We start from the raw sequence: 114024 nt of genomic DNA, 5'->3' as shown, positions 1-114024 counted from the left end.
TATCGCGGGTTATCTTCAATATGATTGAGGCGCGCTACAATCGCGGAACGGTGCAGCACAGATGATCCGCTCAGCCCTGACCCATGGGCGTGCTCTGCGCGCCGCTCTTCCGGCCTATCGGCTGATCTATATCGCCACCGGCCTTATGCTTCTGGCTTTCATTATCACCGGCCTGCGCTGGGACTGGCTGGTGCAATATCTGCCGAAACTCTGGACCGGGTTTAAAATCTCGCTGGCGATCTGGGCGGCTTCGGTGATCTTTGGCTTCCTGCTGGCCTTGCCGCTCGGCCTGGCCCAGGTGGTGGCGCGCGGACCGCTGCGCTGGGTTGCGGTTGCCTATTGCACCACTTTGCGCGGCACGCCTTTGCTGATGCAGCTCTGGCTGTTCTATTTTGGCCTTGGCGCGATGATGTCGCAGATCCCTGGTATCCGCAGCACCATATTCTGGCCCTATCTGCGCGAGGCCTGGCCTTTCGCGGTGCTGGCGCTGTCGCTTAATTTTGCCGCCTATGCCGGTGAGATCATGCGCGGCGCCTTTGCCGGGGTGGGCCGGGGCGAGCTGGAGGCGGGCCGGGCCTTTGGCATGCCCGAGCGCCGGATCTTCCGCCGGATCTGGCTGCCGCTGGCCCTGCGCCAGGCGCTGCCGACCATGGCGGGCGAGACGGTGATGCAGCTGAAGGCGATCCCACTGGTGGCCACGGTCACGGTGCCGGAAATGTATTCGGTTATCATGCAGTCGCGCCATGACACTTTGCTGACCTATGAGCCGCTATTGCTGCTCGGCGGCATCTATCTCGTGCTGACCTTCGTGCTGGTCCAGGCCCTGGGGCTGGCCGAACGACGTTTCAATCTGACGAAACGTGGATAAGGGGGCGGCGCGAAGACCGCCTCCTTATACTGAAATAACCTATAAAACAAACTATTTACCGACATGGAGACCTGAGAATGAAGCAAAAGACCCTGAATTTTGCCGCCGCCCTGACCCTTGCCTTTTCTGCCCCGGCCCTGGCCCAGGATCTGAAAATGGGTGTGGACCCGGCGCCCTATAAGCCGATGAGCTGGCAGGAAGCCGATGGCAGCTTCCACGGCTTTGAGGTCGAGGTGGTTACCGCAGCCTGCGCGGCCGCCGGGCTGAACTGCCAGCCCGAGGCCGTGGCCTGGAATGGCATCATCGCGGCGCTCGAGACCAGCAAGATCGATATCATCGTCTCTTCGATGAGCATCACGCCCAAGCGCCTGGAAGTGGTTGATTTCTCAGATCCCTATGTCTCGTCGCGCGCGATCTATATCGGCCATAAGGATCTGGAGTTTGATCCCGAGGATCCTGAAATCATGGGCAAGGTTCTGCTCGGCGTGCAGACCGGCACCGCGCATGAAGACTATCTGACCCGCAAGTTTGACGGCAATGCCAGCCTTAAGATCTATCAGGCGCAGGATGAGCAGCTGGCCGATCTGGTGGCAGGCCGGGTTGATGTGATCCTGGCCGGCCGGATGGGCTCGATCGCCTTCCTCTCCGCGCCGGAAAATGCCGATTATGTCGTTCTGGCAGAGGTTGAGGATGAGAGCTATCCGCCGCTGAGCATCGGTGCCGCTTTCCGCAAGCAGGATCCGAATATCGAGGCTTTCAACAAGGGGCTCAAGACCATCCTCGACAATGGCAGCTATGATGCGATTGCCGAAAAGTATTTTGACTTCGACGTTTACGGCAAGCCGCGCGGCTGATCCAGGGCGCGCGCGTCGCCTTACCCGGGAAGGGGGGCAGCTTTCGGGCTGCCCTTCTTTCGCCCCTGCACCTGTCCTTCCGGCCAGCCTCTGCCTCCGGGCTGGACTCTTCTCTCTCCGGCCTCACTGCATGGAGGAAAATATGCGAGAAATCATGTCTGTAGCTTCCCGTGCGACTGCCCTCAGCAAAGCGGCTGAGCATTTTGACAGCGGTGCCTTTGTCGCGGATCTTGCGCGACTGGTCGCGCGCCCCTGCGAAAGCCTGAACCCTGCAGCGGCGCCGGTTTTGCTGGATTATCTGGCGCTGGATCTGCAGCCGATGCTGCAGGCCATCGGCTTTGAGGTGCAGATCCATGCCAATCCCGAAGCAGGGGGGCCGCCGCTGCTGAGCGCCAGCCGGATCGAGGATCCGGCGCTGCTCACCGTGCTGATCTATGGGCATGGCGATGTGGTGCATGGTCAGGAGGGGAGCTGGCGTGAGGGGCTGACGCCCTTCACCCTGCGCGAAGAGGGCGGGCTGATTTATGGCCGGGGTACGGCCGATAACAAAGGCCAGCATCTGGTTAATATCGCCGCTCTGGCCCGGGTGATCGCGCTGCGCGGCGCTCTGGGCTTCAATGTCCGGCTGCTGATCGAAATGGGCGAAGAGGCGGGTTCGCCGGGGCTGCAGGCCTTTTGCCGCCAGAACGGCGCGCTGTTACAGGCCGATGTGCTGATCGCCTCTGACGGGCCACGCATCATGCCCGGCCGGGCCACGATCTTCACCGGCGCGCGCAGCTCGCTCAATTTTGAGCTGAGCGTCGATCTGCGCGAGGGGGCGCATCACTCGGGCAATTTCGGTGGGCTGATCGCCGATCCGGCGCTGATCCTCGCCCATGCCCTGGCTGCTGTCACCGATCAGCGCGGCCAGATCCTGGTGCCGGAATGGCGGCCGGACAGCCTGACGCCACGCATCCGCGAAGTGCTGCAGGCGCTGCCGGTGCCCGAGGCGGGCTTCGCGCTCGATCCCGACTGGGGCGAGGCCGGGCTCAGCCAGACCGAGCGCGTGTTTGGCTGGAACAGCTTTGCCGTTCTGGCGATGCAATCGGGCCGGCCCGAAGCCCCGGTCAATGCGATTTCCGGCCATGCCAGCGCCGTCTGTCAGCTGCGTTTCGTGACCGGAACCGATCCCGAAGAGATTTTGCCGGCGCTGCGCCGCCATCTTGACCGCGCCGGGCTGAGCCAGGTGCAGCTGACCCTGCGCGATACCGGCTATTTCCCCGCCACCCGGCTCGATCCGGATCACCCCTGGGTGCAGTTCGTGGCGCGTTCTCTGACGGCAAGCCTTGGCCATGCGCCGCATCTGCTGCCCAATCTCGGCGGCTCGCTCCCCAATGACTGCTTTGCCGATATTCTGGGCCTGCCGACGATCTGGGTGCCGCACAGCTATGCCGGATGCAATCAGCATGCGCCCGATGAACATGCGCTGGCTTCGGTGCTGCGCGAGGGGCTGATCGGTATGACCGGCCTGTTCTGGGACATCGGCACCCCGGGCCTCGCACCCGAACCGGACCGCTGAGCCGGGGTGCTGGACTGGGGCAGGGGCCACAGACCCGCCCGGGCGATCTGTGGCGCCCTCGCCTGCGGAGCGCGGATCTGGCCCCCGGACCGAAGCAGCAGTGAGGGGCCAGTAAGACGGGGGGCGGCTGACAGGGCGGCACGCGGGCCGGGCGGTACGCGGGCCGGGCCGGGTAAAGATCCCGGCCCGCGCGCGCGTGCCCCTAGGCCTCAGACCTCGAGCTCTACCAGGCCGCGCGGGTTCGAGCAGCAGGCGAGGATCCAGCCTTCGGCAATATCCTCATCGCTGATGCCGCCATTATGCACCATATGCACCTCGCCCGCGGTCTTGCGCACTTTACAGGTGCCACAAAGGCCAAAGGTACAGCCCGAGGGAATGTTCAGCCCGGCGCGTTTGGCCACGGCCAGCACGGTATCGGTCTCCTGGCAGGTAGCACTCACCCCCGAAGCGGTGAAACGGATGCTGGCCCCGGTCTGCTCATCAGGCGTGATATCATGGATCACCGGCGCCTCAGCCTCGGAGCTGACCGGCGCGCCAAAGCTTTCCTGATGATAGCGCGCCATGTCAAAGCCGAGGCTCATCAGCATGTCGCGCACATTCTGCATGAAAGGCTCGGGGCCGCAGCAGAACACCTCGCGTTCAAGATAATCGGGGGCCATCAGCCCCAGCATGATCTGGCTGAGCCTTCCCTGATAGCCATGCCAGCTTTGCCAGGGATCGGCCTCCTCGACCGTAAAGCGCAGTTTCAGCCCCGGCACGCGATCGGCAAACTGCTCCAGCCGCTTGGCCTGGATGATTTCCGAGGGGCGGCGCGCGGCATGGACGAAGGTGATATCCGGCATCTCGCCGCTATCCCAGGCCCAGGTGGTCATCGACATCATCGGGGTGATGCCGGAACCGGCTGAAATAAAAAGGTATTTCTGTGCCGGATGGCGCAGGAAGCTGAAAATCCCGGCCGGTCCCCAGGCCTGGAGCCGCATGCCGGGTTTCAGATGGTCAAGCATCCAGCGCGTGCCCTGCGACTCGCGCTGCGCCTTGACCGTGACCGAGATCGACAGGGGCCGCGAGGGGCTGGAGCTGATCGTATAGGTGCGCTGCAGATTGCCGTCGGGCAGCGGCAGATCGAGGGTGACAAACTGCCCGGGCTGATAGTCGAACCAGGCCCCTGAGGGGGCCCGGAAGGTGAAAGTGGCGCAATCCGGGCCTTCCGGCACCACCATTGCACATTCAAGCTTTTCGCGGTCCTGCCAGGGGGCACCGGCCCAGTTCTGCGGCTTCGTCATGGCTCACTCCGCCGCCAGTGCCGGTGCCGGGATCAGCCGCCCGCGCATCACCCCGAGATACCAGTCGATGAACTGAATGACGCCCTCTTCCTGGCGAACCGAATAGGGGCCGGGCTCATAGGCGGGGGAGAGGATGCCTTTCTGGTTTTCCTCAACCACCCGGCGATCCTCATCATTGGTGGCCAGCCAGACCTCGGTCAGGGTCTTCAGATCGTAATCCACCCCCTCAACCGCATCTTTATGCACCAGCCAGCTGGTGGTGACCTCGGTCTCGGTCGGGCTGAGCGGCAGCACCCGGAAGGTGATGGCATGATCGGGCAGGAAATGGTTCCAGCTGTTCGGATAGTGATACATCAGCAGGCTGCCGGCATCGCGGAAGGGGATGGTGCCCATCGGCTTTGCCACCGCGGCCCTGGTGCTCATGGTGAAGCTTTCGGCATGATTCATCAGCGGGATCCGCGCGAGACGCCACTGATAATCTTCGGAGCGGATGAAGCGCGAGGGCAGGCCGGCTGCCTCGCAGCGCTGCCAATGGGCGAGGATCTCGCTGTTGGCGCTGTCGGGCCCCTCCATCGAGGTCATATCCGGATTGTCGGAATAGGTGCGGCAGAGCGAGGGATGCGCGCCGCCGCAATGATAGCATTCGCGGTTATTCTCGATCACCAGCTTCCAGTTGCCCTTTTCGACTATGGTCGACTGGAAGGCGATTTTTGCATCCTGCAGACCCGAGGCGGCAAGATAGCTTGCGGCGGTGCGGGCCAGATCTGCCAGCGGCGGCGGTACATCGGCGAGGCAGATATAGACCACCCCGCCAAGATCGGCACAATGCACCTTCTTCAGCCCGTAATCGGCGGGGTTAAAATCCTCGCCCATATCGCGGGCATAGATCAGCCTGCCCTCAAGGTCATAGGTCCACTGATGATAGGGGCAGACGAGGTTGGGCGTCGATCCGCTGGCTTTGGGGCAGAGCCGCTGACCGCGATGGCGGCAGACATTGTGGAAGGCGCGCAGCCGCATATCCTTGCCGCGGATCACCACCACCGGACAGGCGCCGACCTGAAGTGTGACATAGGCGCCGGGCCTGCTCAGCTCGCAGGAGGGGGCGGCAAACAGCCATTCGCGGTAAAAGATCTGATCGAGATCCGCCTGCCAGACCCCGGGATCACAATAGAGTTCGCGTGTCAGGGCAAAGCCTGGCCGCTGATGGTTAAGCTGCTGCTGAATTTCACTCTGGCTGAGCATCTTTCCTCGCTCGCCCGGCGTCCCCGCACGGGTCATGTTGAGTGCCGGTCAGGCGGGAATGAGCGGGGAGCGCCGCGGCGCAGAGTTGCGCCCCGGCATCAGCCCGTTCCTCCGCCCTCCGCGGCACGGCGTTTCGGTTGCAGGGCTGGTTTCCGGGCTGTGAAAGCGGGTCCGGGACCCTGACGCAACGCCTTCCCATGGGCCGGGTGCCCGCAGTGGCTGCTGTTGCGCCTGTCTTTCATCACCGTTGCGGGGGCAGCGCCGGTTTCCCACCGGCTTCCCAATTCTCCACCGTTTCCGGCGGCACCATGCCTCGGCAGAACAACACTTTTCTGTTCGTTCTGAGAAGCTGTTAGCGACCTTCGGAACGCTGTTTGGGACCTGGGCGGCAGCGGAGCGAAAGCCGGGCGCGGGGCGGAGCGGTAAAAATGCTCTGCTGTCATAATTCCGGCCAGCCGGTGCTGCCTGATGACAGGGCGGGCCCGGACCGCAGTGCTGCACGAAGCTGCGCAGGGCCGGGTAACAGATCAGCGCTTTGTCCCGGCCTGGCGCTCACAGCCTGTGCGGATGGCGGAGGCGAAACGGGGGGCCTCCCGGTCAGGCGGGGGGCAGCGGCTTTGTAAAATATTGCAGGCGCCCGCTTGTGGCGGGCGCCTGGTGCAGATCAGGGCTGATCCTGGTTTCCGGCTCAGCGACCCGAAGAAGTGTCAACCGGGCCATTCGGGGCTTTGGTCACAGTGAGGATATCGGCTGCAGTCAGATTGCGCTGATGAAGTTCTTTGGCGCTGAGCACAGTGCCGGCAGAAACTTCGATTTTTTCACCATAGGCGGCCGGAACAGGGGCATCGCGCAGGGGCGAGGCGATGGTTGCGAAACTGCCCGAAGCCAGAACAGCGGTGGCAGCAGCAAGGGTGATGAGGGTTTTCATTTTCAGGTTCCTGTCATGGGATGATGCGGGATTGCATCCTGTGACCGGGAGATAGGCCTATTTAATTTTGAACATAAGGCCGAATTTTGCACGGTAATGGTGCGAAAATGCGATGCATCCGACCGATGCTGCTGCTGCACCGAAACGGCGCAATGCCGGTCAGCTTGCAAAATCCCGACAGCTGACGCTCTGACTGGCCCCGGCCATATCTGCATCAGGCAAAAACGCCCCAGGCGAGGCTGATCCTTCCGGAGGGTGGCTCCCCCCCCCCCGGAGGAAAGGCAGGGGAGCCACGGCTTGCTTACGGCGCGGCTGCGCTGAGAATTGCGGTGATCAGCTGCAGCGTCGCAGCGGCGCGCACCGGATTGGGGTAGTTGCGGTTGGCAAGCACCACCACACCGATCTGCTCGGAGGGGATCATGGCCAGATAAGAGCCAAAGCCATTGGTTGCCCCGGTTTTGTTGAGAAAGACCGCCCCGTCGAGAGCCTCCTGGGCATGACGGGTCAGCGGCTGCGGCTGCATCGCCATTTCGGTGGCATTCCCGGCCTCGAGCTGCGCAGTGGTGACCGGCCAGTCATAGCCTTCCCAGATCATCGCCTGAGCATAATGCGCGGTATCATATTCTGATACCCGGGTCCGGGCCAGTGCTGCGGTCAGGTCTTTCTCCAGGCGGAGGTTACCAAGGTGAGCATCAAGAAAGCGCGTCATATCGGCGATGCTCGATTTGATGCCATAGGCCTCGCTGTCAAGCATGCCCGGGGAGACCCGGATCGCGCTGTTGTCACCGCGCGCATAGCCATAGGCATAATGGGCCATCGCCGCGTCAGGAACGGTGACATAGGTGTTTTTCAGGCCGAGGGCGGGGAACAGCCCGGTTTCAACGGCCCTTTCATAGCTGCTGCCGAATTTCTCTCCCACGATAAGGCCAAGCAGGCCGATACTGACATTGGAATAGGAGCGGAAGGCGGTCGGATCGACACCGGGCCGCCATTGCGCAAGATAGGCCATAAGCGCCGGGGTATCGGTGATATCGCCCGGGACCTGCAAAGGCAGAGTGCCGGTCGCATGTGCCGCAAGATCGGCCAGGGTGATCTGATCAAAGGCGGCTCCGGCCAGTTCGGGCAGCGATTTTGCCACCGGATCATGCAGACTGAGCAGCCCCTTTTGCTCGGCCAGCGCCGCGAGCGCCGCGCTGAACAATTTGCTGTTCGAGCCAAGCTCAAACAGCGTGTCCTGATCGACCGCCACAGCGGCTTTGCGATCGGCCAGCCCCTGGGTGAAGAAATACTGCTCGCCGCTGAGCGTCAGGCCAATGGCAATGCCGGGAATGTCATAGGTCTCAATGACCGGACCAAAAACATCCTCGCTGATCTGCTGAAACTGCCGTTCAGTAAGGCCCCCGGCAGAGGCCGGGGCAGCCAGAATGAGGGTCATTAAGCTGAGTGTTCTGATGCTGAGCATAGGGTTTCGTGCCTGATTAAGGGCCCTGCGATGTTATTTCTCGCCTGAGCCATAAGGTGGTATTCAGGATGAACGCGCTAACTCAGCCCGGTTGGCGCTTCAAACCATAAATTCTTGACGCTCCGTTTAGAAAAATTAATAGGTACGATATGGATCGTCCGAATATCCCGCTCAATGCACTCCGAGCATTCGAGGCTGCCGCCCGACATCTTACCCTGTCGAAAGCGGCGGTAGAGCTTTGCGTCACCCAGGCCGCACTCAGCCAGCACATCCGTAATCTTGAGGAACGGCTGGGGGTTGCCCTCTTCCGGCGCGTGCCGCGCGGGCTGGTGCTGACCGAAGAGGGGGCGGCGCTTGCGCCGGTTCTGACCACGGCCCTCGACCGGATCGGCGATACGCTCGACAGGTTTTCTGAGGGGCGCTACCACGAAGCGCTGCATCTGGGCGTGGTCGGCACTTTTGCAACCGGATGGCTGATCCCGCGCCTGGCCGGCTTTGAGAGGGCCCATCCCGAGGTCGACCTGCGGATCTTCGCCAATAACAACCGGGTGAGCATCCCGGGCGAGGGGCTGGATCTCGCCATCCGGTTCGGGGACGGAAGCTGGCCGGGCCTGGAGGCCAGCAAGATCATGGAGGCGCCCCTGACGCCAATGTGCAGTCCGGCCATCGCCCGGGAGCTTCACTCGCCTGCAGAGCTGGGGCGTCAGCGGCTGCTGCGGTCCTATCGCGCTGCCGAATGGGAGCGCTGGTTTGCGGGCCTTGGGCTGCTCTGCCCGGCTTTGCGCGGCCCGATGCTCGACAGCTCGGTCGCCCTTGCGGATATGGCCTCTCAGGGGCATGGTATCGCCTTGTTGCCGCGCGCCCTGTTCTGCGAGCGGGTCAGCAGCGGCCACCTCGTGCAGCCCTTCGCACATGCGGTGGATGCGGGAAGTTACTGGCTGACACGTGTGCCGTCGCGACCCGAGACTGCAGGAATGCGAAGTTTCAGAGAATGGCTGCAGGCCTCGATGCGGGCCAGTGAGTGCTGACAGATATTTGCCGCAGAGCAGTTCACCGCAGCAGCCGTCCCGGCTGCAGGGGCGGGCAACCACCAGGATGCGCTCAGGGCGAAACCCTCAGCCGCACAGGATGAGGGCCTTCTGGCGGGGCATAGCCGCCAGGCGCATGGCATTCAGGCGCATGGCAGCCAGGATAAGCCATTGTGCCGGATAAAGATTGTGCCGCTCAGCCCCGGGGATCATCAGCGCGGGGGCCGCCCTGACATATTGGATAGAAAGGGCATAAGCTGCCCGTTCCGGCCTTTGTCTGCCAGAACCGATGGCGCATCAGAAAAGCTCGCCGGATCGCGCTTCACGCCTGTGAAAAGCCCCGCCATCACCGGATTCTGATTTCCGCTGCGATTGCTACCGCGTCATCAGATAATCGGCGACGGCCTGGAAGGCTGGCAATGAGGTCGGGTCTATCAGTGCATTTTTTGCCTCGGGAAAAGAGGCAAAGCGAACAATCACCATCCTGGCCGCAGGATCGACATATATGGTCTGGCCATGCACGCCCCTTGCGGCGAAGGCTCCGTTTTTGTTGTGAAATACCCACCACTGGCTGGTGTAGCTTCCCTCCGGAATGGCGGGATAGCCAGAGAATTTTGTGCGATCGCCGCCGGCGCGGATATGCTCAGTCACCTCGGCAGGGAAGAGCCTTTCGCCGTTAATCACCCCCTCATCCAGCATCAGCTGTCCGATGCGCCCGAGATCGCGCAACCCGAGGCTCAGGCCACCACCGGCAAAAGCTACGCCCTTGCCATCGACGGTCTGATAGGCATCCTGCTCTGCCCCCATACGCCGCCACAGCCTTTCTGATGCCAGATCGGTGACCGATTTTCCCGAAACGCGGCTGATGATCCAGCCAAGCATATCTGAATTTGCGGTTTTATAATGGAAGGCTTCGCCGTGCTTTCCTTCGGGCTGAACCAGTTTGAGATAGTCCCAGTATCCGTCAGGCCCGGTATAGCCCTCAGGTTTGGGAAGCGGGCTGGCCGCCGCAGCATAGCGCCAGATATCGGCGTCCGGATCGGCATAATCCTCAGAAAACCGGATGCCTGTCGTCATATCCATCACCTGACGCACCGTTGCATCGGCAAAGGCGCTGTCACCGATTTCAGGGATAATGTCGCGCACCAGCAGGGAGTCGTCGAGCTGCCCCTCGGCAATCAGGATCTGCGCCAGAAGTCCGGTCACGGATTTGGTCATCGACATGGCGGCGTGTTTGCCATCCGCCTCGAGGCAGCCGAAATAGCGCTCATAGACCTGCTGTCCCTCATGCAGGATCAGGATACCATCGGTGTAATTGGCAAAGAGCGAGGCCTCCCAGGTCATGGGCGCGGTGCCTCCGATCGGGGTGAACTGCAGCGCATCAATTGCCCTGGCGGTTTCTTCGGCCTCGGCGGCGGGCAGGGCGGCCAGCGCAACCGGAGCACCCAGCCCGCGGCTGATCCCGGCCGTCGGCAGAAACTGTCGCAGATGACAGACCGACCAGCGCAGTTTCGGGAAGCTGAAATAGACACTGTCGGGCTGAGTGATGATTTTGTCAGGAGCAGGAGGGAAGCCCTGCATCCAGCCCATCAGCCGCGGATCAGATTCCCCGGCCGTCAGCCGCTCCCCCTGGGCCTGGGCTAAACCCGGGGCACAGAGCGCCAAGCACATCACAGTAATTCTGAAGGCTGATGACAGCATGAACGAATCCTCCGGCGCAGAGAGCTGTGATTTGAAAGATGAAACGCCGGATCGCCTTTCAGGGCAAGGAATGTCCGGGGCGGGAGGGACGCAGAGAAAAAGACAGGCAGCGGCCAGGGGAGCTGCGAGTGACCTGCCGCCTCGGGGCCCGGAACGGATGGCGCCGAAAAAGCGGTCTGTTTCAAAGTCGTGGCACTTTCTGCTCTACGCCTCGACGATGAGCCGTGCTTTGAGCAAATCAATTTTGGCGCGATGACCTGCCCCCGGTCGTCCCTCGTTCATAACGAGAGTCCTTGGGGTTGATAGTGGCCGGTTTCGGGTTGGACAAGCGCGCCGGGCGCGGAGCCCTCAGATTGCTCAAGCGTCCGGCGCGCTTCAGCCGGGGTCTTGTTGCCCTGCGAGGAATGCGGTCTGACGTTGTTGTAGCAGTAGCGTCAGAGGGATAGTTTGCGCCGGGCCTCAACAAGGCTGTCGAAGATCTCTTCGTTCAGGCAAGCGCCTGATCCTGGCCACCTCGCGCGCCGAAAAGACGCTCTGGCCCGCGCCATGACACCAGAAAAAGTGCTGAAGGCCGTGGATGCGGCTATGTCGTGGCCCTTTGAATGGGGGCCTTACGATTGTTGCTCTGCTGCCTGCAACGCCTTTGAGGCTCTGCATGGCTTCGACCCGATGGGGTCGGTGCGCGCGCAATATACAGGCATGCGCGGCGCGGCCTCGTTGATCCGGGAAAGCAGCGGGCTGCCTGCGCTGGCACAGAGCCTTGCCGAGTGTGCTGGCCTGATTGAGGGGCGCGCCACCGGTGGCCCGGCTTTATCGAACGATCATCGCTCGCTCCTGATCTGCATCACCCCGGGCCTCTGGGCCGGGAAAACCGAAACCGGCTTTGCGGTCCTGCGCGAAGCGGCGAAAGGCTGGCATGCGTAAACTTCTGCTCATCACCACCGCGCTTTGAGCTGCTGCCATTTGCCTGACGGGGAGCGTCCTGCATACTTCAAAACAAGCCTCATGTATACTTCGTGTGTCCCTGGGCGTGTACCGGAACGACACCAAAAGCCCAATAAGCATTGATTTTATTGATGGTATTTGGGGAAATTGGAGCGGGTGAAGGGAATCGAACCCTCGTATTCAGCTTGGGAAGCTGCTGCTCTGCCATTGAGCTACACCCGCATCTGGGTTCTCAGCTAAGCGATGCGGCGGCGGGGGTCAAGGGTGAAGCCGCTGGTGTCCATGGGTTTTTTATCCGGCGGCACGGGAATTCACATTTGATCCCGGGCCGCCTGCAGCGCAGTCTCAGTCTCAGTCTCAGTCTCAGTCTCAGTCTCAGTCTCAGTCTCAGTCTCAGTCTCAGTCACGGCGGCCTCAGCCGCGGCGGCGGCGGCGGGGGGTGTCGCTGCCCGAGCCGCCGGTGTTGAAGGAGACATCGGGCAGGGTGACGATTTTCGCCAGTTCGGGGAAGGGCTCAGCCGCATTGGGAATGGCGCTGGCATTGACGAAATGCTCCTGGAAGCGCGGCTCAATGGCGGTTTCGACCTTGTGGATCTGATGCACCGTGGCCTCGATCTGATCGCGGGCGGCGCGGTTCAGCAGCGCGATCCTTGCCCCGGTGCCGGCGGCATTGCCGGCCGAGGTGACATGATCGAGCGGCACATCCGGGATCATACCCAGCACCATCGCGTGTTTGGCGGAAATATGCGCGCCAAAGGCCCCGGCAAGCGTGACACGATCGACCTTTTCGACCCCCATTTCATCCATCAGCAGCCTTGCCCCGGCATAGAGCGCCGATTTCGCCAGCTGAATGGCGCGGATATCGCCCTGGGTCACGGTGATGCGCGGCCCGCCGGTCTGGCTGGCATCATGGATCAGATATGAGAAGGTGCGGCCCCGCGGCTCGCAGCGCGGCGTGCCGGTCTGCTCGGGCCCGCCGATCAGACCGCTGGCATCGACCAGACCCGCCATGCGCATCTCGGCCACCGCCTCGATAATGCCCGAGCCGCAGATGCCGGTAATGCCTGTCTGTTCAATACCTTCGGCAAAGCCTGGCTCATCCGACCAGGCCTCGACCCCGATCACCCTGAAGCGCGGCTCTTTGCTGAGCGGGTCGATCTCGATGCGCTCAATCGCGCCGGGGGCGGCCCGCTGGCCCGAGGAAATCTGCGCGCCCTCAAAGGCCGGGCCGGTGGGCGAGGAACAGGCCAGCACGCGCTTTTCATTGCCGAGCAGGATCTCGGCATTGGTGCCGACATCGACGATCAGCACCATGTCTTTCGACTTGCCGGGCTCTTCGGACAAAGCCACCGCCGCCGCATCGGCGCCGACATGGCCGGCGATGCAGGGCAGGATATAGACCCGGGCATTGTGGTTCATCGCCACAAGATCAAGATCGCGGGCATTCAGCGACAGACTGTCCGAGGTGGCCAGCGCGAAGGGGGCCTGGCCCAGCTCGACCGGATCAATGCCAAGGAAGAGGTGATGCATGACCGGGTTGAAGACGATCACCAGCTCATAGATCTGCGCCGCGCTGATCCCGGCCTCACCGGCAATGGTCAGCACCAGGCTGTTGATGGCCTCACGCACCGCCCTGGTCATTTCGCGATCACCACCAGGGTTCATCATCGCATAGGAGACCCGGCTCATCAGATCCTCGCCAAAGCGGATCTGCGGGTTCATCAGGCCCGAGGAGGCCAGCACCCGGCCGCTGGTCAGATCGCACAGATGCCCGGCGATGGTGGTCGAGCCGAGGTCGATGGCAAGGCCGTAAAGCGGCGTCTCGGTATAGCCGGGGAAAATATCAAGAATACTGTGTGCGGCATCGTGATTGCCCTTGTTCAGCACCACAGTGGCCTGCCATTCGCCCTTGCGCAGCACGGTCTGCAGCTTTGAGAGGATGGTCAGATCAGCCTCAGCCGTTTCGATCTGCCATTGCTCCTGCAAAGCGCGTCTGACGCGCTCAAAATCCCCGGTGGGGATATGCATATCGGGCTGTTCGACCTCGATGAAACAGCTGCGGGTGGCCGGATCCATGGCAATCTCGCGCTCGGTCGCGGATTTGCGGATCACCTGCTTATGCACCTGGCTTTCGGGCGGCACATCGATCACCACATCGCCCATGACTTTGGCCTGACAGCCCAGGCGGCGGCCCTCGGCAAGGCCGCGGACGCGGTTATAGCGCTCCTCGACCGCATTCCATTCGGAAAGCGCGCCGGGTTCGACCGTCACGCCATGTTTGGGAAATTCACCATAGCCCGGGGTGATCTGGCATTTGGAACAGATGCCGCGGCCACCGCAAACGGAATCGAGATCCACCCCGAGGCTGCGGGCCGCCTGCAGAACCGGCGTGCCGAGCGCGAAGCGCGCGCGTTTGCCCGAGGGGGTGAAAATGACGAGGGCGTCTTCAGACATAGGTTCTACTCCGGCAGGCGGTCGCGCGCGGTTCAGCTTTACCCGAGGCAATGCGGCGCGCGAGGGCGGGAAGCGTCAGGCTGAGGCCGGTTTGCGGCGCGCGACAGTGCCATTGCCAGGGCGGAGGGTCAGGGCGAAGGGCGGGGCGCGGGCCAGAGCGGGGCCCGGGGCGGGGGCAGCGGATCAGACTGCGGGCGCGCATTTTTATCACGAGGCTTTGCCCTCTCGCGGCTGCATGGCGTTGACGGCGGCGCGGGGCTCGCATAGCGGAGGGCCATGGCACGCGCACCGCTTTTACAGCTTTCGGGGATTTCGCTGACTTTCGGCGGCAATCCGGTTTTTGATGATCTCTCGCTTACGGTTCAGCCCGGCGACAGGGTTGCTCTCGTGGGCCGCAATGGCTCGGGCAAGTCCACGCTGATGAAGGTGATGGCCGGCAGCGTCGAGGCCGATAAGGGCCAGGTGGTGATCCCCGCCGGGGTCTCTGTCGGCTATATGGAGCAGGAGCCGGACCTTTCGGGCTTTGAGACACTGGGCGATTTCGCCGTCTCGGGCCTGCCGGAGGATGAGGCCTATAAGATTTACGTCGTGGCCGAGGGGCTGAAGCTCAATCCCGAGACCCCGATCGCCACCGCCTCCGGTGGGGAACGTCGCCGTGCGGCCCTTGCAAAACTGCTGGCCGAGGCGCCCGAGCTGATGCTGCTCGACGAGCCGACCAACCATCTCGATATCGAAGCCATTGAATGGCTTGAGAATGAGCTGAAAGAAACCCGCGCGGCTTTCGTGCTGATCAGCCATGACCGCGCCTTCCTCAAGGCGCTGACCCGGGCCACGCTCTGGATTGATCGCGGCGAGGTGCGCCGGCGTGAATCCGGTTTCGACGGTTTCGAGGAATGGCGCGAAACCCTCTGGGCGGAAGAGGATCTCGCGCGGCATAAGCTTGACCGCAAGATCAAGGCCGAGGCCCGCTGGGCGGTCGAGGGCATCTCGGCGCGGCGCAAGCGCAACCAGGGTCGGGTGCGGGCTTTGCAGGATCTGCGCGCCGAACGCGCCTCGCAGATCCGTCGCCAGGGCACGGCGGCGATGGAATTTGAAAGCGGTCCGGTCTCGGGCAAAAGGGTGTTTGAGGCCGAGGGTCTGACCAAAATTTTCGACGATAAGATCATCGTGCAGGATTTCGACCTGCGCGTGCTGCGCGGCGACCGGGTGGCCTTTGTCGGCCCGAATGGCGTGGGCAAAACCACTTTGCTGAAACTGCTGACCGGTGAGATTGCCCCGGATGCTGGCACGGTAAAGCTGGGCACCAATCTGGAAGTGGCGGTATTCGACCAGAGCCGCGCCCGGCTCGATCCGGAAGCCTCGCTCTGGGAGAACCTGACCGGCGATCCGCTGATGGCGGTCTCGGGGGCGTCAGATCAGATCATGGTGCGGGGCAATCCCAAACATGTGGTCGGCTATCTGAAGGAGTTTCTCTTTGATGAGGCCCAGGCCCGCGCCCCGGTGAAATCGCTTTCGGGCGGCGAAAAGGCCCGGCTCTTGCTGGCCAAGCTGATGGCCTTGCCGGCAAACCTGCTGATCCTCGACGAGCCGACCAACGACCTTGATGTCGAGACGCTGGATCTGCTGCAGGATATTCTGGGCGAATTTGATGGCACTGTGCTGCTGGTCAGCCATGACCGTGACTTTATCGACCGCGTCGCCACCACCACGGTGGCGATGGAGGGCCAGGGCCGGGTCACCGCCTATCCGGGTGGCTGGTCGGATTATGTGGCGCAGCGGCCCGAACGGGGGAACGGCAAGGCGGCGGTGAAAGCGGTGAAGGCAGCAGAAGCCGTCAGACCGCCCGAACCTGCCAAAGCCCAGGGCCTGTCTTTCACCGAGAAAAAGCGCTTTGACGAGCTGCCCGAGGTGATCGCGAAATTTGAGGCCGAGATTGCCAAGCTGAGCGAGCTGCTCGGCCAGGAGGGTCTGTTCGAGCGCGAGCCGGTCAAATTCCGCAAGGCCAGCGAGATGCTGGCGCAGCGCCAGGACGCGATGGCGGCGGCTGAGGAAGAGTGGATGGAGCTGGCCGGGAAAGCCGAAGGCTGATCCCGGCCCCGGGTTTCCTGTCCCCGGTTTCCGATCCTGATTTCCGGCCTCTGATTTCCGGCCCCTGGCTCCGGATCCCGGCGCGTGACCCCGCTTTCCGGCTTCCGGTCTTCGGACCGTTGTCTCCCGCTCTTCCCGGCCCGGGTATCGGGGCCGGCTTGCCCCAGTCACTCCCTGGTGTAGGCGGGCACATCCTGGTTAGGCGGGAGATTGCCGGAAAACAGGCCTGGCCCGGCCAGTTCTGGCCGGAATGCAGCGCGGCGGCGCCAGTCTGACGCACGAAGGCTCAAATCGGCGTGAACCTGGCTTGCATGGTTCAACCATAAGGATCATTTCCTCTCTGCGGCGCGGGAAAGATGGTGGCTTTGTCCGATGCCCGGATGATGCGGTCCTCCAGGGTCATGGCATCCGGGGCAGGGTCAAAGCCGGTCTTTCCCCATGGAAACGGAGTGCAAGCAGGCAGAAGCCTGCCATCCGTCTTCTGTGCAGTGCCGTGGAACGTAGGAGTGTTTAAAGATGAAAAAAGCAGCTGTTTTCCTGGCAGCCTCTGCTGCCCTCGCTGCCCCGGCTTTCGCTGGCGGCCCGACCGTTGTTGTCGATGAGCCGGTTGTGATCGCTCCGGCCCCGGTGCCGGTGGTCGCGCCCAAAGGCAACTGGGAAGGCTTCTATGCCGGTGCCAGCCTTGGCTATGGCTCGTTTGACGGCGAGACCGCCGCCACCGGCGCTACGGCCCTTGATGCAGATGGCGCGATTGCCGGTGTTCAGGGCGGCTACCGCTGGGATCTGGGCAATACCGTCCTCGGTATCGAAGCCGCATTCTCGGGCTCGGACATCAAAGATGATGCGCTCGATGGCAAGCTGAAGAGCAAAACCGATCTGAAAGCTCAGCTCGGCTATGATCTCGGCACTTCGCTGATCTATGCGACCGCCGGTGCCTCCTGGGCCAAGGCCGATATCGGTGGTGTCAGCCATTCGGGCGACGGCTGGGTTGCCGGTCTCGGCTATGATTATGCCGTGAACGATGCCTGGACCGTGGGTGCCGAATATCTCTACCACAAATACGACGATTTCGACTCGACCGGGGTTGATGTCGACGGCAATACCCTCTCGATCCGCGCGAATTATCGCTTCTGATCACTGGCCCCGGGGCTCTCAGTCCCCCGGGAGTAATCCGGCCCATGACCCTGGGCAGATGCCCTGGCGGAGCTGCGGATAAGTCCGTAACCGCCGCCAGGGCGCAGGGCGCAGAGCCCAAACCTCCCGGAGAGCCCGGGTCAGCGCCGCCCCGAATGGGCGGCGCTGGTCGTTTGAGCCGCCGCCAGCACTGCGCCGGGATTGCCCATAGCCCCGGATTGCGGCATTACCCGCCCGATCAGGGTCGCGCAGGCTCAGTTTCTCCTAAGGAGGCGGGCGGCGCGAGGGGCATTCAGCGCATGAGGACCAGCATGGTGACGATCCGGCTGACAAACAGCAAAACCCGCCGCAAGGAGGTTTTTGCGCCGATTAATCCTGCGAATGTCCGGATGTATGTCTGTGGCCCGACCGTCTATGATCGCGCCCATATTGGCAATGCCCGGCCGGTGGTGGTGTTCGACACGCTGTTTCGGCTGTTGCGCCATGTCTACGGGGCGGAGGCGGTGACCTATGCCCGCAATTTCACCGATGTGGATGACAAGATCAACGCCCGCGCGGCCGAGAGTGGCCGCCCGATCCGCGAGATCACCGATGAGACTATCGGCTGGTATCATCAGGATATGGATGCGCTTGGCGCTTTGCGCCCGACCCATGAGCCGCGCGCCACCGAATATATCGGCGCGATGATCGCGATGATCGAAAAGCTGATTGCTGATGGCCATGCCTATGCGGTCGAGGGCCATGCTTTGTTCCGGGTGCGCAGCTATAAGGATTATGGCGCGCTTTCGGGCCGCTCGGTCGATGATATGATCGCGGGCGCGAGGGTAGAGGTCGCGCCTTTCAAAGAAGACCCGATGGATTTCGTGCTCTGGAAGCCCTCAGGTGCCGCGACCCCGGGCTGGGACAGCCCATGGGGTTACGGTCGGCCGGGCTGGCATATCGAATGCTCGGCCATGGCCTATGAGCTGCTTGGCGCAAGCTTTGACATCCATGGCGGCGGCCTCGATCTCCAGTTCCCCCATCATGAGAATGAGATCGCCCAGAGCTGCTGCGCCCATCCCGGGGCCGGTTTCGCGAAGATCTGGATGCATAATGAAATGCTGCAGGTCGAGGGCAGGAAAATGTCCAAGAGCCTTGGCAATTTCTTCACCGTCCGCGACCTGCTGAACCAGGGCTACCCGGGCGAGGTGATCCGTATGGTCTATCTCGGCACCCATTACCGCAAGCCGATGGACTGGACGGCTGAGAAGGCGCGTCAGGCCGAGATGACTTTGCGGAAGGCTGCTGAAGTGCTCAACAGTGACCCTTTCTCGGAACTTTCGTTCAGCTGGGCACATGCCAAAGCCCCGACAGAAGTCGTGGAGGCACTTGCGAATGATCTGAACACCTCCCTGGCCCTGACCCATGTGAACAGATATATTAAAGAGAACGATATATATTCTCTGGTGGGCTCGCTCTCCCTGCTTGGTCTCAGGCCACAAGTGATCCGGGATGAGTTTGCATCATTCTCCCTGACTGCAGATGACCGTGGCGTGAGCGTCAGTACCCGGGCTGCTGAAACTAACGCGTTGGCAGACCGCTTGCCCGCTTTGCGCGAACGGTTCGAGGCACTCCGTGCCGAAGCCATGGCCTCGAAAGATTTCGCCCCGGTCGATGCGCTGAAAACGGCGCTGATCGCGGCAGGGGTTGAGGTGCGGATGTCGAAGGCAGGGGTTGAGCTGGTGCCGGGCGCTGGCTTTGACGCCGCGAAGCTGGAGGCATTACTCTGATGGCACTGGCAGGCAGCGGTGGGCTTTCTGCCCCCCCATACCAGCGGTTTCCCGAACCGATGGCGAACCCACTGGTATACCCCCGAGGATATTTACAGACAGATGAAATGGGGCGGGCAGCGCAATGAGCGAGCGGCTTTACCTTTTTGACACCACGCTACGCGACGGGCAGCAGACCCAGGGCGTGCAGTTCTCGGCAGCCGAGAAAATCCAGATCGCCCGGGCGCTCGATGCGCTTGGCATTGATTATATCGAGGGCGGCTGGCCAGGGGCCAATCCGACCGACAGCGATTTCTTCCGCGAGGCGCCGCAGACCCGCGCCGTGATGACTGCTTTTGGCATGACCAAAAGGGCCGGGCGCTCGGCTGAGAATGATGATGTGCTGGCCGGTGTGCTCGATGCCGGAACCCCGGCGGTCTGCATCGTCGGCAAGACCTGGGATTTCCATGTCACCACCGCACTTGGTGTGACGCTCGGGGAAAATCTCGAGGCGATTTCCGCCTCGGTGGCGCATCTGGTGAAAAAGGGCCGCGAGGCTTTGTTTGATGCCGAGCATTTCTTTGATGGCTACCGCGCCAATCCCGCCTATGCGCTCGATTGTCTGAAAGCGGCCTATGGCGCGGGCGCGCGCTGGATCGTGCTTTGCGATACCAATGGCGGCACCTTGCCAGCTGAGGTGGGCCGCGTCGTGGCTGAGGTGATCGCCTCGGGCATTCCGGGGGCAAATCTGGGCATCCATTGCCATGATGATACCGGCAATGCGGTGGCGAATTCTCTGGCTGCGGTCGAGGCCGGGGCCCGGCAGATCCAGGGCACGCTGAACGGTCTGGGCGAGCGCTGCGGCAATGCCAATCTGATCACCCTGATCCCGACGCTGAAGCTGAAAGCCCCGTTCCGCGACCAGCTTGAGACCGGGGTCTCGGATGCGGCGCTGGCGGGGCTGGTGAAAACCAGCCGTATGCTCGACGATATTCTGAACCGGGTGCCGCAGCGCGCCGCGCCCTATGTCGGCGCCTCGGCCTTTGCCCATAAAGCCGGGCTGCATGCCTCGGCCATTCTGAAAGACCCGACCACCTACGAACATCTCGATCCCGGTCTTGTCGGGAATGAGCGCCAGATCCCGATGTCGAACCAGGCCGGGCAGTCAAACCTGCGCGCCCGTCTGGCCTCGGCCGGGCTGGAGATCGACCCGAAAGATCCGCGCCTGGCGCAGATCCTTGATGAGATCAAACGCCGCGAGGATCAGGGCTATGCCTATGATGGCGCCCAGGCCTCGTTTGAGATGCTGGCCCGCGAAACCCTTGGCCTTACGACCAAATTTTTTGAGGTTTTGCGCTACCGGGTGACGGTTGAGCGGCGCGAGGAGGCTGACGGCAGCCGCAGGACTTTGTCCGAAGCGGTGGTGGTGGTCGATGCCGGGGGCGAGCGGATGCTCTCGGTCTCGGAAAGCCAGGATGAAAGCGGCGATGACCGTGGTCCGGTGAACGCCTTGTGGAAGGCTCTCGCCAAGGATCTTGGCCCCTGGCAGGCGATGATCGACGATATGCGCCTTGTTGATTTCAAGGTGCGCATCACCCAGGGCGGGACCGAGGCCGTGACCCGGGTCATTATCGACAGCGAGGATGGCCAGGGGCGGCGTTGGTCGACCGTCGGCGTCTCGCCCAATATCGTCGATGCCTCATTTGAGGCGCTGCTCGATGCGGTGCGCTGGAAGCTGGTGCGCGACAGCGCGGCGAAAGGGCCTGCGACGTGAGCCTTGATGCCTGCGCCGCCCTGATCGAAAAGGGCGACCCTGACCGTTTTGCCGCAATCCTCGCCGCGCCACATCCGGCACGGGCGCGGCTGTTGCCGCTCTATGCGCTGAACCTTGAGGTGGCGCGCGCCCCCTGGGTGACCAAAGAGCCGATGATCGCCGAGATGCGGCTGCAATGGTGGCGCGATGTGGTGGAAAAGGCGGCCACAGGCGCGGCCCCGGCGCATGAGATTGCGGCCCCTTTAAGCGCGCTGATCCGGGAACAGCCAGAGCTGGCCGGGCCGCTTGATCAGCTGATCCTGGCCCGCCGTCACGATGCCTGGAAGGAAAGCTTTGAAACCGTTGACGATTTCGAGGCCTATCTCGATCAGACCGGCGGCGCTCTCGCCTGGGCGGCGGCGCTGGTGCTTGGCGCACCGCCCGCTTCTGAGCCGGTGGTGCGGGCGCATGGCCGGGCGGCGGGGCTTGCGGCCTATCTTCAGGCGGTGGCCGAGCTGAGCGCACGCGGCCGTGCCACCCTGCCGGAGCAGGGCGAGGCGGCGGTGATGGCTTTTGCAGAGCGCGGCCTTGGCTGGCTGCGCGAGGCACGCGCGGGGCGCCGGCTGCTGCCGCGCCGCGCCGCGCCGGCGCTGCTGGCGGGCTGGCAGAGTGAGGCTTTGCTGCAGATGGCGCTCAAAGACCCGGGCGCGGTGCAGGAGGGGCGGCTGCAGCTGCCCGAGCTGAGGCGCAAGGGCCGGCTGCTCTGGCAGGCCTTCACCCAGCGCTGGTGAGAGCCGGGGAGACGCGCTTCAGCGCGTCTCTTTCGGGCGCAGCGCCAGCCAGATCAGCGCACCCCCCGCCAGCACCAGGAAGGGCGTCATTGCCAGATTGACCATCTGCCAGCCCGCCTGGGGGCTGCCGCCCGAGCAGTTCATCAGCCCGCCCGAGGAGAGCGAGGCGAGGAACACCCCGCCAAAGACGATGAAATCATTCAGCCCCTGCAGGCGGCCACGCTCTTCGGGGCGCTGCGCATTGGTCAGCATACTGGTCGCGCCGATAAAGCCGAAATTCCAGCCGATCCCGAGCAGGATCAGCGTGGCGTAGAAATGCCCGAGATCGACGCCGGTCATCGCCGTGGCCCCGGCCAGCGCGAGGATGGCAAGGCCAATGGCAATCACCTTCTCACAGCCCAGCCGGGCGATGATATGGCCGGTAAAGAAGCTGGGCAGATACATGGCAATCACATGGGCCGAGACGATATTGCCCGCATCCTGGGCGGTGAAGCCGCAGCCGACCACCGCCAGCGGCGAGGAGGTCATGATCAGATTCATCAGCGCATAGGAGACGGTGGCGCAGATCATCGCAACGAGGATCACCGGATCGCGCAGCAGTTCCTTGCGCGAGCGCCCGGGCAGGGCGCCGGGTTCGGGGCGGGCAGGCGGCGGAATATCCAGCGCAAGGAACAGCAGGATCCCGATCAGATTGAGGCAGATCACCGCCAGATAGCTGGCGAGGAAGGGGATCACCCAGGCCTCGGCGGTCCAGTGCACGATCTGCTGGCCGATCACCGCAGCAAAAAGGCCGCCCGCCATGACAAAGGAAATGGCGCGGGGCCGGAAGGCCTCCGAGGCGGTATCGGCTGCGGCAAAACGGTAAAAGCCCTGGCTGCTCATATAGCTGCCGGTGATGAAAGCCCCGAGGCAGAACAGCGGGAAAGACTGCAGCCACAGCCCCCAGGCGGCGACAGCAGCACCGGTTGCCCCGGCCAGCGCCCCGATCATAAAGCCGGTCTGGCGGCCAAAGCGCTGCATCAGAGCCGAAAGCGGCGTGGCCGAAAGCATCGAGCCCAGCACCGTCAGCGAGATCGGCAGCGTGGCCCAGCAGGCATTCGAGGCCAGGCTTTGCCCGGCCAGCCCGGCCAGGGTGAAGATCACCGGCATCTGCGCTCCGAGCAGCGCCTGGGCCAGGACAAGAACGATGACATTGCGTCGGGCGGTGGATTCGGAACGGATCATTAAAGGCCTCACTCTCACCTTCGAGGCAAACCCCGCCAGCGGCCCAAGGTCAAGCCTGCTTGCAGCGCCGCGCCTGCCGCGCCATGCTGGCGTCATGGATCAGACCCCACGTATCATTCAGTCCGGGGCCTGCCTTGCTGAAGGCATGGCCTGGCTCTCTGCCCGAGATCCGCGCTTTGCCGCCGGCTATGCGCTGACCGGGCCCTTGCCTTTGCGCCTGCGCGAGGATGGCTTTGCGGCGCTGGTCGATGCGATCATCGGCCAGCAGGTCTCGGTCGCCTCGGCCCGCGCCATTCGCGCCCGGATCGAGGCAGCGGGCTGCCTTGAGGAGGCGGCGGTGCGGGCGGTAAGCGAAGAGGATCTGCGCGGCCTTGGCCTGTCGCGGCAAAAAGCGCGCTATGTGAAGGCCCTGGCCGAGGCCGGGCTGGATTTCGCCGCGCTGCGCCGCGCCCCCACTGACACTGTGGTCACCACCCTTGTGGCTTTGCCCGGGATCGGGCGCTGGACCGCCGAGATCTATGCGATGTTCGCGCTCGGCCATGCCGATGTCTTTGCCCCGAATGATCTGGCTTTGCAGGAGGCGGCGCGGCGGCTCCTCGGGCTGGAAGCGCGGCCGAATGAGCGCCAGCTCCGGGAGATTTCCGCGGGCTGGAGCCCCTGGCGGGCAGTTGCGGCGCGGTTTCTCTGGGCCTACTACCGTGTCGACAAAGGCCGCGAAGGGATTATGGGATGAGAGAGCTGAAATTCGGCCGTAAGGGCGCGACAAAGGGCGAGGCAAAGGCGCTGGTTGTCTTCCTGCATGGCTATGGGGCGGATGGCAATGATCTGCTGGGCCTTGGCGATGCCTTGGCACCGCATCTGCCGGGCGTGGCTTTCATCGCCCCCGATGCGCCCGAACCCTGCTCGGGCAATGCTTTCGGGCGGCAGTGGTTTCCGATCCCCTGGCTCGACGGCTCCTCTGAACAGGCGGCGCGCGAGGGGCTGCTGGCGGCGGCGGATGATCTGAATGCTTTCCTCGATGCGCGCCTCGCCGAAGAGGGGCTGGGGCCGGAGGCTTTGGCGCTGATCGGCTTTTCCCAGGGCGCGATGATGAGCCTGCATGTCACACCGCGCCGCGCGCGCGCTGTGGCGGCGGTGGTGGCGATCTCGGGCCGGCTGCTGGCGCCCGAGCTGCTCGCGGCAGAAACCCTGGTAAAGCCGCCGGTGCTGCTGATCCATGGCGATCAGGATCCGGTGGTGCCGTTTGAGGATATGGGCCTCGCCGGCAATGCCCTCGTTGGCGCCGGATTCGAGACCTATGCCCATGTGATGAAGGGCACCGGCCATGGCATTGCCGCCGATGGCCTCGGCGCGGCGCTTGGCTTCCTGAAAGAGCGCCTGCCGCTCTGAGGATAGAGGAGGGGGCGCTGCCCCCTCACATACCCCCGGAATAGTTCCAGACATATGAACAGCGCCGGGCTTCCCGGCGCTCCGGCGTGGCGGTTTTCATCTGTCCTTAAATATCCCCGCCGGAGGCTTCCCCGCTCAGGCCTCGCGCAGCGCTTCCAGCCAGGCGGCGCAGCCGGTGAGAGCGGTGTAATCATCCTCGATCACCGTGACCGGGAAGGCATGGGTCAGCAGATCGACCCGGCGCGGCTCGCGGAAGGCCTCCGCCAGGCCAAATCTGGCAAAATGCGGCGACATGGCGCGGGCCATGCCCCCGATCAGATAGATCCCGCCCCAGGGCAGATGGGTCAGCGCCAGATCGGCCAGCAGCTGGGCGAGGATGGCGGTATAGAGCCGGGCGGCCTCACGCGCCAGCGGATCCCCGGCCTCCAGCGCCTCCAGCACCCCGGCCGAGGATTTTTCGCCCCGATGCCCGGCCTCATGGGCGGCGAAAGCATAGAGATTGCTGAGGCCGCGCCCGGCCAGAACCTCTTCCACGCCGCAATGCGCCGGTTCACCCCGTGAGGCGAGCAGGGTTTCAATGAACTGCAGCAGCCGCAAAGTCTCGGCATTGCGTACCGGCATATTGATATGGCCGCTTTCCGAGGCGGGCACGATCCGGCCCGCGCCATGCCCATGCACCGGCGCGGCATTCACCCCGGTGCCCAGCCCAACCACCAGCATCGGGGCCGTGGCAGGGGCAGCGTCGGGGGCTGCGGTCGGGATCAGCGGGCGCAGCAGGCCGGGCGGGATGTGACCCAGCGCATGGCCCTGGGCCTGGAGGTCATTGAGAATGGCACTGCGCCGCGCCCCGGTGGCGGCGGCAAGTTTCCCGGCATCGATCACCCAGTCGAGATTGGTCATCTCGGCCACGCCATTCTGCACCGGCCCGGCGGCTGCGACGCAGGCGCCGTCGATACTGGCGCCGCTCCGGGCGAGATAGTCGCGCAGGATGGTGGAAATATCCTCGCCCCTGGCGCGGTATTCGGCATTAGGAAAACGGCGGATACTCTCCGCGAGCACCTGGCTGCCCCTGGCCAGGGCGACGCGGGTATTGGTGCCGCCAATATCTGCGAGGATCACCAGACTCATATTCGCCCTCCGGGTACAAAGCCGTGCCCGACCGGGTCACGGCGATCAGATAGAGGGCATTTGCCCGGTACTGCAAGCATTTGTAACGTTGGCATTACGAATTCCGGGCGGTATTGCGCGAAATATGCCGTGGTGAGCGCCGCAATTCGCCTGATCCGATCTGTGGCAACGGCGCGCGCGAGGGGCCGGGGCCGCTTGCCTGAACCCCGGCCAGATCAGCAAGCGGGCGGGTGGTTTCCCCCCGGCCGGGGCGCGGCTTGTGCTGCGAGGTCCTGCGGCGGATTTACATCAGATATTTATGATAATCACCTGATATTGCTCAGACAAGCGCAACCCAGGCGCGGGCGAGGGCAAGGCCGCTGGCATCGGCATCGGCACCGTATTTTGCTGCCTCGCGCGGCATATCCCTGACCCAGCCCGGACGCATCTCCTCGATCACTTCGGGGAAGTCGCGGTTCCAGGCGGCGGCGACATTGCGATTGGCCTCAAAGTGGAACTGCATGCCGTAAGTCTTTGCGCCAATACGGAAACACTGGTTTTCGGCAATGGCGGAGCTGGCCAGACGCACCGCGCCTTCGGGCAGGGTGAAAGTATCGGTATGCATCTGATAAATATGAAAATTATCGGAAACCGCGCCCATGACCGGATCCTGTGCCCCCTCGGCGGTGCGGTTAACCTCGCACCAGCCGAATTCGCGGGTAATCCCGGCCAGGTTCTGGCCGCCAAAGGCACGGGCGAGGATCTGCGAGCCGAGGCAGACCCCGAGCACCGCCTTACCGGCCTCGCTATAGGCGCGCATCAGCCCGGCCAGCGGTTTCAGATAGGGATAGGCCGCATCATCATCGGCGCGCTGCTCGCCGCCAAAGACGACCAGCGCATCGCTGTCCACCGTCAGCGGCAAAGCATCGCCAAGGCGCGGCTTGATCAGATTGATCGCGGCTCCGGCCTCATGCAGAGCAATGCCGACCTGGCCGTGCTGGGTGCTGAAGGTGTTCTCAACGATGGTGACGCGCATGGCAGATTCCTTTTGTCGTCATATCTGCAGGGTGCTGCCGCCCTGACAAGGGGGGACGCTTTGTCGCGGGGCGAAAAGCGAAAAATGCGCGAGGCCTTTCATTATTCCCGAAGATGCCCCTTGCGCCCGGAGCCAATGGGTGAAACAGGGAACCGCCAAACGACGATCCCTGAGGAGATTCCTATGGAGATTCGCGAGGCGCTCACCTTCGACGATGTTCTGCTTGTACCTGCTGCCAGTTCGGTTCTTCCGGGCGGGGCGGATACCTCCACTTTTGTGACCAAAACGATCCGGATGAACATTCCGCTGCTCTCCAGCGCAATGGACACCGTCACCGAGGGGCGGATGGCGATTGCCATGGCGCAGTCCGGTGGCATTGGCGTGCTACACCGCAATATGACGGTGGATCAGCAGGCCGAGGCGGTACGCCGCGTCAAGCGCTTTGAATCGGGTGTGGTTTACAATCCGATCACCCTGCGCCCCGATCAGACCCTGGCCGATGCCAATGAGCTGACCGAGCGCTATAATGTCACTGGTTTCCCGGTGGTTGATGCCGATGGCCGGGTGCTGGGCATTTTGACCAACCGCGATATGCGCTTTGCCAGCGATGCGAAAACCCCGGTTTCGGTGATGATGACGAGCGAAAATCTCGCCATTCTGCAGGAGCCTGCCGATCGTGATCAGGCGATCAGCCTGATGAAGGCGCGCCGGGTCGAGAAGCTGCTGGTCACCGACGGCAATGGTAAGCTGACCGGCCTGCTGACCCTGCGCGATACCAAGCAATCGGTGCTCAACCCCCAGGCCTGCAAAGACGCGCTTGGCCGTCTGCGTGTGGCGGCAGCTTCGACCGTCGGCGATGCCGGGTTTGAGCGCAGCCAGGCGCTGATCGATGCCGGCGTCGATATGGTGGTGATCGATACCGCACATGGCCATTCCGAAGGCGTTGCCCTCGCGGTCGAGCGGATCAAGAAATATTCCTCGGATATCCAGATCGTGGCCGGTAACGTTGCCACGGCTGAGGCCACCCGCGCGCTGATCGGCGCCGGGGCGGATGCGGTCAAGGTCGGTATCGGCCCCGGCTCGATCTGCACCACGCGCATCGTCGCCGGTGTGGGCGTGCCGCAGCTGACCGCGATCATGGATTCGGCCCGCGCGGCCGGTGATATCCCGGTGATCGCTGATGGCGGCATCAAATTCTCGGGCGATTTCGCCAAGGCCATCGCGGGCGGCGCCAGCTGCGCCATGGTCGGCTCGGCCATTGCCGGGACCGACGAATCCCCCGGCGAGGTGATCCTGTGGAACGGCCGCTCGTATAAGAGCTACCGCGGCATGGGCTCGATCGGTGCGATGGCCCGCGGCTCGGCGGACCGCTATTTCCAGAAGGAAGCCAGCTCGGACAAGCTGGTGCCCGAAGGCATTGAGGGTCAGGTGGCCTATAAGGGCCCGGTCGCCACCGTGCTGCATCAGATGGTCGGCGGTCTGCGCGCCGCGATGGGCTATACCGGCAATGCCACCGTGGCCGAGATGCGGCAGAACTGCCAGTTCGTCCGCATCACCGGCGCGGGCCTGAAGGAAAGCCATGTGCATGACGTGCAGATCACCCGCGAGAGCCCGAATTACCGGGTGGGGTGATATTGAAATCATTAAGAAAATTCTCGGGCCGGTTTTGGCCCGAGAATGCTTTTGGTCGAAACTTATAGCGAACAAAGCGCGAAGGTAGATACAGGTAGATACAGGCAGATACGGACGGCGGGGCTGGCAGATACAGCCCGCACTGCTTCGATAGCCCATCTGTCGCCTGGTCTGTCGTTCAAAACCTGAGGCAGTCGACAGCGGGGCCATCTGCGGCGCTCCTTCCTGAGCTACCTATTTCATTACATCTTCTGGCAGCCCAAAGTGCTCGGCCACCTCTGAGCGGTTGGCATGTGCTCACACCCGAATGGTTTTGGCTGCCCTGCCTTTGCGTAGGGCGGCCAAAACCATTTTGATGTCCTGAAAAAGAGCGGCCTTAAAGGCGCATCGTCACCATTACGAAAGCGTGAAACAAACCCGTTTCTCGCCACGGGCGACCATCCCCCTTTCCTCCACATGAATACGATCCTGCCCCGCGCGCTTCCTGAAGATTAGTCGGACAAGGCTGGCAAGCCTGCGTTACCTGCGAGAAGTTCCCTTCGTTCCGGGAAAGCCGGTGCGATACATTCAGGAATCCCTCTCGGAGTGGATTCGAGCGAATGAAGTGCGGTAATCCTCCCCATGGTTAAGGTGCTGCATAAGTAGGATTTTCTCGTGAGCCGTGAGCCGTGAGCCGTGAGCCGTGAGCCGTGAGCTGAGGAGATTCGAATGAGAAAGAGCCGTTTCACGGAACTGCGGATCATGGCTGTGCTTCGTCAGGCCGAAAGCGGTATTGGCGTGCCTGAGCTTTGCCGGCAGCATGGGATCAGCACAGCGAGCTTCTACCAGTGGCGCTCGAAATATGGTGGCATGGATGTCGGGCCACGCGAACGCCACCGGTTCGAGTGACCGATGGCCGCCAGTTCCGGCTGCTAAACGTGCCGGACGACTTCAGCCGCGAAGGCTTCGCATCGAGGTCGACTTCTCGCGCCCGGCCGAGCGGGTCGTCCGGGCGCTGAACCGGATCATCGAGTGGCGCGGTAAACCTCGGGCGATACGAGTGGATAATGGTCCTGAATACATCAGCTCTACGCTGATGATCCGGGCCGAAAAGCAGGGCATCGCCCTGAACAATATCCGGCCCGGAAAGTCCCAGCAGAACGCTTATGTCGAACGATACAACAGAACGGTCCGGCATGAATGGCTGGACCGCTACATCTTTGAAACCATCGAGGAGGCGCAGCGGATCGCAACCGACTGGCTATGGACTTACAACAATGAGCGCCCAAACATGGGTATCGGCGGCATCACACCCGCCCGGAAACTACAGATGACTGCCTGAAGTCTGCTTCTGCAACCCGTTAAAACGGGGAGGATTACCACGCCTCTTCCTCGTCTTCCTCATCCTCTTCGGGATCCGAGACCACCACGGCGGTGGTCCATCCGGCATAGGCGCCGCCGCAATCGCGGGCGATCAGGATCAGCGGCGTGGTGATATCATTGATGCCGCGCGGCTCATCCTCGCGTCCGGACAACACACGGCAGGGGAAATCCTCCGAGCCGCTGTCGGTAAATTCGGTGATCTCATGGCCCAGCTCGCCCAGCTGGCGGGCATATTCTCCGGCCAGATCACGGTCGGGGAAATCGGCGGCATGGGTGATCAGCCGCGGCTGGTCGCCACGATCCTCATGCTCTTCAAGCTGGGCGAGGATCTGTTCATTGCTGATATTCTGCCAGACGATATCATCGGGAAACAGCGTCTCCTGATAGAACTCCCAGTCCGGGTCCTGGAATTCCGCTTTCGTGACCTCGTAATCGGTCTCGTCAATCACCGGCTCAAGGTCTTTCATCACCGCATCAGGATCGGTGGTATAGAGGTAGAGCACCATTCTGCCGTCGCCATAGCTGCGCGCGACGAGATGGGCATAATCGGGCTGCAGCTCGCCCTCGAGGCTTTCGGCCAGCTCCTGCAAAGCCGGCAGCTCATCGCGTGAGACGATCTCGGCCTCGCCTTGCTGCTTCATCGTCACCTCGACGCAGAGCATGGTTTCGGCATTGCCATGCCCGAGCGCCTCAATCCAGGAGCTGTCGACCGTCAGCATGGCCGGCGCATCGGCCAGCAGGGTCATATAATTGACCCAGGCGGCCTCGGGGCGGTCGGGATAGGACATCGGATGTAACCTCTGGAAAGAAGAGCGGCGACCCTGGGGCCGCCGCTTTGTCACTTATTTCAGGATCGAGCGGCCGGCATATTCGGCGGTCGCGCCCAGCATCTCCTCAATGCGGATCAGCTGGTTATATTTCGCCAGACGGTCCGAGCGCGACAGCGAGCCGGTCTTGATCTGGCCGCAGTTGGTGGCCACTGCGAGATCGGCAATGGTGCTGTCTTCGGTCTCGCCCGAACGATGCGACATCACATTGGTGTAGCGGGCGCGATGCGCCATATCCACCGCCTGCAGCGTCTCGGTCAGGGTGCCGATCTGGTTCACTTTCACCAGCATCGAATTGGCGACGCCGGCTTTGATGCCATCGGCCAGACGGGCCGGGTTGGTGACGAACAGATCGTCGCCGACCAGCTGCACTTTATCGCCCAGCTTCTCGGTCAGGGTCTTCCAGCCGGCCCAGTCATCCTCGGCCATACCGTCCTCGATCGAGATGATCGGGTAATCGGCGACCAGTTTGGCCAGGTAATCGGCATTTTCTTCCGAAGAGAGCGAGAGGCCTTCGCCCTTCATCTCATATTTGCCGCCTTTGAAATATTCGGTCGAGGCGCAGTCGAGGGCGAGGAACATATCGTCACCCGGCTTGTAACCGGCTTTCTCAATGGCCTTCAGGATGAAGTCGAGTGCTGCGCGGCTCGAGGAGATATTCGGCGCGAAACCGCCCTCATCGCCGATCGAGGTATTGAAGCCCGCCGCCGAGAGTTCTTTTTTCAGGGTGTGGAACACTTCCGAACCCATGCGGATCGCGTCACGGATATTCTCCGCGCCGACCGGCATGATCATGAATTCCTGGATGTCGATCGGGTTATCGGCATGCTCGCCGCCATTGATGATATTCATCATCGGCACCGGCAGGATGCGCGCCGAGGTGCCGCCGACATAGCGGTAGAGCGGCTGGTTCGAGAATTCGGCGGCGGCTTTGGCCACGGCCAGCGAGACGCCGAGGATGGCATTGGCGCCAAGGCGCGATTTGTTCGGTGTGCCGTCCATCTCGATCATGGTGCGGTCGATGCCGGTCTGCTCGGTGGCATCATAGCCGACCAGCTCTTCGGCCAGCTCGCCGTTCACGGCCGCGACGGCTTCGAGCACGCCTTTGCCGAGGTAACGGGATTTATCGCCATCGCGACGCTCAACCGCCTCATGCGCGCCGGTCGAGGCGCCCGAGGGAACGGCTGCGCGGCCCATGGCGCCGCTTTCCAGCACCACATCCACCTCAACGGTGGGATTGCCGCGGCTGTCGAGAATCTCGCGGGCGTGAATGTCAATGATCGTGCTCATCGGGGGCTCCGGATGTTGACCTGAAAGGAACTGCCTCGGGCTGGGCCTTGCCCGACCAAGGGTTTAGCGGGGTAAAGCTTCCTCGGGAAGCCTTGCTTTGCGAATTCTTGCCCGGGCGAACATGTAAACCCCCGAAAGGATGACCACGGCCGAGCCGATGATCACATTCAGCGTCAGGCTTTCGCCGAGGAAAATCATCGCCAGGATCACCGCAAAGACGAGGCGCGAATAGCGGAAGGGGGCGACGGCTGAGACCTCACCGATCCGCATCGCCTCGATCACCATATAATAGCCGATCACCCCGAAACAGACCGCCGAGAGCAGCAGTGTCCAGCTCGCGCCATCGAGCCAGGCAAAAGAGGTGCCATGGGTCCACATCAGCGCGAAACCGGCGGGCACGCTGGCCAGCACGCCCCAGGCCGAGACCGACATCGTGCCGAGATCAGCGGGCAGGCGGCGGGTGACCAGATCGCGCAGGGCGAGGGCGGCGACCGAGAACAGCAAGGCGATGCTGGTCAGGCTGAAGCCAGAGCTCCAGGGGTCGAGAATGATCAGCACGCCGATGAAACCGGCAATGATCGCGCTCCAGCGCCGCCAGCCCACGGTTTCGCCCAGAAACAAAGCCGCGCCCGCCGTCACCACCAGCGGCGTGGCCTGCAACAGCGCCGCCACCAGGGCCAGCGGCACCACGGCCAGCGCATAGAGATAGGTATAGGCGGCAACGGCCTCGGCGAGGTTGCGCACCAGCGCTATGCCGCGCAGGGCGCGCAGTGAGAACACCGGCTCGCGGTTGCGGAAGGCAAGGGCGACGAAGGTAAAGCCGCCGATCAGCCCGTTCATCACCAGCACCTGGCCGGGCGGCATCGTGCCTGCCGCCTGTTTCAGGAACAGATCCTCAAAAGCAAAAGCGCCCATCGCGCCGATCATCATTATCGCAGCTTTGCGATTCTCATTCTGGGCGGGCGCGGTCATGATTTTATGCCTGTTCGGGTTTTATCCCGGACATAGCCCTTTCCTGGCGCAGGGGAAAGCGAGGTTTCCAGGCGGAAATCCGCCGATATTTGAGATAATTTGGCAACAGTGCCGAGGCGGTCTCTGCCGCGCCGCGCCGGGATTTTGTCCACAGCGGGGCATAAAATCCGGCGCATTGCGGGAAATGCTGCTTTTACCGGGACGCGCAGCCCCAGTCTGGGTGAGGAGGGGCTCCTTGCCGGGCGGGGCGAAAAAGCCCCCCAATTCATCCACAGGCTTCCCCACAGCCCGGGCCGCCCGGATGTGGCGAAATGGCGGTTTTTATCAGCAAAAGCAGGGAAAAAATCGACAGGCGGGATGTGGAAATCCGGTTGAAACCTTTTGCCCCGCGCCTTCAGAAGGGGGACCCGGGCGCGTTTCCCGGGGGGCAGATTTTGCGGGAAAAGACTGGCCGGCAGGGCCGCGACCCGCGTGGTGTGAGGGCACAGGCCGTGAAGCTGGATCGTATGTTCACCGAAGGGACCGCAATGCCGCTGGCCGGCATCAGTTTCGTGACCCGCCGTATCGCCCATTATGCGCCTTCGGGCCTTTGCAGTTTTGAGAGCGACTCGGTCGAGGTGCCCGACAGCTGGAGCCAGTCTGCCGCCGATATGCTGGCGCAGCGCTTCTTCTGCCGCAATGCGGTGCCGGTGGCACTGAAGCCGGTGCCTGAACCGGGCGTGCCCGACTTCCTCTGGCGCTCGGTCGCGGATGAGGCGGCGCTGGCGCAATTGCCCGCAGCGGCGCGCTATACCTGTGAAAGCACCGCCGCCCAGGTGTTTGACCGCCTCGCCGGGGCCTGGAGCTGGCAGGGCTGGCATCTGGGACTTTTCGCTGATGCGGCCGAGGCGCGCATCTTCCAGGATGAGATCCGCTATATGCTGGCGCGCCAGATGGCCGCGCCTGCCGCGCCGCAATGGGCGGCCACCGGGCTGTGGTGGGCCTATGGGATCGGCGCGGGCGAGGCGGCGGGCTTTGCCGCTGGTCCCTGCAGCGGCGAAAGCCGCCCGGCGGCTCCGGGCCAGCCCATGCTCTATCAGGCGATGATCCGCAGCAGCGCCGCGCCGGAGGGGCTGAGCCAGGCCACAGCCCTGGCGAGCGGCGTTGATATTTCCGCGCATAAAGATCCGATGGCAGTGCTGCGCCGGGTCGGGGCGGTGCTGCCGCGCGGCACCGACCGGCCGCGCCGGGCGATGCAGCTGGCCTGCGCCATCAGCCATGACTGGGCCGGGGCCCTGATCGGCTGGAAGCTGCGCGAAGAGCAGAAAGCGGCCAGCCTGATTGCTGGCTCAAAGGCGATCGAGGCGGGGCTGAATGCGATCCTTGCCGCAGTGGCGACGGCGACGACGACGGGGGCCGCGACGGGTGCGGGCGAGGCAGAGGAAGGCGGTGCTGCCGGGGCAGTTGCGGCCGCGGATCCGGCCCGCAACCCGGCTTTGCAGGCGGCTTTGCGCGCCGCTGAACGCGCCTATATCCCCGAGGCCTATATTGCCCGGGCGCTGGATTATGCCGCCCAGGGCTTTACCAGCCTCAGCTTCCCCGGCTGGGAGCAGGATTGGGATTCCGAGCTTTGGGATCAGGTGGCGGGGCGCGATGTCAGCCTGGCGCTGCGCCTTGATCCGGCCTTTCTCGCGGCCCGGGCCAAAGGCGGCGCGGCGGCTGAGCGCTGGCAGGAGATCGGCGAGGCCGTATGGTCCTGCGGCGATCAGAGCCTGCTCTTCCAGGGCCAGATCGATGCCTGGCATACCTGCCCCGAAAGCGGGGCGATTGGCGCGGCGACGCCGATGGGGGACCATCTCTTTCTTGCCGAGACCGGGGCTTTGCAGGCCGGGCTGAACCTTGCCGCTTTCCTGCGCGCCGGTCAGTTTGATGCGCCAGGCTTTGCCCATGCAGTGCGGCTCTGGACCCTGGTGCTGGAAATCTCGACCACGCTTTCGGCGGCGCCCTCGCCGGAAAGCGCGGCGCAGATCGCTGATTTCCGTCCGCTCGGCCTTGGCTTTACCAATCTCGGCGCGCTGCTGATGCGCATGGGGCTGGCCTACGATTCCGCGCAGGGGCGCTCTTTCTGTGCAGCGCTGACGGCGGTTCTGACCGGCCAGGCCTATCTGACCTCGGCGGAACTGGCGGCAAAACTGGGTGCTTTCCGTGGCTTTGACGCCAATCGCGCTTCCATGCTGGCGGTGATCGCTCGCCACCGCGCCGCCGCGTATGGCCTGGCGGGCGATGGCTCCCAGCCGCAGCCGCCGGTGCTTTCTGCGGCCGATTGCCCCGATCCCGGCCTTGCCGCCCTGGCGCGCAGCCTCTGGGACCAGGTGGTGGCGGCAGGGGCGGCGCATGGTTTTCGCAATGCCCAGGTCAGCGCGATCGGCCCCTCGGGCGCGATCAGCCTGCTGATGGATTGCGAAACCACCGGCATCGAGCCCGATTCTGCCCAGGTGAAATATTACGCCCGGGGCGGCGGCGGCGCCTTGCGCGGCCTGAACCCTTCGGTCAGCGCCGGGCTTGGGGCGCTTGGCTATTCCGGCGATGAGATTGCCGCGATCCGTGCCTATGCGCTTGGCAGCCAGACCCTGCGCGAAGCGCCTTACATCAATCACGCCAGCCTGTGCCGGCTCGGCTTTGGCCCTGATGAGCTGGCCCGGCTCGAGGCGGCTTTGCCGGGCTGCTATGATCTGCGCTTCATTTTCACCCCCTGGGTGCTGGGCGAGGCCTTCTGCCTTGACCATCTCGCTATGCCCTCCGCAGCGCTGCAGGATCCGGGATTTGACCTCCTGGCCCATCTTGGCTTCTCTGGCCCCGAGATCGCCGCCGCCAGCGCCCATATCTGCGGCCATCTGACCATCGCCGGGGCACCAGGGCTGCGCGACAGCGATCTGCAAGTGTTTGACTGCGCCATGAGCTGCGGCGCCAGCGGCCGCCCGGCTTTGAGTATCGAGAGCCAGCTGCGCATGATGGCGGCGGCCCAGCCCTTCCTGTCGGGCGGGATCGGCCGGATCATCACCCTGCCGCATCAGATCACCATCGCGGCTTTGCTCGCCGCCGTCGCTCTGGCGCATGATCTGGGGCTGAAGGGGATCAGCTTCTACCGCGAGGGCTCGAAACTCTCGCATCCGCTGGCGCGCGACCTGCTTGCCGGGCTGGATCCCCAGGACAGTGACCGGGTGGTATCCCTGCCCGAACGGGCGCGGGTGCTGGCCGGGCGGCTGAGTACTCTCGCCCCGCCACCGGGCCGTTCGGCGCGCGAAAGCCTGCCGTCGCGGCGCAAGGGCTATACCCGCAAGGCCCGGATCGGCGGCCATAAAGTCTGGCTGCGCAGCGGTGAATATGAAGATGGCCGCCCGGGTGAGCTTTTCATCACCATGGGGGCTGAAGGCGATGCTTTGCGCGCCATGATGAGCCATTTCGCCATCGCGGTCTCAACCGGGCTGCAATATGGCGTGCCGCTTGAGGAATTCGTCGATGCCTTCGTGCGTCCGGCCGGGCAGGGCGGGCCGGGCGGCTCGGATGCAGCCGGGGCCGGGGCGGTGCTTGATTTCATCTTCCGCGATCTTGCTGTCTCCTATCTAGACCGCGCCGATCTGGCACCGCGGCCCGCGCCCGGCGCGGCGGGGCAGGCCTCTGATGGTGCGGAGGGGGATGATGCCGGGGCCCCGGCAGAGGGCGCGCTGGATCTGTTGCGCGCCATTGCCGCCACCGGCACGCTGCGGCCAGGCTCATCGCGCGCCGGGTGGTAAAGCCCTGTGGTAAATCCGACACCGCATGTCGCAGCCCGGGCTTTGTCACCTGGCTGACATGGGCCATAGTTACCCTCGTGTCTTTATGGCCCGGTCGCCGGACCGGGTCTTTTGCCCGAGGGAGTGGGAATGATCCGCCAATCTGCTTTTTCAGCGCCCGGCCGTTTCTGGCGCGGCAATCTGCATACCCATTCCAACCGCTCGGATGGCGCGTTGGAGCCCGATGAGGTCTGCCGCCGCTACCGCGCCCAGGGCTATGATTTTCTTGCGATTACTGATCATTACGTCGGCCATTACGACTATCCGCTGATCGACAGCCGCGCCTGGCGCAGCGCGGATTTCACCACGCTTATCGGGGCCGAGCTGCATTCGGGCGCGATGGAGAATGGCGAGCTCTGGCATATCCTCGCCGTTGGCCTGCCCCTGGATTTTCCCCGGATCGGTGCCGCGGGTTTCCGCGCCGATGCAGAGCAGATGTCAGGCCCCGAAATCGCCCGTCTGGCGGCCGAGGCCGGGGCCTTTGTCGCCATTGCCCATCCGCAGTGGTCGGGCATGAGCCTGCAGGATGCACGTTCGATCACTGCCGCCCATGCCGTTGAAATTTATAACCATTCCTCCGCTGTCGGCGCAGATCGCGGTGATGGTGCGGCGATTGCGGATCTGCTGATCTCTGAGGGGCGCGATGTCTCGCTGATCGCCACGGATGATGCGCATCTGTTTGACCCCGATCATTTCGGCGGCTGGGTCATGGTGCGCGCGCGAGAGAACACGCCCGAGGCGCTGCTGGCGGCGCTGAAACGCGGTGACTTCTATTCCAGCCAGGGGCCGGAAATCCGTGATTTCTATTTTGATGGCGAGCAGCTGGTGGTGGAAAGCTCGGCGGTCGAGCGGGTGATTGCGCTTGGCTTCGGCTCCAGCTCGAACCAGGTTTATGGCCATGCCATGACCCGCACCGCAGTGCCGCTGAAATGGCAGGGCGAGACGCCCTGGCTGCGCGCGGTGGTGATCGATGCCGCCGGGCGCCGGGCCTGGACCAATCCGATCCGCCGCCCGGTGCTGTAACGGCCGGGGCAGGTCCGGGGGGCAGGGGCGTGATCAGCCGGCCTGGCCCTCGGCCCTGCCGGCCAGCTGGCGGCTGACGATCCGGCTGAGCTTGCGGTGCAGAGGCGTGATGCGGTGGCGGATATGCATGGCGGCAAAGACCGGCTGGCGCAGCACCGGCGCATCGCTGACCGCGCGCACCCGCCCGGCCTGGATCAGCTCCTGGGCGGTGACCTCCAGCACATAGCCCGCCCCGCCCATCGACAGCAGCAGCGAGGTGACCGAGCCGCTCTGCCCGACCGAAATCGGTGAGATGGCCAGCTGCGGCGTCAGCTGGCGGTGCATCTCCTCAAAGGCCGGCGAGAAATGCGAGAAGATAAAGCGCTCAGGCCGGATCTGCTCCAGCTGATCCGGTCCGGTTGAAATCATCCGGTAGACCGCATCACCCACGCTTTCAAAATGCAGATCCGGATGCGGTTTGGGCGAGAACATCACCGCGAAATCGAGCACGCCGGTCAGCAGATCAAGACACATCTGATTGGAATAATCGGGCTCGATATACAGCGCGATATCGGGGAACTGACGGCGGATCTCGGCCACCTGTTCGCCCAGATAGACCGCCGAGAGATCATTCTGAATGCCAAGGCGCAGCAGATGTCCGGCCCCGGCCGGGATCTGAATGCGCCGCCGCGCCTCATTCCATTCATGGCGCAGGCTGCGGGCATGGGGCTCAAAGCGCTTGCCCTCGGTGGTCAGCGTGGTGCCTGAGCGCGAGCGGTCAAACAGCCGCGCGCCGATCGCCGTCTCCAGCGCCTGCAGCCGCGCTGAGATGGTGGATTGCGTGACCCCCAGCCGCTCGGCCGAGCGGTGAAAACTGCGGGTCTCGGCAAGATCCAGAAAGGTTTCGATCAGTTCAGTTTGCATATCGGTCAAATCCAGCGGCCGGCCTGGCCCCGGCCCGGCAGAATCTTTGTGCCGAAAGGGAAATCCCTGATCGGCATTCCCGATCAATAGCCAGGGGCCGGCCGAATTGAAAGCCTCTCTGGCCTGGCCGATAGTATCAGCAATCAGGGAGAGAATTATGACGGAATTTGCCAGCGCAAGGGTTGCGATCATCGGCGGCGGCGTGGTCGGGGTCTCGGCCCTGTATCATCTGGCCAAAGCCGGCTGGAAAGATGTGATCCTGCTCGAGAAAAATGAGCTGACGGCAGGCTCGACCTGGCATGCTGCGGGCAATGTTCCGACCTTCTCGGCCTCCTGGTCACTGATGAATATGCAGCGCTATTCGGCGCAGCTCTATCGCGGCCTCGGCGAAGAGGTCGGCTATCCGATGAATTACCATGTCACCGGCTCACTGCGGATCGGCCATTCGCAGGAGCGGCTGCTCGAGTTCCAGAAAGTCGCCGGGATGGGCCGCTATCAGGGCATGGATATGGAGGTGCTGGGGCCGGATGAGATCAGAGGCCGTTATCCTTTCCTCGAAACCCATGATCTGACCGGCGCGCTTTATGACCCGAATGACGGCGATATCGATCCGGCGCAGCTGACCCAGGCCCTGGCGACGGGCGCCCGCCAGATGGGGGCGCGGATCGAGCGCTTCTGCCCGGTCACGGCGGCGCGCTGGACCGGCAAGGAATGGATCCTGTCGACGCCAAAGGGCGAGGTCCGTGCGGAATATGTCGTCAATGCCGCCGGTTACTATGCGGCCGAGGTCGGCAAGCTGTTCAACCGCCGTGTGCCGATGATGGTGATGAGCCATCAGTATCTGCTGTTTGACGCCATCCCCGAGCTCGAGGCCTGGAGCGCTGAGAGCGGCCATAAGCTGCCGCTTTTGCGCGATGTCGACAGCAGCTATTACCTGCGCCAGGAGAAGATGGGCTTTAACCTTGGCCCCTATGAAAACCCCTGCCAGGCGCATTGGGCCACGCCCGATGACCCGATGCCCGAGGATTTCAGCTTCCAGCTTTACCCGGATGCGCTCGAGCGGCTGGAATGGCATATTGCCGATGCTATGGCGCGGGTGCCGCTGCTCGAGAAAGCCGGGCTGCAGAAGGTGATCAACGGGCCGATCCCCTATACGCCCGATGGCAATCCGCTGATCGGGCCGATGCCGGGCGTGCCCAATGCCTTTGAGGCCTGCGTCTTTACCTTTGGCATCTGCCAGGGCGGCGGGGCCGGTAAGGTGCTGGCCGAATGGGTGACCGAGGGCGCGACCGAATGGGATATGTGGTCCTGCGACCCGCGCCGTTTCACCGGATTTGAGGATCACGATTACTGCATCGCCAAGGGCAAGGAAGTCTATGGCAATGAATATGCAATGCATTTCCCGCATCACGCCTGGAGCGAGGGGCGCGATAAAAAGCTCTCGCCGGTGCATGAGCGCACCAAAGCGCTGAGCGCGCAGTTCGGCCCCTTCAATGGCTGGGAGCGCCCGCTCTGGTATGCGCGCCCGGGCGATGACATTGCCGAGGCATCACAGCGCAGCTGGCGGCGCGAAGGCCCCTGGTTTGCCGCGGTAAAGGCAGAATGCGAGGCGGTGCGCGATGCCTGCGGCATCCTCGATCTGCCGGGCTTCTCGCGCTACTGGCTGTCGGGCCCGGGCACGGCGGACTGGCTGTCGCGCCAGATCACCGGCAAACTGCCCGCCACCGGCCGTCTGGGTCTGGCCTATTTCGCCGATGACAAGGGCCGGATCGTGACCGAAATGTCGGTGGCGCGGTTCGGCGAGGAGGAATTCCTGCTGATCACCGCCGCCACCGCCCAGTCGCATGACCGCGCCTGGCTGGAAAAACATCTTGAGGCCGGGATCACGCTGCAGGAGGTGACGGATCTCTGGTCCTGCCAGATCCTGACCGGGCCGAAGGCGCGGGAGGTTCTGCAGGCCGCCGGGGCAGAGGCCGATCTCTCGAAGGGCTGGCTTACCCATCAGTCCGGCACAATCGCCGGGCGCGAGGTCTGGTTCGCCCGGGTCTCCTTCGCCGGCGAACTGGGCTGGGAGCTGCATACGAAGACCGCGGATACCCTCGCGGTCTGGGATGCCGTCCTTGCCGCGGGCGCACCGCTGGGGCTGAAACCCTTTGGAATGTTTGCGCTGAATTCTTTGCGGATCGAAAAGGGCTACCGGGCCTGGAAAGGCGATCTTTCCACTGATTACAACATCCTGCAGGGTGGTCTTGAGAGATTTGTCGACTGGGCCAAACCCGAATTCCGCGGCAAGGCACGGCTTGAGGCACTGAAGGCCGAAGGGGTGAACCGCCGCTTTGCCACCCTGGTGATCGAGGCCGGGGCCTTTGATCCACCCTATATGGCGACGATCTGGAACGGCGATGAGGTGGTCGGGGAAGTGACCTCGGGCTATTTTGGACATCGTGTCGGAAAATGCATTGGTCTGTGCATGTTGCGATCGGATCTGAATGTGCCGGGCCAGGCGCTGGAGGTCGAGATCTTCGGCGAGCGCCGCCGCGCCGAGGTCCAGGCGGATGAGCCGCTCTGGGATCCGAAAAACCTGCGCATCCGCGCCTGATATCCGGGCACCGGGGGCTTTCTGCCGGTGCCAATGACTTTCATCTGACTGAAGTATAAGGGGTAACATCTTGGTTGATGTACCAAAAACGGCCCGTGCAGTTGTTATCGGTGGCGGGGTTTCCGGCTGCTCGGTGGCCTATCACCTCGCCAAAGCGGGCTGGACCGATATCGTTCTGCTCGAGCGCAGAAAGCTGACCTCGGGCACCACCTGGCATGCGGCCGGGCTGATCGGTCAGCTGCGCGCCAATCAGAATATGACCCGACTGGCGAAATATTCGGCCGATCTCTACCGCAGCCTCGAGGCCGAGACCGAGGTCTCGACCGGGCTGAAACAGGTGGGCTCGATGACCGTGGCGCTGACCGCCGACCGGATGCAGGAAATCCTGCGCCAGGCCACGGTGGCGCGGATTTTCGGTGTGGATGTCAATGAGATTTCCCCATCTGAAATCAAAGCGATGTATCCGCATCTTAATGTCGATGGCGTGATCGGTGGCGTGCATCTGCCGGGCGATGGTCAATGCGATCCGGCCAATATCGCTATGGCGCTTGCCAAAGGAGCGCGGATGCGCGGCGCGAAGGTGATCGAAGGGATTAAGGTCACGGCGGTGACCGAAACCCCGGCCCCGGGCGGCAAACGCCAGGTCTCGGGCGTCGATTATATCGGCCCGGATGGCCCGGGTCATATCGCCGCTGATGTGGTGATCAACTGCGGTGGCATGTGGGGCCGCGATCTGGCGGCACAATCGGGGGTGACCCTGCCGCTGCATGCCTGCGAGCATTTCTATCTGGTGACCGAGCCGGTGGCCGGGCTGACCGATATGCCGGTGCTGCGCGTGCCCGATGAATGCGCCTATTACAAAACCGATGCCGGTAAGATGATGGTCGGCGCGTTTGAGCCCAAGGCCAAGCCCTGGGGGATGAACGGCATCCGCGAGGATTTCGAATTCGACACCCTGCCGGAAGACTGGGATCATTTCGCCCCGATCCTCGAGGATGCGGCCAACCGCATGCCGATGTTCCAGACCGCCGGGATCCATACGTTCTTTAACGGTCCGGAAAGCTTTACCCCCGATGATCGCTATTACCTCGGCCCGGCGCCTGAACTGGGCGGCTACTGGGTTGCGGCGGGCTATAATTCGGTGGGCATCGTCTCTTCGGGCGGCGCGGGCATGGCTCTGGCCGAATGGATCACCACCGGCGACGCGCCCTTTGATCTCTGGGATGTCGATATCCGTCGCGCCCAGCCGTTCCAGAAGAACCGCCGCTATCTGCGCGAGCGGGTGACCGAGACGCTGGGCCTGCTCTATGCCGACCATTATCCCTATCGTCAGGTGGAAACCGCGCGGGGCGTGCGGCGCAGCGTGCTGCATGAGCATCTGAAGGCGAAAGGCGCGGTCTTTGGCGAGATCGCTGGCTGGGAGCGCGCCAACTGGTTCGCCAATGAGGGCCAGGAGCGCGAATACCGCTATTCCTGGAGCCGGGCGAACTGGTTTGACAATCAAAAGGCCGAACATATGGCTCTGCGCGAAAGCGTGGGCCTGATCGATATGACCTCCTTTGGCAAAATCCGGGTCGAGGGGCGTGATGCCATGGCCTTCCTGAACCGGGTCTGCTCGGCGCAGATGGATGTGGCCGAGGGGCGCATCGTCTATACGATGTTCCTCAACCGCAAGGGCGGGATCGAGGCCGATCTGACCGTCACCCGCCTGTCGGAAACCGCCTATCTGCTGGTGGTGCCCGGCGCGCTGCTGCAGCGCTGCCTGGCCTGGCTGCGCGGCAATCTGGGCGAGGAATTCGCGGTGGTGACTGATGTCAGCGCCGGGGAATCTGTGCTCTGCCTGATGGGGCCGAAATCGCGTGACCTGCTTGCATCGGTCTCGCCCAATGATTTCAGCAATGAGAGCCATCCCTTTGGCCGGGCGAAGGAAATCGAGATCGGCCTCGGCCTCGGCCGGGCGCATCGCGTGACCTATGTCGGCGAGCTTGGCTGGGAGCTTTACATCCCGAGTGACCAGACCGCACATGTCTTTGAGGTGCTTGCCGAGGCCGGAGAAGCGCATGGGCTGAAGCTTTGCGGCATCCATGCCATGGACAGCTGCCGCATCGAGAAGGCCTATCGTCACTGGGGTCATGACATCACCGATGAGGATCATGTGCTGGAGGCCGGGCTCGGCTTTACCGTATCGCGCAAAAAGCCCGATTTCCTCGGCCGCGATGCGGTGCTGGCGCGCGAGGATCAGGGGCTGGAGCGCCGCCTGGTACAGTTCCGCCTCGAGGATCCTGCGGTCTCGCTGTTCCATAATGAGGCTATTGTCCGCGACGGCAGGATCGTTGGTCCGGTAACCTCGGCCAATTATGGTCATGCGCTCGGCGGGGCGATCGGCCTCGGCTATGTGCCCTGCAAAGGCGAGAGCGAGGCGGAAATGCTGGCCTCGTCCTATGAGATCGAGGTGGCCGGGCAGCGCTTCAAAGCCCATGCCAGCCTTGAGCCGATGTATGATCCGAAATCGGCGCGGGTGCGCGGCTGAGGATGACAGACCGGGGGGCAGCCTGCCCCCCGGACCTGCGGGGGATATTTTCAGACAGATGAAAAGCCCCGGAGAACAGAAGAAACAGAAAACCGGACAGATTTATCGAAAAATCAGCTGAACCGGGGCCTCTGGCCCCATTGAACGGACAGGGAGACGGGAAATGGGCGCAGAGGATATCGGACTGGCAGAGGGCGCGCGCCGCAATGCGGGCCGGGCTGGCGGCAGGGCGGCGCGGGTCGCCGCGCGGGCCGCGCCGCTGGCTGAGGATCTGCGCCCGGTCCGCCCCGGGATGAAGGGCGGTCAGTACCGGCCGCTGAGCGATAGCGCGATGGAGCAGATCCACCACGCGGCGCTCGAGGCGCTGGAGGTGATCGGCCTGTCCAATGCACCGGCCAGCGGGGTGGAGATACTGACCGGGGCCGGGGCGATCCCGGGCGATGATGGCCGTATCCGTTTCCCGCGCGCGCTGGTCGAGGATATGCTGGCGGTGGCCGGGCGCAATATCACGCTCCATGGCCGCGATCCGAAACATGATCTGCATCTTTCCGGCAGTAATGTGCATTTCGGCACGGCGGGCGCGGCGGTGCATGTGGTCGATCCGGTGACGCTGAACTATCGCGATTCAACCGCCCAGGATCTTTATGATGCGGCGCGCCTCGTCGATAATCTCGACAATATCCATTTCTATCAGCGCACCATGGTCTGCCGTGATGTCATCGACAATAAAGAGATGGATCTGAACACGCTTTATGCCTGCCTCGCCGGGACCACAAAGCATGTCGGCACCTCGATTTTTGATCTCGACCATGTCGATGATGCTTTTGAGATCCTGCATATGGTGGCGGGCGGCGAGGCGGCCTGGCGGGCAAGACCCTTCGTCTCGAATTCGAATTGCTTCGTCGTGCCGCCGATGAAATTCGCCGAGGAAAGCTGCCGGGTGATGGAGGAATGCATCCGGCGCGGCATGCCGATGCTGCTGCTTTCGGCCGGCCAGGCCGGGGCCACGGCGCCGGCGCCGATTGCGCTGGCGATTGTTCAGGCGGTGGCCGAATGCCTGGCCGGCGTGGTCTATGTCAATGCCATCCGCCCCGGCGCGCCGGCGATTTTCGGCACCTGGCCCTTCGTCTCGGATCTGCGCACCGGGGCAATGTCGGGCGGCTCGGCCGAGCAGGCGCTGCTCACGGCGGGCTGCGCCCAGATGCACCGTTTCTATGATCTGCCAGGCGGCGCGGCCTCGGGGATTTCCGACGCCAAACTGCCCGATATGCAGGCGGGCTGGGAGAATGGCATCACCAATGCCCTCGCCGGTCTCTCGGGGCTGAATATGTGCTACGAATCGGTGGGGATGCATGCCTCGCTGCTGGGCTTCTGCCTTGAGAGCCTGGTGCTGGGCGATGATATTCTGGGCCAGGTGATGCGGCTGGTGCGCGGCATTGATGTCACGCCCGACAGCACCTCGATTGAGGCGATGAAAGAGGTCTGCCTGGGCGGACCAGGCCATTATCTCGGCTCGGATCAGACGCTTAAGCTGATGCAGACCGAATATGTCTATCCCAAAGTCGGCAATCGCATGTCGCCGAAAGAATGGATGGAGGCCGGAAAGCCGCAGCTGCTCGATAAGGCGATGGAGCGCAAGAATGCCATCCTTGCCAAAGCGGGCTGCGTGATTGATCCGCAGATCGATGCGGCGGTGCGGGCGCGGTTTAATATGTATTTCCGCTAGGGCCAAAACCGATCACGGCGCTTGCCAGAGCGGGCCGATCCGCGCCACTCTGGCGGGCGAAAAGGGACCAGGCAGCAGGCCTGGCCCGCAGCTTCTGACAGGAGAGAAACATGGCAATCTCGCAACATCTGGGCCAGTTCTATATCAACGGCGCCTGGGTCGATCCGCTACCGGGCGGCGAAACCATCGGTGTTGAAAACCCGGCCACGGAAGAGATTGTCGGCCAGCTGGCGCTGGGCAGCGAGGCCGATGCCGACCGCGCCATTCTCGCCGCCCGCGCCGCCTTTGACGCCTGGACCGTGGTGCCGGTGGCGGAGCGTATCGCCCTCGTGAAGAAGCTGCTTGAGGTCTATAACAGCCGCTATGAGGATTTCGCCCAGGCGATGTCGACCGAAATGGGCGCGCCGATTGAATGGGCGCGCGGCGCTCAGGCCTGGGCCGGTCAGGTGCATATTGAAAGCACCATCAAAGCCGCCGAAGAAATGACCTGGGAATATATGCGCGGCGAGACCCGGATCGTGATGGAGGGGATCGGCGTCTGCGCTCTGATCACCCCCTGGAACTGGCCGATGAACCAGATCGCCTGCAAAGTGGCTCCGGCGCTGATCGCGGGCTGCACCATGGTGCTGAAACCCTCGGAAATCGCGCCGCTTTCGGGGCTTTTATTCGCCGAGATCTGCCATGAGGCGGGGGTGCCGCCCGGGGTGTTCAACCTGGTCAATGGCGCAGGCCCGGTGGTGGGCGCGCGCATGTCCTCGCATCCCGAGGTGGATATGGTCTCCTTCACCGGCTCGACCCGGGCGGGGACGGCGATTGCCGCTGCCGCCGCGCCGACGGTGAAACGCGTCGCCCAGGAGCTGGGCGGCAAGAGCCCGAATATCATCCTGGCTTCGGCTGATATTCATGAGGCGGTCAAGGCAGGCGTTGCGGGCTGCTTTGGCAATACCGGGCAGAGCTGCGACGCGCCGACCCGGATGTTCGTGCCGCGCGACAAGGCCGAGGCTGCCTATGCTGCGGCGAAAGAGGCGGCGGCTGAGGTGGTGATCGGGCCCTCGAGCGACAGTGCCACCACCATGGGGCCGCTGATCTCGAAAGCACAATATGACAAGGTGCAGCGTCTGATCCAGGCCGGGATCGATGAGGGGGCAAAGCTGATCACCGGCGGCACCGGGCGTCCGCAGGGCGTCAATCGCGGCTGGTATGTGCAGCCGACGATCTTTGGCGAGGTCACCAATGAGATGACCATTTCGCGCGAAGAGATCTTTGGCCCGGTCTTGTCGATCCTGCCCTATGACAGCCTCGATGATGCGGTGCGCATGGCCAATGACACGCCCTATGGCCTCGCCGCCTATATTGCCGGGGACCGCGACGAGGCGCGGGTGCTGGCGCGGCGTCTGCGTGCCGGGACGGTGAACCTGAACTATCCGGACTGGGACACTTTCGCGCCCTTCGGGGGCTATAAGCAATCCGGCAATGGCCGCGAATATGCCGACTGGGGCATCCATGATTTCTGCGAAATCAAGGGTGTGGTCGGCTGGGGCGCCTGATCTGCCGGGAACTGAAACGGGGGGGCGGGTGATGCGCTATGGCTATATCGGTCTGGGTAATCTGGGCGGCAATCTGGCTTTGTCGCTGCTCCGCGCCGGATTTGACCTTACGGTCTATGATCAGAAACCGGAGCTGACCCGCCCCCTCGCGGAACATGGGGCGGTGGTGGCCGCCTCGCTGGAAGAGCTGGCGGGCCAGGTGGATCACATCTTCACCTGCCTGCCATCACCCGCCGCATCGGAAGCGGTTCTGGCGGGCCTTCTGGAACATCTGCCCGCCGGGGCGAGCTGGATTGAGAACTCGACCCTCGGGCGTGAGGATGTTCTGCGCCTTGCGGGCCTCGCGCGCAGCGCCGGGATCCGCATGTTTGAGGCCCCGGTCACCGGCGGGGTGCATCTGGCGGCGCGGGGCGAGATCACCGTGCTCGCCGCCGGGGATCAGGATCTTTACGATCTGCATTTCCCGGCTTTGGAGGCGATGGGCGGGCAGATTTTTTACATGGGCGGTCTCGGCTCGGCAGCGGTGATCAAGGTGATCACCAATATGCTGGCCTTCATCCATCTGGTGGCGGATGGCGAGGCGCTGATGCTGGCCAAACGCGGCGGGCTGGATCTGAAAACCGCCTGGGCGGCGATTGCTGCCTCCTCCGGCTCGTCTTTCGTGCATGAGACCGAGGGGCAGCTGGTGCTGAACGGCAGCTATGATGTGGGGTTTTCAATGGATCTGGCGCTGAAGGATCTGGGCTTTGCGCTGGGCTTTGGCCGCGAGTTCGGCGTGCCGCTGGATCTGGCCTCGCTGGTCAGTCAGACCTTTTTGCGCGGCCGTGCCGCCTATGGCGGCCAGGCGCAATCGACGCAGATCGTGAAACTGCTCGAGGATCTGCTTGGCACCGATCTGCGCGCCGAGGGCTTTCCGGCCAGGCTGGAATAGGGCTTATCACCCGCCATTCAGCCTGATCACCGGGCGCATCCCGGCCAGGGTCTCTGCGCTCAGATGGCATTTCAGCTGATGGCCCGGGGCAGGGCTCTGCATCCTGGGCAGGCTCGTTTCACAAAGATTGCCCGGCACTTCTGATTTCCGGTGACAGCGGGTCTGGAAGGGGCAGCCCCTCGGTGGGTTCAGGGCCGAGGGGATCTCGCCCTTCAGCACGATCCGCTCCTGGATCACATCGGGATCGGCCACCGGCACGGCCGAGAGCAAGGCCTCGGTATAGGGGTGATAGGGCGGGGCAAAGACCTGATCGGTCGTGCCCATCTCGACCACATGGCCGAGATACATCACCAGCACCCGGTCCGAGAGATAGCGCACGATCGACAGGTCATGGCTGATGAACAGAAGCGTGGTGCCGTTCTGATCCTGAATATCGCTGAGCAGTTCGGTCACCGCCGCCTGGACCGAGACATCGAGCGCCGAGACCGGCTCATCCGCCACCACCAGCTTCGCCCCGCCGGCAAAGGCCCGGGCAATGCCGACGCGCTGCTTCTGCCCGCCCGAGAGCTGGCGCGGGCGGCGGCTGGCAAAGGCGCGTGGCAGTTTCACCAGATCGAGCAGTTCCAGCATCCGTGCCTCGCGCGCGCGATCATCCTGGCCGATGCCGAAAACCTCGAGCGCGCGGATGATCTGGCGCCCCACGGTCATCGAGGGGTTGAGCGTGTCAAAGGGGTTCTGAAACACCATCTGCACCCGGGCGATGCTGGCCCGGTCACGGGCGCGGATCGGCACATCGCCGAGATCCTCGCCGAACAGGCGCATCCGCCCGGCGCTGGCGGTTTCCAGCCCCAGTAAAATTTTGGCGAGGGTGGATTTGCCGCAGCCGGATTCACCGACAATCGCCAGGGTCTCACCCGCCCGCGCCTCGAAACTGAGGCTTTCATTGGCTTTGACGATGCGCGAGCTGCCACCGCCAAAAGCGCCGCTGCTGCTCTGGTAATATTTGCGCAGATCCTCGGCCTGCAGCACCAGGGCTCCGGGCGGGCGCTTCTCACGGCTGGGCAGCGCTTCGGCAGGGGCATCCCAGTCAATCTCCGCCCAGCGCAGGCAACGCGTCAGATGCGGATCGTCATCGCCCGGCAGGCGCTGCATCGCTATCTCCTGCGCATCGCAGCGGCCTTTCTGAAAATACGCGCAGCGCGGGCCGAAATTGCAGCCGGGCGGGCGCTCATGTGGCAAGGGGAAATTGCCGGGGATCGCCAGCAGGGGCCTCGTATTGCGGTCGGTGCCGGGTAGGGGAATGGCGCGGAACAAAGCCTCGGTATAGGGGTGGCGCATGGCGCGGAACAATTCGGCAATATTGCCGGTCTCGACCGCTTCGCCGGAATACATCACGCAGATCCGGTTGCAGGCGCGCAGCACCAGGCCCAGATTATGGCTGATGAACAGCATGGTGGTGCCGGATCTGCGCGCCAGATCCTGCAGCAGATCCATGATCCCGGCCTCAACCGTCACATCCAGCGCCGTGGTCGGCTCATCGAGGATCAGCAGCGCCGGCTCGGCCATCAAAGCCATGGCAATGACAATGCGCTGCTGCTGCCCGCCCGAGAGCTGATGCGGAAAGGCATTCAGGATACGCTCGGGATCGGGCAGGCGCACATCCTCAACCATCTGCCGGGCGCGGGCCAGGGCGGCGCGTTTTGACACTCCCTGGTGGATCATCGGCACTTCGGCCAGCTGCGCGCCGATTTTCATCGCCGGGTTCAGCGAGGCCATCGGCTCCTGATAGATCATCGCGATTTCCGAGCCGCGGAGCTTTTGCAGCGCGCGCGCGGGCAGGGTGACCAGATCCTGGCCCTTAAACAGGATGCGCCCGCCGGTGATCTTACCATTGGCACCGAGATCGCGCATCAGCCCGAGCGCCACAGTGGATTTGCCGCAGCCGGATTCCCCGACCAGCCCCATCGCCTCACCCGCCATCACCTTGCAGGAGAAATCCATCACCGCCGGGATCTCTCCCATCCGGGTGAAGAAAGAGATTGAGAGGTTCTCAATCTCCAGCAGCGGCTTTGTCGGATCCCAGGCTTGCATCAGCTGCTCCTGTCGCGGGCATTCAGGGGGGAGGGATATCAGTCTTTCAGGCTTTCCTCGCGCAGACCATCGGCGAGCAGGTTCAGCCCGAGCACCAGGCTCATCAGCGCGATCGCCGGCACCAGCGCCATATGCGGCATGAAGCTGAGGATTTTCGATCCGGCATTGATGGTTGAGCCCCAGTCCGGGCTTTCGGGGCTGACGCCCAGGCCAAAGAAGCCGAGCGTTCCAAGCAGGATGGTTGTGTACCCGATCCTCAGGCAAAAATCGACGATCAGCGGCCCGCGCAGATTGGGCAGGATCTCCCAGAGCATGATATACCAGCGCCCCTCACCCCGGGTCTGGGCGGCGGCGACGTAATCGCGGGCGGAAATATCCATGGCGAGGCCACGGGTGATGCGAAACACCCCCGGAGCATTCACAAACACTACCGAGACGAAGACATTGAGCATATTCGGGCTTAAAGCGAAGATCCCCAGCGGGTCTTTGTTCAGCGCCAGGCCGGACCAGATCCAGAAGCCGGTCAGCAGGGTCAGCCCCAGCAGCAGATTGCGCCTGGCGGGCTGCATGTGAAAGCGGCTGTAAAACAGCAGGCAGAAGAACAGGATCGGGAACAGAAACAGCACGGCGGCAAAGCGTTGCGGGATGCCGGTCTGCACGATCTCAGGCGTGACCAGCAGGTAAAACAGCAAGATCACCGGAAAGGCGAGCACCAGATTGGCCAGGAAAGACAAAGCGGTATCGAGTCTGCCGCCGATATAGCCTGCGGGCAGGCCAAGGGTGATGCCGATAAGAAAGGCGAAAACCGTGGCGGCGGGGGCGATCTTGAGCACTTCACGCGCGCCCGCCACCATGCGCGAGAAGACATCGCGGGCAAGGCCATCGCCGCCAAGGATATACCAGGGAAAGGCGCCCGCGGCGGGGTTTTTCACCGGTGTGCCGGGCAGAGCATTTTTCATCCCCGAAAGCTGGGCCAGCGGGTCAAAGGTCACGATCAGATCGGCCAGCAGCGCCGTCCAGACCCAGAACATCACGAGGCTGAAGCCGATCACCCCGGCAGGGGAGGCAAAGAGCCTGCCGTAAAGCCCGAGATGGCGGCGAAAGCTGAGCGAAAGTGCGAAGGTCAGCAGCAGCGCCAGCCAGACCGGACCAAAGGCGAGGGCCATTTTCCACAGGATCAGCGGCCAGGAGAGGGGATCGGTCATCTGTGCCTCATGCCAGCCGGATCCGCGGGTTCAGCAGGACATAGCCAATGTCCGAAATCGCTTGCGTGATCAGCACGACAATCACCGCAATGATCGAACAGCCCAGCAGCAGCGAAATGTCATTATTCCCGGCCGCCTGCACCAGAGTCCAGCCAAAGCCCTTGTAATTGAACAGGGTTTCGACAATCACCACCCCGTTCAGCAGCCAGGGGAACTGCAGCATAATCACGGTGAAAGGCGCGATCAGCGCGTTTCGCAAAGCATGTTTCAACACGATATTGCGGAAACTGACGCCTTTCAGCCGCGCGGTGCGGATATATTGCTGGCTCATCACCTCGGCCATCGAGGCGCGGGTCATCCGGGCGATATAGCCAATGCCATAAAGCGCGATGGTCAGCACCGGCAGAGTGAAATTCTTAAAGCTCAGCTCCTCCATGGCGCTGGTGGCAGTGCCCTGAAACAGCGTCTTGCCCTCAATCCAGCCCGCCTCAGCCAGAAGCGGCGACAGGCCGGTGGTGGCCGAGGCGAACAAAGCCACAAGGATCACCCCCGAGACATATTCCGGCGTGGCGGTGGTGGCGATGGCAAAGCCCGAGAGCAGCCGGTCGCTGCGTGAGCCCTCGCGCATGCCTGAAAGCACCCCGATCAGCAGCGAGACCGGCACCATGACCAGCATCACCCAGAGCATCAGCCAGGAGGTATGGCCAAGCGCGCGGATCAGCACATCACTGACCGGCTGTTTAAAGACGCTGGACCAGCCCCATTCGCCCTGCAACAGCCCGCAGCGCTGCGGCGCGACAGCGGCGGGCCGCTCGCGGCTGATGCAGCGGCCGGTGGTCACCCCCTCGTCTTGGGAGAAGCGCCAGCCCGGCACCAGGCCCAGCCACTGGCCATAGCGGCTGAGAAGCGGCGCCTCATAGCCGTTCTTCAGCAGCCAGCTGGCCACTTCGGCATCGCTCATCCGTACTGAGGCCTCTGATTTGGCCAGCTTTTCCAGGCTGGGTTCCAGATTGGTCAGCCAGAATACGATGAAGGTCAGCACCAGCACCGTCAGCGCCATGATGCCGGTGCGGCGCAGGATAAAACTCAGCATCAAAGCTCCTCTTCCGGGGGGGAAGCCGGGCAGGGCCGCTCGCCCTTCTCAGCCGGGGGGCTCAGCGAGCGGGTCTGGCGGGAGGGAGTCTGCCCCTCCCGCAGCGGGCCGCGATCAGGCGGCAATCCACCAGTTGTAATGGTGGTGCTCAAAGGTGGCATGCTGGTCGCAACCGCGCACTTTCGGATCGGTATGGCGATAGAGCGAGCGCCAGTAGGGCTGGATCAGCACGCCCTGTTCCTGCAAGATCTCCTCAAGCCGCTTCACCACCTGTGACCGCGCTTTGGCATCGACGATGGACAGGGCCTTTTCGAGGTTCTCATCGAATTCGGCATTGCTGAAGGCGGATTCATTCCAGGCCTCGCCGGTGCGATAGGCACTGACGAGGATCTGCACGCCGAGCGGGCGCATATTCCACTCGGTGGCCGAGAAGGGGAATTTCGTCCAGTCATTCCAGAAGGTTGCGCCGGGCAAAGCGGTGCGTTTGATCTTCAGCCCGGCATCGCGGATCTGGGGTGCAATCGCATCACAGGTGGCGGCCTGCCAGGGTTCATCCAGCGAGATCAGCTCAAATTCGAAATCTGCTTTGCCGGCCTCTTCGACCAGAGCCTTGCCACCCGCAGGATCGGGCACCACCGGGGCGAGGGCGTAATATTCCGGATGGATCGGGCAGACATGGTGGTTTTCCGCCACCGTACCGAGGCCATTATAGCCCAGTTCCAGCACAATGGCATTATCGACGCATTTTGTCAGCCCGGTGCGGACCTTTACATCCTTATATTCCCCGGCTTCCTGGTTGAAACGCACCGCGAGGGTGGCTGCGGTTACCGCCTCGCTCTGGTCCCAGCCAAGGCCGTCGAACATTTCCACATATTCGCCGGTGGTCTGATAGGTGGCATCGAGCTCGCCGGATCCGGCGGCGGCCAGAACTGCCGAGGGATCGGTGCCAAGATCGATATATTCGATCCGGTCGAGCCAGGGGCCGCCGTAAACCGCGCTGCCCCACCAGGGCTGATCCGATTTCACCAGCGCGGCCCGCACGCCGGTCTCAAAGCTCTCAAACTTAAACGGGCCGGTGCCGGGCGTGGTGGTCGGATCGCCATTGTCATAGCTCTGATGCACCACATGGCCGGGATAATCGGCAAGCGCCGCGATCAGGGCAATATCGGGCGAGCTGAGGCTGAGTTTCACCGTAGCGCCATCAACCACTGTCACCGCACCCTCGCGCAGCTTTTTGGTGGCGGGATCAACCAGGCCTACGACGCGCCCGGCCATGGAATTGCCCTCAACCGTGCCATCGGCCCAGCGGGCAAAATTATGCGCCACATCTTCGGCGGTGAAATCATCGCCATTCGACCATTTCACCCCCTGACGCACCTTCAGCACATATTCGCTGGCATTGTCATTGGCCTCCCAGCTTTCGAGAAGCATGCCGCGGATCGAGCCGTCATTGTTATATTCGACCAGATATTCCAGCCAGCCGCGCAGGAAATTGGAGATCTGGCTCCAGTCAGAGGCGCGCGGATCCTTCAGCGCTTTCAGCTCCATATTCATCCGCAAAGTGCCGCCCGCCACCGGGCTTTCCTGGGCGCGGGCCGGGGCCTCAAGCCCGATCAGCCCGAAGGCCAGCGGCGCCGCCACCCCGAGCGCGGTGGTGCGGGTCAGAAATTCGCGCCGGCTCAGCAGGCCCTGGCGGTAATCCTCAGCGTAAATCGTCGCGGCGGGGTGAAGGGCAGCGGTTTGCGGTTGCGCAGTCTTGCTGGTCATATGTCTCTCCCTGACAGTCCTGGCCTGGTATCGCTTGTTCTGCGGTTCAGTTCAGTCCGGGCCTGCCATTGGGGCTGCGAGGGCTGTCGGGTCCGGGCCGGAACGCGGCCTTTCTGACAGCCAAAGCAAAGAAAGACTGCCGGTTCGTTGACCGGCGGGCAGGTCCCCTGGCTGCATTTGCACATGGTTTGGCTGCAGGCGTCAATCACTTCCGGGGCCGGGGGGCAGATTTCGCAGCCGGGCCCCGGGGGGCTGAAAAACGCCCGAAAGCCCCGGGGCGGTGCGCCGGGGTTTCGCGGTTTTGCCGGGGCCAGGGCTCAGGCGCTGCGGCGGAAGGCGGTCGGGGATTTGCCGGTCAGATGGTGGAAGGCGCGGGTGAAATAGGCGGGTGAGGCAAAGCCGAGGCTGGCGGCAATATGGCCGACCGGAATTCTGGTCTCGCTCAGCAGCCGCTGGGCCTCAAAGATGCGCCGGTCCTGCAGCAAGGCCGAGGCCGGGCGGCCACAGGCCGATTTGCAGCAGCGCGTCAGATGGGTGGGCGTCACCTCCAGCCTTGCGGCGAAATCGGCAATGCCAAGGCCCGAGCGGAATTCCTTTTCCAGCAGCGCCGCATAGCGTGCCACCAGGCGGCGGGTGGCATCGGGGCGGCTGGCCTCCGGCTCGGCGCGCAAAACCTGGCGCTCGAGCCAGACGCTGAGCAGCCCGAGATAATGCTGCGTGGCGCGTTCACGCGCCGCGATGTCCGAGGCCTGTTCGCGCTGGATCGCATCGAGCAGCAGGTTGATCTCCTGCTGGGCATGGACCTCGCGGATGCGCAGATGCTGCGGCTCTTTTGGCAAGGTCACATCGCAGTTGCGGCCAAAGAAAACCGCAATACCAAAGACCGCCGGTCCGGCATCAAAACCATGCATCACCCCGGGCGGGATAAAGACCGCATTATGCGCGGTATAGCCACGGGTCGAGCCCTGCAGCGTGATCCGGCCCTGGCCTTTGGTGAACCACAACAGGCAGGGTTCCGAGAGCGAGCGCATCGCCTCGGTGCGCCAGCGGCCAGCGGCAACCAGCCGCGGCACCGCGATGATGCGCAGCCTGGAAATCGCAGTAAAATCCTGCATCGGTGCTGGCTTCATCACATGCTCCCACCCGGGGCCCGATCCGGGCCACCATCGTGGCGAGCCTAGCCAGGCCCTGGCACCGGCCCAAAGCAAAAAATCTCTGCGCCTTGTGACTTATCCACAGGATACGGTGAAATCTGTGCATAAGCCTGTGGGCAAGCCCGGGCCCCGCAACTCTCGGGCCAGAACCGGGGCCGGGCGGGCCCCGAAGGCGGCGGCGCGGATCTCAGCCCGGTTCAATGCTGCGCCAGTCCTTCATGCGCGAGCGCATCCAGGTGCGCTGACGTTTGGCATATTGCCGGCTGGCCAGCTTTGCCGCTTCCACCGCCTCCTCCAGCCCGGTCTGGCCCTGGAGATGGGCGATCAGCTCCGGCGCGCCGATGGCCCGTGCCCAGGGGCGCTCAGCCTGCCAGAACGGCAGCTGGGCGCGCGCCTCCTCCAGCGCGCCTGCCGCCATCATCTGATCAAAACGGCGGTCGATCCTGGCATTCAGCCAGTCCGGCCCGGGCCGCAGCACCAGAGCCTCGGCGCGCGCAGGCGGTAACAGGGGCGCGCCGGTCCCGGCCTGCCAGGCGGCAAGGCCGCGTCCGGTGGTGCGCAACACCTCCCAGGCGCGCTGCACCCGGGCCGGGTTCTGCAGATCGGTCCTGGCGGCGGTTTCAGGGTCGAGACCGGCAATCATCGCCGCCAGATCATCCTGGCGCAGCAGATCGGCTTCGGCCCTGACCTCCGCCGGCACCGGCGGGATTTCGGCCAGCCCCTCGGTCAGGGCCATGAAGTAAAGCCCGGTGCCGCCGACAATCACCACCGGCCCGGCAAGCAAGGCGGCAAGCTCGCGCAGCCAGTGGCCGACCGAATAATCCGCATCACGGCCGATATGGCCATAGAGCAGATGCGGAGCGGCGGCCTCTTCTGCCTCTGAGGGCCGGGCGGAGAGCAGCCGCCAGGCGCTGTAGACCTGCAAAGCATCGGCATTGATCACCCGGCGCCCGTCGCGTGCCGCCAGCTCCAGCGCCAGCGCTGATTTGCCGCTTGCCGTCGGTCCGGCAATCAGCACGGGCAGCTCACGCGATACAGAATTCAGCAAAGACAAGTCCTGTTCCTCTTGCGGGAAATACATCATGGGGCCGGCTTTCCGGGAGGAATGCCGCTGCAGGCGGGCGCGGCGGCGCTTCCCCGGTTGAACCTCGACCCGATTTCGCCCATTTTGCGCGCAAATCACTATCCACAGCAAGATCAGGGGAATCCATGTCGGGTGAAAGCAAGAAGCCGGGATCGGAGCCGGGCGTGAAATATTCCCGCGTGATGCTCAAAATCTCGGGTGAAGCGCTGATGGGCGATCAGGGCTATGGCCTGAACCCGCGCACCGTGGCGCGGATCGCCAATGAGGTAAAGCTGGTCCAGGAGATGGGCGTAGAGGTCTGCATGGTGATCGGCGGCGGCAATATCTTCCGCGGTCTGGCAGGCTCGGCCCAGGGGATGGAGCGCACCACCGCCGACTATATGGGTATGCTTGCGACTGTGATGAATGCGCTGGCGATGCAATCGGCGCTGGAGCAGCTCGGGGTCTTCACCCGGGTGATCTCGGCGATTCCGATGGATCAGGTCTGCGAGCCCTATATCCGCCGCCGCGCCGTGCGCCACCTTGAGAAAAAGCGGGTCTGCATCTTTGCCGCCGGCACCGGCAACCCCTATTTCACCACCGATACCGCCGCCACTCTGCGCGCCAGCGAAATGGGCTGCGAAGCGGTGTTCAAGGGCACCAAGGTGGATGGGGTCTATGATAAAGACCCGAATAAATTCGACGATGCCAAGCGCTATGAGGCCGTGTCCTATGATGAGGCGCTTGAGAAACATCTCGGCGTGATGGATGCGACTGCCATTGCCCTGGCGCGGGACAATGATCTGCCGATCATCGTTTTCTCGCTGGATGAGCCGGGCGGGCTGCGCACCATTCTCGCCGGTGAAGGCACCTATACCACTGTGAATTCAAAAGGCTGAGGCCTGGCCCGGCACCTGGCCCGGCCAAAGCGCGGTCGGGACGCCGGACTATACCTCTGAGCCAATTCGTCTTATACGGACCAAAATCCCTGTCGGGCGCCCAAACGGGGCTGTCGGCAGGCCGAGTAGGGGAAAACCTGATGTCGACCGAAGAATTTATGCTCGACACCGATGATCTGACGCGCCGCATGGAAGGCGCGATTGCCAGCCTGCGCGTCGAATTCGCCAGCCTGCGCACCGGCCGTGCCTCGGGCGCGCTGATCGAGCCGATCCAGGTTGATGCCTATGGGCAGATGACGCCGATCAACCAGCTGGGCACCGTCAACGTGCCCGAGCCGCGCATGGTCACGATCAACGTCTGGGATAAAGCCATGGTCTCCAAGGTCGAGCGCGCGATCCGTGACAGCGGCATCGGCATCAATCCGCAGACCAATGGCACGATCATCATGCTGCCGATTCCGGAGCTGAACGAAGAGCGCCGCCGCGAGCTGACCAAGGTCGCCGGCAATTATGCCGAACATGCCAAGGTGGCGGTGCGCAACCTGCGCCGTGACGGTATGGACCAGATCAAAAAGGCCAAGACCAAAAACCTCATCTCGGAAGATGACCAGAAATTCTGGGAGGATGAGGTCCAGGAGCTGACCGATAAATATATCAAACAGGTCGATCAGACCCTTGAGGCGAAACAGGCGGAGATCATGCAGGTCTGAGGGGGCTCGCCTATGGCCGCTGACAAAGCCAGTGTCGCGCGACGCGCAGAGCATATTGCCATCATCATGGATGGCAACGGGCGCTGGGCAACCAATCGCGGCTGGCCGCGTCTGGTCGGGCATCGCAAGGGGGTCGAGCGGGTGCGCGAGATTGTGCGCGCCGCCCCCGACCTCGGCGTCACCCATCTGACGCTCTATGCTTTCTCAACCGAGAACTGGAAGCGCTCGACCGAGGAAGTCCTTGGTCTGATGGCGATTTTCGCCCGCTACATCCAGCGCGAGGCGGCTGAGCTGGGCCGTGAGGGGGTGCGGTTGCGCTTTATCGGCGACCGCACACGCCTGGCGCCAAAACTGCAGCGGCTGATGGCCGGGATCGAGGCCAAGACCGCGCATCTCGATCGGCTGAACCTGACGGTGGCGATCAATTACGGCGGGCGCGATGAGATCCTGCGCGCCGCCCGTGCCATTGCCACTGATGCGGCTGAGGGCCGGTTTAACCCCGAAGATCTGACCGAGGCCGCCTTCTCGGGCCGGCTCGACAGTTTTGATCTGCCCGATCCCGATCTGGTGATCCGCACCTCGGGTGAGACCCGGACCTCGAATTTCCTCGCCTGGCAGGCCGCCTATGCTGAATATGAATTTACCCCGACCCTCTGGCCGGATTTTACCCCGGTCGAGCTGGGCGAGATCCTTGAGCGCTTCGCAGGGCGGGATCGCCGCTTTGGCGGGGTGAAAAAATGAATAAAACTGTTTCTTCGGATCGCTGGGCCGATCTGTTCCCGCGTCTGGCCTCGGCGCTGGTCATGCTGCTGCTTGGCGGCGCTGCGATCCGGGCCGGGGGCGGCTGGTTTGCCGCGCTGGTGGTGCTGGCCTGCGCTCTGATGAGCTGGGAGCTGGCGCGGATGACGCGGGGCGAGGGCTTTGACGCTTCGGTCGTGATCGCGGTGCTGGCGGCGGCGGTGCTGGCGCTGAACCTCTGGGCGCCGGTGCCGTGGTTTCTGCCCTTCCTGCTTCTGCCCGCGCTGATCGGCACGCTGGCTCCGCGCCGCGATCTGCTGGCCTTTGCCCCCTATGCTTTGCTGATCATGCTCTGCGGCCTCGCGCTGGTCATGCTGCGCGAGATCCATGGCATGGGGGCGCTGGTCTGGCTGCTGGCGGTGGTGATCGCCTCGGATGTGCTGGGCTATTTTGCCGGGCGCAGCCTTGGCGGGCCGAAATTCTGGCCGGCGATCAGCCCGAAAAAGACCTGGTCGGGCACGCTGGCGGGCTGGATCGGCGCGCTCGCGATCGGGCTTTATTGCTGGGGCGTGGCGGGCTGGCCGCTGGCCGTGGTCTGGGCGGCACCGCTGATCGCCTTTGCCGGTCAGCTCGGCGATATTGCTGAAAGCGCGATCAAGCGCCGGGCCGGGGTGAAAGATGCCTCGAATCTGATCCCGGGGCATGGCGGGCTGATGGACCGCTTTGACGCGCTGCTCTTCGCCTCGATCATGGTGCTGCTGCTGAACCAGTTCGCGCCCTTCCTTCCTGTTGCTGTCAAAGGGTAAGGCCATGCGCCGTATCACGCTTCTGGGGGCGACCGGCTCGGTCGGCTCGCAAACCGCTGATCTTTTGCGCCGCGAGGGCGGGCGTCAGGCCTTCCGGATGGTGGCGGTGACCGGCGGCAGGAATATCCAGGGCCTGGCGGCGCTGGCGCGCGAATTCGGGGCAGAGATTGCGGTCACCGCCGATCCGGCGCTGCTCGGCGCGCTGCGCAGCGCGCTGAGCGGCAGCGGCATTGAGGCTGCCGCCGGGCCAGAGGCCCTGGCCGAGGCTGCCTCACGCCCCGCCGACTGGGTGCTGAGCGCGATCATTGGCGCCGCCGGGCTGGTGCCGGGGATGCGGGCGCTTGAACAGGGCGCGACCCTGGCGCTGGCCAATAAGGAAAGCCTCGTTGCGGCAGGCCCGCTGATGATGGCGACCGCACGGCAGCATAAAGCGCAGATCCTGCCGGTCGACAGCGAGCATTCGGCGATTTTTCAGTCGCTGGGCGGCGAGGATATTTCCCGGGTCGAGCGGCTGATCCTGACCGCCTCGGGCGGCGCTCTGCGCGACTGGCCGCTGGAGCGGCTGGCCGGGGCCAGCGTGGCCGAGGCCCTGGCCCATCCCAACTGGTCGATGGGGCAGCGCATCACCATCGACAGTGCCTCGATGTTCAATAAGGCGCTGGAAGTCATTGAAGCTCGTGAATTTTTCGGTGTTGCCCCCGAGCAGATCGAAGTGATCATTCACCGTGAAAGCATCATTCATTCCATGGTCGGCTTTAAGGATGGCGCGGTGATGGCGCATCTGGGCTGTGCCGATATGCGCCATCCGATCGGCTATGCTCTGCACTGGCCCGAGCGGCTGCCGCTGCCGGTCGAGCGGCTCGATCTGACGAAACTGGCCCGGCTGAGCTTTGAAGCCCCCGATGAGGCGCGCTTCCCGGCGCTGCGGCTGGCGCGCGAGGTGATGGCGGTGCGCGGCCAGGCGGGCGCGGCATTCAATGCCGCAAAAGAGATCGCGCTGGACTGGTTTCTCGCCGGTAAAATCGGCTTTATGGATATGGCGGCCGTGGTCGAGGCCAGCTTGTCGCGGCTGGGCTCGGATTGCAGTCTGCATCAGGAGGCCCGGAGCCTTGAGGAGGTGCTGGCCATGGACCAGTTGGCAAGGCGGCGCGCCGCTGAAAGCGCCGCCCGGCTGAGCCGGGCGGGCTGACAGAAAGCCCGGGGGCCGCAGGGCCAGAGATAAAGTGAAGCGAGAGGAAGCAGGCCGATGGATCTACTCACAGCATTGACCGGGACCGCCTGGTCAGCGGTGTTCTTCATCGTCGCTCTGTCGGTGATCGTCGCCATTCATGAATATGGCCATTACATCGTCGGCCGCTGGTCGGGCATTCATGCCGAAGTGTTCTCGGTCGGGTTTGGCCCGATCCTGTTCTCGCGCGTCGACAAGTGCGGCACGCGCTGGCAGATCGCCGCCATTCCCTTTGGCGGCTATGTGAAATTCCTCGGCGATGCCGACGCCTCTTCGGTGCAGAGCGCGGTTCCGGCCGGGCTCTCGGTGGAGGAACGGCGTCATACCATGGCAGGGGCACCGCTCTGGGCCCGGGCCTCGACGGTGATCGCCGGGCCGATGGCCAATTTCATCCTGACCTTTGCCATTCTGCTCGGGGCTTTGTTCTATACCGGCCTGCCGGTCGAGCGCCCGACCGTGGCCCGGCTGGCGCCGCTGCCGGTTGAGCAGCCTTTGCGCCCGGGCGATGTGATCCTTGAGATGAACGGCCAGGCCACCCCGGATCTGGCAGCGATGGGCGAGGTTTTGCGCGATCTGCCGCGTGCGGCGCAGATCGCGTTCCGGGTCGAGCGCGATGGCGAGGAGCTGAGCTTTATGGCACCGCATCCGCAACCGGCGCTGGTGGCTTCGGTCCAGGTGAAATCGGCGGCGATTGATGCCGGCCTGCGTCGTGGCGATGTGATCCTGTCGCTTGATGGCCAGCCGATCGAGGTGTTCAGCGATCTGCAGTCGGTGGTGGTCGGATCCGGCGGCCGCGCTTTGCCGATGACGGTCTGGCGCGATGGCACAACCTTCGAGGTCAGCCTCAGCCCGCGCAGCCGCGAAATCCCGCGCCCCGAAGCCGAAGGCGGTGGTTTTGAAACCCGCTGGATGATCGGTCTTGCCTCGGGCCTGACCTTTGAGCCGGTGACCCGGACCCCTGGCCTTTTTGAGGCGGTTTCCATCGCCGCTTCGGATATGTGGGCCATGGTCACCACCACCTTCTCGGGCCTGTGGCATATGATCGTTGGCCAGATCTCGACCTGCAATATGTCGGGGATGATCGGCATTGCCGAGACCATGGGCGATGCGGCGAAATCGGGCACGATGAGCTTTGTCACCATGCTGGCGGTGCTGTCGATGGGGGTGGGGATCCTGAACCTCTTGCCGATCCCGGTACTCGATGGCGGCCATCTGGTATTCCATGCCTTTGAGGCCGTGACCGGCAAGCCGCCCTCGGATGCGGCTTTGCGTCTGCTGATGACCGTGGGGCTGACGCTTCTGCTGTCGCTGATGGCTTTCGCTTTGTGGAATGATGTCACCTGCCTCTGAGCGGGCGGCGAGATAAAAATTTAATCCCGTCCCGGAGGTCCGGCGCGGGATTAATTTTTCCATCCGGGCAAAAATCAGGATCTTTGCCCGAACCTGCCTTAGTAATGCCTGATTTCGCGCCTATTTCTGCTCTGGCAAGGGGGTGTGTCATGCAGATAGTGGCCAGACAATTTCCGGGGCTTGCGCTTCTCGCGCGGCTGAATTCAGACTGGATTATTACCGTTGCTGCGGTGGTGCTTGGCCTCATGGCCGGGGCTCTCCTTGGCTCGGTTCTGATCGGCGAGCTGCCGCTGCAGTCATACCAGCCCTGAGCGGCGGCCAGGCCTGCGGGCTTTGCGGCTCACGCGCTTCCTACACCCCGTTCCGTTATGCGGCGCGGGGTTTTCTCTGCCCCGCATCCGGGCCCGCGCCCGGGCCTGGCCGCAAGCTCCGCTCAAAGCCCGGATCAGCGGGAAAAACCCTGTGGCCAGGGGGGCATACCATATATGCGCCGCATGCCGAAAATGACCGCATCCTTTTGACAAGAGCCCGCTGAGACGCTAGTCAGACGCAAGGGTTTTTAAAAGACGGGGCGCGGGCAGATACCATGGTGAGCAGCTTCAATCGGAAAGATCGCCGTGCCGCTGAGCGCAATAAACGGGCGGGCAGGGCGCTTGCCGCCGTGGTTTTCCTTGGCGCAGCAGGGACATCGCCGCTCTGGACCCCGGTTGCCTATGCGCAGAGCTATGCTTTTTCGACCGTCCGGGTTGAGGGTAATCAGCGGGTAGATGCCTCGACCGTGCTCAGCTTCGCGGGAATCGCCAAGGGCCAGCAGGTTTCGGCGGGAGGGCTGAATGATGCCTATCAGCGCATCAATGGCTCGGGCCTGTTTGAAACCGTTGAGGTGATCCCCCAGGGCAGCACCCTGGTGATCAAAGTGAAGGAATATCCTTTCATCAATATCATCAACTTTGAGGGCAATAAGCGCCTCAAGGATGAGGATCTGGTCAAGCTGATCAAATCGCAGTCGAGCCGGGTATTCTCGCCCTCGATGGCCGAGGCCGATGCGGCGGCGATTGCCGAAATGTACCGCGTCCGCGGCCGGATCGCTGCCACGGTTGAGCCGCGGGTGATCCGCCGCGCCGATAACCGCGTTGACCTGGTGTTCGAGGTGACCGAGGGCAAGGTGGTCGAGATCGAGCGGCTGTCCTTCGTCGGCAACCGCGACTTCTCGGACCGCCGTCTGCGTCAGGTGCTCGAGACCAAACAGGCGGGCTTCCTGCGTCAGCTGATCCAGCGCGACACCCTGGTGACCGAACGGCTCGAACTCGACAAGCAGGTGCTGACCGAATTCTACCGCTCGCGCGGCTATATCGACTTCCAGGTGCTTGATGTTTCGGCGGAAGTCTCGCGTGAGCGCGATGCCAGTTTCGTGACCTTCACCATCCGTGAAGGCCAGCAATATGACATCGGCACGATTTCAACTGTGTCGGAAGTCCAGGGCATTGATGCCGCTGAATTCGCAGCAGTGCAGAAGATCAAAACCGGCCAGACCTGGAACCCGGCGCTGATCGATAATAACATCGCCCGGATGGAAAACCTGGCCCTGAAAAAGGGTCTGAACTTTATCCGGGTTGAGCCGCGCATCACCCGTGATGACCGCAATCAGCGGGTGAACATTCAGTTCGCCGTGGTGCGGGGCGAGAAGATTTTCGTCGAACGCATTGATATTGAAGGCAATGCCACGACGCTCGACCAGGTGGTGCGCCGCCAGTTCCGCACCGTTGAAGGCGACCCCTTCAACCCGCGTGAAATCCGCCAGTCGGCCGAGCGTATCCGCGCGCTTGGCTTCTTCTCGGATGCCCGGGTCAATGCCGAGCCGGGCTCCTCGCCCGATCAGGTGGTGGTCAATGTCGATGTTGATGAAAAGCCCACCGGCAGCCTCGGCTTTGGTCTGAGCTATTCGGCCGATGGCGGTGCCGGGATCACGGTCAATTTCTCCGAGGCCAATTTCCTTGGCCGCGGCCAGTCGATCGGCTTCAACGTCGCCACCACCGAAGACAATCAGAACTCGTCCTTCACCTTTACCGAGCGCGGTTTCCTCGGGCGTGACCTGAGCCTGTCTTTCGGCATTTTCTACCGCACCTCGGATTACGACAACGCGCTTTATAACACCCGCAATGGCGGGCTGTCGTTGTCGCTGGGCTTCCCGCTGGGTGAGCAGTCGCGCCTGTCGCTGCGCTATAATTACAGCCGGAACAGCCTGTTCGATCTGCAGGATGACGTGGCGGCCGATCCGACCGCAACCCCGCCGGTTGCCGAGGATATCCGCTCGCCGATCATCCGCCGTGAAGCGAACCAGGGCTCGCTGGCCAGTTCGAGCATTGGCTATAGCTATGAATATGACAGCCGGATCACCGGGCTTGACCCGACCCGCGGCATGCTTTTGCGCTTTGGCCAGGATATCGGCGGTCTGGGCGGCGATACCAAATTCCTCACCACCAGCCTGTTCGCCATGGGCGAGCGCCGGGTCTGGAGCGAAGAGGTAACTTTGCGCGTCATCGCCGAGGCCGGTCATATTCATGATCTCGGCGATACCGGCACCCGCGTGACCGACCGCTTCTTCCTGCGCGGTAAAATGCGCGGCTTTGAGCCCAATGGCATTGGTCCGCGCGACGGGACCGGTCTTGAGGATGCGCTCGGCGGCAATGCCTTTGCCGTGGTGCGCTTCGAATCTGAATTCCCGCTCGGTCTGCCGGAAGAATATGGCATCATGGGCGGCGCCTTCCTCGATATCGGATCGGTCTGGAGCCTGTCGGACCGTGCCGGTCTGGCTGGCGAGATCGATGATGGCCTGAAGCCGCGGGTGGCGGTCGGTCTGTCGGTGCTCTGGGATACGCCGATTGGTCCTTTGCGCTTCAACTTTGCCAAAGCGCTGAAGAAAGAAGACTATGACCGCACCCAGAGCTTCGATCTGACCGTCAGCACCAAATTCTGATATGGCAGGCGCTGCAGTTTTGCCGCGCATCGCAGGGATCCTTGCCCTGTTGCTCGCCCCGGTCGGGGCGGGTTTGGCTCAGGTGCCCGCCGAGGATGCGGCGGATCTGCCGCCCGCGCCGCAGGTGCGCACCACGGTGCTGACGCTCGATCAGGACCGGATGTTTCGGGAATCGGCCTGGGGGCGCGCCGCGACCCTTTCGGCCGAGACCCGCGCCCAGGAGCTTACCGCCGAAAATCGTGGCATCGAACAGGCGCTTGAGGCCGAAGAGCTGGAACTGACCACGAAGCGAACCAGCATGAGCTCCGAGGATTTCGCACCGCTCGCTGCCGCTTTCGATCAGAAGGTCGAGGATTTCCGCGAAGGCCAGGATGGCAAATCCCGTGCCATCTCGCGCCAGCTGGATGAGGATCGCCAGCGCTTTTACGGCCTTGCCGTGCCGGTGCTGGTGGATCTGCTCGCCGAATATGAGGCGGCGCTGATCATTGCCGATGATGCGGTGATCCTGTCGCTCAGCGCGGTGGATGTGACCGAACAGGCGATCACGCTGATGGATCAGCGCCTGCCCGGGCCCGAGGCCTCGCGCGGTTCCGGCGAGGAAACCGGTGAGCCTGCCCCCGAAGGCGGAGCGGGGACTGCTCCGGCCGGGGATGCTGCGACAGAGGCACCGGCTCAAAGCCCCTGAGGCCTTGCAGGCCTGAAGGGCGCGGGGCGCGCCGGGCCGGGCAGCATAGCCAGAGCCCGCCGCAGAACCGGCTCATCTGCCGGCGGAACTTGCCCCGCCGGTCTCAAATTGCTAGCAGGAAACCAAAGATGCGCGAGATCCCCGAGCCCGGACCGCGCCAGACCATTCCAGGAGGACAGGCCCCGTGGACGCAACGCCCGTGACCAGTGCAGATCTCGATCTGATCCAGCGGATCATTCCGCATCGTTACCCGTTCTTGCTGATCGACAAGGTTAAAGATGTGGTGATCAACGAATCCTGCGTCGGCGTGAAATGTGTCACCTATAATGAGCCGCAGTTCACCGGCCATTTCCCGGGCATGCCGATCTTCCCCGGCGTGATGATCATCGAGGCGATGGCGCAGACCTCGGGCGTGCTGGTCGGCCTGTCGATGGATCTGGTCGATAAAAACGCCAAGGTCTTCTTCATGGGCGTTGACGGGGTGAAATTCCGCCGCAAGGTGGTGCCGGGTGATGTGCTGGAACTGCATGTCAAAGCCCTGCGCGGCGGCGGCAAAGTCTGGAAATTCGAGGGCAAAGCCACCGTTGATGGCGAGCTGGCCTGCGAAGCCCAGTTCACCGCCATGTTTGACCTGCCGAAAGCCTGATCCATGCCCATTCATCCCACGGCTTTCATCCACCCCTCCGCCTCGGTCGATGACGGGGCGGTGATCGGTGCCGATTGCACAATCGGCCCGTTCTCAGTGGTCGGAAATGAGGTGGTGCTGCAGCGCGGCGTCACGATTAAATCCCATGCCGTGGTGACGGGCTGGACCGAAATCGGCGAAGAGACGGTGATCTTTCCCTTCGCCACCGTGGGCGAGGTGCCGCAGGATCTGAAGTTCAAAGGCGAGCGCACCCGGCTTGAGGTCGGGGCGCGCTGCCGCATCCGCGAAGGCGCGACGCTGAACACCGGCACCGAAGGCGGCGGCGGGGTCACCAGAATAGGCGATGACTGCCTGCTGATGACCGGGGTCCATATCGGCCATGATGCGATTGTCGGCAACCGGGTGGTGATGGCCAATAATGTCGCCATCGCCGGCCATTGCCATATTGGCGATGATGTAGTGATCGGCGGGCTGTCGGGCATTCATCAGTTCGTCCGTATCGGTCAGGGCGCGATCATCGGCGCGGTGACCATGGTCACCAATGATGTGATCCCCTATGGCCTCGTTCAGGCCTCGCGCGGCGAGCTTGAGGGGCTGAACCTCGTCGGGCTGAAGCGGCGCGGCGTGCCGCGTCCCGAGATCACCCAGCTGCGCGCCGCCTATCAGATGCTGGCCCAGGGCGAGGGCAATTTCCATGACCGCGCCGCGCGTCTGGTCGAGGATTTCGACGGCCCGCATGTGCGTGAGATTTCCGAATTCATCCTCGCGGCCAGCGACCGCTCCTTCCTGACGCCGAAAGGCGCCAAATGACCACCGCGATCATCGCAGGCCGGGGGGCTTTGCCGGCGGCGCTGGTGAAAGCCGCGCCCGAGCGCCCGCTGGTGGCTGCGCTCTCGGACTTTGCGCCTGAGGGGCTGAACCCGGATATCGGGTTTCGCATCGAGCGGCTCTACCCGTTTTTCGCGGCTTTGCACGATGCCGGGGTCACTTCGGTCTGTTTTGCCGGGGCGGTGCAGCGGCCGCGCCTTGATCCGGCGCAGTTTGATCAGATCACTGCCGGGATCGTGCCGCGGCTGCTGGGCGCGCTGGCCCAGGGTGATGATGCGACTTTGCGCGAGGTGATCGCGCTGTTCGAGGAAGAGGGGCTGAAGATCATTGGCGCGCATGAGCTGGCGCCGGATCTCCTGCCCGGGCCTGGCCTTTATGCCGGTGAGCTGAGCGAGCGTGATCAGCTCGATGCGGCACGCGCCGCGCTGATCACCGAGGCGCTTGGCCGGGTCGATGTCGGCCAGGGCTGCGTGGTGCAGCAGGGGCTGTGCCTCGCCACCGAGACCCTTGCCGGCACCGATGCCATGCTGGCCATGGTCGCGGCTTTGCCGCCCGGGCTGCGCCCGGAGGCGGTGCGGGGAAGGGGGCTGATCTATAAGGCGCCAAAACCGCTGCAGGACCGCCGCATCGATCTGCCCGCGCTTGGGGTGACCACGGTCGAGAATGCGCGTGCCGCAGGCCTCGGCGGTATCAGCTGGGAGGCGGGCAGCGTGCTCTGCCTCGATCTGCCCGGGATGCAGGCCGCAGCGCGCGAGGCCGGGCTCTTCCTCTGGGCGCGCGCCCCGGGCGGCGGGGCGTGAATTTCTTCCTGATCGCCGGGGAACCCTCGGGCGACCGGCTTGGCGCGGCGCTGATGGCGGGGCTGCGTCAATTGCTGCCTGATGCGGGTTTCGCAGGCATCGGCGGCCCGGCGATGCAGGCCGGGGGGCTGCAGAGCCTGTTTGCGATGGAAGAACTCTCGGTCATGGGCATTGCCGAGATTGCGCCGAAATATTTCCACCTCAAACGCCGGATCCGCGAAAGCGCCGAAGCGGTGCTTGCCGCCGGCCCGGCGGCGCTGATCACCATTGACAGCCCGGATTTCTGCCTGCGGGTGGCAAAGCTGGTCAAGGCGGCGCGGCCCGACCTGCCGGTGGTGCATTATGTCGCGCCTTCGGTCTGGGCCTGGCGTCCGGGCCGGGCGCAAAAAATGGCGCGCGTGGTCGATCATGTGCTCGCGCTTTTGCCCTTCGAGCCGCCCTATATGCAGGCCGCCGGGATGAGCTGCGATTTTACCGGCCATCCGGTGGTCTCCGAGCCGGAAGCCTCGCCTGCGGCGGCCCAGGCTTTCCGCGCCCGGCATGGGATTGGCGCTGAGGCCCCCTTGCTGGCGGTGTTGCCCGGTTCGCGCCGGGGCGAGATCGCCCGGCTGCTGCCGCCCTTTGGCGAGACAATCGCGGCGCTGCAGGCCGATCTGCCGGATCTGCGCCTCGTGCTGCCGACGCCGGGATACCTTGAGGAAACCGTCCGCGCCGCGACGGCGGGCTGGGCGGTGGCGCCGCTGATCCTGGCCGCGCCGGATGTCGCGACCCGTACCGCCGCTTTTGCCGCCGCCGATGCGGCACTGGCAGCCTCCGGCACGGTCAGCCTCGAGCTGGCGGCGCAGAACTGCCCGATGGTGATTGCCTATGATATGGCGCCGCTGACGCTCTGGCTGATGCGGCGCATGGTGCAGATTGACACGGTGACGCTGGTCAATCTGGTCTCGCAAACCCGGGTTGTGCCCGAATTCATTGGCAAAGACTGCCGGGCCGGGCTGGTGGCCCCGGCTTTGCTGGCGCTGCTGACCAGTGGTGCTGCGGCGCAGCAGGCGGCAATGGCGCTGACCATGGAGCGGCTGGGCCGGGGCGGTGAGCCGCCGGGGCTGCGCGCCGCACGCTCGGTTCTGGGCTTTATCAGCCGGGGCCGGATCAGCGGCTGAGCACCATCCGCTCGCCGTCAATCCGGATCGAGAAGCGGCGCAGGTAATCCATGCCGAGCAAAGATCCCTCCATCTCGCCCTCATTGACATAGGCGGAGAGGCCCTGATCGCGGAACGGGCCAAAGCGGATCTCGGGCAGTTCGACCCGGGCGGTGCGCACCACGCCATTGGCGGTCGAGGCCTCATTGAGGAAGCGCAGATCCTGATCGCTGAAGCCCAGCCTTTCGGCATCGCGGCGCGACAGCACCATATTGGTGGCCCCGGTATCGGCCATGAAGAAGACCTCGGTGCCGCCAATGTCGAGCGCGGCATAGAAATGGCCGTCGGCGGCGCGCCTGAGCACCATCTCGCCGGCCTCATTTGCCATCTGACGTGGCCGGTGATCGGAACGGATATCGCCCCAGAGCCCGTATCCGGCGGCGACACCGACGAAAATCAGCCCCCAGGCGGCGGCGGCGCGCAGGGCCTGGCCCATGCGGTTGCGATATTCGACAAAAATCCAGCCGCCCACTGCCATCAGCAAGAGCACAAGATAGAGCAGGCGCGGCCAGTATTCAAAATCCATCGGATCTCTCCTTTGGATCAGATATGGGGCAGGGCGCGGCTTTGGGAAAGGGCAGATTGACCTGGTGCCAGCGGCCTCACCACAGTGTCAGAGCGGGATCAGCCCGGTGCTGCGGATGCCGTCAATGACAAACTGCACCGAAAGCGCGGCAAGCAGCATACCGAGCAGCCGGGTGATCACCAGCGTGCCGGTGCGGCCGAGCATTTTTTCCAGAGGCGTCGCCGCCAGCAGGAACAGCAAAGTCACCACCATGATCGCAACCAGCAGGCCCAGAACCGCGATTTTGCTGATCCAGTCCTCACCGGCCTCGCCCATCAGCAGGATCATCGTGGCAATCGCCCCTGGCCCGGCGATCAGCGGCGTGGCCAGCGGGAAGACCGAAGGATCGTGATCGGGCTCGGCCTGTTTGCCCTCGCGCCGCTCGGTCCGGCGCTCAAACAGCATATCCAGCGCGGTGAGAAACAGCAGGATGCCGCCCGCGATGCGGAAAGCGGGCATGGAAATGCCAATGAAATGCAGGATCGGCTCGCCAAACAGGCCAAAGACCAGCAGCAGGCAAAAGGCGATGAGACAGGCCCGGATGGCCAGAGCGCGGCGGCGCTGAAACCCCATGCCCGAGGTCAGGGCAATAAACAGCGTGACCAGACCCGGCGGGTCGATCACCACGAAAAGCGTGGCAAAGGCGGTGATGAAAGCAGCAGTATCCATGCGACACCCTGATGCCTTCGCGGCCCGGCGGTCAAGCGGCGCAAAATGCCGCAAGCGCGGAAACCGGCGAAAAAAGGGGAAGGGTCGTGCTGACCCTTCCCCTGCGCGGACAGTGATCCGGAGCCGCGGCTTATTTGCCTAGGGTCACGAAACGCTTGCTGTCATCGATGAAGTCTTTGGCGGCAAAACCGGCCTCATTCGAGCCGAAGGGCATCTGCGCCTGCAGTTTCCAGCTGGCGGGGATATTGAAGGCTTTGGCCAGGGCGGCATCGGCGATCGGCGAATAATGCTGCAGGCTGGCACCGATGCCTTTTTCGGCAAGGGCGGTCCAGACGGCGAGCTGCGCCATACCGGCCGAATGCTGCGAGAAGCCGGGGAAGGCTTCGGCATAAAGCGGGAAGTTTTCCTGCAGGCCTTTGACCGTATCCTGATCCTCATAGAACAGAACGGTGCCGGCGCCGGCGGCGAAGCTTTTCATTTTGGCTTCGGTCGGGGCGAAAGCCTCAGCCGGAACGATCTGGCGCAGTTCGGCCCCGATCAGCGACCAGACTTTCTCGCTTTCGGCGCCAAACAGGATGACGGCACGCGAGCTTTGCGAGTTAAAAGCCGAGGGCGAGAGGCGGATCGCCTCTTTGATCAGCGCTTCGGTTTCATCCGCAGAAAGCGTTACATTTTTGCCGAGCGCATATTGGGTGCGACGGGTGCGGAGCTGTTCAATAACATGTGACATAAGACAGAGCCTTCACTGATGCCGCGCTGCGGCGTTGTTCTCTGTCCTATCTCGACCTGCACTGATCTGTTTTCAAGAGGGTTAAGATGCGCGAAAATGCACAGTGCCTGTTCGCGGCCTGTTCGCGCGAAGTCTCGCTTTTCAGGGCAGAGATCCCTGGCCGGACCCCGCGCAAACCGGGCCCGGCGCGGGAACCGGCCCGAGGCCGGAACCGAGCCGGAACCGGCCTCAGACGGTGGCGGTTTCCAGTTTTTCCTGGGCGGTGAGCCAGAGCGCCTCGGCTTTGTCGAGCGCGCCCATCACCTCGGCATATTTATTGTTCCAGACCCCGAGATCGCCCTTGCGGTCATCCTCATAAAGCGCCGGATCGGCCAGTTTCACCGCCAGTTTGCTGCGCATATCCTCAAGCTTGGCGAGGCGATCCTCGCATTTGCGCAGCTCGGCCTTCAGCGCAAGGATCTCGTCGCGGCTGGCTTTCTTCGGCTTTTCAACGGCTTTGGCGTTCTGGGCCTTTGCCGGCTCATCCGAGGTCAGCAGCAGGCGCCGGTATTCCTCAAGGTCGCCGGTGAAGGGCTCAACCGCGCCGCCCTTGACCAGCCAGAGCCGGTCAGCCACCAGGCCCAGCAGATGCATATCATGGCTGACGAGGATCACCGCGCCGGAATAAGCCGTCAGCGCCTCGACCAGGGCCTCGCGGCTCTCAATATCAAGGTGGTTGGTCGGCTCATCAAGGATCAGCAGATGCGGCGCGTCGATGGTGGCGAGCAGCAGCGACAGCCGTGCTTTCTGGCCGCCCGACAGGCGCTTGACCGCAGTCTCGGCCTGATCGGCCCCAAGGCCAAAGCCCGCCAGACGGGCGCGCAGCCGCGGCTGATGCTCATTCGGGCGCAGCCGCTGCACATGCTGCAGCGGCGTTTCCTCGATCATCAGCTCATCGACCTGATGCTGGGCAAAATAGCCGATGCGCAGTTTCGAGGACTGGGTGAATTTGCCTTCCGCCGCCCTGAGCTTGCCCGCCAGCAGTTTCGACAGGGTGGATTTGCCCTGACCATTGCGGCCCAGCAGTGCGATCCGGTCATCCTGATCGATGCGCAAGGACAGGCGCTTGAGCACCGGCGGGCCATCATAGCCGACCGAAACCCCGTCAAGGGTCAGAATCGGCGGCGACAGCTCTTCGGGTTCGGGGAAGGTGAAAACCACTTTCGCCGCATCTTCCGGCGCGGTGATCGTGGTCATTTTTTCCAGCATTTTCACCCGGCTCTGCGCCTGGGTGGCCTTGGAGGCCTTGGCCTTGAAGCGGTCGACAAAGCTTTGCAGATGGGCGCGCCGCGCCTCCTGCTTTTTCGCCTCGGCGGCCTGAACCGCGCGACGCTCGGCCATCTGCCGGGCAAACTGGTCATAGCCACCCTGCCAGAGCGTCAGCTTCTTATTGTCGAGATGCAGAATGCCCTGGACGGCGCGGTTCAGCAGGCCCCGGTCATGGCTGATGATCAGCACGGTATGGGGGTATTTCTGCAGATAGCTTTCCAGCCAGAGCGCGCCCTCAAGATCGAGATAGTTGGTCGGCTCGTCGAGCAGCAGCAGATCGGGCTGGGCAAAGAGCACGCCCGCCAGCGCCACCCGCATCCGCCAGCCACCCGAGAAAGCCGAGCAGGGCATCAGCTGCTTTTCGGCCTCAAAGCCCAGACCCTTGAGGATCGCCGAGGCGCGGCCCTCAGCCGACCAGGCATCGATATCGGTCAGACGGGCCTGGATCTCGGCAATGCGCGAGGGATCGGTGGCGGTCTCGGATTCGGCCAGCAGTTCGGCGCGCTCGGTATCGGCGGCCAGAACCGTGTCGAGCAGCGAGGTCTCAGAAGAGGGAACCTCCTGGGCCACGCCGCCGATCCTCGAGCGGGCCGGCATCGAGATATCGCCGCCCTCCAGCGCCAGCTCGCGCCTGATCAGCCGGAACAAAGTGGTCTTGCCAGCGCCATTGCGACCGACAAGGCCAATCTTATGGCCGGTGGGAATCGTGGCAGAAGCGCCCTCAAACAGCGGGCGGCCTTCGACGGAATAGGTGATATCTGAGATCCGGAGCATGGCACCCGCCTTGCCAGTGTGTCTGGCCAAGGTCAACGGCGATAAGGGGCTGCGGGCGATTATATGCGGGCTCTGCGCAGCGGGATCGCAGCCCGGATCGCAGTTCGGGGATCAGGCTGGCGGATCAGGCGGCGGATCAGCCGGGGGATCTGGTCGGGGATCAGGCTTGCGCGCGGGGCAGCGGCCGCTGGCAGCGGCGTGCGGCCCAGGCGGGGATGGCGCCGGGCGGGTCCTGCTGAGCGGCGCCCTGCAGGGGATTTTCTGACAATGACGCTGATTTTCCTCCTGGCGCGGGTTGCACATTGAGGAGTGCGCGGGAATAGTCATGGGGTTATCCGGGGCCTTTTTCGGGGCCAGCCCGTCAGGGCGGGGCGGACATTTTGTCTTTTGGCCGAATTTGTCTTTTGGCCGGATCTGTGCCGCCAGCCCGTTGCGCCAGCAGCTGGAGTTACAGCGCCGCTGCCGCCCGGTTCCGGGAAAGTGTTTACTGCAGGGTGCCGACAGAGAGTATAGAACGCTATGACGGAAGGGCCAGGGGCAGAGGATCCGACTTTGCGGTGGAGCGGGCGCAGTGGCATTTGAGGCGATATGCGCGGGCCCTCAGCCAGCGGCTCTGCCGCTGACCTCGGTTCAGGCCGGGATGGTCTATGAGACCCTGGCGGCGGGTCGCCCTGGCGTCAATTGCGAGCAGATCATTCTGACCCTCACCGATCCGGCGCTGGCGGGCAATGCCGGGCTGTCGCTGGAAGCGGCGCTGCGCCAGGCCTGGGCGCGCGCCTTTGAACGCCATGCCGGTCTGCGTATGCGTTTCACGGCCGGAGGCGAAAGCGAGGCCGGGCAGCGGCCCGAACCCGCCGCCAGCGCTTTTGCCGAAACTGGCCTTACCCTCCTGGATTTTTCATCCGCGCCAGATTGTTCTTCCGGGTCAGATCCCGAGGCCCGCTTTACTGCCTGGGCTGTGGCCGAGCGCGCCCGCGGCGCCGATCCCGGCAGCTGGCCCGGGCAGCGGCTGCATCTGGCGCGGCTCGGGGCTGAGGTGCTGGCTCTGGTCTGGACCTTTCCCCATGCTTTGCTCGACGGGCGCAGTTTTACCCTGGTGCTGCGCGAGGTTCTGCAGGATCTGCAGGCGCTGCTGGCGGGGCAGGCGCTGCCCGAACGCGTCGCAGCCCCGGATCCGGCGCCGCATTATCTGGCCGCGCGTGCGGCTGCCGCTGATCCCGGGGCGCTGGCCTTCTTTGCCCGGCATCTGCAGGGCTGTGAGGCGGCGGCGGTCCTGCCCGGGCCTGGTCTGCTGCCCGCAGCCAGCGCCACGCCTTTGCCCGAAGCTCTGTCCAGCCGCAGCCTGATGGCGGCCCTGAGCGAGGCCGATACCCTGGCGCTCAGCACGCTGGCCAGTGGGATGGAGGCCACGCTTTTCACTCTGGTCAATGCCGCCTGGGGGCTGGTGCTGGCGCGCAGCAGCGGCAAAGCCGCCGCGGTATTTGGCACCACCCGCACCGGGCGGCATCTGACGCCGGAAAGCAGGGATCTGGTTGGCTGTCTGATCAATACCCTGCCGCTGGCGCTCAGGATCAGTCCCGGGGATACGCTTGGCGCGCTGATCGGCCGGTTGCGCGCCGATCAGCTGGCGATGCGCCGCTTTGAACATGCCACGCCGGCGGCGATCCGCCAGGCGCTGATTGCCGCCGGTGAGGTGGCACCGGGCGAGGCGGCGCAGCCGCTGTTTGAGACCATTGTCATGGCCGAGCGCCAAAGCCTTGAGGCCAGCCTGCAGGCGGGCAACAGCGCGCTGCTGCGCCGGGTGGAGCTGCGCGAGGAGGGGGCGCTGCCGCTGACGCTTGCGGTTTACGGCGGGCCCTCGCTGGAGCTGCAGCTGGAATATGACCCGCGCCGCTTCAGCGCCGCTGAGGCCGGGCAATGCCTGGCCTGGCTGCAAAACCTGCTCGAATCCTGCGCCAGCGCCAGGCCCGGCACGCCGCTGGCGCAGCTTTCGATGCTGAGCCGGGCCGAGCGCGACTGGCTGCAGCTCTGCGCTGTGCCGCCTGACGAGCTGACCGCAGCAGAGCCGCCGCCCGAGCAGCGGATTGCGGCCCGGGCGGCGGAGGATCCGGATCGCCCGGCGCTGCTTTGCGCCGGGGAGAGCAGCCTGGAGGGGCTGAGCCGTGGTGCGCTGGAGCTCCAGGCCGGCGTGCTGGCGCGGCAGCTGGTGGCACGCGGCATCGGCCCGGGCCAGGTGGTCGCGCTTTCGCTGCCGCGCGGGCCCGGCTATGTGGCCGCGCTGCTCGCGGTGTGGAAAGCCGGTGCCGCCTTCCTGCCGCTCGATCCCGGCTGGCCGGTGGAAAGGCTGGAGCATATGCTGACCGACAGCGGCGCGGCGCTTTTGCTCTGCGCGGCCGGGAGCAGCCTTGCGGCAGGGGCGGGCGCGGTCGCAACCCTTGATCCGGCAGAGCTGCTGGTCCCTGTGCCGGATGGGGCAGAGGCGGCGGCTGGTCCGGCTGCAGCTGTCACGGAAGCGGATGCAGAGGCGGCAACAACCGGGGCCGGGGTCGCAGCCGCAGCCGGGCCGGAGGATCCGGCCTATCTGCTCTATACTTCGGGTAGCACCGGCCTGCCCAAAGGGGTTGTGGTGCCGCGCCGAGCAATCGCCGCCCATTGCAGCGCTGCGATTGCGCTTTTCGGCCTTACCCCTGCCGACCGGGTGCTGCAGTTCACCAGCCTCAGCTTTGATGTCTCGCTCGAAGAGATCCTGCCAGCGCTGAGCTGCGGCGCGCTGCTCTGCCTGCGCTCAGAAGCGGCGGGCCAGGATCCGCGGCAGCTGCTGGCGCAGATTGAGGCCCAGGGCATCACGGTGCTGAACCTGCCGACCGGCTACTGGCAGGCCCTGCTCGAGGATCTCGCGCAGAGCGGCCGCTTGCTGCCTGCCTCGGTGCGGCTGGTGATCGCCGGGGGCGAAAGGGTGCCGGCGGCAGCGCTGCGCCGCTGGCGCGCTTTGCTGCCCGATCTGGCCTGGATCAATGGTTACGGCCCGACCGAGGCCACGATCACTTCTGCCGCCTTTCTTCTGGCCCCGGGTGCGGCTGTGCCTGCTGGCGACGTGCCGGTGGGCAGGCCGCTGGCGCATAGCCGGCTTTATGTCCTGGCGGCGGATGGCAGCCCGGCCCCGCCCGGCGCGCCGGGGCAGCTCTGGATCGGCGGTCAGGCGGTGGCCCAGGGCTATCTGCGCCAGCCCGAGCTGAGCGCGGCACGCTTCCGGCCCGATCCGCAGAACCCTGCGCCCGGGGCGCGGATCTATGACAGCGGCGATCTGGCGCGCTGGGGCGCGGACCGCCAGCTCGCGCTCGGTGGCCGGGCTGACCGGCAGATCAAGCTGCGCGGCTACCGGATCGAGCCGGGCGAGATTGAGCAGCTGATTGAGGCGGTCAGCGGGGTCACTCAGGCGCTGGTCGGGCTGGTTGATCCCGGCTTGCCCGAGGCGCGGCTGTTGGCCTGGCTGCGGGGCACGCCGGGGGCGGATGGCCGGATGGAGCTGCCCGAGGCAGCGATTCTGGCGGCGCTGCAGCACCTGCCCGCGCCGCTGCGGCCAGAGCTGGTGCCGGTCAGCGACTGGCCGCTGCGCCCGGGCGGCAAGACCGATATCGCGCGGCTGCCCCGGCCGCGCGCTCCGGCCGTGCCAGCCGCGCTTTCGCGCAGAACCGGGGCCGGTCATGCTCTGCCCGCCGATCCGCTGACCCGGCGCCTGGCCGGGCATTTCGGCGCGGTGCTGGCCCAGCCCGGCTTTGGCGCCGATCAGGATTTCTTCCGCCAGGGCGGGCATTCCCTGCTGCTGATCCGGCTGATGGCCCGGATCGAGGCCAGCGAGGCGCAGCGCATTTCGGTGGCGGATCTGCACCAGAATTCCACGCCGCGAAAACTGGCGGCACATCTGGCCTCGGGCGAGGGGAATCTGGCGTCGGAAAGTGATTTTCTGATGCCGATTCAGCCGCTTGGCACCCGGACCCCGATCTATGGCGTGCATGTTCTGGGGCTGAATGGCAGCTATTACCGCCCGCTTGCCGCGCAGATGGGGCCAGACCAGCCGATCTTTGGCCTGACGGTCGGCCTGTTGAATGAGGCCACCCCGGTCGGGGTTGAGGAGACGGCGGCGCTCTATCAGCGGGTGATCGAGGCGCATCAGCCCGAGGGCAGGCTGGCGCTGATGGCGGTCTCGCTAGGCAGCTATATCGCGCTGGAACTGGCGCGGCGGCTGATCGCCTCGGGGCGCGAGGTGCAGATGCTGGCGCTGATCGATGCCACCGGCCCGGGTGGGCGGCCCAGCATCGGCACCCTGGCCCGGCTGGCCCGGCATTTCAGCGCGCTGCGCCAGCAGGGCCTGGGCTATGCCAGCCGCAAACTGGCCGAGCGGCTCGATGGCCTGCGCCATCATCTGGCGAAACTGCGGCTCGCGGCGGGGCGCTGGCTGTCACGCCACCGGCTCAGCCAGAGGGGCGGCGCGGCGGCGGGTGATGGTGCGCGGCAATCGGCCAGTATTGCCGATTTCGTCGCGGCGAATGCGCTCGCCATCGAATCCTGGAGCCCGGCGGCCTATCCGGGCCGGCTGAGCGTGATCCGGGCAACCGGCAATATTTCGGACAGTGAGGCCGCGATCACAACCGGGCTGGGCTGGGCGCCGGTTGCGGCGGGCGGATTTGAGGTTTTTGAGGTCGAGGGCGATCACCTGACCATTCTGGCCCATCCCGGCGTGGCTGAGCTCGCGCAGGTGCTGTCGGCGATCCTGGAGGGCTCCGCCAGCACCGCCGCGCCGCAGCCTGCCAGGCCGGATATGCCGGGCTGAGGCCGCCGGTAAAGCCGGGGGGCTCTGGCCTCGCCTGGTTCAGGTGTTGAGCAGGATATAGGACAGGGCACTCGCAGCCACCAGAAGCGAACCGGCGCAGCAGGCAGCGTAAAAGCGAATGATGTTCATCGGTCATCTCCCCAGGCGTGTAAACGGGTCATGTTGTTGAAAGGACAATGCAAATACCTGGGTTGAGGTTCCGCAAACCCGGGAGATTTTCTGCGCCCGCCAGAGCTGCGCCCGCCAGAGCTGCGCATAGGGCGCAGCGTATGGAGCGCAGCGCAAGAGATGGCCCGGGCGCGGGGCTCTGGCGTGTGGCTCTGGCGGGCGCAGGCGATCTGCGGTGAAAAATAAGGGGTCAGCCTGAGACTGACCCCTTCGTTCATTCTGGCCGGGCTGAGCGTCGGTCGGGGGGCAACCCGGCCCGGCGCGGGCAGCCAGATCAGGGCCAGACCAGCGCCAGAACAGAACCTGTCCTGAAGCTGATGCCGGATCCGGCTCAGCGGTGCCGCATTAAGGGGCCGGTGCTTCCCAGGCCGGCAAAGCTTTCAGCTGATCCTTGCTCAGCGAGACATAGCCGCGCAGATCGCCATCGGCATTGCGGTAGAAGCTGACCTGCTCCGGGCTCAGCGAGATACGATGCTCACCCATGCCGAGAAAGCCGCCGACATCGGTGACAATGCCGGTGACCTTGCCCGCGCCGTCAATCAGCAGATCGGCCACTTCGGCCACCGAGGCATCGGTCACGTCATAGATATCGACGCCTTTCAGCTCCTCTGCGGTCACGCTGGTGAACTCCACGGCGCTATAGCCTTCCGGTGCGGCTATCGCCGGGGCGGTGATGGCTGCCGGAGCAGCGGTTGCGGCGGGGGCGGCCGGAACCGTCGTGGCCTCGGTTTCGGTCGGCGCAGCCTGCGGTGCGGGTTCGACAGCCCCTTCGGTTCCCTGGGCAAAAGCCATGGTGGCCGAAGAGAGCAGAGCGAGGGTCAGGGCCGTAGCTGTAATACGCATGATCGTCTCCGTTAGCTGTTACGACGGGATAACGGGCGCTGCCGGATCCGGTGCCCCGGTTTCGGGCCGCTCCGGTACGGCAGGCGGGATCTGGCCTTTTGGGCCTGCGCGGGCGGGCGGGTTCCCCCCCAGGGTGCGAAGCCAGGAGGCTGGCGGGCGGAATAATGCTGATCCCGCCCGTAGTGTCAGACCAGGCAGCCAGAGCGCGCTGTGCGACCGGGCTGCCAGAGGGTGCCGGGGGGCGGGAAAGGGCGAAAGGGCAGCGCAGGCACCGGGGGGGGAGGCCGGAGGTCAGAGCCGGGGGGGCAGGGCGGGGCCTCGGACAGCCTGCCGCCCCCGCTGGCCTCACCCCCCTGGCCGCAGGGCCGGACAAAATCGCTGCATCCGCAGCCCCGGGGCTGAGCAGGAGCACTTTTCTTTGTGATGTTCCCATGCTAGCAGCCGCCACACACGGGCCGGATTTCAGGCCCCACAGAATTGGAGAGCCCGATGGCTGTTGAACGTACCCTCTCGATCATCAAACCCGATGCCACCAAGCGTAACCTGACCGGCAAAATCATTGCGAAATTCGAAGAGGCCGGCCTGCGCGTCGTGGCTTCGAAGCGCGTTCAGCTGACCGCTGCTCAGGCTGGTGAATTCTATGGCGAGCATAAAGAGCGCCCCTTCTTCGGCGAACTGGTCGCTTTCATGATCTCGGAGCCGGTGGTTCTGCAGGTTCTGGAAGGCGAGAATGCCATCGCGAAAAACCGCGAAGTCATGGGCGCCACCGATCCGGCTCAGGCTGCTGAAGGCACCATCCGTAAAGAATTCGCTCTGTCCAAAGGCGAAAACTCGGCTCACGGTTCGGACAGCCCGGAAGCGGCTGCCCGCGAGATCGCTTTCTTCTTCTCGGGCCTCGAACTGGTCGGCTGATCGGTTCCGGTTGCGAAATAAGGAAAGGCGCGCCCCAGGGCGCGCCTTTTTTCATCGTTGAAGGGCGGCGGTTTTCAGGCGCAGCAGTCGGTTTTTATCCGGGTCAGCCCTGCAGGATCGGCCAGCCCCTGGAGAATAGGGCAGTCGGGACGCTGATCGCCGGCACAGGCGCCCACCAGCTGTTGCAGGGTCGCCTGCATCTCCTGCAACTCGCGGATCTTGGCGGCGATCTGGTCAAGATGTTTTCCCGCCAGCGCTTTCACATCAGAGGAGGCGCGGGACTGATCCTCATAGAGCGCCAGCAGCGCCCGGCATTCCTCGATTGAAAAGCCCAGCGAGCGGGCGCGGCCGAGGAAGGCCAGCTTATGCAGATCGCTGTCACGAAAGCTGCGATAGCCATTGGCGCCGCGCAGGGGCCGGATCAGCCCGATCTCCTCATAATAGCGGATGGTCTTGGCGGGCAGACCGGCCCGGGCGGCCACTTCTTTGATATTCATGACAGGGCTCCGGTATAGCGCAGGCGCAAAGCATTCATCAGCACAAAGACCGAGGACAAAGCCATGGCCCCGGCGGCCAGAACGGGTGAGAGCATCGGCCCGCTAAAGGGCACGAGAACCCCGGCGGCGACCGGGATCAGCGCCACATTATAGCCAAAGGCCCAGAACAGGTTCTGATGGATATTGCGCATCACCGCGCGCGACAGATGCACTGCCGAGGCCACCGCGAGCGGCTCGCCGCGCATCAGCACCACATCCCCGGCCTCGATCGCCACATCGGTGCCGGTGCCCATGGCAATGCCCACCTCTGCCGCCGCCAGCGCCGGGGCGTCATTGATGCCGTCACCGGTGAAAGCGCCGCCGAGTTCAGCCACCAGCGCCTGTTTGCCCTCGGGCAACACCCCGGCGTGAACCTCCTCGATGCCGAGACTGTTGGCAACTTTGCGCGCTGCGGCAGCGCTATCGCCGGAAATCATCGCCGTGGTCAGGCCAAGCTCTTTCAGCGCGGCAATCGCCCGGGCAGATCCGGGTTTGATCTGATCGGCAAAAGTGGCCAGGGCCTCGGCCTCACGGCCGCGGCCGATATAGATCAGGCTTTCGCCGCGGCTGGCGGCGGCGTCACCGGCCCGGGCCAGGGCTTCGGGCAGGGTGTCAAACATCCGTGCCGAGCCGACCCGGATCAGCGTCTCGCCGACTATGGCCTCGGCCCCAAGCCCGGGCAGGCTGCGAAAGCCTTCGGCCGGCGGGGCATCAGGCACCGCTTCCATCAGAGCGCGGGCGAGGGGATGCGGGCTGCCGCGCTCGGCTGCGGCGGCGAGCGGCAGCAGGCTTTCATCGCCTGCGGTGCTGATCAGCCGGGGCCTGCCCTCGGTCAGGGTGCCGGTCTTGTCAAAGCTGATGCGGCGGGTGGTCGCCAGGCGCTGCAAAGCCTCGCCGCGCCGGAACAACACCCCCATTTCCGCCGCCCGCCCGGTGCCGACCAGGATCGAAACCGGGGTGGCGAGGCCCATGGCACAGGGGCAGGCGATGATCATCACCGCCACCGCTGCCGCGAGAGCACGCGCCAGATCGCCGGTTATCACGAGCCAGAGCGCCAGCGTCAGCAAAGCCACCGCCAGAACGGCGGGCACGAACCACAGCGTGACCCGGTCGATCACCGCCTGGAGCGGCAGTTTCGAGCCCTGGGCCTCGCCCACCATGGCGGTGATCCGCGCCAGGACCGTATCGGCGCCGGTGGCGCGCACCTCAATCAGCAGCGAGCCATTGCCATTGACCGTGCCGCCGGTGACCTTTGCCCCGGCGGTTTTGGCCACGGGCAGCGGCTCTCCGGTCAGCATACTTTCATCGACCGCGCTTTCGCCCGAGAGCACCAGCCCGTCAACCGGCACCCGCTCACCGGCGGTCAGCCGGATGGCCTGGCCCGGGACCAGGCTGGAGACCGCAACCTCGCGGCCATCCTCAAGCCTTGCGGTTTTGGGCTGCAGCCCGATCAGCCGGGCAATGGCCCGCCCGGCCTGGCCGCGCGCCCGCGCCTCCATCGCCCGCCCGGCAAGGATCAGCACGATGATCACCGCTGCGGCCTCAAAATAGACGGCGCGGCTGGCTTCGGGGATCAGGCCGGAGGCAAAGAGCACGAGGCTCGACCAGCCCCAGGCCGAAAGCGTGCCCAAAGCTACAAGGCTGTTCATATCGGGGGTGCGGCGGGCGAGGGCGGGCAGGCCTTTCTGGAAAAACCGCCGTCCCGGGATCGAGAGCACAAGCGTGGTCAGCACGAACTGCATCAGCCAGAGGCTTTGCTGGCTGGCGAGCGAGAGCAGCCAGTGGTGCAGCGCCCCGGACATATGCCCGCCCATTTCGCTCAGAAACACCGGCAAAGCCAGGGCAGCGGCAATCGCGGCATCGCGCCAGAGGATCTGTTCCTCGGACCGGCCGGTTTCCCCGGCGGTTGCGGCAGGCTCTGCGGCCAGCGGGGTGGCGGCAAAACCGGCCTGGCTGACCAGAGCGGCGAGGCCAGCGGCATCACCGGGGCGGTCCATCTCGATCCGGGCCCGGCGCAGTGCCAGATTGGCCGTGGCCGAGATCACCCCGGGCTGGGCGTTCAGCAGGCGCTCGACCCGTCCGGTACAGGAAGCACAGCTCATCCCCTCGACCGAGAGATCGACGACATGCTGCGCCGGGCGGGCGGGCTGCGGGGGGGGAGCGGCAGAGCCTGGCGAAGGGGAAACTGATGGTGAGACTGACGGGGAAACTGACGAGGGAACTGACATGGCGATATCCTTTCGCCATCCCATATGGGGCTTCCAGTCACTGGAAGGTCAAGACCTGTTTCAGCCCTGGCCCTGTGCCCGGCACATAGCAGGGCTGCGCTGTGGTTTCGGCGCTTGACCTTTCCGCACGGCGGTCGGCTATACCGGCGGAAGTTTAAAGGCGGAGAGAGCCATGCCGGTTTATTCGGTTCCTGATATGTCCTGCGGCCATTGCAGGGCCAGCATCGAGAAGACACTGCTGCCGCTGAGCAGCCGGGTTGAGGTGTCGCTGGAGCGGCGCGAAGTGCTGGCCGAAGGGCCTTCGGCGCAGGAGGTGATCGCGGCGCTCGCGGCGATTGGTTTTGTCGCCACAGAGCTTCCCCAGGGCTGAGCCTGACTTCCCGAGGCTGAGCCTGGATCAGGCGCTGCGCCAGTTCTGGCCCCGAAAACACAGAGAAAATCCCGGGCGCGGGGTTTTCCGTGGCTTTGGCCTGCCGGACTGTGACTATTGTCGCACATGTGATCAATCATGCCACAGAGGTGACGGTCCCCCTCCTTGTTCTTGCCATAAGGAAGGAGCAGATGAGGCGGAGTTGGATTTAACTCGTTGGAGCAGAAAAATGACGAGCCGGCAAGCACAGCAACAGGGCGGCAGCACCACGCCGCAACAACAGCCTGTGCAACAGGGCAGCACCCCGCAGCAACAGCAGCAGGGCGGCAGCACCCCGAGGCCAATCTATAACGACTGGGCCTCAATCTGAGGGCTGGTCTGCCGCATCGGGCATGCGCAGCAAAAGGCCCCGGCCTGATCGCCGGTCCCTTGTAAACTGCGCCCGGGCGCTGAAAGAACAGGGTCAGCCGCAGGGCTGGCCTTTTTGGTTTGACAAAGCACATGACGCGGCTCACTGGCACTGGCACTGGCCCGCTGCGGCGCGCGGCCTGACCGGGCCTTCCTGCCGCAAAAAGCTGTCGCAGCCCGGCCCGGTTGCGCTATATTCTGAATGCATCGCCCGGCCGCCGGACCCGCTGACCCTGAGGCTGCGCCGATCAATTCCGCCCGGGCCTTGCGTACGGGGTCCGTCACCATGTCCCAGACCCCAGCCCCGAGGACAACAGGATGTCTGCCGCCCCTGATAGCCTCCCCGAGACCGATGACGCGCCGGTCTCCTCGATCCGCAATCTTGGTCCGGCGAGCGAGGCGGGTTTTTTGCGGGCCGGGATAACCAGTGCCGGGGCTTTGCGGGCCATCGGTGCCGAGGAGGGCTACCGGCGCCTGCTGCTCGCGGGCAGCAGGCCGCATTTCATCGGGTTTTATGTGCTGGTGATGGCGCTGCAGGGCAGGCCCTGGAATGATTGCAAGGGCGAAGAGAAAAAAGCCCTGCGGCGCCGGTTTGATCAGATCTGCCGTGAGGTGAAATCCTCAGGTGGCGGTAGAAATTATGAATTTGAAGCTAAAATAAGTCAGTTTGGTGTGGTGCGGCGGCCTGGCTGAATGCGACGGCAGCAGCGGGGCCGGAACCGGCCGGATTGAGCTGTCAGCAGGCGATCGGCAGCTGCAGACGCTCTTCCAGCGCCAGATTGCCGCCGACCAGATCAGAGATCATGCTGCGATCCAGGGTCTCATAGAACTGCTCCAGTGCGCTGGACAGTACACAGGTCAGCCGGCAGGCCCCGGCCAGCGGGCATTTGGGATTTTCATGCCCGATGCAGTCCGAGAACGGCAGGACTTTCTCGAACTGGCGAAAGACCTCGCCGACCGAGATGGTTTCTGGCGCGCGGGCCAGGGTCAACCCGCCGGCGCGGCCGCGGATGGTGTGCAAAAAGCCATGCTGCGCCAGCAGGTAAATCACCTGGGCCAGATGGTTTTCCGAAGCACCGCAGGCCTCGGCAATCTCGGCGCGGCGCACGATCCGACCGGGATTGGCGGCGCAGAACATCAGCGTGCGCATGGCCAGGCTGGTGCGAATGGTCAGATGCATGAAAAACTCCTTGGTAATGAAAATACTGCCCCTAGCAGAAAGGTTTTTGCCGCTCTGCGCATTGACATAGATCAGATGCAGCTTTCTGCCCGCCCGAATGGGCAGGTCTGACGCTCATTGCCGGGCTGGTTCGGATCGGTCCCGGCGCTCCCGGAGGCAGGCCGGATCGGCCCGATCCCGGCCTCTCAGCTGCTGCGCTGCAACTGGTGCTTGACACCACCCGCCCGCAACTGACAGCAGAGAGGCCGCCAGGCATTGCCGCAAAGCATCGGGTTCTGCAGCGCAGACCCGCCGCCTTTTGCCGCTGATCCCTGGTTTTTACAGGAGCGTTTCTATGGTCACCACCGTCGCCACTGCCCCGATTGCCGGTCAGAAGCCCGGCACCAGCGGGCTGCGCAAAAAAACCCGTGTGTTCATGGGGGCGCATTATCTGGAGAATTTCATCCAGGCTTTGTTCGATACGGTCGGTGCCGCAGGCAAAACCTTCGTGCTCGGCGGTGACGGGCGCTATTTCAACGACCGGGCCGCTCAGGTGATCCTGCGCATGGCTGCGGCCAATGGCGCGGCAAAGGTGATCATCGGCCAGGGCGCGCTGCTCTCGACCCCGGCGGCCAGCCATCTGATCCGGCTGAACCAGACCGATGGCGGCATCATTATGTCGGCCAGCCATAATCCCGGCGGCCCGGATGCGGATTTCGGGGTTAAGTTCAATATGCCAAACGGCGGTCCGGCCCCGGAAGCGGTGACTGAGGCGATCTATGCCCGTTCGGCTGAGATCAGCAGCTATAAAATCCTTGAGGCGGCGGATGTCGATCTGGGAAGGATCGGCGAGACCCGGCTGGGCGCGATGATGGTCGAGGTGGTCGATCCGGTCGCCGATTATGCCGATCTGATGCAAAGCCTGTTTGATTTCGACGCGATCCGGGCGCTGTTTGCCAGTGGCTTTGCCATGCGTATGGATTCGATGTGCGCCATCACCGGCCCCTATGCCCGTGAAATTCTGGAAAACCGGCTGGGCGCGGCCCCGGGCACCGTCACCCATGCCGAGCCGCTGCCCGATTTCGGCGGTATGCATCCCGACCCGAACCCGACCTGGGCGCATGAGCTGATGGCCGAGATGATGGGGGAGAATGCCCCAGATTTCGGTGCCGCTTCGGATGGCGATGGCGACCGCAATATGGTGGTCGGGCGCGGCATCTATGTCTCGCCCTCGGACAGTCTCGCCGTGCTGGCGGCCAATGCCCATCTGGCACCGGGTTATGCGGCGGGGCTGAAGGGCGTGGCGCGTTCGATGCCGACCTCGGCGGCAGTGGATCTGGTAGCAAAGTCGCTGGGGCTTCAGGCCTATGAGACCCCGACCGGCTGGAAATTCTTCGGCAATCTGCTCGATGCCGGGCGGGTGACGATCTGCGGCGAGGAAAGCTTTGGCACCGGATCGGATCATGTGCGCGAGAAAGACGGGCTCTGGGCGGTGCTGCTCTGGCTGAATATCCTCGCGCTGCGGCGCGAGAGCGTGGCGGAGATCCTCAGCGCGCATTGGGCGAAATTCGGCCGCAATTACTATAGCCGCCATGATTTTGAGGCGATTGACAGCGCAAAGGCCGATGCGATGTTCGCCAGCCTGCGCGAAGCGCTGCCGGGCCTTGCGGGCCGCGAGGTCGCCGGGCTGAAGATCACCACCGCTGATGATTTCGGCTATGAGGATCCGGTCGATGGCTCGGTGTCGCGCCAGCAGGGGCTGCGACTGCTGTTTGAGGGCGGCAGCCGCGCCGTCTTCCGCCTGTCGGGCACCGGCACCGAAGGCGCGACTTTGCGGCTTTATGTCGAGCGCTATGTCGCCGGGCCGGAGGGGCTGGACGAGGATCCCCAGGCGGCGCTTGCGCCGGTGATTGCCGCGGCGCATGCGCTTGGCGCGATTGAGCATTTTACCGGCCGCGTCACCCCGGATGTGGTGACCTGATCCGCGCCCGGGCCGCGGGCGCTGCCCCCGGCTGCCTGGCCCCCGACTGGTCCCGCCCCCGACTGGCCGGGCCGGGCAGTCTCCCCCGGGATATTTTCAGACAAATGAAACAGGCGGGGCGGGGAAGATTCGCGCCGCCTGTTTAACTATCCCCGCCGGAGGCATCCCCGGCCCGAGAGAGGCGCCGCCTCAGGATTTCAGCCCGGTCTCGCGCAAAAGGCCCCGGCGTTTGGCCTCGTAATAATAGCCATTGGCATACCATTTCACCGCCCGGTCCTGGCTGCCATCCGAGACCATCCAGGCGCCGCGCAGATATTTGCCGGCATAGTGCAGATTGGTCTCGGCATCGAGCAGCCCCTCGGGCGGGCCCTTATAGCCCATGGTTCTGGCCGTCTGCGGATGGATCTGCATCAGCCCGTAATAGGGGCCATTGCGCGCGCCGGGATTATATCTGCTCTCGCGCTGGATCACCCGGTGCAGCAGGCTTTCGGGGATCTGATGCTGCGCCGCATAGCGGCGGATCAGGGCGCGCATTTCCGGCGTCTCGCCGCCATTCAGCCCGTGAGAGGCGGCCGTATCGCTCGGCCTGCCGCAGGCACTCAGCATCAGCGGGGCGAGGGGCAGAAAAGTCAGCAGAGCGCGGCGGGACAGGGGCATAATATAACCTTGGCTGAGAATAACTTTGCATAAAAGCCAGCGCGGCTGCAGGCAAGTCCGGCCTGCGGCTGGCTCAGGGCGCAGGCACAGCTTCGCGCATGGCCCGGGCCAGGCTCTGTCATATCCCTGTCAGCGAAATCCGCCAGACTGCCCGGGCAGAAACACTCTGCCGCCGCAAGGGGCGGCGCCTTAGCCTGGGGCTTGCGTGAGAGATTTGCCTGGATATAGTCGGCGCGTTGCAGGCCAGGTCGAAGACCCCGGCCAGAAAGCCGATCCGAGCGCGTCCAGGCTGACAGAAGGCAGGAGCCCGATGGAAGTAAATGGCAGACCCTCCGGCGTGATCCCTGGCGTGCAGTTCTGCGCGCAGCTTCCTCTGGCGCGCCAGGGGCTGAACCACCGGATCCATCTGCTCTGGCCGCTCCGGCCTGTCAGTCCTGCTCTGTCCCGATCGGGATCCGACCTCCGGCGCGTGTGCCTCACGCGCCTTTTTTATTGCTTTGTAAGACCGGGTTGGGTGGCGCGCGGGCCGGGCGTGCCGCGATCCGGGCTGGTTTGTGGAAAGGAGGCCCGCCGATGAGCGGTGCATTATCGGGTTTACGGACCCTGGTTCTGAATGCGGATATGCAGCCCCTGAGCTGGGCCCCGCTCTCGGTCTGGTCCTGGGAGGATGCTTTCGTGGCCGTGCATCAGGAGCGGGTGGTGCAGGTGAAAACCTATGAGGGGGTGATGGTGCGCTCGGCCACGCGCGAATATGAGGTGCCGGCGGTGGTGGCGCTGAAAAACTACCGCAAGCGTCGCAAAGTGGCTTTCACCCGCTATCATCTGTTCCTGCGCGATGAATTTACCTGCCAGTATTGCGGCCGGCGTTTTGCCGCAAAAGAGCTGACCTTTGATCATGTGATCCCGAAAAGTCGTTCGGGCGGCTCGCGCTGGGAGAATATCGTCACCGCCTGTGGCCCGGACAATCACCGCAAGGGCAATAAGACCCCTGCCGAGGCCGGTATGCGGCTGCTGCGCCAGCCTTTCGAGCCAACGCCGCGCCAGCTCGATGCCGCGGCCCGGCGCCTGCCGGCGGTGCGTGGCGAGCTGCAGCGGACCTGGATGGATTTTCTCTACTGGGAGAGCGAGCTGATCAGCACCGAAGACTGTGCCTGAGGCGCAGCGGCTGCCCAGGACCGGCTCGGGGCCGGGGGCAAGGGCTGGGCAGGGGTCTGGCTCGGGGCTGCACTGATCGGGAATACGGCGCCCCGGCGCCACAGATTTGTAACTGGTGATTTTTTATTTTCTGCCGCTCAGGGCAGGACAGGTTTTTTAAAGCACGATCCACAGATCTGAACATGGATTTTGGATGATGAATTTTATAAAATTTTTTAGCCGCCGCGCGCCAGATGGCGAGACAGGCTCGCAACCGATCGCTGAACTGCGAAAGGCCTGGCCGACAGCGGTCAATGCCTATTGCCAGGGACAGATGCCAGAGGCAGAGCTGCTGCAGGCGGGTTTTGCCTATACTCTGCGCCGCAGCGGCAGGCGGCGCCTCGTGGTGATGTTGTCGGCCACCATGGCGCATACGCTGCAGAAATATCCGTTTGACGCCGATGTGCTGTTCCTCGTCGATATCAGCAATACCTATTTCTGTGTGCCCTGCGACGGGATTGCGGCGATGATCAGCGCGCTGGTGAGGAAAAATGGCTATAAAGCGGTTGATTTCATCGGCTGTTCCAAGGCCGGGACCGGGGCGCTGAATATTGGCGCAAGGACCAGCCATCTGGTGCCTGGCACCGCCTGTAGCGTCTATGCCTTCTCGCCGCAGACCCAGATCTATCCGCATCACCCCAATGCCGATTTCTTCCCCAGCTATAAAGCGCTGAAGCCAAGACTGGAGGCGCTGCCCGGGCTGATCCCGCTGCTGGCGCGCAACAGCGATCTGGCCCGGCTCGATTACAGCCGGCTGAAACGCTGCCTGGTGATTTTCGGCACGAAAATGAAAATCGACGCTTTTGAGGCCAACCGGCTGGCCGCGAGCAAAGGCGTCACGCTCAGCCCGATTGTCACCGGCCAGCATTATACCCTCGGCTTCTATACCATCCCCGCCAATGTCGACCGCGATAAGGCGCGCCAGAAATTTGCCGAAGCCGATGATCCCGATATCGTCGCGGTCCGCACCGATGAATCCATCGACGAATATATCAAAGTTTCGGCGGATATGGGCTATTCGCTGGCAGGGCTGATGCGCTGATCCGGGGCCGCCGGGACTGCGCTGCTCGGCGCCGCTCGACGCTGAGCGGCGACTTTCGCCTGCCTTTGCTGGCATGGCGGGCCAGGATGGCTTAGGGGAGGGCAAAATGGCCTGCCGCCCCCCTGGTGCAGGCTTTGCGCGCCCCGGACCCCGCAAGCAAAGGAGCCTCAGCCATGGCGAAAATCCCGACCTCCCGCGTTGACAGGCTTTTGTCCTCGATGGGCTATGGCTCGCGCAAGGAAATGGCGCGTATGGCGCAGGCGGGGGGCATTCTGCTCGATGGTGCCGATCTGACCGATCTGTCGCAGCGCCTCGCGGTGACGCCCGATCTGCCGGGACGGCTGGAGATTGACGGCGCGCCGCTTGATCCGGTGCCGGGGCTGGTGGTGATGCTGAACAAGCCGCTGGGCATGACCTGTTCGCATAAGGAAGAGGGCGCGCTGGTCTATGATGTGCTGCCTTTGCGCTGGCAGCGCCGCGATCCGCAGATCTCGACCATTGGCAGGCTTGATAAAGCGACTTCGGGTCTGTTGCTGATGACCGATGACGGCGAGCTGCTGCACCGGGTGATCAGCCCGAAACGCCATGTGCGCAAAACCTATCGCGCCAGCCTCGCCCGGCCGCTGAGCGGCAAAGAGGCGGCGCTGTTCGGCTCGGGCCAGCTGATGCTGGAGGGCGAGACCAAAGCGCTTGCCCCGGCCAGGCTGGAGGTGCTGTCGCCGACCGAGGCGAGGCTCAGCGTCACCGAGGGGCGCTATCACCAGGTGCGGCGCATGTTCGCCGCCGCAGGTAACCATGTCGAGGCTTTGCACCGCGAAAGCATGGGCGAGCTTTGCCTGCCCGAAGATCTGGCCCCCGGGCAGTGGAAGCTGCTGGATCAGGAAGAGATTGCGCGGATTTTCCGCTAGGCTGCTATCGCGAGGGGTTTCCGGCAGCTTACAGCTTGCGCAGATAGCCGAATGAGACCCAGCCCCGCAGCCCGCGCGCCAGTTTCAGCGACACTTTGCACCAGCGCGTGCCGCCCGATTGTTCGCAGTTCAGCACCCGGACCTCGGTGCCATTGGGCAGGCCGACCAGCACCCGGTAGCCGGTGCCAGGCCCTGAGCGCATTTTCAGCATGTCATCGGCCGCGACCCCCATCACCTCATAATCGCCACCGGCGGCGGCAGCGGGGCCAGAGAGCAGGGGCGCCGCCATCAGCACAGCGAGCGCGAGGGAAACGGAGAGAGAAAACCTGGTGCGCATATCCTGCCTGTCCTTCTGCATTGCTGCCCCCCGGTTTTAGGGGGCGGGCAGGGCCGGGCGCAAGGGTGGCGTGGCAGGGCAGCCACAGCGGGCACGCGCGGGCGCGCGCGCGTCCGGCCTGTTCGCGGCAATCTCCGCCCACAGGGCGCTGTTTCTCGCCCAGGGAGCGGGCAGCGGGGCAATTCTGCGCCTCTTGGTGCTGGACCTTTGTCGCTGCCTCGGTCATATCGGGGGGAAGAAAAGGCCCTCCGGAGACCTGCGGATGAAAAAGTTCCTGCTCAGCTTTCTGACCTGGTGGAACAGCGAGACGCTGAACACCCGCTATTTCACCTGGCGCAAAGGGGTGAAAATCGGCGAGGATGATCAGGGCAACCGCTATTACCAGTCGCGCAATGGCGAAAAGCGCTGGGTCATTTTCAATGGCGATATGGAAGCCAGCCGGGTGCCGCCGGACTGGCATGGCTGGCTGCACCGCATGTGGGATGAGCCGCCGACCGAAAAGCCGCTGATCCGCAAATCCTGGGAGAAGCCGCATCACGAGAATCTCTCGGGCTCGGATATGGCCTATGTGCCGCCCGGCTCGATCCGCCGCGCTGCACCGGTGGTGCGTCAGGATTACGAAGCCTGGCAGCCTGAATGAGCCGTTTCGGAGCAGAAGTGCTGACCGGGGCAGTGGTTCTGGTCGTGGCGGCGGGATTTGCCGTCTACGCTGCCAGCGGCGCGGGTCTCGGGCTTGGCGGCGAGAAAACCTATCCGCTCAGCGCTTCGTTCCGCGCGGTTGACGGCATCCGGGCCGGATCCGAGGTTCGCCTTGCCGGGCTGAAGGTCGGCACGATCACCGAGCTGAAGCTGAACCCGCAGACCTTCTTCGCCGATGCCACGATCCAGATGCGCGAGGGCATCGAACTGCCGGTGGATTCCGCCATCCTGATCTCGCAGGACGGGCTGCTTGGCGGCAGCTATGTCGAGATCCGCCCCGGTGGGATGCTGGAAAATCTCGGCCCCGGCGATGAGATTGAGGATACCCAGGGCTCGGTCTCGCTGATCTCGCTGTTTATGAAATTTGTGGGTGGCTCGGGCGGCGATAAATCCGCTGAAACCAGTGTTGACGGAGCGAGTGAGGGATGAAAAAGGCCCTGGTGCTGCTCGGCGCAATGGCATTTGCCGGCACAGCCGCCACCCAGGCGGCGGCGCAGAGCTTTTCCGAAGCCGAGGGCGCGGTGCTGCGCTGGCTCGATACGCTGACCGGGCGCACCGGTGATCTGGAACTGTCGCGCGGCCAGGCGGCCAATAATGGCCGGCTGACCATTCAGCTCGATTCCTGCCGCTATATGGCCGATAACCCGGCGGCTGAGGCTGAGGCGCATCTGACCATTCTCGACAGCAGCCGCGAACAGCCGGTTTTCTCGGGCTGGATGCTGGCTTCGGCCCCGGCGCTCTCGGCGATGGAACATCCGCGCTATGATGTCTGGGTGCTGCGCTGCATCGTTCCGGGCTATAAGCCGCCGGAAGTGACGGATGTGCCGGAAGAAAACGACGAGGCCACCGATGAGGGCGCGGGCGAATAACCCTCTGGGGTGAAATCGCCCCAGGCCTGGAGCGCCCGTTTCAGCAGCTGGTGATAATGCGACCGGCTGATCTCGATGCCGCCAAGACTGGCGAGATGCGGGGTCAGGAACTGGGTGTCGAGCAGCATAAACCCCCCCGCACGCAGCCGGTGTACCAGCCAGGCCAGAGCCAGTTTTGAGGCATCGCTGCGGCGCGAGAACATGCTCTCACCAAAAAATGCCGCGCCAAGGCTGACGCCATAAAGCCCGCCGATCAGCTCGCCCCCTTCGCGCACTTCCAGGCTATGGGCAAAGCCCATATCGTGAAGAGACTGATAAAGCTCAAAAATGTCTTCATTGATCCAGGTTTCCTCACGTTCGGCACAGGCGCGAACGGTGGCGGCGAAATCCTGGTTGATCGTGACCTGCCAGGGGGAGCGGCGGATCACCTTGGCAAGGCTGCGCGAGATATGCAGCCCGTCGAGCGGCAGCACGCCGCGCCGTTGCGGATCGACCCAGTGCATTTCGGGATCGTCACGCGATTCGGCCATAGGAAAAACTCCTGCCGCATAGGCATGCAGCAGGAGTTCCGGGGTCACTTGCAGTCGCTGAGCCCCGCCCACGGCGGGCTCAGCCGCGCGAGAACTGCGCTTCGAGCCATTTTTCCAGCCAGTGGATATTATAATCCCCAGCCTGGATTGCCGGCTCGTTCAGCAGTGCCTCAAACAGGGGGGCCGAGGTCTCGATCCCGTCGACCACCAGTTCCGACAGCGCCCGGCGCAGACGGGCGAGCGCCTCCGGCCGGTCGCGGCCATGCACGATCAGTTTGCCGATCAGGCTGTCGTAATAGGGCGGGATCGAATAGCCGCCATAAAGCGCCGAATCCATCCGCACCCCCAGACCGCCGGGCGCGTGGAAGGTTTTCACCTTGCCCGGGCTCGGGGTGAAGTTCGGCAGTTTCTCGGCATTGATCCGCACTTCGATCGAATGGCCGTTCACTTCCAGATCGTCCTGGGTGAAGGACATCGGCAGGCCAGAGGCCACCCGGATCTGCTCGCGCACCAGGTCAACGCCGAAGATGAATTCAGTGACCGGATGTTCCACCTGCAGACGGGTGTTCATCTCGATGAAATAGAACTTACCGTCCTCATAGAGGAATTCGATGGTGCCGGCGCCGATATAGCCGATCTTAGCCACGGCATCGGCGCAGATCTTACCGATCTCGGCGCGCAGGGCCGGGGTGATGCAGGGGCCGGGGGCCTCTTCAAACACTTTCTGGTGGCGCCGCTGCAGCGAGCAGTCGCGCTCGCCGAGATGGACCGCATTGCCTTTGCCATCACCAAAGACCTGGATCTCGATATGGCGCGGCTTTTGCAGGTATTTCTCGATATAGACCTCTTCATTGCCGAAGGCGGCCTTGGCTTCCGAGCGCGCGGTGCGGAAGGCGATTTCCATCTCTTCCGGATTGGTCGCCACTTTCATGCCGCGGCCACCGCCACCAGCGGTCGCCTTGATGATGACCGGATAGCCGATCTCCAGCCCGACGCGCAAAGCCGTGTCCAGATCCGGCACCCCGCCATCCGAGCCCGGAACCACCGGGATACCCAGTTCTTTCGCGGTCTCTTTGGCGGTGATCTTGTCACCCATGATGCGGATATGTTCGGCTTTGGGGCCGATGAAGGTGATGCCGTGATCCTCCAGCGCCTGGCCGAAAGCCGCATTTTCCGACAGGAAACCATAGCCCGGATGTACCGCTTCGGCGCCGGTGATCTCACAGGCCGAGATGATCGCGGCTTTGTTGAGATAGCTGGCCGAAGAGGGGGCCGGCCCGATGCAGACCGATTCATCGGCGAGACGCACATGCATGGCATCGACATCGGCGGTCGAATGGACCGCGACCGATTTGATGCCCATCTCCTGGCAGGCGCGGATCACGCGAAGCGCGATCTCGCCGCGATTGGCAATCAGGATTTTCTTGAACATCCCGATGTCCTTATTCGATGATCATCAGCGGCGCGCCGTATTCAACCGGGCTGCCATCTTCCACCAGAATACGCTTCACGGTGCCCGATTTCGGTGCCGGAATGTGGTTCATGGTCTTCATCGCCTCGACGATGAGCAGGGTCTGACCTTCCGAGACCTGTGCCCCCACTGCGACGAAGGGCGCGGCACCCGGCTCGGCGGCCAGATAGATCGTGCCCACCATCGGCGAGGTGACGGCGCCCGGATGCTGGCTCGGATCCTCATTCAGCGCAGCCGCTGCCGGGGCGGCAGCAGCCGGAGCAGCCGCCAGCGGGGCCGCGGCATAGGCCGGGGCAGGCGCTGCCACCGCGGTGGTGACGATATTGGCCTGTTTGACCACCTTGACCTCAAGGCTGTCATCTTCGCCATATTCGCGCTTCACGGCGATTTCGGTCAGTTCGTTCCTGTTCAGAAGCTCGGCCAGGGCCGAAATAAAAGCGACGTCTGCTTCGGAAGAATGTTTGCTCATGCCGTCCTCTGATGGCTTCTTTGCCTGATATTACGCGCCGGCTGACTGATGCACGGCGGCGGCGGACCAGGGCCCGCCGGTTTGTTTGATACCTGCTTATAGGGCAGCAAAGCCCCGGAGAAAAGACCAGGAGCAATTGCCGGAGCCGATGGCGCCGGGGTGGGGTGTCAGGCCTGGGGCGCAGGCCTGGACCCGGGTCAGATTATCCTTGGGGAAATGCGATCCCCTGTGCAAGGCTGGGTTATGGCCCGGTGCTCAGGGCCGCAAAAAACGGGGAGGTCCGAAGACTGATGCCCAATAGCCCGCTGACGCCCGGAATTGTCCCGGGTCGCCTGCCAGCCGCTGAGTATGACCGGAATTTTACCGATCTTATCGCTCCGCTTGACCGCCATGAGGCGAGGGTTGCCGCAGATCGCTGCTATTTCTGCTATGATGCGCCCTGTATCACCGCCTGTCCCACCGCCATTGATATCCCGCTGTTCATCCGCCAGATCGCCACCGGCACGCCAGAGGCGGCGGCAAAGACCATCTGGTCGCAAAATATCCTTGGCGGCATCTGCGCCCGGGTCTGTCCGACCGAGACTTTATGCGAACAGGCCTGTGTGCGCGAGGCCGCCGAAGGCCACCCGGTCAGGATCGGGGCACTGCAGCGCTATGCCACTGATCTGGTGATGGCAAAGGGCGAACATCCTTTCAGCCGCGCCCCCGCCACCGGCAGGCGGATTGCCGTGGTCGGCTCTGGCCCGGCCGGGCTGGCCTGTGCGCATCGCCTGGCCCTGCATGGCCATCAGGTGGTGATTTTTGAGCGCCGCTCCCGGCCCGGCGGGCTGAATGAATATGGTCTCGCCAGCTATAAAACCGCCGGTGACTTTGCCGGGCGCGAGATTGACTGGCTGCTGCAGATCGGCGGAATTGAGATCCGCTGCGGAGTTGAGATCGGGACCGATCTCAGCCTCGATGCGCTGCGCGCCGGATTTGATGCGGTGTATCTTGGCATCGGCCTGCAGGGGGTGAATGATCCCGGCCTCGGGCGGCCGGGCCTCACGGGGGTGCGCGATGCGGTGGATTTCATCGCAGAGCTGCGTCAGGCCGCGGATCCGGCCAGCCTGCCGGTCGGCCGCGATGTGCTGGTGCTGGGCGGCGGCATGACGGCGATTGATGCCGCGGTTCAGGCGCGCCGGCTGGGGGCGGCGCGGGTGACGCTGCTCTACCGGCGCAGCCGGGCCGAGATGGGGGCATCGGAGTATGAACAGGAGTTGGCGCTGCTAAACGGTGTGCAGATCCTCGACCAGGTGCTGCCGGTGCGGCTGATCGGTGAGACCCGGCTTGAGGCGGTGGAATGCGCCCATACCAGACCGGGCGCGGCGGGGCCGGAGCTGAGCGATGCGCGGTTCACCCTTGCCGCCGATCAGCTTCTGATCGCGGTCGGCCAGCGGCTGGCTGGCCTGCCCGGCGGGCTGTCGGCGGAAAACGGGCGGCTCGGCAGCCTGCCGCCAGGCGTATGGGCCGGGGGCGATTGCACGGCAGAGGGGAAAGATCTGACAGTCTCGGCAGTTGCCGCCGGGCGCGATGCCGCCGAGGCGATCTCGCTGGCGCTGCGCGGGGACTGAGCGATGGTTTTATGGGTTTTCCCTTGCTCCGTCGCGGCTTCTCGGCCAAACCCTGGCTGGCATAAAAAACGCCGGGTGAGGGGCAGGAATGACGGATCTGATCGAACAGGTGATCGCCTTTGTCGAGCGGCATCATCTGCTGGCCCCCTGGCTGATGCTGATTTTTGCCGCCGCAGAGACCACCGCCTTTCTGTCGATCCTCGTGCCCTCGACCGCCATCATGGTCGGCGTCGGGGCTTTTGCCGCCAATGGGGTGCTGAACTTCACCACTTTATGGCTGGGGGCCTCGGCCGGAGCGCTGGCCGGATCGACCTTTTCATTCTGGCTGGGCCGGCGCTACGGCGATGCGATCCTGAAATGCCGGCCGCTGTCAGATCATCCCGACTGGGTGGTCAAAGCCGATGCCGCCTTCACCCGCTGGGGGCCCTTGACGGTGCTGCTGGGCCATTTCACCACCTTCCTGCGGCCGGTGGTGTTTCTGATGGCCGGGATGAGCGGGATGAATTTCCTGCGCTTTGCCTTCTGGAACGGCATCGGCTGTCTGTCCTGGGCCTTTGTGGTGCTGAAATTCGGCGAGGTCGGCGGCATTGTGATCAGCTGGATCTGGGCGCATCTGTTCGGCTGAGCGCGAACAGACCATCGGATCAGGGGCCCGGGACGCAAAGCGGCGTCACCGGGCCTTTTTCATTTCCGGCGCAGCACAGATCTGCGCCCCAGAGCTTTCAGGGAGGCTTTCATGGCTGATCTCTCGACGCAGTTTCTCGGCATCCGTTCGCCCAATCCGTTCTGGCTGGCCTCAGCGCCGCCGACCGATAAGGAATATAATGTCACCCGCGCCTTTGAGGCGGGCTGGGGCGGGGTGGTCTGGAAGACCCTCGGCTCGGAGGGGCCGCCGGTGGTCAATGTCAACGGCCCGCGCTATGGCGCGGTCTGGGGCGCGGACCGGCGGCTGCTGGGGATGAATAATATCGAGCTGATCACCGACCGGCCTTTGCAGCAAAATCTCGAGGAAATCCGCCGGGTGAAGAAAGCCTGGCCGGACCGGGCGGTGATCCTGTCGCTGATGGTGCCCTGCGATGAGGCGAGCTGGAAAGATATATTGCTGCGGATCGAGGATAGCGGCGCTGATGGGGTCGAGCTGAATTTTGGCTGTCCGCATGGCATGGCTGAACGCGGAATGGGCTCGGCCGTGGGGCAGGTGCCCGAATATATTCAGATGGTTACCGCCTGGGTGAAACAATATTCGCGCCTGCCCTGTATCGTAAAGCTGACGCCGAATATCACCGATATCCGGGTGCCTGCGGCGGCGGCGATGCGCGGCGGCGCCGATGCGGTCAGCCTGATCAATACGGTGAATTCGATCACCTCGGTCAATCTCGACAGCTTTTCGCCCGAGCCGATGATTGATGGTAAGGGCAGCCATGGCGGCTATTGCGGCCCGGCGGTCAAGCCGATCGCGCTGAATATGGTGGCGGAAATTGCCCGCTCGCCCGAGCTGAGCGGCCTGCCGGTCTCGGGCATTGGCGGCATCACCACCTGGCGCGATGCGGCCGAGTTTATCGCTCTGGGCTGTGGCACGGTCCAGGTCTGCACCGCCGCCATGACCTATGGCTTTAAAGTGGTCGAAGAGATGATCTCGGGGCTCAGCCAGTATCTCGATGACAAGGGGATGACGCTGGAGGAGCTGCGCGGCCGCGCCGTGCCCAATGTCACCGACTGGCAGTATCTGAACCTGAATTATGTCGCCAAGGCCCATATCAGCCAGCAGGACTGCATCCGCTGCGGGCGCTGCTATGCCGCCTGTGAGGATACCAGCCATCAGGCGATTGCAATCTCAGCCGACCGGCAGTTTTCGGTGAAGGAGGAGGAATGCGTCGCCTGCAACCTCTGCGTGAATGTCTGCCCGGTTGAAAACTGCATCACCATGCAGCCGATGGCGCAGGGCGCGCTGGACCCCAGGACCGGGCAGCGCGTCGGCGGTTATGCCAACTGGACCAGCCATCCCAATAATCCCGGCGCGGTGAAAGCCGCGCAATAGCAGGGTCTCAGAGCGGTGGTGTCAGCCGGCTGGTCATCGGGCTGACACCGGCGGCGCGCAAAGTCATCATATAGACGCGCTGGGCCGCTGCGATCCGGGCCTCGGCGGCGGCACCGGGAAAATCCACGGTTAGGGCTGCAGCCCGTGCTGCAGCCCCTTCGCCGCCGCCGCCGGCTGCACTGGCCACCGCGCCCCCGGCGGGAGTGACCGGGCGCGCGGTTTGCGGGGCGGTTGCCGGTCTGATCCGGCTGCCACTTTGTGAGGCCGGCGCTGGGCCGCTGCTGATGCCGGGCCCCGGTTGTGACGAAGCCCCTGTCAGCGGCAGCCCGGGCCGGACGGCTGCGTCAAAAGCCATGTCCCTTGCCCTTCATCGGTTGTATCCCGGGATCACAATAGGCGCAGGCCCCGAAGATCTCCAAACGATTAACAGGTTAAAATTAAACCGCATTTTAACGATCAGCCGGGCTGGCTACCATTGCGGCCTCGGCCGCAGCATCCGGCGCAGCACCTGCTCCAGAAACACCTCAGCCTCCTGATGCGGATCGTAATGTTCGCCAAGCACCACCCGGAAAGGCAGGCCGCATTCTGCATATTGCTGGGTCAGGGTCCAGATCGCAAAAATCAGATGCACCGGGTCACAGCGTGCGATCAGGCCACGATCCATCCAGTCGCGCAGCACGATCGCCTTTTCCAGCACCAGCCGGCGCACCTCCTCTTCCAGCGCCGGGTGGCTGTGCGGCGCCCCGAGCAGGATCAGAGAGGCAAAGATCCGGCTTTCACGTGGGGCGATGCGCACCAGCTCCAGCTTGCGGCGCATATAGCTCAGAATTTCCTGCAGCGGTTCGCCTTTGGCCGAAATGGAGTTCAGCGGCAAAAGCCACTGATCGAGCAGGCTGTTCAGCAGGGCGCGGTGAATCTCTTCCTTTGAGGGGAAATAATACAGCAGATTGGGTTTGGACAGCCCGGCCTGCGCCGCGATCTGATCAAGTGTCGCCCCCTTAAAGCCATGTTGTGAAAACATATCCAGCGCGGCCGACAGGATCGCCTCGCGGTTCTTACGTTGGATGCGGCTCATCTGAGGCTGTGGCGAGGTGGTCTCTCCTGATAAAGGTGAAAGTGTACTGCAGGGTTTAGTTTTCTATTTTGCACTCAGGCGCGCGCAAATCAACCCTGGATTGCACCTCTTGCCCGGCGGAGGGGAAAGCGATTGACCCCCGGCCCGGGCTGTGCTCGCCTGCGGCTGGCGGTCAGGCAGTCTGGGCAGGCCGGGCCCGGCGGTCAGAACTGCAAAATAAACAGATGCCCGGGCAGTGTCTTTGCTGCTGTCTGCAGGGCGGGAATGCTTGCGAGGAGCCTGACATGGCCGCATCCGGAGAAAATCTCCGCATCAATCCGGAACGCCTCTGGGAGAGCCTGGAGGAAATGGCGAAAATTGGCCCCGGGATTGCCGGGGGTAACAACCGCCAGACCTTGACCGATGCCGATGGCGAGGGGCGTCATCTTCTCAAGCGCTGGGCCGGGGCGGCGGGTCTGAGCATGGGGCTCGACCGGATGGGCAATATGTTCTTCACCCGCGCCGGAACGGATCCCGGGGCTTTGCCGGTCAGCATGGGCAGCCATCTCGACACCCAGCCGACGGGCGGCAAATATGATGGTGTTCTGGGGGTGCTGGGCGCGCTTGAGGTTTTGCGCACGATGAATGATCTGGGCATTCAGACCCGCCGCCCGATCACTTTGATCAACTGGACCAATGAGGAGGGGGCGCGTTTTGCCCCGGCCATGCTGGCTTCAGGCGTCTTCGCCGGGGTGATTTCTGAGGATTACGCTTTGTCGCGTCAGGATCCCGAGGGCAAACGCTTTGGCGAGGAGCTGGCGCGGATCGGCTGGGCAGGCGAGGAAGCACCCGGCGCGCGCAAATTCCATTCCTATTTTGAGCTGCATATCGAACAGGGCCCGATCCTCGAGGCCGAAGGCACCGATATCGGCATTGTCACCCATGGCCAGGGCCTCTGGTGGCTCGAGTTCACGCTGACCGGCAAGGATGCTCATACCGGCTCGACCCCGATGCATCTGCGCCGCAATGCGGGCCTTGCCATGGCGCGGATTTTTGAGCTGGTGCAGGAGGTGGCCATGGCCGGGCAGCCCAATGCCGTCGGCGGCATCGGCCAGGTGTTCTTCGCGCCGAATTCGCGCAATGTGATCCCGGGCTCGGTGACTTTTACCGTCGATATCCGCTCGCCCGATCTGGGCAAACTGAGCCGGATGCGGGCAGCGATTGAGAGCGGCGCGGCTGAGATCTGTGCCGCTTTGCAGGTCGGCTGCGCCGTTGAGCCGGTGGGCCATTTCGACCCGGTGCCTTTCGCGCCCGAGCTGGTGGCGCGGGTGCGCGCGGCGGCGGATCATCTGGGCTACAGCCACCGCGATATCGTCTCGGGCGCCGGGCATGATGCCTGCTGGCTGGCGAAGGTCACGCCGAGCACGATGATCTTCTGCCCCTGCGAGGGCGGGCTGTCGCATAATGAGGCCGAGGCGATCACCCCCGCCTGGGCGGCGGCGGGCACCGATGTGCTGCTGCATGCGGTGCTGGAAACCGCTGAGATCATTCGCTGAACATACGGGCGCGGGGGAAAACCCCGCGCCCGTTTTCGTTAAAGCCAGTCGCGGCAGGCGGCGGCACAACAGGGAAGGGAGGCGCCGGAATGAGCGCAGTTATCAAAGGTGGCACGATTGTCACCGCAGATCTGACCTATGGTGCGGATGTGCTGGTCGAGGGCGGGAAGATCACCGCCATCGGCCCGGATCTGCAGGGCGATAAAGTGATTGACGCCACCGGCTGCTTTGTCATGCCCGGCGGCATTGATCCGCATACCCATCTCGATATGCCCTTCATGGGCACCTCAACTGCGGATGATTTCGGCTCGGGCACCCGCGCGGCGCTGGCGGGGGGCACCACCATGGTGGTGGATTTCGCTTTGCCCGCCCCGGGGCAGAGCCTGCTCGATGCGCTGAAGCTCTGGGATAATAAATCCGCCCTGGCGCATTGCGATTATTCCTTCCATATGGCGGTGACCTGGTGGGATGAGCAGGTCTTTGACGAGATGAGGGCGGTCACTGAGCGCGGCATCAATTCCTTCAAGCATTTCATGGCCTATAAAGGCGCCTTGATGGTGAATGATGATGAGATGTTCGCCTCATTCTCGCGCTGTGCCGAACTGGGGGCCATTCCCTTTGTTCATGCCGAAAACGGCGATCTGATTGCCGAGATTTCGGCGAAACTGCTGGCGCGGGGCATTACCGGGCCCGAGGGCCATGCCTATTCGCGCCCGACCGCGGTCGAGGGCGAGGCGACGAACCGCGCCATTATGATCGCCGATATGGCGGGCGTGCCGCTCTATATCGTCCATGTCAGCTGTGAGGAGGCGCATGAGGCGATCCGGCGCGCCAAAATGCGCGGCCAGCGGGTCTGGGGCGAGCCGCTGGTGCAGCATCTCTTGCTTGATGAAAGCGAATATTTCCATCCCGATCAGGATCACGCGGCGCGGCGCGTGATGTCGCCGCCGTTTCGCAACAAACAACATCAGGAGGGGCTCTGGGCAGGCCTTTCTTCGGGTACGCTCTCGGTGGTGGCCACCGATCACTGCGCTTTCACCACCGCGCAAAAGCGCATGGGGCTGCAGGATTTCACCAAAATCCCCAATGGCACCGGCGGGCTTGAGGACCGGCTGTCGCTGCTCTGGAGCTATGGCGTCACGCCGGGCCGGATCACGATGAATGAATTTGTCGCCCTGACCTCGACCAATATCGCCAAGATCCTGAACTGCTATCCGCAGAAAGGCGCGGTGCTGGTCGGTGCGGATGCCGATCTCATCGTCTGGGATCCGCAGAAGAGCCGCACCATCACTGCCGAAAAGCAGGTCTCGGCGATTGATTACAATGTTTTTGAGGGCTGGGAGGTGAAGGGCCTGCCGCGCTATGTGCTGTCGCGCGGCACCATCATGGCCGAGGACGGGGTGCTGAACAGCCGCGAGGGCCATGGCGAATTTGTCGCCCGTGCACCCAATGGCGCGGTCAACCGCGCCCTTTCCACCTGGAAAGACCTGACCAGCCCGCGCGCGGTCCCGCGGGGCGGAATTCCCGCCACCGGGGTCTGATTGTAAAGTTTACATCATATTGTAAACTCTGCCGCAGCCATGTGAGGCGGCCCCTGAAGAAAGGGGCCGCCTTATAAAGTTCAGGGGGGCAGGGTGATGGCGATTTCAGCGCTGATCGGCAGCAGATTGCGCGAATATCGCCTGGCCTCGGGGCTGCGCCAGGGCGAGCTGGCGGCGAAAGCGGCGATCTCGCCCGCCTATCTCAATCTGATCGAACACAACCGCCGCAAGCTGACCCCCGAGGTGCTGGAGCGGCTGGTCGCGGCGCTGGGTGCAGAGCTGGCGGAATTTGATGACAGCGGCCCGGATGCGCTGATCGCCGATCTGCGCGAGGCGGCGGCTCTGATGCCGGAATTGCGCGCCGAAGCGGAGCGCGCCGGTGAATTTGCCGGGCGTTTTCCCGGCTGGGCCCGGCTGCTGGCGGCGGGGTCGGCGCATAATACCGCTTTGCGTCAGGCGCTGGCGGCGCTCAATGACCGGCTGGCGCATGATCCGGGCCTGTCCTCGGCTCTGCATGAGCTGCTGTCGGCCCTGTCCGGCGTGCGCGCCACGGCGCAGATCCTCGCCGGGACCGAGGATCTCAGCCCGGACTGGCAGCGAAAATTTCAGCAAAACCTCTTTCAGGACAGCGAGCGCCTGGTGGAGGGGGCGCAGACCCTGATCACCTGGCTCGACGCCGGCACCACCGAGGCCGAGAGCATCGCCAGCTCGCCCCGCGATGAGCTGGAGGCCTGGCTGGTGGCGCGCAACTGGAGCCTTGGCGACAGTGCCGATGATCTCGGGGCCGCCCGGCAGGAAGTGGCGCGGCTTGCCACGGCGGCGGGGCGGCAGCTGGCGCGCGACTGGCTCGGGGCCCGGGCGCGCGAGATGGCGCAGATGCCGGGCGAGGCATTCGCCAGGGCCCTGGCGGAGACCGGGCCCGATCCGGCGCTGCTGGCGGCGCGGTTTCACACCAGCGTCATTGCCGCCATGCACCGGATTGCGCTCTGGCCCGGGGCAGAGGCGGGGCTGGTGCTCTGCGATGGCTCGGGCAGCCTGCTGTTTCGCAAACCCGTGCGCGGTTTCGCCGTGCCAAGGCTCGGCGCGGCCTGTCCGCTCTGGCCTTTGTTTCAGGCCCTGGTCCGGCCCGGCCAGCCGCTGGCCCAGGAGGTGGAAATGCCCCTGCCGGGCGCGCATCGCTTCCGCTGCCTCGGCTTTTGCGAGACCAGCCAGCCCTGGGGCTTTGCCGGGCCGGAGCTGCGGCTTTCGGCCATGCTGATCCTGGCCACAGATCCCGGATCCGGATCCGGCGCCGGGCAGGGTCTGGCCCTGCCGCTCGGCCCGACCTGCCGGCTCTGCCCGCGTGAGGCCTGTCCGGCCCGGCGCGAGCCATCGGTGCTGCGCCAGAGCTGAAATCTGCCGCGAGAAATCTGTCCGTAAGCCGATCTGCCTTTTGACAGGGCGGCGCTTATCGGAAAAAGTGCAAGGGACCGGGCGAAGCGCGGCGCGGTTGCGCCCCTTCGCATGGCCCCCTGGGGAGGAGGGACCATATGTGATGACAACAGCGACCGGAGAAACCGGGCGACCGCTGCTGCTGATTGAGGATGAGCCGAATATCGCCGAGGCGATCTGCTTCATTCTGGGCCGCGCCGGCTGGCAGGTGACGCATCTGAGCAGCGGTGACGGGGCGGTGGCGGCGGCGCGCCGGCTCGGACCTGAGCTGGTGATCCTTGATCATATGCTGCCGGGCCTCTCGGGGCTTGACGTGCTGGCCAGCCTGCGCGCCGATCCGCATCTTGGCGATGTGCCGGTGCTGATGCTGACCGCCAAGGGCCAGCCGCGCGACCGTGAGGCGGCGGAAAAAGCCGGGGCGACGCGATTCATGACCAAGCCCTTTTCAAATGCCGAGATTGTCGAGCTGGTGCGGACCCTTGCCCGGGCTGGCGCGGCGGCGGATGCCGGCGGGCCGACCGCGGCATGAAGCCGCTCCGGCGGCCGGTGTTCCTGGCCCATAATCCCTATCGCCGCCGCCGTCTGCGCGATGCCGCCCGGCTTTTGCCGGTGGTCGGGGCCTTTCTGATGATTCTGCCAATGCTCTGGAGCCCGGCGGGCAGCGGCTCGAGACTGCTCTCGGGCGATGTGATCTGGTTTTTCCTGATCTGGGCTTTGCTGATCCTCGCAGCGGCCGCTCTGGCGCCGGGGCTGGCGCGCTCGGTAGAGGAGGAGGGCGAGGCCGGGCCGGAGCGCAGCCTGCTGGCTGAGCCTCGGGTGAAGGGCAGGGATGATGTCCTTTAACCTTCTGGTCGCCTCCTGCCTTGCCTATGTGATTTTTCTCTTTGTCGTGGCCTTCCTGGTCGAGCGCCGGGCCTGGATCGGCGCGGCCTCCTGGCTGCGTTCGCCTCTGGTCTATACCCTGGCTTTGTCGATCTACTGCACTGCCTGGACCTTTTACGGCGCGGTCGGCTATGCGGCGCGCTCGGGTCTGGAATTTATGACCATCTATCTCGGGCCGACCCTGGTCTTCATCGGCTGGTGGTGGATCCTGCGAAAGCTGGTCTATATCGGCCGCCAGCAGCGCGTGACCTCGATCGCCGATCTGATCTCGTCGCGCTATGGCAAGTCAAACAGCCTCGGGGTGATCGTCACCCTGGTGGCGATCGTGGTGGTCACGCCCTATATCGCTTTGCAGCTGCAATCGGTGGTGCTGGCCTTTGACGTTTTCGCCAGCGCCGCCTCGGAAACCGGGATCCGGCCCGGCGGCGGGCAGATTGCGATCTGGGTCGCCGCCGGTCTGGCTTTGTTCACTATTCTGTTCGGCACCCGCAATCTCGATGCCAAAGAACAGCATACCGGCATTGTCGCCGCGATTGCGGTCGAGGCGGTGGTCAAGCTGCTGGCCTTGATTGCGGTCGGGGTGTTTGTCGTCTGGGGGCTGAGTGGCGGCATTTCCGGGGTGATGACAAAGATCGATGCCTCGCTGCTGCATGACTGGCAATTGCAGCCCGGGCGCTGGACGGCGCTGATCTTTCTGTCCGGGGTGGCGGTGATCTGCCTGCCGCGCATGTTCCATGTGCTGGTGGTCGAGAATAATGATGAGGCGCAGCTCGCCCGCGCCTCCTGGGCCTTTCCGGCCTATATGCTGGCGATGAGCCTGTTCATCGTGCCGATTGCCGTGCTGGGGCTGGAGCGGGTGCCCGAGGGGGCTAATCCCGATATGTTCGTCCTTACCCTGCCTTTGGCCGAAGGCCAGGGCGGGCTGGCGATGCTGGCTTTCCTCGGCGGCTTTTCCTCGGCCACATCGATGGTCATTGTCGAGGCAATTGCCCTCGCGACCATGGTCTCGAACCATATCGTTATTCCGACCTGGCTGCGGCTGCGCCGTTCGGGCGCGATTTCCGAGGATGTGCGCTCGCTGGTGCTGCATGCGCGCCGGCTGTCGATCGGCCTCGTTCTGGCTCTGGGCTATGGCTATTATCGCATTTCGGGCGGCTCGGGCGCGCTGGCCGAGATCGGGCTGATCTCTTTCGTCGGTGTGGCGCAGTTCCTGCCGGCGATGATGGGCGGGATTTTCTGGCGCGGCGCCACCCGCACCGGGGCGCTGCTCGGGCTGCTGACAGGCTTTACCCTCTGGGCCTATTGCCTGTTCCTGCCCTCTTTCGGTGATGCGCTGCTGCCTGCCGCGGTGCTGGAACAGGGGCTCTGGGGCCTTTCCTGGCTGCGGCCACGGGCTTTGTTCGGCACCGAGCTTATGGATCCGCTGGTTCATGCTTTGTTCTGGTCACTGCTGCTCAACAGCACGATCTACTGCCTCGCCTCGATGCTCAGCTTTCCCGGCGCGGTGGAGCGGCTGCAGAGCGCGGCTTTCGTCAATGTCTTTGAGGGCCAGGTTGGCCCCGAGCGCTGGACCCGTGCGGCGGCGGAGCCTGAGGCTTTGCTGGAGATGAGCCAGCGCATTATGGGCGAGGAAGAGGCGCAGAGCCTGTTTGAGCGCGCGGCCCGGGCACAGGGCAAAAGCGAAAGCCTGCTGCCCGATCCGACGCCGGCCTTCCTTGCGGCGCTGGAGCAGAGCCTTGCCGGGCTGATCGGCGCCGCCACCGCCCATGCGGTGATCTCGAAACTGGTCGGGCTTGAGACGGTAACGGTCGAGGATCTGATGGTGGTGGCGCGCGAATCCGCCCAGCTGATGGAACATTCGGCCCAGCTCGAGGAACAAAGGGGCGAGCTGTCACGCACCGCCACCGCTTTGCGTGAGGCAAATGAGAAGCTGACCGCGCTCTCGGTGCAGAAGGATGCTTTCCTGACCCAGATCAGCCATGAGTTGCGCACGCCGATGACCTCGATCCGGGCTTTCTCGGAAATCCTGGCCGAGGGGGATCTGCCGCCGGGTATCGTTGCCCGGCAGGGCGGGATCATCCGCGATGAGGCGGTGCGGCTGACCCGGCTGCTCGACGATCTGCTTGATCTCTCGGTGCTGGAAAGCGGCAGGGTGCAGCTCTCGCTTTCGCTGGCCAGCCTTGAGGAGATGTTCAACCGCGCCATTCTGGCCACCGGCAATATCCGTCCCGGCCATGAGATTGAGTTTATCCGCGATCCGCTGAGTGAAATGGTCTGGCTGCAGACCGATGCCGACCGCCTGACCCAGGTGCTGATCAATCTGATCTCCAATGCCCGGAAATATTGCGATGCGGGGCTGCCAAGGATCCGGATTGCGGTGAGGATCCGTGCCGGACGGGTGCGCATTGATATTGCCGATAATGGCAAAGGCATTCCCAAGGCGGCGCGCGCGGTGATGTTTGAAAAATTCTGGCGGCTGCCGGGCGAGACCCGGGCCAGCGGTGCCGGGCTCGGTCTGGCGATCTGCCGCGAGATCATCACCAATCTGCATGGCACGATTGCCTATCTGCCCGGACAGGGAGGGGCGGCTTTTCGCATCATCCTGCCTTTGCGCATCAGCCCGGCCAGTGAAAGCTGAGATGTTAATCAAAGCGTAACCCCGATCCGGCATGCTTGGCACAACAGGGAGGGGCCCTGGCCGGAGGCAGGCTGCCGATGAATGAGATCCTGCGGCGCAAGCTGAAACCCCCGGTGCCCGTTCAGGCGCAGAACGATCCCTGTGATCAGGCCTGGCAGCTGGCGCTGATCCGCGCCTTTCGTGAGGGGGCGGGGCTGGCCTGCGAGCCGGTGGCGCTGGGCCATAGCCGGCGCGATCTTGCCGAATTGCCCGAAATCCTGCCCGAACGCGGGCTGATCGCTTTGCTCGATGGCCCGGGTGAGGCGCTGGCGATGCTCGCGCTGTCTTTCGATCTGATGGCGGCACTGATCGAGATGCAGACCACCCGGCGCATTGGCGCGCAACCGGCCCGGCCGCGTCGTCCGACCCAGACCGATGCGGCGATGGTGGCCGGGCTGCTCGATCAGGCGCTTGCAGGCTTTGATCAGCTGCTGCGCGAGCGTGAGGGCCGTGCCGCGCCGGGCTTTCGCTATGCTTCTGGCCTCGAAGACAGCCGCGCGCTGGGCCTTTTGCTCGAGGATCAGCCCTGGTGGTTCTGTCAGGTCGGTCTCAGCACGGCTGAAGGGGCGCGCCACGGCCAGGTGATGCTGGCTTTGCCGGCAGATCTGCCGGGGCTGCAACCGGCTGTGGCAGATCCGGTGACCGCGCCGGGCGAGGCGGCACAGATGGCGGCGGCGCTGGCCGGGGCGGAATGCCGGATGCAGGCGGTGCTGACGCGGATCCGGCTGCCGCTGTCACAGGGGATGGCGCTCAGGCCGGGGCAGCTGCTGGAGCTGCCAGAGGGCAGTCTGGCCCGGATCCGGCTCGAAAGCCCGGATGGGCGGCTGCTGGCCCGGGCGAAACTGGGGCAGAGCCGGGGCGCAAGGGCCTTGCGGCTGACCAGCCTGCCCGGGGAAGAGGAGACGGCGGAAGCAGAGCCCTGGCCGGCGGGAGAGACGGGCAGGGCCTGGCCGGCTGCAGCCGGGCTGGCTGAGGGTCCGGCGGTTTTGCCCGCCGCCGGGCCAGTCGCCGCCTTTGAACTGCAGGGCGATGATCCCGGGCCCGAGCCTTTCATGAGCAGCGCTGCTACGGGCTTTGCCCCCGGAGCAGAGATCCTCGGGGCAGAGCCCCCCGGGGCGGAGGGCTGGCCAGGTAACAGCAGCTGGCCGTCAGAAGATCAGACAGGCACGAGGTGATCTGGGCACGAGGTGATTTGGGCCGGGGGTGAGTGAGGCAGGGGGTGAGTTGGGCGCGGCCTGTGCGGGGGAAGCCGGACAGGATGGTGACCGGGCGGGGGTCAGTCTGACGGGCGCGCGGCCACCGCGCGCCTGAGGCCCCTTTGCCTGGCCCTGGCTCCCGGCCTGCCTCTGGCCGCTCAGCCCCGGGCTTTCTGTGCCGCCAGCGCCTCGATCTGCGGCTGCAGATGCGCCAGCTGATAGCCATGCTCTGCGGCGCGGCTGATCATCTCTTCGGCGGGCATCTGCCCGGCCTGGGACAAGGCCCAGACGATAGAGGAGCGGTTGCCGCTGGCGCAATAGGCGAAGACCGGGCCGGGGGCTGCGGCAATCGCGGCGGCCTGGGCCTCAACATTTTCCATGGTCAGCGCGCCGCCGATCACCGGATTGGCAACAAAGCTCAGGCCCAGCGCCTCGGCTGCGCTGCGCATCTCTGCGCTCTGCAACTCGCCGGGGATTTCGGCATCGGGGCGGTTGTCGATCACCGTGGTATAGCCAGCGGCTCTGATCGCCGCGAGATCCTCGGGCGCGATCTGCGGCGAGACGGCATAGCTTTCGCTGAGCGGGCGGATAATCATGGCGGTATCCTCAAGATCCAAGATCCGCAGAGAGTAATCCGCGGGAGGGCGCGGCGAAAGCCCGGAAGTTCTGCCCAAAAACTCTGCCCGGCCACAGGCTGACCTCTGCCCGCCTGGTCCCGTCTGGTCCGACCCGGCCCCCGCTGGCCAGGCCAGGCCTGACCCGGTCCGGCCCGACCCGACCCGACCCGGTCCGTCCCTGCTTTGCCCCCTTCGGGGCCGCAGACTGCCCCCGGGCGGCAGGGCTGCGGCCCTGGGTCGCAGAATGGTCGGATTCCTGTGCTCTGGCCTGTGGTTAGCGCGGTTTCTGCCCGGATTGACTTGTTACATCCGCCCCTCCTTCTGCTATGGTGGCGCGGTGGGGCTGACGCGGGTGGTAAGATGTTGGGTGCAATGGCACAGGCTGAGGGTGAGGCGCTGATCCGGTGCAGCGATGCCGGGCCGGGGGGCGAGGTTTTGCTGCTGCAGCTCGATGCCGCGCCGCTGAATGCGCTGACCCATCCGATGCGCCTTGCTTTGTCCAGGGCGCTGAGCGCCGCCGCAGCCGCGAAACGGCCGGTGGTGCTGAGCGGCGGGGCGCGGTTGTTCTCGGCGGCGACGCTGATCGATCACGGCGCCCAGCTGAGCGAGGGCAGCCCCTCGCTCGCCGATCTCTGCCTGCAGATCGAGACCCATCCCGCCCCGGTGGTGGCTGCTCTGGCCGGGCGGGCGCTCGGGCCGGGGGCCGAGCTGGCCCTGGCAGCCCATGCCCGCATTCTCGGGCCGCGCGCCAGATTCGCTTTCCCCGAGGCCGGACTGGGCCTGCCGCCGATGGCCGGTGCCAGCCAGCGCCTGCCGCGTCTGGTCGGGGCCGGGGCGGCGCTGGATATGCTGATCAGCGCCCATGTGGTCAGCGCCCGCGAAGCTCTGGCCATCGGCCTTGCCGATCAGCTGAGCGAAAATGATCTGCATGAGGATGCCCTGGCCTTTGCCCTTGCCATGGCCGGTCCGAGGCCGGTCGCGGCGCGTCGCGACGGCTTTGCTGATGGCCGGGCCTATGTCGCGGCTCTGGCCGCCGCGCGGTCAGCCCAGACGCAGTCGCCGCTCCTTGCACCGCGCCGCATCATCGAATGTCTTGAGGCCGCTTTGCTTTTGCCGCCTGAAAATGGCTATGCGATGGAGCGCAGCGCCTGGGAGGATCTGGCCGCCGGGGCCGAGAGCCGTGCCCTGCTGGCGGCGGCCCGGGCTGAGCGGGCGGCGGCGCAGCTGCCTGCGGAGCTGCTGGTGGCCGAGCCGCAGGAGGTGGCGGTGCTGGGGCTTTATGGCACCAGCCCGCAGCTGGCGGCGCTGGCGCTGCTGGCGCTTGGCCGCGGGATGAGCGTGGTCTGGTCCGATCCCGATCCCCAAGCCCAGGGCAGCTCGCTCGCCTGGCTGCGTGAGCGTATCGCCGAGGGCCATGATGCCGGTGGCCTCGGGCCGCAGGAACGGGCCGAGGATCTGCTGCGCCTGCAGGCCCCCGCCGCGCCGGAGGCGCTGACAGCGGCAGAAATCGTGGTCCATGCCCGGCCCGGGCCGATGAGCACCACGCTCTCGCGCGCTGATCCCGATCAGCTGCAGCTGGTGATTGGCGGGGCAGGCGCGGCGCATCCGGGCCTTGTGCTCGCGCCTTCGGGCCGTCTGGCCGAAATGGGGCCGATCCGCGCCGCGCGCCAGCAGCAGATCGTCACTGCCGCCCGGATGCTCGGCCGCTTTGGCCTCGCGCCGGTGCTGACCGGCGGGGCGGTGGGGCTGGGGCGGCGGGTCTGGAGCCAGGGCCATCAGGCGCTGATCGCTCTGGTCACGCTCGGCGTCGCGCCCGAGGCGATCACGGCTGCGCTGAGCCGCTATGGCGCGCCGGCGCCCGACCTGCCGCAGCTGGTGCTGGAGGGCGCCGCGCCGCGCGCTATGGCGGAAAGCGAAATTCTGGCGCGCTGGCTCGGGGCGATGGCCAATGAGGGCTATGCGCTGGCCGATAGCGGCGCAGCTTTACGGCCCTCAGATATCGATGCGATTCTGATCCAGGGCTATGGATTCCCGCGCGCGCAGGGCGGGCCGATGCATCAGGCACTCGAGCGTGGCGCGCTGGTTCTGCGCGCCGATCTGACGCGCTGGCAGCACGAAGACCGGATCTGGGCGCCGCATCCGATCCTTGACCATCTGGTCTCAGAGGGGCGCAGCGCCTTCTGAGATCAGCTGAGGCTGATGCCCATGATCACCACCATCAGCCCGATCACCGACAAAGCCAGCGAGGCGAAATTGATCACGAACAGGCGCTGCAGCGCCTGTTTTGCTTCCGGGGCATTGGCATCCATTCTGCGCACCTTCAGGCCGCGGATGATGCAAAGGCCAAGGCCGGCGACGCCGAGACAGGAGAGGGCGGCTCCGATCCAGATCAGGAATTCCATGGGGCTGCTCCTTAAGATCACCAGGTCAGGGTTTGCGCCTCCGCTAGCGCCTGTGGCGGTTTTACGCAAGACCAGCCGCCGGTCCCGCCTGCTGGCGCTTGAATTTCACCGCCGGGAGGGGCTATCTGGCGGCAAGGTGCCAGCGGAGAACAGATAATGAACGATGCCTTCAATGTGACCGCCGATGAGCTGCGTCAGTTCATCGAGCGGATCGAGCAGATGGAAGCCGAGAAGAAAGACGTCGCGGATCAGATCAAAGAGATTTATGCCGAGATCAAGGGCCGCGGCTTTGACAGCAAGGCGATCCGCAAGATCGTGTCGCTGCGCAAGAAAGATGCCGATGCCCGCCAGGAGGAAGAGGCCATTCTCGAAGTCTATATGAATGCGCTTGGCATGGAATGAGCAAAGCCGCAGGCCCTTGCCCCTGCGCGGGCGGGCTGCCGGATTTTGGAGTGTGAGGGGCCGGTTATCCGGCCCCTTTTGCTTTTGCGGACAGGTCGGTTTTTATGAATTGCGATGTCGGTTTCTGCCTTAAAGCGACGCAAACCCCAGGCGGTCCCCTCCGGCCCGGGAGTATGTGAGATGAAAGCCGTTCAGGAGGGTGACGATGTCGGAAGTGATCGAGGGACGCCGGGCGCGGGGCGGTGGGGCAGCACGGCGGGCCGAGCGCACCGCTGTCAGCTTTGAGACCGCGAAATTCATCACCCGCAATATCCCGAATTTTGAGGTGCTGAACGAAGAAGCACTGCAGATCATCGAATATAATGCGGAAACTATTCTGGAAGAGATCGGCGTCAATTTCGTCGAGAATCCAGCAGCTCTGCAGCGCTGGCGCGAGGCCGGGGCCGATGTGCGCGGCGAGCGGGTGCATATTCCGCGCGGCCTGGCGCGCAAGCTCTGCTCGACCGCGCCCTCGCAGTTTACCCAGCATGCCCGCAACCCCGGGCGTAATGTTGAGATCGGAGGCAAGAGCCTGGTGCTGGCCCCGGTCTATGGCCCGCCCTTCGTGCGCGATCTCGAAGGCGGCCGCCGCTATGCCACGATCGAGGATTTCCGCAATTTCGTGAAGCTCGGCTATATGTCTAAATGGCTGCACCATTCCGGCGGCACGGTCTGCGAGCCGACCGATATTCCGGTCAATAAGCGCCATTTCGATATGCTGCTGGCGCATATGACTTTGTCGGACAAGCCCTATATGGGCTCGGTGACCGAGCCCTCGCGGGCCCAGGACAGCGTCGATATGTCGAAAATCCTGTTCGGCGATGATTTCGTTGATCAGAATACGGTGATGACCTCGCTGATCAATATCAACTCGCCGATGACCTTTGATGGCATCATGATGGGCGCGCTTGAGGTCTATGCCGCCAATAACCAGGCTTCGATCGTCTCGCCCTTCATCGTTGGTGGCGCCATGGCGCCGGTCACGGTAGCGGGCACGCTGACCCAGGTGCTGGCCGAAGTGCTGGCGGGCGTGGCCTATAGCCAGCTGGTGCGGGCCGGTGCGCCGGTGATCGCCGGGGCCTTTGTCACCTCGATTGATATGAATTCGGGTGCGCCGACCTTTGGCACGCCCGAGGCCGCACATATCACCTGGGGCACCGGCCAGCTGGTGCGCCGCCTCGGGCTGCCCTACCGCTCGGCGGGCGCCTTCTGCGGCTCGAAACTGCCCGATGCCCAGGCGGCCTATGAATCGGCAAACAGCCTGAATATGGGTCTGAGCGCCGGGGTGAATTTCATGCTCCATGCCTGTGGCTGGCTCGAGGGCGGCCTCGTTTCCTCCTATGAGAAATTCGTCATGGATGCCGATCAGCTCGGCGCGCTGCATGGTCTCGCCAAAGGCGTGGCGGTGGATGACAATGCCCAGGCGCTGGATGCGATCCGCGAGGTGGGTCCGGGCGGCCATTACCTCGGCTGTGCTCATACCCAGGCCAATTTCAAAACCGCTTTCTGGCGCTCGGATGTGCTGGATTACAAACCCTTTGAGACATGGGAGGAGGAGGGCGCGCGCGACACTTCGCAGCTCGCCTCGGCCAAGGTGAAGAAAATGCTGGCTGATTACGTGCCGCCCGCCCTGGATGAGGGCAAGCGCGAGGCGCTTGAGGCCTATGTCGCGCGCCGCAAGGAATCGATGCCCGACGCCTTCCTCTGATCGCTTCGGCCCCGCGCCAGACCCGAGCTCCCAGCCCCGTCCGGTGATCCCGGGCGGGGCTTTTCGTTTTGCCCTCAGCGCGGCAGCTCTGGCCCGGGCTGGCACCGGGCTTCGGCGATCAGCCGCACCAGCGCCTCGATATGGGCGGCGACCGAATAGGTGACATCGCCTTTGCGGCGGATCTCTTCCAGCCGGGCTTCGCGGGCGAACAGTTCGGGCAGCCGCGC

Annotated in this window: 95 protein-coding genes, 1 tRNA gene, 2 pseudogenes and 1 riboswitch (2 of these 99 only partly in view); of the genes and pseudogenes, 59 read left to right on the top strand and 39 right to left on the bottom strand. The window is 64.2% G+C overall.

Features of this window, described 5'->3' with window-relative positions; genetic code table 11:
• The 4 genes from H0485_RS07370 to H0485_RS07355 form a co-directional block, all read left to right on the top strand.
• On the top strand, nucleotides 1–65 hold the 3' end of the coding sequence (locus H0485_RS07370; protein WP_226934719.1) for an ABC transporter permease. It extends 661 nt beyond the left edge of the window; the window shows 65 of its 726 coding nt (coding positions 662–726); the start codon falls outside the window, past its left edge; it ends in the stop codon at nucleotides 63–65.
• Nucleotides 62–868: an ABC transporter permease gene (locus tag H0485_RS07365; RefSeq protein ID WP_226934718.1), complete on the top strand. Its 807-nt coding sequence runs from the start codon at nucleotides 62–64 to the stop codon at nucleotides 866–868. The genes H0485_RS07370 and H0485_RS07365 overlap by 4 nt, the downstream gene beginning before the upstream one ends.
• Nucleotides 869–945: 77 nt before the next feature.
• Nucleotides 946–1722: a transporter substrate-binding domain-containing protein gene (locus tag H0485_RS07360; protein ID WP_226934717.1), complete on the top strand. Its 777-nt coding sequence runs from the start codon at nucleotides 946–948 to the stop codon at nucleotides 1720–1722.
• 154 nt (nucleotides 1723–1876) lie between these two features.
• A complete protein-coding gene (locus tag H0485_RS07355; RefSeq protein ID WP_226934716.1) occupies nucleotides 1877–3280 on the top strand; it encodes a M20 family metallopeptidase in 1404 nt (467 codons plus the stop codon).
• A gap of 209 nt (nucleotides 3281–3489) precedes the next feature.
• On the opposite strand, the gene H0485_RS07350 is transcribed toward H0485_RS07355, so the two are convergent.
• From H0485_RS07350 to ampC, 4 genes are all read right to left on the bottom strand, one after another.
• Nucleotides 3490–4563 (bottom strand): FAD-binding oxidoreductase, encoded by a 1074-nt coding sequence (locus H0485_RS07350; RefSeq protein ID WP_226934715.1) that lies wholly within the window; start codon nucleotides 4561–4563, stop codon nucleotides 3490–3492.
• Between the two features lie 3 nt (nucleotides 4564–4566).
• Complete coding sequence (locus tag H0485_RS07345) at nucleotides 4567–5805, bottom strand: aromatic ring-hydroxylating oxygenase subunit alpha (RefSeq protein ID WP_226934798.1); 1239 nt, start codon at nucleotides 5803–5805, stop codon at nucleotides 4567–4569.
• Between the two features lie 126 nt (nucleotides 5806–5931).
• Nucleotides 5932–6131, bottom strand: a riboswitch (cobalamin riboswitch).
• A gap of 362 nt (nucleotides 6132–6493) precedes the next feature.
• A complete protein-coding gene (locus H0485_RS07340; protein ID WP_226934714.1) occupies nucleotides 6494–6733 on the bottom strand; it encodes a hypothetical protein in 240 nt (79 codons plus the stop codon).
• 301 nt (nucleotides 6734–7034) lie between these two features.
• The gene (ampC, locus tag H0485_RS07335; protein ID WP_226934713.1) at nucleotides 7035–8168 is read right to left on the bottom strand and encodes a class C beta-lactamase; all 1134 of its coding nucleotides are present in this window, start codon (nucleotides 8166–8168) and stop codon (nucleotides 7035–7037) included.
• A 176-nt stretch (nucleotides 8169–8344) separates the two neighbouring features.
• Between ampC and H0485_RS07330 the strand changes: the two genes are divergently transcribed.
• Nucleotides 8345–9223 carry a LysR family transcriptional regulator gene (locus tag H0485_RS07330; RefSeq protein WP_226934712.1) on the top strand — a complete coding sequence of 293 codons (879 nt, stop codon included), beginning with the start codon at nucleotides 8345–8347 and terminating at the stop codon, nucleotides 9221–9223.
• A gap of 375 nt (nucleotides 9224–9598) precedes the next feature.
• On the opposite strand, the gene H0485_RS07325 is transcribed toward H0485_RS07330, so the two are convergent.
• Nucleotides 9599–10894 carry a serine hydrolase domain-containing protein gene (locus tag H0485_RS07325; RefSeq protein ID WP_226934711.1) on the bottom strand — a complete coding sequence of 432 codons (1296 nt, stop codon included), beginning with the start codon at nucleotides 10892–10894 and terminating at the stop codon, nucleotides 9599–9601.
• Between the two features lie 308 nt (nucleotides 10895–11202).
• Nucleotides 11203–11415: pseudogene (locus H0485_RS07320) on the bottom strand (integrase core domain-containing protein); the annotation flags it as partial.
• A 55-nt stretch (nucleotides 11416–11470) separates the two neighbouring features.
• Here H0485_RS07320 and H0485_RS07315 point away from each other — a divergent pair.
• Nucleotides 11471–11848: a DUF6950 family protein gene (locus H0485_RS07315; protein ID WP_226934710.1), complete on the top strand. Its 378-nt coding sequence runs from the start codon at nucleotides 11471–11473 to the stop codon at nucleotides 11846–11848.
• Nucleotides 11849–12017: 169 nt separating this feature from the next.
• Here H0485_RS07315 and H0485_RS07310 read toward each other — a convergent pair.
• Nucleotides 12018–12091, bottom strand: a tRNA-Gly gene (locus tag H0485_RS07310).
• 192 nt (nucleotides 12092–12283) lie between these two features.
• Nucleotides 12284–14323: an ASKHA domain-containing protein gene (locus H0485_RS07305; RefSeq protein ID WP_226934709.1), complete on the bottom strand. Its 2040-nt coding sequence runs from the start codon at nucleotides 14321–14323 to the stop codon at nucleotides 12284–12286.
• A 276-nt stretch (nucleotides 14324–14599) separates the two neighbouring features.
• Between H0485_RS07305 and H0485_RS07300 the strand changes: the two genes are divergently transcribed.
• The 5 genes from H0485_RS07300 (at nucleotide 14600) to H0485_RS07280 (ending at nucleotide 21837) form a co-directional block, all read left to right on the top strand.
• Nucleotides 14600–16411 (top strand): ABC-F family ATP-binding cassette domain-containing protein, encoded by a 1812-nt coding sequence (locus H0485_RS07300; RefSeq protein WP_226934708.1) that lies wholly within the window; start codon nucleotides 14600–14602, stop codon nucleotides 16409–16411.
• Between the two features lie 516 nt (nucleotides 16412–16927).
• Nucleotides 16928–17545, top strand: coding sequence for an outer membrane protein (locus H0485_RS07295; RefSeq protein ID WP_226934707.1), 618 nt, complete (start codon nucleotides 16928–16930; stop codon nucleotides 17543–17545).
• Nucleotides 17546–17856: 311 nt separating this feature from the next.
• On the top strand, nucleotides 17857–19314 hold the full coding sequence (cysS, locus tag H0485_RS07290) for a cysteine--tRNA ligase (RefSeq protein WP_226934706.1): 1458 nt from the start codon (nucleotides 17857–17859) through the stop codon (nucleotides 19312–19314).
• Between the two features lie 124 nt (nucleotides 19315–19438).
• Nucleotides 19439–21067, top strand: a complete 1629-nt coding sequence (gene cimA, locus H0485_RS07285; protein ID WP_226934705.1) for a citramalate synthase — start codon at nucleotides 19439–19441, stop codon at nucleotides 21065–21067.
• On the top strand, nucleotides 21064–21837 hold the full coding sequence (locus tag H0485_RS07280) for a squalene/phytoene synthase family protein (protein WP_226934704.1): 774 nt from the start codon (nucleotides 21064–21066) through the stop codon (nucleotides 21835–21837). Before cimA ends, H0485_RS07280 begins: the two co-directional genes overlap by 4 nt.
• A gap of 18 nt (nucleotides 21838–21855) precedes the next feature.
• Here H0485_RS07280 and H0485_RS07275 read toward each other — a convergent pair whose 3' ends face one another.
• Entirely contained in the window at nucleotides 21856–23061 is a 1206-nt protein-coding gene (locus H0485_RS07275; protein WP_226934703.1) for an MFS transporter, read from the bottom strand.
• A gap of 94 nt (nucleotides 23062–23155) precedes the next feature.
• Here H0485_RS07275 and H0485_RS07270 point away from each other — a divergent pair, with 94 nt between their 5' ends.
• Together H0485_RS07270 and H0485_RS07265 are read left to right on the top strand one after the other, a co-directional pair.
• Nucleotides 23156–23794, top strand: a complete 639-nt coding sequence (locus H0485_RS07270; protein ID WP_226934702.1) for a DNA-3-methyladenine glycosylase family protein — start codon at nucleotides 23156–23158, stop codon at nucleotides 23792–23794.
• Nucleotides 23791–24450: an alpha/beta hydrolase gene (locus H0485_RS07265; RefSeq protein ID WP_226934701.1), complete on the top strand. Its 660-nt coding sequence runs from the start codon at nucleotides 23791–23793 to the stop codon at nucleotides 24448–24450. Before H0485_RS07270 ends, H0485_RS07265 begins: the two co-directional genes overlap by 4 nt.
• Nucleotides 24451–24585: 135 nt before the next feature.
• On the opposite strand, the gene H0485_RS07260 is transcribed toward H0485_RS07265, so the two are convergent.
• Together H0485_RS07260 and H0485_RS07255 are read right to left on the bottom strand one after the other, a co-directional pair.
• On the bottom strand, nucleotides 24586–25578 hold the full coding sequence (locus tag H0485_RS07260) for a glucokinase (protein WP_226934700.1): 993 nt from the start codon (nucleotides 25576–25578) through the stop codon (nucleotides 24586–24588).
• Between the two features lie 319 nt (nucleotides 25579–25897).
• Entirely contained in the window at nucleotides 25898–26593 is a 696-nt protein-coding gene (locus H0485_RS07255; RefSeq protein ID WP_226934699.1) for a type 1 glutamine amidotransferase, read from the bottom strand.
• 183 nt (nucleotides 26594–26776) lie between these two features.
• Here H0485_RS07255 and guaB point away from each other — a divergent pair, with 183 nt between their 5' ends.
• Both guaB and H0485_RS07245 read left to right on the top strand, forming a co-directional pair.
• Nucleotides 26777–28225, top strand: a complete 1449-nt coding sequence (gene guaB, locus H0485_RS07250) for an IMP dehydrogenase (protein ID WP_226934698.1) — start codon at nucleotides 26777–26779, stop codon at nucleotides 28223–28225.
• 708 nt (nucleotides 28226–28933) lie between these two features.
• Nucleotides 28934–29546 (top strand): annotated as a pseudogene (locus H0485_RS07245) (integrase core domain-containing protein).
• Between the two features lie 34 nt (nucleotides 29547–29580).
• Here H0485_RS07245 and H0485_RS07240 read toward each other — a convergent pair.
• The 3 genes from H0485_RS07240 to H0485_RS07230 all read right to left on the bottom strand — a co-directional run bounded on the left by H0485_RS07240 (nucleotide 29581) and on the right by H0485_RS07230 (nucleotide 32676).
• Complete coding sequence (locus tag H0485_RS07240) at nucleotides 29581–30375, bottom strand: DUF695 domain-containing protein (protein ID WP_226934697.1); 795 nt, start codon at nucleotides 30373–30375, stop codon at nucleotides 29581–29583.
• Nucleotides 30376–30429: 54 nt separating this feature from the next.
• On the bottom strand, nucleotides 30430–31704 hold the full coding sequence (eno, locus tag H0485_RS07235; RefSeq protein WP_226934696.1) for a phosphopyruvate hydratase: 1275 nt from the start codon (nucleotides 31702–31704) through the stop codon (nucleotides 30430–30432).
• A gap of 63 nt (nucleotides 31705–31767) precedes the next feature.
• Nucleotides 31768–32676, bottom strand: coding sequence for a DMT family transporter (locus tag H0485_RS07230; protein WP_226934695.1), 909 nt, complete (start codon nucleotides 32674–32676; stop codon nucleotides 31768–31770).
• Nucleotides 32677–33167: 491 nt separating this feature from the next.
• On the opposite strand from H0485_RS07230, the gene H0485_RS07225 reads away from it, so the two are divergent.
• The gene (locus tag H0485_RS07225; protein ID WP_226934694.1) at nucleotides 33168–36449 is read left to right on the top strand and encodes a ribonucleotide reductase barrel domain-containing protein; all 3282 of its coding nucleotides are present in this window, start codon (nucleotides 33168–33170) and stop codon (nucleotides 36447–36449) included.
• A 129-nt stretch (nucleotides 36450–36578) separates the two neighbouring features.
• On the top strand, nucleotides 36579–37511 hold the full coding sequence (locus H0485_RS07220; protein WP_255613406.1) for a PHP domain-containing protein: 933 nt from the start codon (nucleotides 36579–36581) through the stop codon (nucleotides 37509–37511).
• A gap of 33 nt (nucleotides 37512–37544) precedes the next feature.
• On the opposite strand, the gene H0485_RS07215 is transcribed toward H0485_RS07220, so the two are convergent.
• Nucleotides 37545–38414: a LysR family transcriptional regulator gene (locus H0485_RS07215; protein WP_226934693.1), complete on the bottom strand. Its 870-nt coding sequence runs from the start codon at nucleotides 38412–38414 to the stop codon at nucleotides 37545–37547.
• A gap of 157 nt (nucleotides 38415–38571) precedes the next feature.
• Here H0485_RS07215 and H0485_RS07210 point away from each other — a divergent pair, with 157 nt between their 5' ends.
• The 5 genes from H0485_RS07210 (at nucleotide 38572) to H0485_RS07190 (ending at nucleotide 47747) form a co-directional block, all read left to right on the top strand.
• On the top strand, nucleotides 38572–41013 hold the full coding sequence (locus tag H0485_RS07210) for a GcvT family protein (protein ID WP_226934692.1): 2442 nt from the start codon (nucleotides 38572–38574) through the stop codon (nucleotides 41011–41013).
• Between the two features lie 70 nt (nucleotides 41014–41083).
• Nucleotides 41084–43543: a GcvT family protein gene (locus tag H0485_RS07205; protein WP_226934691.1), complete on the top strand. Its 2460-nt coding sequence runs from the start codon at nucleotides 41084–41086 to the stop codon at nucleotides 43541–43543.
• 163 nt (nucleotides 43544–43706) lie between these two features.
• Complete coding sequence (locus H0485_RS07200) at nucleotides 43707–45269, top strand: trimethylamine methyltransferase family protein (protein WP_226934690.1); 1563 nt, start codon at nucleotides 43707–43709, stop codon at nucleotides 45267–45269.
• 110 nt (nucleotides 45270–45379) lie between these two features.
• On the top strand, nucleotides 45380–46816 hold the full coding sequence (locus tag H0485_RS07195; protein WP_226934689.1) for an aldehyde dehydrogenase family protein: 1437 nt from the start codon (nucleotides 45380–45382) through the stop codon (nucleotides 46814–46816).
• A gap of 31 nt (nucleotides 46817–46847) precedes the next feature.
• Complete coding sequence (locus H0485_RS07190; protein ID WP_226934688.1) at nucleotides 46848–47747, top strand: NAD(P)-dependent oxidoreductase; 900 nt, start codon at nucleotides 46848–46850, stop codon at nucleotides 47745–47747.
• Between the two features lie 6 nt (nucleotides 47748–47753).
• On the opposite strand, the gene H0485_RS07185 is transcribed toward H0485_RS07190, so the two are convergent.
• The 6 genes from H0485_RS07185 to miaA form a co-directional block, all read right to left on the bottom strand.
• Nucleotides 47754–49838: a dipeptide ABC transporter ATP-binding protein gene (locus H0485_RS07185; RefSeq protein ID WP_226934687.1), complete on the bottom strand. Its 2085-nt coding sequence runs from the start codon at nucleotides 49836–49838 to the stop codon at nucleotides 47754–47756.
• A 38-nt stretch (nucleotides 49839–49876) separates the two neighbouring features.
• Nucleotides 49877–51043 (bottom strand): ABC transporter permease, encoded by a 1167-nt coding sequence (locus H0485_RS07180; RefSeq protein WP_226934686.1) that lies wholly within the window; start codon nucleotides 51041–51043, stop codon nucleotides 49877–49879.
• Between the two features lie 7 nt (nucleotides 51044–51050).
• Nucleotides 51051–52136: an ABC transporter permease gene (locus tag H0485_RS07175; protein ID WP_226934685.1), complete on the bottom strand. Its 1086-nt coding sequence runs from the start codon at nucleotides 52134–52136 to the stop codon at nucleotides 51051–51053.
• 114 nt (nucleotides 52137–52250) lie between these two features.
• A complete protein-coding gene (locus H0485_RS07170; RefSeq protein ID WP_226934684.1) occupies nucleotides 52251–53903 on the bottom strand; it encodes an ABC transporter substrate-binding protein in 1653 nt (550 codons plus the stop codon).
• Between the two features lie 317 nt (nucleotides 53904–54220).
• Complete coding sequence (locus H0485_RS07165) at nucleotides 54221–55033, bottom strand: AraC family transcriptional regulator (RefSeq protein ID WP_226934683.1); 813 nt, start codon at nucleotides 55031–55033, stop codon at nucleotides 54221–54223.
• A 211-nt stretch (nucleotides 55034–55244) separates the two neighbouring features.
• Nucleotides 55245–56138 (bottom strand): tRNA (adenosine(37)-N6)-dimethylallyltransferase MiaA, encoded by an 894-nt coding sequence (gene miaA, locus H0485_RS07160; protein ID WP_435531486.1) that lies wholly within the window; start codon nucleotides 56136–56138, stop codon nucleotides 55245–55247.
• Between the two features lie 128 nt (nucleotides 56139–56266).
• Here miaA and pyrH point away from each other — a divergent pair, with 128 nt between their 5' ends.
• The 13 genes from pyrH to lpxB all read left to right on the top strand — a co-directional run bounded on the left by pyrH (nucleotide 56267) and on the right by lpxB (nucleotide 68947).
• On the top strand, nucleotides 56267–57019 hold the full coding sequence (gene pyrH, locus H0485_RS07155; protein WP_226934681.1) for a UMP kinase: 753 nt from the start codon (nucleotides 56267–56269) through the stop codon (nucleotides 57017–57019).
• 140 nt (nucleotides 57020–57159) lie between these two features.
• The gene (frr, locus tag H0485_RS07150) at nucleotides 57160–57729 is read left to right on the top strand and encodes a ribosome recycling factor (protein WP_226934680.1); all 570 of its coding nucleotides are present in this window, start codon (nucleotides 57160–57162) and stop codon (nucleotides 57727–57729) included.
• A gap of 12 nt (nucleotides 57730–57741) precedes the next feature.
• Nucleotides 57742–58470, top strand: coding sequence for a polyprenyl diphosphate synthase (gene uppS, locus H0485_RS07145; protein ID WP_226934679.1), 729 nt, complete (start codon nucleotides 57742–57744; stop codon nucleotides 58468–58470).
• The gene (locus tag H0485_RS07140) at nucleotides 58467–59273 is read left to right on the top strand and encodes a phosphatidate cytidylyltransferase (protein WP_226934678.1); all 807 of its coding nucleotides are present in this window, start codon (nucleotides 58467–58469) and stop codon (nucleotides 59271–59273) included. The genes uppS and H0485_RS07140 overlap by 4 nt, the downstream gene beginning before the upstream one ends.
• 4 nt (nucleotides 59274–59277) lie before the next feature.
• Nucleotides 59278–60462 carry a 1-deoxy-D-xylulose-5-phosphate reductoisomerase gene (dxr, locus tag H0485_RS07135; RefSeq protein ID WP_226934677.1) on the top strand — a complete coding sequence of 395 codons (1185 nt, stop codon included), beginning with the start codon at nucleotides 59278–59280 and terminating at the stop codon, nucleotides 60460–60462.
• 57 nt (nucleotides 60463–60519) lie between these two features.
• Complete coding sequence (gene rseP, locus H0485_RS07130; protein WP_226934676.1) at nucleotides 60520–61851, top strand: RIP metalloprotease RseP; 1332 nt, start codon at nucleotides 60520–60522, stop codon at nucleotides 61849–61851.
• A 149-nt stretch (nucleotides 61852–62000) separates the two neighbouring features.
• On the top strand, nucleotides 62001–62162 hold the full coding sequence (locus tag H0485_RS07125) for a hypothetical protein (RefSeq protein WP_226934675.1): 162 nt from the start codon (nucleotides 62001–62003) through the stop codon (nucleotides 62160–62162).
• 275 nt (nucleotides 62163–62437) lie between these two features.
• A complete protein-coding gene (bamA, locus tag H0485_RS07120) occupies nucleotides 62438–64828 on the top strand; it encodes an outer membrane protein assembly factor BamA (RefSeq protein WP_226934674.1) in 2391 nt (796 codons plus the stop codon).
• A gap of 1 nt (nucleotide 64829) precedes the next feature.
• Nucleotides 64830–65513 carry an OmpH/Skp family outer membrane protein gene (locus tag H0485_RS07115; RefSeq protein WP_226934673.1) on the top strand — a complete coding sequence of 228 codons (684 nt, stop codon included), beginning with the start codon at nucleotides 64830–64832 and terminating at the stop codon, nucleotides 65511–65513.
• Between the two features lie 184 nt (nucleotides 65514–65697).
• On the top strand, nucleotides 65698–66159 hold the full coding sequence (fabZ, locus tag H0485_RS07110; protein ID WP_226934672.1) for a 3-hydroxyacyl-ACP dehydratase FabZ: 462 nt from the start codon (nucleotides 65698–65700) through the stop codon (nucleotides 66157–66159).
• Nucleotides 66160–66162: 3 nt separating this feature from the next.
• Nucleotides 66163–66969, top strand: a complete 807-nt coding sequence (gene lpxA, locus H0485_RS07105; protein WP_226934671.1) for an acyl-ACP--UDP-N-acetylglucosamine O-acyltransferase — start codon at nucleotides 66163–66165, stop codon at nucleotides 66967–66969.
• Nucleotides 66966–67787, top strand: a complete 822-nt coding sequence (locus tag H0485_RS07100; RefSeq protein WP_226934670.1) for an LpxI family protein — start codon at nucleotides 66966–66968, stop codon at nucleotides 67785–67787. Before lpxA ends, H0485_RS07100 begins: the two co-directional genes overlap by 4 nt.
• Nucleotides 67784–68947 carry a lipid-A-disaccharide synthase gene (gene lpxB, locus H0485_RS07095; protein ID WP_226934669.1) on the top strand — a complete coding sequence of 388 codons (1164 nt, stop codon included), beginning with the start codon at nucleotides 67784–67786 and terminating at the stop codon, nucleotides 68945–68947. Before H0485_RS07100 ends, lpxB begins: the two co-directional genes overlap by 4 nt.
• Here the strand turns inward: lpxB and H0485_RS07090 are convergent.
• From H0485_RS07090 to H0485_RS07075, 4 genes are all read right to left on the bottom strand, one after another.
• Nucleotides 68937–69512 carry a retropepsin-like aspartic protease family protein gene (locus H0485_RS07090; RefSeq protein WP_226934668.1) on the bottom strand — a complete coding sequence of 192 codons (576 nt, stop codon included), beginning with the start codon at nucleotides 69510–69512 and terminating at the stop codon, nucleotides 68937–68939. The two genes, lpxB and H0485_RS07090, sit on opposite strands and share 11 nt — an antisense overlap.
• An 87-nt stretch (nucleotides 69513–69599) precedes the next feature.
• A complete protein-coding gene (locus H0485_RS07085; RefSeq protein ID WP_226934667.1) occupies nucleotides 69600–70220 on the bottom strand; it encodes a MarC family protein in 621 nt (206 codons plus the stop codon).
• 130 nt (nucleotides 70221–70350) lie between these two features.
• Nucleotides 70351–70950, bottom strand: a complete 600-nt coding sequence (locus H0485_RS07080) for a nitroreductase family protein (protein ID WP_226934666.1) — start codon at nucleotides 70948–70950, stop codon at nucleotides 70351–70353.
• A 228-nt stretch (nucleotides 70951–71178) separates the two neighbouring features.
• Nucleotides 71179–73032: an ABC-F family ATP-binding cassette domain-containing protein gene (locus tag H0485_RS07075; RefSeq protein ID WP_226934665.1), complete on the bottom strand. Its 1854-nt coding sequence runs from the start codon at nucleotides 73030–73032 to the stop codon at nucleotides 71179–71181.
• A gap of 571 nt (nucleotides 73033–73603) precedes the next feature.
• Here H0485_RS07075 and H0485_RS07070 point away from each other — a divergent pair.
• The gene (locus H0485_RS07070; protein ID WP_226934664.1) at nucleotides 73604–77863 is read left to right on the top strand and encodes a non-ribosomal peptide synthetase; all 4260 of its coding nucleotides are present in this window, start codon (nucleotides 73604–73606) and stop codon (nucleotides 77861–77863) included.
• A 513-nt stretch (nucleotides 77864–78376) separates the two neighbouring features.
• On the opposite strand, the gene H0485_RS07065 is transcribed toward H0485_RS07070, so the two are convergent.
• The gene (locus H0485_RS07065; RefSeq protein ID WP_226934663.1) at nucleotides 78377–78874 is read right to left on the bottom strand and encodes a PRC-barrel domain-containing protein; all 498 of its coding nucleotides are present in this window, start codon (nucleotides 78872–78874) and stop codon (nucleotides 78377–78379) included.
• Nucleotides 78875–79363: 489 nt separating this feature from the next.
• Here H0485_RS07065 and ndk point away from each other — a divergent pair, with 489 nt between their 5' ends.
• Entirely contained in the window at nucleotides 79364–79786 is a 423-nt protein-coding gene (gene ndk / locus H0485_RS07060) for a nucleoside-diphosphate kinase (RefSeq protein ID WP_226934662.1), read from the top strand.
• A gap of 74 nt (nucleotides 79787–79860) precedes the next feature.
• Here the strand turns inward: ndk and cueR are convergent, their stop codons facing one another.
• Both cueR and H0485_RS07050 read right to left on the bottom strand, forming a co-directional pair.
• Nucleotides 79861–80283 carry a Cu(I)-responsive transcriptional regulator gene (cueR, locus tag H0485_RS07055; RefSeq protein WP_226934661.1) on the bottom strand — a complete coding sequence of 141 codons (423 nt, stop codon included), beginning with the start codon at nucleotides 80281–80283 and terminating at the stop codon, nucleotides 79861–79863.
• Nucleotides 80280–82550, bottom strand: a complete 2271-nt coding sequence (locus H0485_RS07050) for a heavy metal translocating P-type ATPase (protein ID WP_354002442.1) — start codon at nucleotides 82548–82550, stop codon at nucleotides 80280–80282. Before H0485_RS07050 ends, cueR begins: the two co-directional genes overlap by 4 nt.
• Nucleotides 82551–82722: 172 nt before the next feature.
• Here H0485_RS07050 and H0485_RS07045 point away from each other — a divergent pair, with 172 nt between their 5' ends.
• Nucleotides 82723–82920, top strand: coding sequence for a heavy-metal-associated domain-containing protein (locus tag H0485_RS07045; RefSeq protein WP_226934659.1), 198 nt, complete (start codon nucleotides 82723–82725; stop codon nucleotides 82918–82920).
• A gap of 726 nt (nucleotides 82921–83646) precedes the next feature.
• Nucleotides 83647–84021: a TfoX/Sxy family protein gene (locus tag H0485_RS07040; protein WP_226934658.1), complete on the top strand. Its 375-nt coding sequence runs from the start codon at nucleotides 83647–83649 to the stop codon at nucleotides 84019–84021.
• Nucleotides 84022–84064: 43 nt separating this feature from the next.
• Here the strand turns inward: H0485_RS07040 and H0485_RS07035 are convergent, their stop codons facing one another.
• Complete coding sequence (locus tag H0485_RS07035; protein ID WP_226934657.1) at nucleotides 84065–84508, bottom strand: RrF2 family transcriptional regulator; 444 nt, start codon at nucleotides 84506–84508, stop codon at nucleotides 84065–84067.
• A 334-nt stretch (nucleotides 84509–84842) separates the two neighbouring features.
• Between H0485_RS07035 and H0485_RS07030 the strand changes: the two genes are divergently transcribed.
• Nucleotides 84843–86468: an alpha-D-glucose phosphate-specific phosphoglucomutase gene (locus H0485_RS07030; protein ID WP_226934656.1), complete on the top strand. Its 1626-nt coding sequence runs from the start codon at nucleotides 84843–84845 to the stop codon at nucleotides 86466–86468.
• A gap of 189 nt (nucleotides 86469–86657) precedes the next feature.
• Here H0485_RS07030 and H0485_RS07025 read toward each other — a convergent pair whose 3' ends face one another.
• Nucleotides 86658–87125 carry a transglycosylase SLT domain-containing protein gene (locus H0485_RS07025; protein WP_435531484.1) on the bottom strand — a complete coding sequence of 156 codons (468 nt, stop codon included), beginning with the start codon at nucleotides 87123–87125 and terminating at the stop codon, nucleotides 86658–86660.
• A gap of 573 nt (nucleotides 87126–87698) precedes the next feature.
• Between H0485_RS07025 and H0485_RS07020 the strand changes: the two genes are divergently transcribed.
• From H0485_RS07020 to H0485_RS07010, 3 genes are all read left to right on the top strand, one after another.
• Complete coding sequence (locus tag H0485_RS07020) at nucleotides 87699–88280, top strand: HNH endonuclease (RefSeq protein ID WP_226934655.1); 582 nt, start codon at nucleotides 87699–87701, stop codon at nucleotides 88278–88280.
• Between the two features lie 193 nt (nucleotides 88281–88473).
• Complete coding sequence (locus H0485_RS07015; RefSeq protein ID WP_226934654.1) at nucleotides 88474–89361, top strand: hypothetical protein; 888 nt, start codon at nucleotides 88474–88476, stop codon at nucleotides 89359–89361.
• Nucleotides 89362–89534: 173 nt separating this feature from the next.
• Nucleotides 89535–90269 (top strand): 16S rRNA pseudouridine(516) synthase, encoded by a 735-nt coding sequence (locus H0485_RS07010; RefSeq protein ID WP_226934653.1) that lies wholly within the window; start codon nucleotides 89535–89537, stop codon nucleotides 90267–90269.
• Between the two features lie 28 nt (nucleotides 90270–90297).
• On the opposite strand, the gene H0485_RS07005 is transcribed toward H0485_RS07010, so the two are convergent.
• Nucleotides 90298–90558, bottom strand: a complete 261-nt coding sequence (locus H0485_RS07005; protein ID WP_226934795.1) for an SH3 domain-containing protein — start codon at nucleotides 90556–90558, stop codon at nucleotides 90298–90300.
• A 310-nt stretch (nucleotides 90559–90868) separates the two neighbouring features.
• Here H0485_RS07005 and H0485_RS07000 point away from each other — a divergent pair, with 310 nt between their 5' ends.
• Genes H0485_RS07000 through H0485_RS06990 form a run of 3 tightly spaced genes read left to right on the top strand, consistent with a single transcriptional unit; the run spans nucleotide 90869 to nucleotide 92174 of the window.
• Nucleotides 90869–91246, top strand: coding sequence for an NADH:ubiquinone oxidoreductase subunit NDUFA12 (locus tag H0485_RS07000; protein ID WP_226934652.1), 378 nt, complete (start codon nucleotides 90869–90871; stop codon nucleotides 91244–91246).
• Nucleotides 91243–91734, top strand: a complete 492-nt coding sequence (gene mlaD / locus H0485_RS06995; protein WP_226934651.1) for an outer membrane lipid asymmetry maintenance protein MlaD — start codon at nucleotides 91243–91245, stop codon at nucleotides 91732–91734. Before H0485_RS07000 ends, mlaD begins: the two co-directional genes overlap by 4 nt.
• The gene (locus H0485_RS06990) at nucleotides 91731–92174 is read left to right on the top strand and encodes a DUF2155 domain-containing protein (protein ID WP_226934650.1); all 444 of its coding nucleotides are present in this window, start codon (nucleotides 91731–91733) and stop codon (nucleotides 92172–92174) included. The genes mlaD and H0485_RS06990 overlap by 4 nt, the downstream gene beginning before the upstream one ends.
• Here H0485_RS06990 and aat read toward each other — a convergent pair.
• Genes aat through accB form a run of 3 tightly spaced genes read right to left on the bottom strand, consistent with a single transcriptional unit; the run spans nucleotide 92102 to nucleotide 94644 of the window.
• On the bottom strand, nucleotides 92102–92758 hold the full coding sequence (gene aat, locus H0485_RS06985) for a leucyl/phenylalanyl-tRNA--protein transferase (RefSeq protein WP_226934794.1): 657 nt from the start codon (nucleotides 92756–92758) through the stop codon (nucleotides 92102–92104). The two genes, H0485_RS06990 and aat, sit on opposite strands and share 73 nt — an antisense overlap.
• Before the next feature lie 25 nt (nucleotides 92759–92783).
• A complete protein-coding gene (accC, locus tag H0485_RS06980) occupies nucleotides 92784–94136 on the bottom strand; it encodes an acetyl-CoA carboxylase biotin carboxylase subunit (RefSeq protein ID WP_226934649.1) in 1353 nt (450 codons plus the stop codon).
• Between the two features lie 10 nt (nucleotides 94137–94146).
• Nucleotides 94147–94644 (bottom strand): acetyl-CoA carboxylase biotin carboxyl carrier protein, encoded by a 498-nt coding sequence (gene accB / locus H0485_RS06975; RefSeq protein WP_226934648.1) that lies wholly within the window; start codon nucleotides 94642–94644, stop codon nucleotides 94147–94149.
• A 290-nt stretch (nucleotides 94645–94934) separates the two neighbouring features.
• On the opposite strand from accB, the gene H0485_RS06970 reads away from it, so the two are divergent.
• The 3 genes from H0485_RS06970 (at nucleotide 94935) to preA (ending at nucleotide 98292) form a co-directional block, all read left to right on the top strand.
• Entirely contained in the window at nucleotides 94935–96254 is a 1320-nt protein-coding gene (locus H0485_RS06970) for an NAD(P)-dependent oxidoreductase (protein ID WP_226934647.1), read from the top strand.
• Nucleotides 96255–96342: 88 nt separating this feature from the next.
• On the top strand, nucleotides 96343–96879 hold the full coding sequence (locus tag H0485_RS06965; RefSeq protein ID WP_226934646.1) for a DedA family protein: 537 nt from the start codon (nucleotides 96343–96345) through the stop codon (nucleotides 96877–96879).
• Nucleotides 96880–96990: 111 nt separating this feature from the next.
• On the top strand, nucleotides 96991–98292 hold the full coding sequence (gene preA, locus H0485_RS06960; RefSeq protein WP_226934645.1) for an NAD-dependent dihydropyrimidine dehydrogenase subunit PreA: 1302 nt from the start codon (nucleotides 96991–96993) through the stop codon (nucleotides 98290–98292).
• 7 nt (nucleotides 98293–98299) lie between these two features.
• Here the strand turns inward: preA and H0485_RS06955 are convergent, their stop codons facing one another.
• Together H0485_RS06955 and H0485_RS06950 are read right to left on the bottom strand one after the other, a co-directional pair.
• Nucleotides 98300–98479, bottom strand: a complete 180-nt coding sequence (locus H0485_RS06955) for a hypothetical protein (RefSeq protein WP_226934644.1) — start codon at nucleotides 98477–98479, stop codon at nucleotides 98300–98302.
• A 282-nt stretch (nucleotides 98480–98761) separates the two neighbouring features.
• A complete protein-coding gene (locus tag H0485_RS06950) occupies nucleotides 98762–99367 on the bottom strand; it encodes a TetR family transcriptional regulator C-terminal domain-containing protein (RefSeq protein ID WP_226934643.1) in 606 nt (201 codons plus the stop codon).
• A 284-nt stretch (nucleotides 99368–99651) separates the two neighbouring features.
• Here H0485_RS06950 and H0485_RS06945 point away from each other — a divergent pair, with 284 nt between their 5' ends.
• The 7 genes from H0485_RS06945 (at nucleotide 99652) to H0485_RS06915 (ending at nucleotide 108608) form a co-directional block, all read left to right on the top strand.
• A complete protein-coding gene (locus H0485_RS06945; RefSeq protein WP_226934642.1) occupies nucleotides 99652–100902 on the top strand; it encodes a Zn-dependent hydrolase in 1251 nt (416 codons plus the stop codon).
• Between the two features lie 89 nt (nucleotides 100903–100991).
• Nucleotides 100992–102443: a dihydropyrimidinase gene (gene hydA, locus H0485_RS06940; protein ID WP_226934641.1), complete on the top strand. Its 1452-nt coding sequence runs from the start codon at nucleotides 100992–100994 to the stop codon at nucleotides 102441–102443.
• 96 nt (nucleotides 102444–102539) lie between these two features.
• Nucleotides 102540–103835 (top strand): XRE family transcriptional regulator, encoded by a 1296-nt coding sequence (locus H0485_RS06935; protein ID WP_226934640.1) that lies wholly within the window; start codon nucleotides 102540–102542, stop codon nucleotides 103833–103835.
• A 142-nt stretch (nucleotides 103836–103977) separates the two neighbouring features.
• Nucleotides 103978–104403, top strand: a complete 426-nt coding sequence (locus H0485_RS06930; RefSeq protein WP_226934639.1) for a response regulator transcription factor — start codon at nucleotides 103978–103980, stop codon at nucleotides 104401–104403.
• A complete protein-coding gene (locus tag H0485_RS06925) occupies nucleotides 104400–104717 on the top strand; it encodes a hypothetical protein (RefSeq protein ID WP_226934638.1) in 318 nt (105 codons plus the stop codon). The genes H0485_RS06930 and H0485_RS06925 overlap by 4 nt, the downstream gene beginning before the upstream one ends.
• Nucleotides 104707–107394, top strand: coding sequence for a sodium:solute symporter family transporter (locus H0485_RS06920; RefSeq protein ID WP_226934637.1), 2688 nt, complete (start codon nucleotides 104707–104709; stop codon nucleotides 107392–107394). Before H0485_RS06925 ends, H0485_RS06920 begins: the two co-directional genes overlap by 11 nt.
• Before the next feature lie 77 nt (nucleotides 107395–107471).
• On the top strand, nucleotides 107472–108608 hold the full coding sequence (locus H0485_RS06915; protein WP_226934636.1) for a FliM/FliN family flagellar motor C-terminal domain-containing protein: 1137 nt from the start codon (nucleotides 107472–107474) through the stop codon (nucleotides 108606–108608).
• A 179-nt stretch (nucleotides 108609–108787) separates the two neighbouring features.
• Here the strand turns inward: H0485_RS06915 and H0485_RS06910 are convergent, their stop codons facing one another.
• Nucleotides 108788–109225 (bottom strand): protein tyrosine phosphatase family protein, encoded by a 438-nt coding sequence (locus H0485_RS06910; protein WP_226934635.1) that lies wholly within the window; start codon nucleotides 109223–109225, stop codon nucleotides 108788–108790.
• 393 nt (nucleotides 109226–109618) lie between these two features.
• Here H0485_RS06910 and H0485_RS06905 point away from each other — a divergent pair, with 393 nt between their 5' ends.
• Nucleotides 109619–111430, top strand: coding sequence for an enoyl-CoA hydratase-related protein (locus H0485_RS06905; protein WP_226934634.1), 1812 nt, complete (start codon nucleotides 109619–109621; stop codon nucleotides 111428–111430).
• 2 nt (nucleotides 111431–111432) lie between these two features.
• Here H0485_RS06905 and H0485_RS06900 read toward each other — a convergent pair whose 3' ends face one another.
• Nucleotides 111433–111648, bottom strand: a complete 216-nt coding sequence (locus H0485_RS06900) for a hypothetical protein (RefSeq protein ID WP_226934633.1) — start codon at nucleotides 111646–111648, stop codon at nucleotides 111433–111435.
• A 156-nt stretch (nucleotides 111649–111804) separates the two neighbouring features.
• Between H0485_RS06900 and H0485_RS06895 the strand changes: the two genes are divergently transcribed.
• Nucleotides 111805–112050, top strand: coding sequence for a DUF2312 domain-containing protein (locus H0485_RS06895; protein WP_226934632.1), 246 nt, complete (start codon nucleotides 111805–111807; stop codon nucleotides 112048–112050).
• 205 nt (nucleotides 112051–112255) lie between these two features.
• Nucleotides 112256–113797 carry a trimethylamine methyltransferase family protein gene (locus H0485_RS06890; protein WP_226934631.1) on the top strand — a complete coding sequence of 514 codons (1542 nt, stop codon included), beginning with the start codon at nucleotides 112256–112258 and terminating at the stop codon, nucleotides 113795–113797.
• A gap of 74 nt (nucleotides 113798–113871) precedes the next feature.
• Here H0485_RS06890 and H0485_RS06885 read toward each other — a convergent pair whose 3' ends face one another.
• Nucleotides 113872–114024 carry the 3' portion of a DUF6477 family protein gene (locus H0485_RS06885; protein ID WP_226934630.1) on the bottom strand. It continues 129 nt past the right edge of the window, so 153 of the gene's 282 nt are visible here — the last part of the coding sequence; its start codon lies off the right edge, out of view; its stop codon occupies nucleotides 113872–113874.

This window comes from Pseudogemmobacter faecipullorum (genome assembly GCF_020539525.1).
GTDB lineage: Bacteria > Pseudomonadota > Alphaproteobacteria > Rhodobacterales > Rhodobacteraceae > Pseudogemmobacter > Pseudogemmobacter faecipullorum.
Note: the sequence above shows the minus strand (reverse complement) of the source record. Positions and strands in the feature narration are given on the sequence as shown.

What these genes read in the sequence shown, in the direction of transcription:
- H0485_RS07200 (WP_226934690.1), top strand. Translation starts at nt 43,707, where the DNA reads ATGGGCGCAGAGGATATCGGACTGGCAGAGGGCGCGCGCCGCAATGCG.
- accB (WP_226934648.1), bottom strand. Translation starts at nt 94,644, where the DNA reads ATGAGCAAACATTCTTCCGAAGCAGACGTCGCTTTTATTTCGGCCCTG.
- H0485_RS07355 (WP_226934716.1), top strand. Translation starts at nt 1,877, where the DNA reads ATGTCTGTAGCTTCCCGTGCGACTGCCCTCAGCAAAGCGGCTGAGCAT.
- H0485_RS07330 (WP_226934712.1), top strand. Translation starts at nt 8,345, where the DNA reads ATGGATCGTCCGAATATCCCGCTCAATGCACTCCGAGCATTCGAGGCT.
- H0485_RS07115 (WP_226934673.1), top strand. Translation starts at nt 64,830, where the DNA reads ATGGCAGGCGCTGCAGTTTTGCCGCGCATCGCAGGGATCCTTGCCCTG.
- dxr (WP_226934677.1), top strand. Translation starts at nt 59,278, where the DNA reads ATGCGCCGTATCACGCTTCTGGGGGCGACCGGCTCGGTCGGCTCGCAA.
- H0485_RS06910 (WP_226934635.1), bottom strand. Translation starts at nt 109,225, where the DNA reads ATGATTATCCGCCCGCTCAGCGAAAGCTATGCCGTCTCGCCGCAGATC.
- H0485_RS07000 (WP_226934652.1), top strand. Translation starts at nt 90,869, where the DNA reads ATGAAAAAGTTCCTGCTCAGCTTTCTGACCTGGTGGAACAGCGAGACG.
- cueR (WP_226934661.1), bottom strand. Translation starts at nt 80,283, where the DNA reads ATGAATATCAAAGAAGTGGCCGCCCGGGCCGGTCTGCCCGCCAAGACC.
- H0485_RS07030 (WP_226934656.1), top strand. Translation starts at nt 84,843, where the DNA reads ATGGTCACCACCGTCGCCACTGCCCCGATTGCCGGTCAGAAGCCCGGC.
- H0485_RS07185 (WP_226934687.1), bottom strand. Translation starts at nt 49,838, where the DNA reads ATGCAAGCCTGGGATCCGACAAAGCCGCTGCTGGAGATTGAGAACCTC.
- H0485_RS07005 (WP_226934795.1), bottom strand. Translation starts at nt 90,558, where the DNA reads ATGGCGGCGCCCCTGCTCTCTGGCCCCGCTGCCGCCGCCGGTGGCGAT.
- lpxA (WP_226934671.1), top strand. Translation starts at nt 66,163, where the DNA reads ATGCCCATTCATCCCACGGCTTTCATCCACCCCTCCGCCTCGGTCGAT.
- eno (WP_226934696.1), bottom strand. Translation starts at nt 31,704, where the DNA reads ATGAGCACGATCATTGACATTCACGCCCGCGAGATTCTCGACAGCCGC.
- uppS (WP_226934679.1), top strand. Translation starts at nt 57,742, where the DNA reads ATGGCCGCTGACAAAGCCAGTGTCGCGCGACGCGCAGAGCATATTGCC.
- cimA (WP_226934705.1), top strand. Translation starts at nt 19,439, where the DNA reads ATGAGCGAGCGGCTTTACCTTTTTGACACCACGCTACGCGACGGGCAG.
- H0485_RS07035 (WP_226934657.1), bottom strand. Translation starts at nt 84,508, where the DNA reads ATGCATCTGACCATTCGCACCAGCCTGGCCATGCGCACGCTGATGTTC.
- H0485_RS07300 (WP_226934708.1), top strand. Translation starts at nt 14,600, where the DNA reads ATGGCACGCGCACCGCTTTTACAGCTTTCGGGGATTTCGCTGACTTTC.
- H0485_RS07340 (WP_226934714.1), bottom strand. Translation starts at nt 6,733, where the DNA reads ATGAAAACCCTCATCACCCTTGCTGCTGCCACCGCTGTTCTGGCTTCG.
- H0485_RS07195 (WP_226934689.1), top strand. Translation starts at nt 45,380, where the DNA reads ATGGCAATCTCGCAACATCTGGGCCAGTTCTATATCAACGGCGCCTGG.
- H0485_RS06990 (WP_226934650.1), top strand. Translation starts at nt 91,731, where the DNA reads ATGAAAAAGGCCCTGGTGCTGCTCGGCGCAATGGCATTTGCCGGCACA.
- H0485_RS07080 (WP_226934666.1), bottom strand. Translation starts at nt 70,950, where the DNA reads ATGTCACATGTTATTGAACAGCTCCGCACCCGTCGCACCCAATATGCG.
- H0485_RS07255 (WP_226934699.1), bottom strand. Translation starts at nt 26,593, where the DNA reads ATGCGCGTCACCATCGTTGAGAACACCTTCAGCACCCAGCACGGCCAG.
- H0485_RS07365 (WP_226934718.1), top strand. Translation starts at nt 62, where the DNA reads ATGATCCGCTCAGCCCTGACCCATGGGCGTGCTCTGCGCGCCGCTCTT.
- H0485_RS07360 (WP_226934717.1), top strand. Translation starts at nt 946, where the DNA reads ATGAAGCAAAAGACCCTGAATTTTGCCGCCGCCCTGACCCTTGCCTTT.
- H0485_RS07350 (WP_226934715.1), bottom strand. Translation starts at nt 4,563, where the DNA reads ATGACGAAGCCGCAGAACTGGGCCGGTGCCCCCTGGCAGGACCGCGAA.
- H0485_RS07010 (WP_226934653.1), top strand. Translation starts at nt 89,535, where the DNA reads ATGGCGAAAATCCCGACCTCCCGCGTTGACAGGCTTTTGTCCTCGATG.
- H0485_RS06935 (WP_226934640.1), top strand. Translation starts at nt 102,540, where the DNA reads ATGGCGATTTCAGCGCTGATCGGCAGCAGATTGCGCGAATATCGCCTG.
- H0485_RS07190 (WP_226934688.1), top strand. Translation starts at nt 46,848, where the DNA reads ATGCGCTATGGCTATATCGGTCTGGGTAATCTGGGCGGCAATCTGGCT.
- H0485_RS06970 (WP_226934647.1), top strand. Translation starts at nt 94,935, where the DNA reads ATGCCCAATAGCCCGCTGACGCCCGGAATTGTCCCGGGTCGCCTGCCA.
- H0485_RS06895 (WP_226934632.1), top strand. Translation starts at nt 111,805, where the DNA reads ATGAACGATGCCTTCAATGTGACCGCCGATGAGCTGCGTCAGTTCATC.
- rseP (WP_226934676.1), top strand. Translation starts at nt 60,520, where the DNA reads ATGGATCTACTCACAGCATTGACCGGGACCGCCTGGTCAGCGGTGTTC.
- H0485_RS06965 (WP_226934646.1), top strand. Translation starts at nt 96,343, where the DNA reads ATGACGGATCTGATCGAACAGGTGATCGCCTTTGTCGAGCGGCATCAT.
- H0485_RS07275 (WP_226934703.1), bottom strand. Translation starts at nt 23,061, where the DNA reads ATGATCCGTTCCGAATCCACCGCCCGACGCAATGTCATCGTTCTTGTC.
- H0485_RS07015 (WP_226934654.1), top strand. Translation starts at nt 88,474, where the DNA reads ATGATGAATTTTATAAAATTTTTTAGCCGCCGCGCGCCAGATGGCGAG.
- H0485_RS07295 (WP_226934707.1), top strand. Translation starts at nt 16,928, where the DNA reads ATGAAAAAAGCAGCTGTTTTCCTGGCAGCCTCTGCTGCCCTCGCTGCC.
- ampC (WP_226934713.1), bottom strand. Translation starts at nt 8,168, where the DNA reads ATGACCCTCATTCTGGCTGCCCCGGCCTCTGCCGGGGGCCTTACTGAA.
- H0485_RS06930 (WP_226934639.1), top strand. Translation starts at nt 103,978, where the DNA reads ATGACAACAGCGACCGGAGAAACCGGGCGACCGCTGCTGCTGATTGAG.
- hydA (WP_226934641.1), top strand. Translation starts at nt 100,992, where the DNA reads ATGAGCGCAGTTATCAAAGGTGGCACGATTGTCACCGCAGATCTGACC.
- H0485_RS07345 (WP_226934798.1), bottom strand. Translation starts at nt 5,805, where the DNA reads ATGCTCAGCCAGAGTGAAATTCAGCAGCAGCTTAACCATCAGCGGCCA.
- H0485_RS07140 (WP_226934678.1), top strand. Translation starts at nt 58,467, where the DNA reads ATGAATAAAACTGTTTCTTCGGATCGCTGGGCCGATCTGTTCCCGCGT.
- H0485_RS07240 (WP_226934697.1), bottom strand. Translation starts at nt 30,375, where the DNA reads ATGTCCTATCCCGACCGCCCCGAGGCCGCCTGGGTCAATTATATGACC.
- H0485_RS07180 (WP_226934686.1), bottom strand. Translation starts at nt 51,043, where the DNA reads ATGACCGATCCCCTCTCCTGGCCGCTGATCCTGTGGAAAATGGCCCTC.
- H0485_RS07230 (WP_226934695.1), bottom strand. Translation starts at nt 32,676, where the DNA reads ATGACCGCGCCCGCCCAGAATGAGAATCGCAAAGCTGCGATAATGATG.
- guaB (WP_226934698.1), top strand. Translation starts at nt 26,777, where the DNA reads ATGGAGATTCGCGAGGCGCTCACCTTCGACGATGTTCTGCTTGTACCT.
- H0485_RS07050 (WP_354002442.1), bottom strand. Translation starts at nt 82,550, where the DNA reads ATGTCAGTTCCCTCGTCAGTTTCCCCGTCAGTCTCACCATCAGTTTCC.
- mlaD (WP_226934651.1), top strand. Translation starts at nt 91,243, where the DNA reads ATGAGCCGTTTCGGAGCAGAAGTGCTGACCGGGGCAGTGGTTCTGGTC.
- H0485_RS07170 (WP_226934684.1), bottom strand. Translation starts at nt 53,903, where the DNA reads ATGACCAGCAAGACTGCGCAACCGCAAACCGCTGCCCTTCACCCCGCC.
- H0485_RS06900 (WP_226934633.1), bottom strand. Translation starts at nt 111,648, where the DNA reads ATGGAATTCCTGATCTGGATCGGAGCCGCCCTCTCCTGTCTCGGCGTC.
- H0485_RS07220 (WP_255613406.1), top strand. Translation starts at nt 36,579, where the DNA reads ATGATCCGCCAATCTGCTTTTTCAGCGCCCGGCCGTTTCTGGCGCGGC.
- H0485_RS07090 (WP_226934668.1), bottom strand. Translation starts at nt 69,512, where the DNA reads ATGGATTTTGAATACTGGCCGCGCCTGCTCTATCTTGTGCTCTTGCTG.
- H0485_RS07260 (WP_226934700.1), bottom strand. Translation starts at nt 25,578, where the DNA reads ATGAGTCTGGTGATCCTCGCAGATATTGGCGGCACCAATACCCGCGTC.
- H0485_RS07040 (WP_226934658.1), top strand. Translation starts at nt 83,647, where the DNA reads ATGTCTGCCGCCCCTGATAGCCTCCCCGAGACCGATGACGCGCCGGTC.
- H0485_RS07100 (WP_226934670.1), top strand. Translation starts at nt 66,966, where the DNA reads ATGACCACCGCGATCATCGCAGGCCGGGGGGCTTTGCCGGCGGCGCTG.
- H0485_RS06945 (WP_226934642.1), top strand. Translation starts at nt 99,652, where the DNA reads ATGGCCGCATCCGGAGAAAATCTCCGCATCAATCCGGAACGCCTCTGG.
- ndk (WP_226934662.1), top strand. Translation starts at nt 79,364, where the DNA reads ATGGCTGTTGAACGTACCCTCTCGATCATCAAACCCGATGCCACCAAG.
- H0485_RS07165 (WP_226934683.1), bottom strand. Translation starts at nt 55,033, where the DNA reads ATGAAGCCAGCACCGATGCAGGATTTTACTGCGATTTCCAGGCTGCGC.
- H0485_RS07125 (WP_226934675.1), top strand. Translation starts at nt 62,001, where the DNA reads ATGCAGATAGTGGCCAGACAATTTCCGGGGCTTGCGCTTCTCGCGCGG.
- pyrH (WP_226934681.1), top strand. Translation starts at nt 56,267, where the DNA reads ATGTCGGGTGAAAGCAAGAAGCCGGGATCGGAGCCGGGCGTGAAATAT.
- H0485_RS07065 (WP_226934663.1), bottom strand. Translation starts at nt 78,874, where the DNA reads ATGCGTATTACAGCTACGGCCCTGACCCTCGCTCTGCTCTCTTCGGCC.
- H0485_RS07025 (WP_435531484.1), bottom strand. Translation starts at nt 87,125, where the DNA reads ATGCCCCTGTCCCGCCGCGCTCTGCTGACTTTTCTGCCCCTCGCCCCG.
- H0485_RS06905 (WP_226934634.1), top strand. Translation starts at nt 109,619, where the DNA reads ATGGCACAGGCTGAGGGTGAGGCGCTGATCCGGTGCAGCGATGCCGGG.
- H0485_RS06915 (WP_226934636.1), top strand. Translation starts at nt 107,472, where the DNA reads ATGAATGAGATCCTGCGGCGCAAGCTGAAACCCCCGGTGCCCGTTCAG.
- accC (WP_226934649.1), bottom strand. Translation starts at nt 94,136, where the DNA reads ATGTTCAAGAAAATCCTGATTGCCAATCGCGGCGAGATCGCGCTTCGC.
- cysS (WP_226934706.1), top strand. Translation starts at nt 17,857, where the DNA reads ATGGTGACGATCCGGCTGACAAACAGCAAAACCCGCCGCAAGGAGGTT.
- H0485_RS07315 (WP_226934710.1), top strand. Translation starts at nt 11,471, where the DNA reads ATGACACCAGAAAAAGTGCTGAAGGCCGTGGATGCGGCTATGTCGTGG.
- preA (WP_226934645.1), top strand. Translation starts at nt 96,991, where the DNA reads ATGGCTGATCTCTCGACGCAGTTTCTCGGCATCCGTTCGCCCAATCCG.
- bamA (WP_226934674.1), top strand. Translation starts at nt 62,438, where the DNA reads ATGGTGAGCAGCTTCAATCGGAAAGATCGCCGTGCCGCTGAGCGCAAT.
- H0485_RS07075 (WP_226934665.1), bottom strand. Translation starts at nt 73,032, where the DNA reads ATGCTCCGGATCTCAGATATCACCTATTCCGTCGAAGGCCGCCCGCTG.
- H0485_RS07175 (WP_226934685.1), bottom strand. Translation starts at nt 52,136, where the DNA reads ATGCTGAGTTTTATCCTGCGCCGCACCGGCATCATGGCGCTGACGGTG.
- H0485_RS06925 (WP_226934638.1), top strand. Translation starts at nt 104,400, where the DNA reads ATGAAGCCGCTCCGGCGGCCGGTGTTCCTGGCCCATAATCCCTATCGC.
- H0485_RS06920 (WP_226934637.1), top strand. Translation starts at nt 104,707, where the DNA reads ATGTCCTTTAACCTTCTGGTCGCCTCCTGCCTTGCCTATGTGATTTTT.
- H0485_RS07085 (WP_226934667.1), bottom strand. Translation starts at nt 70,220, where the DNA reads ATGGATACTGCTGCTTTCATCACCGCCTTTGCCACGCTTTTCGTGGTG.
- H0485_RS07325 (WP_226934711.1), bottom strand. Translation starts at nt 10,894, where the DNA reads ATGTGCTTGGCGCTCTGTGCCCCGGGTTTAGCCCAGGCCCAGGGGGAG.
- H0485_RS07305 (WP_226934709.1), bottom strand. Translation starts at nt 14,323, where the DNA reads ATGTCTGAAGACGCCCTCGTCATTTTCACCCCCTCGGGCAAACGCGCG.
- H0485_RS07020 (WP_226934655.1), top strand. Translation starts at nt 87,699, where the DNA reads ATGAGCGGTGCATTATCGGGTTTACGGACCCTGGTTCTGAATGCGGAT.
- H0485_RS07210 (WP_226934692.1), top strand. Translation starts at nt 38,572, where the DNA reads ATGACGGAATTTGCCAGCGCAAGGGTTGCGATCATCGGCGGCGGCGTG.
- frr (WP_226934680.1), top strand. Translation starts at nt 57,160, where the DNA reads ATGTCGACCGAAGAATTTATGCTCGACACCGATGATCTGACGCGCCGC.
- H0485_RS06950 (WP_226934643.1), bottom strand. Translation starts at nt 99,367, where the DNA reads ATGAGCCGCATCCAACGTAAGAACCGCGAGGCGATCCTGTCGGCCGCG.
- H0485_RS07265 (WP_226934701.1), top strand. Translation starts at nt 23,791, where the DNA reads ATGAGAGAGCTGAAATTCGGCCGTAAGGGCGCGACAAAGGGCGAGGCA.
- H0485_RS07045 (WP_226934659.1), top strand. Translation starts at nt 82,723, where the DNA reads ATGCCGGTTTATTCGGTTCCTGATATGTCCTGCGGCCATTGCAGGGCC.
- miaA (WP_435531486.1), bottom strand. Translation starts at nt 56,138, where the DNA reads ATGTATTTCCCGCAAGAGGAACAGGACTTGTCTTTGCTGAATTCTGTA.
- H0485_RS07270 (WP_226934702.1), top strand. Translation starts at nt 23,156, where the DNA reads ATGGATCAGACCCCACGTATCATTCAGTCCGGGGCCTGCCTTGCTGAA.
- H0485_RS06890 (WP_226934631.1), top strand. Translation starts at nt 112,256, where the DNA reads ATGTCGGAAGTGATCGAGGGACGCCGGGCGCGGGGCGGTGGGGCAGCA.
- H0485_RS07215 (WP_226934693.1), bottom strand. Translation starts at nt 38,414, where the DNA reads ATGCAAACTGAACTGATCGAAACCTTTCTGGATCTTGCCGAGACCCGC.